60 protein-coding genes are annotated in these 83,158 nt (G+C 40.3%); 35 read left to right on the plus strand and 25 right to left on the minus strand.

Going from position 1 to position 83,158, the window contains the following annotated elements:
• The 6 genes from WSC_RS22885 to WSC_RS0113745 form a co-directional block, all read left to right on the plus strand.
• Nucleotides 1-709 (plus strand): hypothetical protein (locus tag WSC_RS22885; protein WP_016956512.1); only part of this gene is annotated, 709 nt, incomplete at its 5' end.
• A gap of 74 nt (nucleotides 710-783) precedes the next feature.
• On the plus strand, nucleotides 784-1,698 hold the full coding sequence (locus WSC_RS0113725; protein ID WP_016956513.1) for a DUF4861 family protein: 915 nt from the start codon (nucleotides 784-786) through the stop codon (nucleotides 1,696-1,698).
• Nucleotides 1,699-1,712: 14 nt separating this feature from the next.
• Nucleotides 1,713-2,633, plus strand: coding sequence for a sugar kinase (locus tag WSC_RS0113730; protein WP_016956514.1), 921 nt, complete (start codon nucleotides 1,713-1,715; stop codon nucleotides 2,631-2,633).
• A 330-nt stretch (nucleotides 2,634-2,963) separates the two neighbouring features.
• Nucleotides 2,964-4,052 (plus strand): class II fructose-bisphosphate aldolase, encoded by a 1,089-nt coding sequence (fbaA, locus tag WSC_RS0113735; protein ID WP_016956515.1) that lies wholly within the window; start codon nucleotides 2,964-2,966, stop codon nucleotides 4,050-4,052.
• A 10-nt stretch (nucleotides 4,053-4,062) separates the two neighbouring features.
• A complete protein-coding gene (locus WSC_RS0113740; protein WP_016956516.1) occupies nucleotides 4,063-5,025 on the plus strand; it encodes a class 1 fructose-bisphosphatase in 963 nt (320 codons plus the stop codon).
• A gap of 167 nt (nucleotides 5,026-5,192) precedes the next feature.
• Nucleotides 5,193-5,849 carry a hypothetical protein gene (locus WSC_RS0113745; RefSeq protein ID WP_157447292.1) on the plus strand — a complete coding sequence of 219 codons (657 nt, stop codon included), beginning with the start codon at nucleotides 5,193-5,195 and terminating at the stop codon, nucleotides 5,847-5,849.
• Here WSC_RS0113745 and WSC_RS0113750 read toward each other — a convergent pair.
• The 7 genes from WSC_RS0113750 to WSC_RS0113780 all read right to left on the minus strand — a co-directional run bounded on the left by WSC_RS0113750 (nucleotide 5,833) and on the right by WSC_RS0113780 (nucleotide 22,267).
• Nucleotides 5,833-7,509 (minus strand): sulfatase family protein, encoded by a 1,677-nt coding sequence (locus tag WSC_RS0113750; RefSeq protein WP_016956518.1) that lies wholly within the window; start codon nucleotides 7,507-7,509, stop codon nucleotides 5,833-5,835. The two genes, WSC_RS0113745 and WSC_RS0113750, sit on opposite strands and share 17 nt — an antisense overlap.
• Nucleotides 7,510-7,819: 310 nt before the next feature.
• The gene (locus WSC_RS0113755; RefSeq protein ID WP_016956519.1) at nucleotides 7,820-9,913 is read right to left on the minus strand and encodes a VCBS domain-containing protein; all 2,094 of its coding nucleotides are present in this window, start codon (nucleotides 9,911-9,913) and stop codon (nucleotides 7,820-7,822) included.
• 87 nt (nucleotides 9,914-10,000) lie between these two features.
• Complete coding sequence (locus WSC_RS0113760) at nucleotides 10,001-11,536, minus strand: VCBS domain-containing protein (RefSeq protein WP_016956520.1); 1,536 nt, start codon at nucleotides 11,534-11,536, stop codon at nucleotides 10,001-10,003.
• 23 nt (nucleotides 11,537-11,559) lie between these two features.
• Nucleotides 11,560-14,850, minus strand: a complete 3,291-nt coding sequence (locus WSC_RS0113765; protein ID WP_016956521.1) for a TonB-dependent receptor — start codon at nucleotides 14,848-14,850, stop codon at nucleotides 11,560-11,562.
• Nucleotides 14,851-15,487: 637 nt separating this feature from the next.
• Nucleotides 15,488-17,233, minus strand: a complete 1,746-nt coding sequence (locus WSC_RS0113770; protein ID WP_016956522.1) for a VCBS domain-containing protein — start codon at nucleotides 17,231-17,233, stop codon at nucleotides 15,488-15,490.
• Nucleotides 17,234-17,317: 84 nt separating this feature from the next.
• Nucleotides 17,318-18,856 (minus strand): VCBS domain-containing protein, encoded by a 1,539-nt coding sequence (locus WSC_RS0113775; protein WP_016956523.1) that lies wholly within the window; start codon nucleotides 18,854-18,856, stop codon nucleotides 17,318-17,320.
• Between the two features lie 18 nt (nucleotides 18,857-18,874).
• Nucleotides 18,875-22,267: a TonB-dependent receptor gene (locus WSC_RS0113780; protein WP_016956524.1), complete on the minus strand. Its 3,393-nt coding sequence runs from the start codon at nucleotides 22,265-22,267 to the stop codon at nucleotides 18,875-18,877.
• A gap of 470 nt (nucleotides 22,268-22,737) precedes the next feature.
• On the opposite strand from WSC_RS0113780, the gene WSC_RS24260 reads away from it, so the two are divergent.
• Together WSC_RS24260 and WSC_RS0113790 are read left to right on the plus strand one after the other, a co-directional pair.
• Nucleotides 22,738-23,790: a hypothetical protein gene (locus WSC_RS24260; protein WP_016956525.1), complete on the plus strand. Its 1,053-nt coding sequence runs from the start codon at nucleotides 22,738-22,740 to the stop codon at nucleotides 23,788-23,790.
• A gap of 26 nt (nucleotides 23,791-23,816) precedes the next feature.
• On the plus strand, nucleotides 23,817-25,292 hold the full coding sequence (locus WSC_RS0113790) for a sulfatase family protein (protein WP_237716315.1): 1,476 nt from the start codon (nucleotides 23,817-23,819) through the stop codon (nucleotides 25,290-25,292).
• 77 nt (nucleotides 25,293-25,369) lie between these two features.
• On the opposite strand, the gene WSC_RS0113795 is transcribed toward WSC_RS0113790, so the two are convergent.
• Together WSC_RS0113795 and WSC_RS0113800 are read right to left on the minus strand one after the other, a co-directional pair.
• Nucleotides 25,370-25,735, minus strand: coding sequence for a hypothetical protein (locus WSC_RS0113795; RefSeq protein ID WP_040394571.1), 366 nt, complete (start codon nucleotides 25,733-25,735; stop codon nucleotides 25,370-25,372).
• A gap of 42 nt (nucleotides 25,736-25,777) precedes the next feature.
• Nucleotides 25,778-26,554: an IclR family transcriptional regulator gene (locus tag WSC_RS0113800; protein WP_016956528.1), complete on the minus strand. Its 777-nt coding sequence runs from the start codon at nucleotides 26,552-26,554 to the stop codon at nucleotides 25,778-25,780.
• A 148-nt stretch (nucleotides 26,555-26,702) separates the two neighbouring features.
• Here WSC_RS0113800 and WSC_RS0113805 point away from each other — a divergent pair, with 148 nt between their 5' ends.
• The 8 genes from WSC_RS0113805 (at nucleotide 26,703) to WSC_RS0113840 (ending at nucleotide 36,348) form a co-directional block, all read left to right on the plus strand.
• Nucleotides 26,703-28,766 carry a methyl-accepting chemotaxis protein gene (locus WSC_RS0113805; RefSeq protein ID WP_016956529.1) on the plus strand — a complete coding sequence of 688 codons (2,064 nt, stop codon included), beginning with the start codon at nucleotides 26,703-26,705 and terminating at the stop codon, nucleotides 28,764-28,766.
• Between the two features lie 89 nt (nucleotides 28,767-28,855).
• Nucleotides 28,856-30,778 (plus strand): alpha/beta hydrolase family protein, encoded by a 1,923-nt coding sequence (locus WSC_RS0113810; protein ID WP_016956530.1) that lies wholly within the window; start codon nucleotides 28,856-28,858, stop codon nucleotides 30,776-30,778.
• Nucleotides 30,779-30,856: 78 nt separating this feature from the next.
• Complete coding sequence (locus WSC_RS0113815) at nucleotides 30,857-31,540, plus strand: response regulator transcription factor (protein WP_016956531.1); 684 nt, start codon at nucleotides 30,857-30,859, stop codon at nucleotides 31,538-31,540.
• On the plus strand, nucleotides 31,533-32,918 hold the full coding sequence (locus WSC_RS0113820; RefSeq protein WP_016956532.1) for a sensor histidine kinase: 1,386 nt from the start codon (nucleotides 31,533-31,535) through the stop codon (nucleotides 32,916-32,918). Before WSC_RS0113815 ends, WSC_RS0113820 begins: the two co-directional genes overlap by 8 nt.
• A gap of 88 nt (nucleotides 32,919-33,006) precedes the next feature.
• On the plus strand, nucleotides 33,007-33,495 hold the full coding sequence (locus WSC_RS24265) for an EF-hand domain-containing protein (protein ID WP_016956533.1): 489 nt from the start codon (nucleotides 33,007-33,009) through the stop codon (nucleotides 33,493-33,495).
• 197 nt (nucleotides 33,496-33,692) lie between these two features.
• A complete protein-coding gene (locus WSC_RS0113830; RefSeq protein WP_157447293.1) occupies nucleotides 33,693-34,514 on the plus strand; it encodes a substrate-binding periplasmic protein in 822 nt (273 codons plus the stop codon).
• A gap of 35 nt (nucleotides 34,515-34,549) precedes the next feature.
• Nucleotides 34,550-35,842, plus strand: coding sequence for a hypothetical protein (locus WSC_RS0113835; RefSeq protein WP_016956535.1), 1,293 nt, complete (start codon nucleotides 34,550-34,552; stop codon nucleotides 35,840-35,842).
• A gap of 47 nt (nucleotides 35,843-35,889) precedes the next feature.
• Nucleotides 35,890-36,348, plus strand: coding sequence for a DUF4265 domain-containing protein (locus tag WSC_RS0113840; RefSeq protein ID WP_016956536.1), 459 nt, complete (start codon nucleotides 35,890-35,892; stop codon nucleotides 36,346-36,348).
• 87 nt (nucleotides 36,349-36,435) lie between these two features.
• Here WSC_RS0113840 and WSC_RS0113845 read toward each other — a convergent pair whose 3' ends face one another.
• The 4 genes from WSC_RS0113845 to WSC_RS0113860 form a co-directional block, all read right to left on the minus strand.
• Nucleotides 36,436-38,187: a M56 family metallopeptidase gene (locus tag WSC_RS0113845; RefSeq protein ID WP_016956537.1), complete on the minus strand. Its 1,752-nt coding sequence runs from the start codon at nucleotides 38,185-38,187 to the stop codon at nucleotides 36,436-36,438.
• Nucleotides 38,188-38,191: 4 nt separating this feature from the next.
• Nucleotides 38,192-38,566: a BlaI/MecI/CopY family transcriptional regulator gene (locus WSC_RS0113850; RefSeq protein ID WP_016956538.1), complete on the minus strand. Its 375-nt coding sequence runs from the start codon at nucleotides 38,564-38,566 to the stop codon at nucleotides 38,192-38,194.
• Nucleotides 38,567-38,626: 60 nt separating this feature from the next.
• Entirely contained in the window at nucleotides 38,627-40,063 is a 1,437-nt protein-coding gene (locus WSC_RS0113855) for a tetratricopeptide repeat protein (protein ID WP_016956539.1), read from the minus strand.
• A 101-nt stretch (nucleotides 40,064-40,164) separates the two neighbouring features.
• On the minus strand, nucleotides 40,165-41,643 hold the full coding sequence (locus WSC_RS0113860) for a sulfatase family protein (protein ID WP_016956540.1): 1,479 nt from the start codon (nucleotides 41,641-41,643) through the stop codon (nucleotides 40,165-40,167).
• 143 nt (nucleotides 41,644-41,786) lie between these two features.
• Here WSC_RS0113860 and WSC_RS0113865 point away from each other — a divergent pair, with 143 nt between their 5' ends.
• The 3 genes from WSC_RS0113865 to WSC_RS0113875 are packed head-to-tail and all read left to right on the plus strand — an operon-like array spanning nucleotide 41,787 to nucleotide 45,295.
• Nucleotides 41,787-43,178, plus strand: coding sequence for a BNR repeat-containing protein (locus WSC_RS0113865; protein ID WP_016956541.1), 1,392 nt, complete (start codon nucleotides 41,787-41,789; stop codon nucleotides 43,176-43,178).
• A 52-nt stretch (nucleotides 43,179-43,230) separates the two neighbouring features.
• On the plus strand, nucleotides 43,231-44,586 hold the full coding sequence (locus WSC_RS0113870) for a tetratricopeptide repeat protein (protein WP_016956542.1): 1,356 nt from the start codon (nucleotides 43,231-43,233) through the stop codon (nucleotides 44,584-44,586).
• 10 nt (nucleotides 44,587-44,596) lie between these two features.
• Nucleotides 44,597-45,295 carry a hypothetical protein gene (locus WSC_RS0113875; RefSeq protein WP_237716316.1) on the plus strand — a complete coding sequence of 233 codons (699 nt, stop codon included), beginning with the start codon at nucleotides 44,597-44,599 and terminating at the stop codon, nucleotides 45,293-45,295.
• A gap of 197 nt (nucleotides 45,296-45,492) precedes the next feature.
• Here WSC_RS0113875 and tpiA read toward each other — a convergent pair whose 3' ends face one another.
• Nucleotides 45,493-46,287 (minus strand): triose-phosphate isomerase, encoded by a 795-nt coding sequence (tpiA, locus tag WSC_RS0113880; protein ID WP_016956544.1) that lies wholly within the window; start codon nucleotides 46,285-46,287, stop codon nucleotides 45,493-45,495.
• Nucleotides 46,288-46,501: 214 nt separating this feature from the next.
• On the opposite strand from tpiA, the gene WSC_RS0113885 reads away from it, so the two are divergent.
• Nucleotides 46,502-48,037 (plus strand): BNR-4 repeat-containing protein, encoded by a 1,536-nt coding sequence (locus WSC_RS0113885; protein ID WP_016956545.1) that lies wholly within the window; start codon nucleotides 46,502-46,504, stop codon nucleotides 48,035-48,037.
• Between the two features lie 91 nt (nucleotides 48,038-48,128).
• Here the strand turns inward: WSC_RS0113885 and WSC_RS0113890 are convergent, their stop codons facing one another.
• The 7 genes from WSC_RS0113890 to WSC_RS0113920 form a co-directional block, all read right to left on the minus strand.
• A complete protein-coding gene (locus tag WSC_RS0113890; protein ID WP_016956546.1) occupies nucleotides 48,129-49,097 on the minus strand; it encodes an SMP-30/gluconolactonase/LRE family protein in 969 nt (322 codons plus the stop codon).
• A 140-nt stretch (nucleotides 49,098-49,237) separates the two neighbouring features.
• Entirely contained in the window at nucleotides 49,238-50,269 is a 1,032-nt protein-coding gene (locus tag WSC_RS0113895; protein WP_016956547.1) for a Gfo/Idh/MocA family protein, read from the minus strand.
• 3 nt (nucleotides 50,270-50,272) lie between these two features.
• Entirely contained in the window at nucleotides 50,273-51,805 is a 1,533-nt protein-coding gene (locus WSC_RS0113900) for a tripartite tricarboxylate transporter permease (RefSeq protein WP_016956548.1), read from the minus strand.
• Nucleotide 51,806: 1 nt separating this feature from the next.
• Nucleotides 51,807-52,571: a hypothetical protein gene (locus WSC_RS0113905; protein WP_016956549.1), complete on the minus strand. Its 765-nt coding sequence runs from the start codon at nucleotides 52,569-52,571 to the stop codon at nucleotides 51,807-51,809.
• Between the two features lie 3 nt (nucleotides 52,572-52,574).
• Nucleotides 52,575-53,630, minus strand: a complete 1,056-nt coding sequence (locus WSC_RS0113910; RefSeq protein WP_016956550.1) for a tripartite tricarboxylate transporter substrate binding protein — start codon at nucleotides 53,628-53,630, stop codon at nucleotides 52,575-52,577.
• Between the two features lie 90 nt (nucleotides 53,631-53,720).
• Nucleotides 53,721-54,833 carry an isocitrate/isopropylmalate dehydrogenase family protein gene (locus WSC_RS0113915; protein WP_016956551.1) on the minus strand — a complete coding sequence of 371 codons (1,113 nt, stop codon included), beginning with the start codon at nucleotides 54,831-54,833 and terminating at the stop codon, nucleotides 53,721-53,723.
• Nucleotides 54,834-54,851: 18 nt separating this feature from the next.
• Complete coding sequence (locus WSC_RS0113920; protein ID WP_016956552.1) at nucleotides 54,852-55,532, minus strand: GntR family transcriptional regulator; 681 nt, start codon at nucleotides 55,530-55,532, stop codon at nucleotides 54,852-54,854.
• Between the two features lie 91 nt (nucleotides 55,533-55,623).
• On the opposite strand from WSC_RS0113920, the gene otnK reads away from it, so the two are divergent.
• The 6 genes from otnK to WSC_RS0113950 are packed head-to-tail and all read left to right on the plus strand — an operon-like array spanning nucleotide 55,624 to nucleotide 59,423.
• Complete coding sequence (otnK, locus tag WSC_RS0113925) at nucleotides 55,624-56,907, plus strand: 3-oxo-tetronate kinase (RefSeq protein ID WP_016956553.1); 1,284 nt, start codon at nucleotides 55,624-55,626, stop codon at nucleotides 56,905-56,907.
• Nucleotides 56,904-57,536 carry a 3-oxo-tetronate 4-phosphate decarboxylase gene (gene otnC / locus WSC_RS0113930; RefSeq protein ID WP_016956554.1) on the plus strand — a complete coding sequence of 211 codons (633 nt, stop codon included), beginning with the start codon at nucleotides 56,904-56,906 and terminating at the stop codon, nucleotides 57,534-57,536. The genes otnK and otnC overlap by 4 nt, the downstream gene beginning before the upstream one ends.
• Before the next feature lie 15 nt (nucleotides 57,537-57,551).
• Nucleotides 57,552-57,836 carry a putative quinol monooxygenase gene (locus WSC_RS0113935; protein WP_016956555.1) on the plus strand — a complete coding sequence of 95 codons (285 nt, stop codon included), beginning with the start codon at nucleotides 57,552-57,554 and terminating at the stop codon, nucleotides 57,834-57,836.
• Nucleotides 57,837-57,896: 60 nt separating this feature from the next.
• On the plus strand, nucleotides 57,897-58,565 hold the full coding sequence (locus WSC_RS0113940; RefSeq protein WP_016956556.1) for a hypothetical protein: 669 nt from the start codon (nucleotides 57,897-57,899) through the stop codon (nucleotides 58,563-58,565).
• A gap of 55 nt (nucleotides 58,566-58,620) precedes the next feature.
• On the plus strand, nucleotides 58,621-58,950 hold the full coding sequence (locus WSC_RS0113945; RefSeq protein ID WP_016956557.1) for a type II toxin-antitoxin system PrlF family antitoxin: 330 nt from the start codon (nucleotides 58,621-58,623) through the stop codon (nucleotides 58,948-58,950).
• A gap of 14 nt (nucleotides 58,951-58,964) precedes the next feature.
• Nucleotides 58,965-59,423: a type II toxin-antitoxin system YhaV family toxin gene (locus WSC_RS0113950; protein WP_026016849.1), complete on the plus strand. Its 459-nt coding sequence runs from the start codon at nucleotides 58,965-58,967 to the stop codon at nucleotides 59,421-59,423.
• 44 nt (nucleotides 59,424-59,467) lie between these two features.
• Here the strand turns inward: WSC_RS0113950 and WSC_RS0113955 are convergent, their stop codons facing one another.
• Both WSC_RS0113955 and WSC_RS0113960 read right to left on the minus strand, forming a co-directional pair.
• Entirely contained in the window at nucleotides 59,468-62,395 is a 2,928-nt protein-coding gene (locus WSC_RS0113955) for a TonB-dependent receptor (protein WP_026016850.1), read from the minus strand.
• Between the two features lie 317 nt (nucleotides 62,396-62,712).
• Nucleotides 62,713-63,324: a hypothetical protein gene (locus WSC_RS0113960; protein WP_016956560.1), complete on the minus strand. Its 612-nt coding sequence runs from the start codon at nucleotides 63,322-63,324 to the stop codon at nucleotides 62,713-62,715.
• A gap of 86 nt (nucleotides 63,325-63,410) precedes the next feature.
• Between WSC_RS0113960 and WSC_RS22900 the strand changes: the two genes are divergently transcribed.
• From WSC_RS22900 to WSC_RS0114005, 9 genes are all read left to right on the plus strand, one after another.
• Nucleotides 63,411-64,259, plus strand: coding sequence for a substrate-binding periplasmic protein (locus tag WSC_RS22900; protein ID WP_157447295.1), 849 nt, complete (start codon nucleotides 63,411-63,413; stop codon nucleotides 64,257-64,259).
• 197 nt (nucleotides 64,260-64,456) lie between these two features.
• Nucleotides 64,457-65,662 carry a glycoside hydrolase family 88/105 protein gene (locus tag WSC_RS0113970; protein ID WP_016956562.1) on the plus strand — a complete coding sequence of 402 codons (1,206 nt, stop codon included), beginning with the start codon at nucleotides 64,457-64,459 and terminating at the stop codon, nucleotides 65,660-65,662.
• A 155-nt stretch (nucleotides 65,663-65,817) separates the two neighbouring features.
• Nucleotides 65,818-67,926 carry a BNR-4 repeat-containing protein gene (locus WSC_RS0113975; protein ID WP_040394574.1) on the plus strand — a complete coding sequence of 703 codons (2,109 nt, stop codon included), beginning with the start codon at nucleotides 65,818-65,820 and terminating at the stop codon, nucleotides 67,924-67,926.
• A gap of 292 nt (nucleotides 67,927-68,218) precedes the next feature.
• Nucleotides 68,219-71,242, plus strand: a complete 3,024-nt coding sequence (locus WSC_RS0113980) for an Ig-like domain-containing protein (RefSeq protein WP_016956564.1) — start codon at nucleotides 68,219-68,221, stop codon at nucleotides 71,240-71,242.
• 71 nt (nucleotides 71,243-71,313) lie between these two features.
• Nucleotides 71,314-71,826 carry a PEP-CTERM sorting domain-containing protein gene (locus tag WSC_RS0113985; protein WP_016956565.1) on the plus strand — a complete coding sequence of 171 codons (513 nt, stop codon included), beginning with the start codon at nucleotides 71,314-71,316 and terminating at the stop codon, nucleotides 71,824-71,826.
• Between the two features lie 453 nt (nucleotides 71,827-72,279).
• On the plus strand, nucleotides 72,280-75,054 hold the full coding sequence (locus WSC_RS0113990) for a BNR-4 repeat-containing protein (protein WP_016956566.1): 2,775 nt from the start codon (nucleotides 72,280-72,282) through the stop codon (nucleotides 75,052-75,054).
• Nucleotides 75,055-75,334: 280 nt separating this feature from the next.
• The gene (locus WSC_RS0113995; RefSeq protein ID WP_016956567.1) at nucleotides 75,335-78,394 is read left to right on the plus strand and encodes a BNR-4 repeat-containing protein; all 3,060 of its coding nucleotides are present in this window, start codon (nucleotides 75,335-75,337) and stop codon (nucleotides 78,392-78,394) included.
• Between the two features lie 63 nt (nucleotides 78,395-78,457).
• Nucleotides 78,458-78,991: a PEP-CTERM sorting domain-containing protein gene (locus tag WSC_RS0114000; protein WP_016956568.1), complete on the plus strand. Its 534-nt coding sequence runs from the start codon at nucleotides 78,458-78,460 to the stop codon at nucleotides 78,989-78,991.
• Nucleotides 78,992-79,153: 162 nt separating this feature from the next.
• A complete protein-coding gene (locus WSC_RS0114005) occupies nucleotides 79,154-81,370 on the plus strand; it encodes a BNR-4 repeat-containing protein (RefSeq protein WP_016956569.1) in 2,217 nt (738 codons plus the stop codon).
• Nucleotides 81,371-81,450: 80 nt separating this feature from the next.
• Here the strand turns inward: WSC_RS0114005 and WSC_RS0114010 are convergent, their stop codons facing one another.
• Both WSC_RS0114010 and WSC_RS25165 read right to left on the minus strand, forming a co-directional pair.
• The gene (locus WSC_RS0114010; RefSeq protein ID WP_016956570.1) at nucleotides 81,451-82,917 is read right to left on the minus strand and encodes a sulfatase; all 1,467 of its coding nucleotides are present in this window, start codon (nucleotides 82,915-82,917) and stop codon (nucleotides 81,451-81,453) included.
• 38 nt (nucleotides 82,918-82,955) lie between these two features.
• Nucleotides 82,956-83,158: 2-keto-3-deoxygluconate permease (locus WSC_RS25165; RefSeq protein WP_040394576.1), on the minus strand; the 203-nt coding region annotated here is incomplete at its 5' end.

Consider the following 83,158-nt stretch of genomic DNA (forward strand, 5'->3'; position numbering starts at 1 on the left):
GCCATTAGTTGAGAAAATTTTAGATACAGCAGGGCAAAAAGGTACAGGTAAATGGACAGGTGTAACTGCACTTGATCTAGGTGTACCACTAACTTTGATTGCTGAATCAGTATTTGCACGTTGTATTTCTGCGCAAAAAGCAACACGTGTAGAAGCTGCGAAGAAAATAAACGGTCCACAAATTAATTTTTCTGGCGACAAAGCTGCATTTATTGAAGATTTACGCCAAGCATTGTTAGCTTCTAAAATTGTTTCATACGCTCAAGGTTACGAGTTAATGAAAGAAGCAGCTAAAGAATTTGATTGGAAATTAAACTACGGTGGCATTGCATTAATGTGGCGTGGTGGCTGTATTATTCGTTCAGCATTCTTAGGTAACATCAAAACTGCGTTTGACACTAATCCAGATTTGAACAACCTTTTATTAGATGATTATTTCTGCCAAACAGTCACAGATGCACAATCTGGCTGGAGAAACGTAGTGGGTCAAGCCATTGCAAATGGTTTAGCGGTGCCATGTTTAAGTGCGGCATTAACCTATTTTGACGGCTTCAGAAGTGAACGTTTACCGGCTAATTTATTGCAAGCACAACGTGACTTCTTCGGTGCACATACATATGAGCGCATCGACACACCACGTGGCCAGTTCTTCCATACTAACTGGACTGGTCGTGGTGGTGACACTGCATCAACAACATACGACGTATAAGTAACCTTTTAGCACCGCCTTGGCGGTGCTAACTTTTTATAACTAGCTAAAAACAGAAAAATTGAGAGGCTAATATGTTTCGAACGGGTGTATTAAGTGCATTAGTCGCATCTTTAATAATTGGTTGTACATCAACAAGCGATTCAGATAACACAGGTGCAACAGCAGCAAACCAAGCAGATAACAGATCAACTTTCGCACGTTATGTGCCAGAGCGTAAAGACGATTTTGCATGGGAAAATGATTTAGTCGCCTTCAGAGCATATGGTCCTGCAGCGCGCAGCGGTGCAGAAAACTCAGGTGTTGATTGTTGGTTAAAACGAGTTAATTATCCAATCGTTAACAAGTGGTACAAAGCACATTTTGAAAAAGGGCAAAGTTATCACGAAGATCATGGTGAAGGTTTAGACAACTATCACGTTGGCCCAACTGCAGGTTGTGGTGGTACATCATTATGGTTAAATGGCAAGAGAGAGCCATTAGAAACTTGGGTTAAGTGGGAAATACTTGAGCAGACCACAGCTAAAACCAGTTTCAAATTATATTACGAACACGATATTCAAGGTAAAACTTACCAAGAAGAGAAGCTTATCAGCATTGAACTTGGTCAGCGATTATTTAATGTAACATCAACTTTTTATGTTGATGGCAAAGTTGCAGCTAGTTTGCCTGTTACTGTGGGTATAACCACACATGATGAAAAAGCAACTACAGCTTCAAATCAAGCAAAAGGTTGGTTTGCCGCCTGGGAAGTGATGGATGGTTACGGTTTAGGCACAGCAGTTGCCGTGGAACCGTCAAGAATATTGAGTTTTAAGACTGTTTTAAGCAACGGTGTTTATGACCAAGGCCATGCTCTTATTTTGTTGGAAACCGACAGCAAAGGCCAAATCGAATACAAAGCTGGTTATGGTTGGGAAAAAGCCAAAGACATAGTGACTTTTGCTCAATGGCAAAATTACTTAAATAATAACGGTTTCGCTAAATAAATTCAGGAGCAAAAATGAGTACATTAGTTGTAATTGGCGAAGCTATGTTAGAGCTGCGAGAAAAAGATGCCTGCTCACTGCATAAATCTTTTGCTGGGGATGTGCTCAACACTGCTGTGTATGCAAAACGATTTGACCAAGATTTGTCGGTTGAATTTATGACAGGGGTTGGCCAAGACAATTATAGCCAACAACTGGTTGCGCAGTGCCAACAATATGGTGTTGGCACTCAATATATGTGGCAGCACCCGCAAGCTAATATCGGTATTTATAGCATTAATACTGACAGCACAGGTGAACGTTTCTTTACCTACTGGCGTAAAGGCTCAGCCGCAAGCAAAATAATAGAGTTGTTAGACGGTCAAAATTCGCTTGAATTTTCCTCTGATACTGTCATTTATTTTAGTGGTATTTCACTGGCTATTTTATCTGATGAAGATAAAGACAAATTGTTGGCTTATTTAAATACTTATCAGCAACAAGGCTTAAAAATAGCTTTTGATCCAAACTATCGTGAAAGACTGTGGCGTGATAAACAGCATGCACAAAGTTATTTCGATAAGTGTTATGCATTAGCGGATATTTTATTGCCAGGCTTAGATGACCATCAAACCCTATATGGTCATACTAGCCCGGAAGCAATTGAAGCTTATATCAAGCCTTTTGGTTATCAAGAGTTGATCATTAAAGCGGGTAAAGCTGGGGTATTTGGTTTTTCAACAAATGAACAATGCCATATTCCGTTTAAAGCAGCCCCTAAACAAGTGGATGCAACAGCCGCTGGTGACTCTTTTGCAGGCACTTATATGGCAGCGCGTTTGCAAGGTTTAGCTGTAGAACAAGCAATCAGTCATGCATGTGATGTTGCCCGGGTTGTTGTGCAATTTCCTGGCGCGATTTTAGATCCTCAATTAGACATAGCTCAATATATGTAGATACATTTCCTGTTTTAACGTGAGGCACACCAAGTGCTTGCTCCCTGTTTGCCTGTAAGCGAGTGCCTCACGTTATCTTCACCGTTGTTCTGTTAACTACCCTTGTAATCCCTACCTATAAAAAACTAAATATTATACGAATGATTAAAAATGCACTAATATGTTTCATAGTGACTGTTTAGTGGTGCAAATGTTCATATCTGAAACATGTTGAAGTCATTAGCTATATATAATGTTCGTCAGCTTGATGCAGTAGCTGTTTAGCAAGGTCACACTCGACAGTTAAACGCAGACAGGTCAGTCAGTTAACAATATTCAATGGTAAATATTATGTCAGACACAATCAAAATGGTTAAACCAGGCGTCGCCACAGGTAGCGACGTACAAGCATTATTGAGTTATGCAAAAGCCAACAACTTTGCGTACCCGGCGGTTAATGTTGTAGGGAGTCATTCAGCGAATGCTGCTTTAGAAGCTGCTCGCAAGGTTAACTCCCCAATTATTATTCAACTTTCGAACGGTGGAGCAAGCTTTTTCCTTGGTAAGGGCCTTAAACTTGATACACATCAAGGATTGGGATCTGCGGTTGAAGGCGCGGTAGCTGCTGCAAAATACATCCACGCAGTTGCTGAACTGTATGGCGTACCTGTTATTTTGCATACAGACCACGCAGCTAAAAAACTATTACCTTGGATTGATGGTTTAATTGAAGCCAGCGAAAAACATGTAGAGCAAACAGGTAAACCTTTATTCAGCTCACATATGATTGATTTGTCGGAAGAGCCTCTGCAAGAAAATATCGAGATTTGTGCAGAATATCTAACGAGATTGGCTAAATTGGGCATGTCGCTTGAAATTGAACTGGGTTGTACTGGCGGTGAAGAAGATGGCGTTGACAACACGGGTATAGATAGCTCTGCACTATATACTCAACCAGAAGATGTAGCATATGCATATGAAGAACTGAGCAAAATTAGTCCAAACTTCACCATAGCAGCATCATTCGGTAACGTGCATGGCGTTTATAAGCCAGGCAATGTAAAGCTTACCCCTGTTATTTTGAAAAACTCTCAAGAGTATGTGTCTGAGAAGTTTTCTTTGCCGCATAACAGCTTAGATTTCGTATTCCATGGCGGCTCAGGTTCATCTGCGGCTGAAATTCACGAAGCGATTGAATACGGCGTGATCAAGATGAATATTGACACAGATACACAATGGGCCACTTGGAATGGTATTAAAGAGTATTACCAAGGTAATGAAGGTTACTTGCAAACTCAAATTGGTAACCCTGATGGCGAAGACAAACCAAACAAAAAATATTACGACCCACGTGTTTGGTTACGTTTAGCTGAAGAATCTATGGTAAAACGTTTAGAGCAATCTTTCGCTGAGCTGAATTGCGTAAATCGTTACGTATAAGGATCAAGCCATGAAAAGACTTATTCCAGCATTACGTGCGGATGGCGTACCATTAGAATTGATTATGGTTTTGCGAACCATACTTGCGGCTAGCAAAGAAATTTCATTTCGAGTTAGTCAAGGTGCTTTATCTGGCGTATTAGGTTCAACCTTAGATGAAAACATCCAAGGGGAAACACAAAAGAAACTCGATATTCTGTCTAACCAGCTATTAAAAGATATGTTGCTAAATTCGCCAGATGTACGGTCAATCGCATCGGAAGAAGAAGACAATGTGGTAGCTGGAAAAGAAGGTGCGGCTTATATTGTTGCGTTTGATCCATTAGATGGTTCGTCAAACATAGATATTAACGGTCAAATTGGCACCATATTTACCATTTACGCTGCGCGTGATGACGTACCAGCGGATTCACCGCTACAGTTTGCTCAGCCTGGAAATGCTCAGCTTGCTGCAGGTTATGTATTGTACGGCCCGTCAACCATGATGGCCTTAACGACAGGTGGTCCAACTCGTTTATATACCTTAGACCGCACAAATGGCAGTTATTTGCTAACGCAAGACGAGATGAAAATCGCGCCAGACACCTCAGAGTTTGCAATTAATATGGCGAATCAAAGGTTTTGGCATGAGAACACTCAAACCTATATTGGCAATTTAATCGCCGGTGAAACAGGTCCTCGAGAGAAACGTTATAACATGCGTTGGAACGGCGCTATGGTTGGTGACGTACATAGGGTATTGCAGCGTGGAGGTATTTTCTTATACCCAGAAGATACTAAAAACCCAGAACAACCAGCTAAGCTACGTTTGTTATACGAAGCAAACCCAATGGCTATGTTAGTTGAAAATGCTGGTGGTAAAGCGATTGCTAATAAACAACGTATTTTAGATATTCAGCCTACTTCATTACATCAGCGTGTTGCTGTGGTATGTGGTGCGGCCAACGAAGTCGACGCCTATTTAAACAGTTAGCCAGTGTTTAAATAAGCCAACACTAATGGCGGTAAGTGATAGTTTGCGTTCACTTACCGCTTTTTTGTTTTTACGTTATGATACACCCAAGTTTAACTGTTTCTGTTGTTATGGTGATTAGAATTATAATTTTGTTGGCGCTTTTTCCGTTGTCAACCTATGCGAATATGCAGCTGCAAACTAATCAAGACACTGTCATTACTTTTTCTTGTGGTGCCCCAGAGAATTCCATTTTTGCTCAACATCTAGAAAGTGCGTATAAGCAGGTTTTTCAAAACTTAGGTTATGACTTTGTTATGGCTTATTCAAGTTTGGCGAGAGCTATTGAACAAACAAAGCACGGACGTACAGACGGACATTGCGCAAGTATTGAAGGCTTTGAAGAAATAATACAAACAGACCAGCTAGTCAAATTAAATGTTGTGGTTAAACGTAGTCAATTTAGTGCTTGGTCGGCCGATGCCAATTTTAAGATAAATGATGCTAGTGAAATTCGCACACAGGGTTTAAAAGTCGCATTTCCACGTGGACCACTGATCAACTTAAAATTCAATGCGGAACATAACTTGACTGAAAATCTTTACCCTACTGTCCACTTAACTGCTGCATTAAAAATGTTACAGTCGAGACGGGTTGATCTTGTTTTAGCTGGAGCTGAGACAATTCAAGCAAGGGCCGAGACGGCTCATATTAACCAAATTTACCAAGCCGCCTTGTTTTTTGAATATGAATCTTACCCTTACTTAAATAAAAGGCTGATTGCTTTAAAACCTCAGATAGAACAAGAGCTTTCCAAATTATTTTTCGTTAAAAGTTTAAAGTAGTAATTTCGCTTGGCTGATAACCAATGCGATGGGCGAATATTTTCACTTGAGTATTTTTCGCAATTGAAATTGGCTGTGTATAAATAGACCAAGCGTTGGGTTCAAAACCGTTTTGGATTATTTTATAGCCAATTGAGGCACCCTTTGTTGCACTGCTCACCGATAACATTTGTCCAGAGATTTGTGACACTGTGGGTTTTGCTGTAACCGGCTGGTTGCCTTGATTATTCCATAGCTCAGCTATCAATGCGCTTTCAGACAGCTTAGGGTTGTCGCCAATTTTGTTTAACCAAAGATTCATTTCAACGCTCAGTTCGTCAATCACGTCTTTGTACTTAGGATCGCCTGCTAAGTTGTGTAATTCATGAGGGTCATTGATAGTATCAAACAATTCTTCAACGGGTTTAGTTGTTCGAAACCATTGTGCTTGATATAGATTGAGCTTATTTTGTTCTTTTAAGCGCAAGAGCTCTTGCATGGTTGGGATCTTTTCACGGTACGCGACTGGCAAATAATATCCTTGAGTTGGCCGATAATTACGGATGTATTTAAATTGTTTGTTTTTTACCGCTCTGATTACATCGGTAAATCCATCAAATCTATCTGCGGCTGCGTGAACATATTCACGTTTTTTATCATCTAAGAAATTTTGTCCATGCATATTTTCTGGGATCTTTGCGCCAGCTAAAGCCAGTGTGGTCGGTGCAAAATCAACAAAGCTGACTAACTGATCGTCAGTCGTTCTTGCCCATTTTCCATTTGGAAATCTCACCACTAGAGGTACTTTTAAACCGCTGTCATAAATTAAACGCTTTTGTCGAGGTAGCGGTCCCCCATGGTCAGAATAAAAAAAGATAATTGTGTTATCTAATAAACCATCGTCTTTGAGTAATTGCAAAACTGCACCTATTTGCCGATCAGTTTCTGCTAGGTTGTTGTACATTTTCCACATATCGCGACGTACAAGGGGCGTATCAGGTAAGTAAGGTGGAATATTGAACTTGGTATCTTTTGGTAGATGAATCGGGCTTTCGTTTTCTGTGGTTTTAACTGCATGATGTTTAGGTAGTTCTGCAATGCGCGCTACATCATTAGAAAAATAATGACGTGATTCGACTTTACGTATGCCATAGGGTTCAAATAAACCGGATTCGTGGGTGGTGGTAAAATTAAACACGGCAAAAAACGGTTGGCCTGCAGAGCGGTTTTGCCAATGTGCATACGGACCATTTTCATCCCACGCGGTCGCAGGCTCTTTAAATTGGTAGTCAGTTTTTAAATTATTTACGGTGTAATAACCTTCAAGGCGCATTAACTCACTGAGCATTTTGGCATTTTCAGGTGGAACAGCTTCATACTTAGGTAAACCCGTTTCGTCGGTATTTGAAGTAGTGCGCATGTGATTAGCACCAAAAGAACTAGGATACATGCCAGTTGCCAATGCGGCTCGGCTTGGCGCACAAACACCAGAGGTTGAATAAACATTGGTATATTTAACCCCTTGTTCTACAAGTTCACTAATAGTAGGCGTTTTAATTGTGTAGTCACCGTAGTCAGGTAAAGCAGGACTCATGTCTTCAATGACTAACCAAAGAATATTGGGTTTATTTGCGCTTGCAATTTCTGCTTGTAGGTTAGGTGCGTTGGTAAGCACAAGCATCGCGGAAATTAGGCTGAGGCTGAGTTTAAATCTTTTCGTAGAGGGCATGGTTTACTCTGCTATAACTTGAAATTATATTTATTTGAAACTACCTGACATTAACATAATAAGTCAAATTCAGTCTATATTTCTGCTATTTTGTATTTCTTGTGATTGAATGTGATTATTTAAGCTAGGTTAAATCTAGCTCTCATGACTTTGTGTGCTTTTAGCCTTCGATAACAGATGAGTGATTAGAGGATTAGAGGGTGGAGGAGGAAAAAAATAGCGCCTTGATTGGCGCTATTTGAAGGCATATAACTAAGTATATTTAAGGTTTGTCGATTTGACCAACTGTCGTTCCAGTTGTTCGAGAGTCATCAGAAATTGCGTTTGTACTTAAATCTGAACCCTCAGCTAAAGTATCAAAATCTTCCGAGATTACTGCAGTTGTACCAGCGACATCAGAGAACACTTTTAAGTCATCAACATAAAATGACGCGTTCGCATCTTTGTTTACTCGGAATTCAAAGAAATTGCTACCATCTCTTGTGACCAAACCTGAAGTGATCAAGCCGTGTGCATCAAACACATCTGTGGTGATTTCTGTACCGCGTACAGGTGCACCATCAATAGACAAAGTCATTTGATAAGGAACACCTTTAGCTGCGCTGCTGCCATCCCAAGTAAGTTCAACGTTAAACCATTTACCGCCAACATTAATGTTGCCATCAGTCGTAGATAATTGGAAATCATCGGTTGCTTTTTTCGGGCAGTTTACGTCTGAATCACTCGGGTCTTGGCATGTTGAACTACGCATATCAAAAGTACCATCGGCTTTAGCAGCCATCACTTGAACGCTTCGATAGATATCTGAAGAGTGATAATTGTTACCCCAAAGCACCATGTCGACATCTTTCAGCGTATTGGCATCTAAATATGCGTTAAAGCTGATTTTACCTGTAGCTTGTTGGCTTGGGAACTTAACTGAGAACGAAGCTAAATCCGCACCGCCACCAATTTGGGCTGCTAAATTGCCACCCGCTAAACCAGCGATGGTAATTGGAACGTCTGCTGCTGTACCGTCAATAGTGGTAACTTTAATTAATTCTGTTAATGGTGTGCTGGTGCCTGTTAATGCCAATACTTCGGCATTGGTTTTGTCTACTTGATACACCCAAGCACCATTTTCATCAATACTAAAAGTACCATAGGTTGTTACTGTAGCAGATTGAGTTTGGAATCTAGCTTGACCAAAGTTAGGGTCAGTGACTGTTAATGTGCCGGTTAACTCAGCAGAATTAACATTCGTAATTGCAGTTGAATCGCCATTGTCATCAACTGGTAAACCTGAAACCACAGCAGGAACAAACTGTGAACCTTCAATAGTAATAGCAATCGTTGCTTGAGTGCCATCTAGAGATTCAATTACAAAAGAATCTGCTAGGCTAGGTGGCTGGTCAGTTGCAGTTGTATAATTTAATGCAGCAACGTCAGCATTGCTTTGATCAATAGTGTATGTCCATTCACCTTTGTCAGAGTCAAAACTAACAGATCCGTAAGTAGCTGTCGGTGTTTGATTAGGTGCAAAAAAGGCGTCTGCAGGTCTGGTATCAGACACAGTAACGATTTTAGTTGCACTGCCATCATTAGTGGTAATGGTAGAGGTTAGTTCACCTGCAAACGTTGCTGGGATTAATTGTGAACCTTTAATCGTAATAGTGATAACTTGTTCAGTCCCGTCTAAAGAACTAATTGTAAAGGTATCGACTAATGTTGGTGGCTGTTGACCAGCTGGCAAGGCTTCTACATAGTCTAATGCTTGAACGTCCAAGTTAGTTTCGTCAATGTTAAACGTCCACTTACCCGTTGTTGTATCGAAAGTGACTGCCCCGTACATGGCCGTTGGTGTTTGCTCTGGTGCAAAAAATGCTTCTGCTGGGTTTGCATCTGCAACTTTTACCGTCGCGCTTGCACTATCGTCGTCATTAAAGATTGAAAAGGTTAAGCCATCTCTGAACGTAGCTGGCACATCGATACCATCAATAGTTATCGCAACCGACGAAGTTACACCATCAACGGTTCTAAACGAAAAAGGTGTTTCTGTTAACGAGGGCATGTCGGAGCTGACTAATGCTACAATGTCTGCATTTTTTTTGTCTAATGTGTATACCCATTCACCAGCAGCGTTAATTGAAAAACTACCGTAGGCACCAACATGAGCGACAGGGAAAATCATAGATTCACCTTTGTTGCTATCGTTTACAACCACTGTTCCTGTTGGATCTAGTGCTTTTGTAGCAGTAGCCGAGAAGTCACCAGATAACTCTGCAGGTACTTGTTCTTGATTAGTATTAGTGTCATCGTCACTGCTACAAGCAGTCAGTGCTGCAATTATGGATAATGTCAGGAATTGCTTTTTCATCATCTTTCCTTTATTTGTTCTTTTCTTAAAATCAGACTGTTGATAACAATCTGATTTTTTTAACTAAAAATTACCTAGACTCGTCAATTAACGATCGCTAACAACCGTAATATTGTCTGTGGTTATACTTTGGAAATGTTTTGCACCATTGCTACTGATGTCTTTAACTAAATCACCTACATTATTGTTAGAAAAAGTTTCTACAAAATCCGGCGTATCAAATTTGACGTCAGCATCTTTATTGGCAAAATATTTGATGTCATCAATCAATAAAGCACCAGTACCACCAAGATCTGCGTTCTTTCTCACGGTAAAACGCACTTCTTCCAAACATCTGTATAAACTGGTGCCTGCTACGGTTTGAGCGACGATTCTTTGTGTTGGATCCGCTGGGATAGCTCCGTGTGAAGAGCTAACTGGTGTATCATCAAGTGACAAAGTTAGGTAAGTTAATGCACTGCCTGCGTCGTGATCCCATGTCATGGTAAAAGTAGACCATTCACCAGGGGTGAACATTTGGTCGAAAACCACTTTTTCGGTGATAAATTGATTACTCTCGTTTTTAGCGTAATCAGCAGACCCTTTGTCATAAGAACCACCTGGCACAATTTCCGCCGACCACATTTCAAATTGACCATCTGCTTGTGCATAAAATTGTGCTAGTCGGCGGTTGTCACCACCACCATCGTTGTTGCTATTCCAATTACCACATGTCATGCCTATGCTGGCAAAGGTTGCTAAATCAAGCGTAAGTTGAGCGTTAAAAACAAGTTTACCGCTTGATTCTTTGAGGCCACTCTGTGCGAAATCAACTGCAAACACGTTAGTTTCATCTGTACTACTCGGAACTTGCGCTGCGAAATTGAGCGGAGCGCCGGTAATGTTTACGGTAAATTCAATTGGCGTACCATCGGTTGAATAAATGGTAAATGTTTCAGATGTTGAATCTTCAGGGGTGACTAAACTTTGTAGGTCTGGGTGTCGTTTATTCAGGTTATATTCCCAGCGCCCCTCAGGGCTGATAACAAAAGTGCCATACTTAGGCTGATTTGTCTCGCCAACTGCTTGGAAGGCAGATTCTGCAAAGTTAGCATCATAAACTTCGGCTTTGCCAAAAGCTTCTGTACCAGTTAAAGATACGTTTGCAACTAACGCACCTCTAAATTCGGCAGGGATGTCTGATGCAACACCTTTGATTAGGATATTTAAATCAGTTGTTGTACCGTCTAACGAGGTGAGTGTCAGAGTTTCAGTTAACGTAGCATTGACATTGCCTTGTAGAGTTAGAACCTCACTGAGGGTTTCGTCCAAATCATAGCTCCAACTGGCTTCGCCATCATTGTTTTCTGCAATAGCAAAAGTGCCGTATATCGCTTCGGGTGCTTTGCTGTAATCTAGTTTAGCTTCACCAAAATTCACGTCGGTAACAATAATCACACCAGCTGCTGAACCATGGCCAAAAGTTACTTCTACATCCAGCCCTTTACCTTCAGTGCCGTCAAAGCCCACTTGGGTTGAAAATTGATTGTTAAAATTTGCAGCTACTTTTTTGTCGTCTCTATTGTCTAATTGACATGCAGACAGGGCAGTCATCATTGACAATACAATAATTTGTTTTTTCATTAGGTTAATCTCGCAAAATTTGATTAAAAGCTATAGTTCAAGCCTACTGACACGGTTCTACCAGCAAAACGAATACGGCTGATGGCTTGTTCGTTGCCACCTATATATTCGTATTCTTGTTGGTTGTTTAGGTTGAAGGCTTTCAAGTTGACTTTTAGTTTTTTAGTGAGTTTATATGATGTGGTTAAATCTAAACGACCACCTGCGGTTTGTGTCCGCGCTTCACTTCCTAAGAAAGACTTGTTGCCGCCTGCGCTTAATAATTTTTCATCTTGCCAGTTGTAAGCTAAACGAATACTGAATCCATCATTTTCGTAATAACCAATTAAATTGTACGAATACGGGGCGATACGTGTCATAGGCTGACCACCACCTTCGTCCAAATCAATTTTGGTAAAGTTAAATACACCACCGAAGCCATTCCAAGGGTAAGATAAAAAGTCGAGATTTTGCTGAATGGCTATTTCGTAGCCAGTAACGGTGACAGGAATGTCACTGTTGTATGTTTCTTTAATGGTGACTCTGCGGTTTGTAACAATATCACCACCGTCATTTGGATCGTATTCACCTACTTCTTGGCAGCGGCCTAACTCACTACCGTCTGGAATTATTTCCAATTCGCCAACACCGTATGCCGCATGGTTGCCGATTGGGCAAATCGTATCGGTTTGGATTTTTCCTTCGATTTCTTTAACAAATACACCAGCAGAAATTGCTGAACCTTCACGATTATACCAAGCGAGTGATAAGTCGTAGTTGGTTGACGTGTAGGGTAAAACTTCTGCTTTGGAGTTTTCCAAGTTTACTCGGGTACGGCCATTTTCAAACACAGGGCTAGGTGTTTGTGCCAATAAGTTTGGTCGAACTAAAGCTTCAGAATAGGCAGTACGCAATATGATATCATCGGTCAATTCAACAGCCATGTTGAATGACGGTAGCACGTGTGAATAGTTAACTTCGGTTAATACTGCAATAGCGTTGCCGCGCTCGTCAAAACCTTGGCCAATAACGTCATTTGATGTGTCTACATAACGTACACCCAAATTACCTGTGTAACCTAGATCACCCATTTCACCTTCAAATTTACCCATAAGGTAAACTGCATTGATTGCTTGGTCTGCGGTAAAATTGTTGCGATAAAACTCGTTTAAACCAGCTTCTGGATCAATGTCAGGGTCACCAGATGCCAGTTTGACTGCAAAGCCTGTTGGATCAGCAATTGCCCAATCTTCAATTATTTTGCCATCTGAGTCGTAAGCAACCATGCCTTGCTGGACTATAGTTTTAAGGTTTTTCGAGTCTAGTACTCGCCAGCCGTTACTAGAGTTATAGTAGTTTGGGTATTCTCCGTTGAAATACTCGGTCTGGCCGTCTGACGACAGTTGCGCTTGGTATAAAACGCTTTCGTTTATGTTTGCTAAGTTCATAGCACCACCGCCAACGCGAACATCGTAAGTTTCTAACATTTCACGTGAATGGCGGCCACCAAACTTAACACTGGTGATTTTAAACGTGTCATTGCCTATATCGGTAAAGCGCTCAAAATTAATTTCACCAGATTCAAAATCACGTTCAGGGCGTTGCACACGGCCGTTTACGTAATAATCTAGTGATTTACCTCCAACTTTTTCCGCTGCGTATTTTTGTACGTTGTAGTTTTCGTGCTCAGGGTCGAAATAACCCTCAGGGTAGTCTGCAAAATTAACCGGGTTGATCCACGGATTTAGGGTACTACCGAAAGCATTTAACCTGACAGAGCTCCAACCACTATCGAAAGTGTTCCATTGTTGCTCCTCAGGAATATCGCCTAAAATGTTATTTACATCTGAATAGTTCCATGTATCGAACCCTTCAAGGCTTGCCGATGCATTTTTTAAGTTGCCATTGCCGGTATTTATTGTGGCATTCATGCCTGTTGGTGCGTAATAATATGTATCACCGCTGACGGTTTTAAATGTTTTATTGGTTTTATTAGTGTGACGTAGATCAAGCCCTGACATATGGAATTCGTTGTAAGAGGTTGATTTACTGATGGTCGAGTCAATTAACCAGTCATCCGCTGCGTAGTTGGCATACAAAAATATACCTTTTGCTTCTTCTTTTTGCGACGATAGACGGTTTGATGGTGTCCAGCTCACGTTAGTTAAATCTGCGTGGGTTACTGCGTATACAGGAATAGTTGCAAGATCAGCGTGATGGATATTTGGATCGTAATATGGGTTTGGATTGTCACTAAGACGAATCGGCGCGCCGTGCAAGGTAACTTTTTGCGTTGACAATCTGCCGCTATCATCCCCATCGGCAATACTAAATTGCACATCCTCCATATTGCTTTCGCCCAGATCTCGTTTGGTGTAAAGCAGGTTTGCACCAATTTTTAATGAATCTGTGACTTTATATTCGATGTTGCCGGTAAATGAAAAGCGGTCACCGCGTGAGTTCTCAGTGACTTGACCAGCCTTACCAATTACTTTAACAATTGACAAAGGTTCAGTTATACCATGTTGCGCTTTATAATTTTCTAAATCAGTTTTGCTGATAAATTGGGTGTAATGTGTTTCATGGTTTACAACTTCATTTAGCGCCGTGTATTGAGTAAAATTGGCGGTGTCACGACGGTAATTTTGTTCTGACGCTGCTACTTTAAACGCAACCGCTAATTTATTTTTGATTAGATGTTTACTGGCAGAAAAAGCAATTTGTTTGTCCCAGTTATCAGATAATTCTTCGTAACGACCTCCAAGGTTTAACGAATATTTACCATCTTTTTTACCTAATGCGCGTTGGAGTTTTTTGTCAACTATACCTGCAATACCACCTTCTTGCATATCAGCCGTCGGTGATTTGATGACGGTTACACCATCAAATACACCTGCTTCAAAAGAGCCAAATGGATTAGAATCACCCACGTCACCACCGCTTCTGCTTGGGGCTGCAAAAGACTGACCTTCGGCTGTGGTTTTAGCAAAACCGCCATGCAAACCACGTAAGTTAATTTCTGCATTACGTGAACCGTCATCGGTATTTAATTGAATGCCAGGAATTGCTTGTAAAGCCTCACCTAAGTTTAGGGCTGGCAATGCATCTATGTCGGTTGCTGAAATTGCATCTACAATTGAAAGTGCTTCGCGTTTTGTATTTAGTGCGTTTTCTAGTGAGCTACGCACACCAGATACCTCAATTGTTTCAATTTCACTGTCATCGGCTTCTGCCGCAAAAGCAGAGGTATTTACAGACAAAACTAAACCAGCGGTACTGAGTGCCAAAACCAACTTGTTGAGTCGGTGGATACCGTTATTTTTTGTGATCTTCATTCTGAGTTTCCCGTGTTCGATTGGGTGATTTTTAGTTATTCAAAATATCGTTAACTAGCTTTTAACAACAATAAAACATAGTCATTTTATTTAAAAACCACTCAATAACAATCATTTTTTAATTGAATTTCGTAAAAAAATTACACTGAGGTTGTTTTTGCCTGGTGGTTAAGTGTTAAGTTGATAATTTATTGTGTTTTTTGCTTTTTTTGTCACTGTTTTTAAATTTGTAGTGTCGGTTTTGGTTTGTATTTCGTAATCTAATTAAATATATGTAATTTTATTTCATTTTGTGGTGTTTTTTGGTTGGATTTTTAGTGGTTAAAAGTGCTTGCGTGAAATTTTTTATAATAAGGTTTTGAAATTTAAGTGATTTTATTTTATCTGTGGAAGGGTGATGATTGAACAATATATAGTGTTGAAAGTAACTTTTATCTTAGACTAGTTAGTGTGCTAATTATTGATGGGTGTCGCTTTATTGAATCCTAGCAACAAAATTGCAGAGCTCTCATGAAGCAAAGTGGATAAGTTGGAAAATTGCTACCCTTGGTTTAGATAAAAATTTAAAAAAATAGCGCTACCTGGGTAGCGCTATTTTCTGAACATTTTGCCAAATGGCAGTGGTATTTGGATGTATTTACGGTGCTATTGGGCCAATTACCACTTGTTTGGTTTTGCTGTCATTAGTGTAGTCAACTGAAATCTCAGCGCCTTCATTTAAGGTGTCGAAATTTTCGGTAAACACTTCAGTGGTACCTGACACATCAGAATAGATTTTTATATCGTCAACATACAGAGGACCACCAGAGCCATTCTTTGTTTCGAAGCCAATAAATTTTGATCCTTGGTTAAGAATAGATGAAGATATCGCGAATGCAGGAAAGGGCATGCCCGAAACTTCACCGCCGGCAGATGTAATTTGTTGTCCGTCAATTGACAAGGAAACCTCTGGGTATCCACCATTCGCATCTCTTACGGCTTGTGTTGCATCCCAGGTAAATGCCAGATCGAACCATTGGCCTTTTACATGTGTTTGCTCCAATTCGAAAGCGTTGCTATTAGAGCTTGCGCCTGTGCCATTAAACATACGTATAGTACCATTTGATTTAAGTATTATATTTGCCATGGTTCTTTGGGGCTCGCCAGCACCTTTATACGTTTTACCATGGAATATAATTCTTGCATCTTTAGATGCCGACTCTGGGTATTGAACCCTAAAGGTCGCTTTACCCGAGGTATGGGCGTCAACTGGGGTGTTTATGACAAAACTGCCGTCACTTGCATCTCCGTTTATTTGAGCTGCTAAGTTGCCTCCAACTAAACCGTTAATTGTAACGGGAATATCAACTGCGGTGCCATCTATTGCCATCACTTTAATTGATTCAGATAAAGGCGTTGGTGCAGTACCGTCACCTTTTAGCGCGACAACTTCTGCGTTGGTATTGTCTAGTTGATATGTCCATGCACCCATTTCATCAATATTGAAGGTACCATAAGCAGTTGCAACTTCTTCCTGTACTTGGAATTTAGCTTGACCAAAGTTAGGATCGACTATGGTTAAAGCGCCAGCAGCATCAATGCTATTTACGTTCACCGCCACTGCTGAGATGCCATTTTCATCAACTTCAGGTAGGCCTTCAATTACAGCTGGCACAAGTTGTGAGCCTTTAACTGTAATGGTAACAACTTGCTCAGTACCATCAAGCGACTTAATAGTGAAAGTATCTTCTAACGAAGGCACGTCAGCATCGTCTAATTCTCCTTGATAATTTAATGCAATTGCATCTGCTTGAGTTTGGTCAAGCGTATAAGTCCAAGTGCCAGTATCTGTATCAAAGGTGACATCACCATACATAGCTTCAAGTGTTTGAGTTGGTGAGAAAAGCGCTTCTGCTGGGTTAGCATCTTGCACTTTTACTGTACCAGATGCACTGCCGTCATCATAAATTACATTAAATTTTAGTGCACCGCTAAATGTTGCTGGGACGTCTATGCCATCTACACTAATGGCCACGCTAGACGTTGTACCATCGGCCGTCTTAAAGCTAAAAGCACTTTCTTGCAACGACGGCATATCCGAGCTCACTAAAGCGATGACCATTTCGTTGGTTTTATCAAGCTTATATTCCCAATCGCCTGCAGCATTTATTGAAAAAGTACCATAGCTACCTTCAAGGGTATTTGGGTAAATTAATGCTTCACCGTCATTTGCGTCAGATATTAATACACGGCCACTTGCACTGTAATCAGCTTTTGTCGCTACACCTGCAAAATCGCCTGATAGCTGCGCTGGGGTTGCTTCGGTTGTGGCATTTTTGTCATCATCACTACTACATGCAGTTAAAGCAGCAATAATGGATAATGTTAGGAATTGTTTTTTCATCATTCTTCCTTATTACGTATTCTTTTCTTTGAACCAGATTGCTAGCAGCAATCTGGTTTTGTTCGTAATGGGTTAATTGCTAGCTTATAAATCACGCACAACTGTAATGTTGTCTGTGGTGATATTTTTGTAGTAGGTTGTTCCGTTGTTGCTAATGTCTTTAACAAGATCGCCAGCGTTATTGGTTGAGAAACTTTCTTCAAAATCAGCTGTGTCAAACAGCACATCGGCATTGATGTTTTTGTAGAACTTGATGTCATCAATCAATAGTGCACCCAAACCGCCTTTTTCAGCGTTTTTCTGCACGAAAAAGCGCATTTCATTTAAACACTTGTATAAGCTAGAGCCCGCAACGCTTTGTGCGACAATTTTTTGTGTCGGGTCCGCAGGAATAGCACCATGTTCAGACGAAGCTGGTGTGTCATCAAATGACAAAGTTAGGTAGTTAAGTGCCTTACCAGCGTCGTACTGCCAAGTCATTTCTATGTCAGTCCATTCACCTGGGGTGAACATATGGTCAAATATGACTTTGTCGGTAATGAACTTATTATCATCGTCTTTGGCATAGTCTGCGCTACCGTTTTCATATGAACCGCCAGCAACAATTTCAGCTGACCACATTGAAAACTCACCGCCTTTGTCGCCATCAACATAGAATTGAGCAAGTCTACGGTTGTCACCACCACCGTCGTTATTACCATTCCAGCGGCTACATGTCATACCCAATTTGGCTGTTGTTAATAAGTCCTCAGTGATTTTAGCTCTGAATAACAATTTACCTTCTTGAGGTTCGCTGCTACCTATTTCACTGCTTTGACGCAGGTCGATTGCAAAAACACTGGTTAAGTCAGTTTCACTTGGGATTTGTGCAGCAAAGTTAAGTGGCGCACCTGTGATATTTACCGTGAATTCAACTTCAGTACCGTCTGTTGACTTCAACATAAAGGTTTCGCTAGTTGAGTCTTCAGGAGTGATTAACGATTGCAAATCTGGGTGGCGTTTATCCAGTTGATAAGTCCAGCGGCCACTTGGTTCAATGGTAAATTCACCATATTGTGCCGCTATATCCGTTTGAAAATATGACTCTTCAAAGTTAGCGTCATAAACTTCAGCCGTACCCGCAGCAAAGGTGCCGGTTAACGAAACATTAGCAACTAAAGCACCTCTAAACTCTGCTTCACTGGTTGAATCTGTACCTTTAATTACAAATTCCAATTCATCTTGGGTGCCATCAACTGAGGTTAAGGTTAAGGTATCTGTTAGCGTTGCATTAGGGTTACCACGTAGGGCGGCAACTTCTGAGTGAGTTTCATCCAAATCATAGGCCCATTCACCGTCGCCAGCTTCTGTCATTGTGAAAGTGCCATACATAGCTTCTGGAACTAGAGTGTAGTCAGGATCTGCTTCACCATAATTGACATCAGTTACACCGATAACCCCTGTGGCATTGCCATGGCCAAAGGTGATTTCTACTTGCATAGTTTCACCTTTGGTACCATCAAAACCGATTTGTGTTTCAAATTCATTATTAAAGTTTGCTGGTACTTTTTTCGCATCACTATTGTCTAATTGACAAGCTGACAAGGCTGTAATCATAGACATTGCAAGAATCTGTTTTTTCATTTGATTATTCCTGTAAAATTAAAAGTTGTAACTTAAGCTCACAGAGTAGATGCGGCCCGCGTAACGAATGCGGCTAATGGCTTGATCGTTACCACCAATATACTCATACTCTTGACGGTTATTTAAATTGAAGGCTTTTAAGTTCACTTTTAAGTTTCTATTGAATTTGTAAGAGGTCGCTAAATCTAAACGGCCACCAGCTGTTTGCGTGCGCGCATCACTACCTAAAAACGATGTGTTACCACCAGCACTTAATAACTTTTCATCCTGCCAGTTGTAGGCTAAACGAATGCTGAAGCCGTCATTTTCGTAGTAACCAATTAGGTTACCTGAGTAGGGAGCTATGCGGGTCATTGGCTGGCCACCACCTTCGTCTAGGTCAATTTTGGTAAAGTTAAATACACCACCAAAACCGTTCCACGGGTAAGATAAAAAGTCTAATTTTTGCTGAATGGCAATTTCGTAACCTGTTACTCTAATTGGAATATCACTGTTGTAGGTTTCTTTGATGGTTACTTTACGGTTTGAAACAATGTCACCACCATCACCCGGATCGTATTCACCAACTTCTTGACAAAGACCCGTGGCGCTACCATCGGCAACAAGTTCAAGTTCACCCACTTCATATGCTTCATGATTGCCGACTGGGCAGATGGTATCAGTTTGGATTTTCCCTTCGATATCTTTAACAAAAATACCGGCTGAGATAGCAGAACCGTCGCGGTTATACCAAGCTAGTGATAGGTCGTAGTTGTTTGAAGTGTAGGGCAATACTTCTGCTTTTGAGTTTTCTAAACGCACACGCGTGCGACCATTTTCAAACACTGGGCTTGGCGTTTGAGACATTAGGTTAGGACGAACTAAACCTTCAGAATAAGCAGTACGCAACACGATATCGTCGGTAAGTTCGAGCGCCATATTAAAAGATGGCAATGTGTGTTCATAATCTGTTTCTGTCAGTACAGCAATAGCTTTACCTTCGTCGTCAAAACCTTGACCAATAACATCGTTAGTGGTTTCAACATGACGTACACCCATATTACCTGTGTAGGCAATATCTCCAAACTCGCCTTCAAATTTACCCATTAGGTAAACCGCATTAATTGCTTGGTCAGCGTTAAAATTAAATCGGTAAAATTCGTTCAGTTGGTTTTCGGCGTTATCTGCTGGATCACCACTCTTTAGTTTTAACGCAAAACCTGTGGGGTCGGCTTTTTCCCATTCTTCGACTAAATTACCGTCTTTGTCATAGGCTACCATGTCTTGTTGAACTAACTCTTTAAGGTTTTCCGAATCCAACACTCGCCAGCCGTTACTTGAGTTGTAGTGGCCTGGGTAATCACCATTAAAGTAGACTGTTTGGTTGTCAGATGACAACCTGTCTTTGTACAATACGTCTTCGTTGATTTGTGATAAATTCATGGCGCCACCACCAACACGTAAATCGAAAGTTTTTAAGATTTCACGAGAGTGGCGACCACCAAATTTAACGCTTGTGAGTCTAAAGGTATCATTGCCAATATCGGTATAACGTTCAAAATTGATTTCACCCGACTCAAATTCTCTTTCTGGACGCTGCACACGACCATTTACATAATAATCAAGAGACTTGCCGCCAAATTTCTCACGCGCCGCTACTGCGTCATCATGTAATTTCTGCTGTTCTGCTCTAGCATCTTTTTCTTCTTGAGATAAAGCTGCTATCTCCTCAGGTGTCATTGCTGCTGGAGCATCCACCATTGCAGGAAAGTAATTTTCAGGAAAGTCGTCGTAATTTTTTGGGTTGATTGCAGGGTTCAATGTGCTGCCAAATGAATCTACCGGTACTCTACTCCAACCGTTGGCGAATCTAAGACCCTCATTTTCTTCGGTTATTGGGCCTAAAACGCCGTTAACATCCGAATAATTCCAAGTGTCAAAGCCTTCAATTGTCGCTGAGGCATTTTTTAAATTACCTTTGCCTGTATTGATGGTTGCATTGATTCCTGTTGGTGCGTAATAAAATTCTTCACCACTAACTAGTTTATACTTTTTGTTGGTTTTATTGGTATGGCGTAAATCTAAACCTTGAATTTGGAACTCGTTAAATGAACTAGATTTGCTCACCGTGGCATCAATTAACCAATCATCATTTGCGTAATTTGCATATAAAAATATGCCTTTAGCTTCCTCTTTTTGTGAGGTTAATCGATTAGATGGTGTCCAAGATACATTGGTCAACTTAACGTCGGTAACTGCATAAACCGGGATTGTTGCTAACGCGGGATCATGAATTTCTGGATCATATTGACTATTTGCATTGTCACTTAAACGAATCGGAGCATCAAGTAACTCAACTTTTTGTGTGTCTAAGCGGCCTTTATCGTCACCGTTCGCGATAGAAAACTGCACATCTTCCATATTACTCTCACCCAAGTCGCGCTTGGTGTATAGAAAGTTTGCACCTAATTTTAGAGAATCTGTTACTTTGTATTCGATATTACCAGTAAAAGAAACACGGTCACCGCGTGAATTTTCAGTTACTTGGCCTGCTTTACCAATTACTTTGATAATTGATAACGGGTCGGTAATACCGTACTGTTGTTTGTACGCTTCTAAATCTTCTTTGCTGATGAATTTAAAGTATTCTGTTGAATGATCTTTAATTTCATTTAACGCAGTGTATTGAGTGAAGTTAGCTGTGTCACGGCGGAAGTTTTGCTCTGAAGCGGCAATTTTAAAAGCGACAGCAAGTTTGTCTTTGATCAAGTGTTTTGAAGCAGATAGCTTAATTTGTTTATCCCAATTCTCTGCCAACTCTTCGTATCGACCACCAATATTCAGTGAATATTTGCCATCCTTTTTACCTAAAGCGCGCTGTAATTTTTTATCAACAACACCTGCAATACCACCTTCTTGCATATCTGCAGTTGGTGATTTAACGACAGTTACGCCATCAAATACACCTGCTTCAAATGAACCAAATGGGTTTGAAGAACCAACTGTGCCCATGCTGCGGCTTGGTGTTGCAAATGATTGCCCTTCAGCCGTTGTTTTAACAAATCCGCCTGACAAACCGCGTAAATTAATTTCCGAGTTACGTGAGCCGTCATCCGTATTTAACTGAATGCCCGGAATGGCTTGTAGTGCTTCACCTAAATCTAGTGCGGGTAGTGCGTCAATGTCGGTCGCTGATATTGCATCTACAATCGAAAGCGCTTCTCGTTTTGTATTTAATGCGTTTTCTAATGAGCTACGAACGCCAGAAACCTCAATGGTTTCCATTTCTTCGTCTGCGTCAGTTAATGCTGCGTTAACCTCTGCCGCAACGGCTGATTGAGAGAACAACGTCATCAGTATGCTTGCTGATCCGCTAATTAGTAGCGACCTGTGTAAGTTTTTGTGTTGTTTGTTTACTTTGGTATTTCCCATGAGCATCTCGCCTATATTTGGAATTGTTTTATTTCACCGCGTTAACCTGTCGATAACATTACGGACATATATAGGGAAACAAAATAATCACAGTCAGTCAACGGTGGTCACTTATGAACCAGGGTGTTGAAGTGGATATTTACTGATATTTTGCACTGTTCGGTATGCTTGTTTGTGAGCCTGAAACTCAGATGTATTTCAGGTTTTTAACTGTGGGTTGTTTTTATAAGTTTTTGTATTGTAATGTTTTTATTTTATTTTTGTTGAGGCTTTTTATAAATTGTAGAGCAACGGAACTAATGTAGTTATACCCCCTATCAAAAAAAATTAAATTTTTTTTGATAGGGGGTATCAATTTCTTTATTTGTTAGCTTTCAGTTGGAACTGCAATGATATAATTGAAAATGATTTTGTATGATGTTTTAATTGGTTGTTATGATTTTTATGTTTCAATGTAGGAAGAAGCAATTTTGTTAAAAAAGACCTTTATATTAAGCGTTGTTATTGGCAGTGCTGTGGCTCAAGCATTTGCTAACGGAGTTACTGCTCATGTTGAACAAGATGGATTCGTCGCAATTGAAGCTGAAAATTTTGCAACCCAGCATTTAGACCAAAAACGAAGCTGGCATACATTTTCGCAATACAATTTTCATCACGACATGCAAGACAGTGACTTACCACACTATGATGATGCCAGTGGGGGAGCCTATATTGAGTTATTGCCCGACACCCGTGCAAACCACCATGAAACCCTAGTGCGTGGTGAAAACTTTGCCGAATTTGGCGGGGAAGTTGCGGTGCTTTCATACCCTGTGTTGTTTGAAACACCTGGTACTTATTATATTTGGGCACGAGCTTTTAGTACGGGCAGCGAAGACAATGGCGTACATTTTGGGTTAAATAATCAATGGCCTGAATCAAGTGCGCGTTTGCAGTTATGTGACGGTAAAGATCTGTGGACTTGGTCATCTGCTCGTAGGGTGCCAGATAATCATTGTGGTACACCTAATACAGTCAGCATAGAAGTGCCATCTGCAGGCGTACACAACTTGATGTTATCTATGCGTGAAGATGGGTTTGAGTTAGATAAAATTATTTTAACGCAAGACAAGTCTTTTGTACCTCAAGGGACTGCCATTCAGCCAACAGTATCAACCCCAAGCGAGTTCCCAAAAAAGCAGCAACTAAAAGGCATACTGCAATATAAGCGGATATTGGATGCACAAGAAAACTTCAAATATGTAGTGGATAAAAGAGAGGTTGGTACGCATCAACTTACCTTGGTGACCTTATCAGAAAAAATAGGTCAATCTAGTTTTCAAATTATGCTGAACGGCAAAGAAGTTGCCAAATTTGTTAACCCACCTATGCAAGTGGATAACAAAGAAATCTATTTATCAGTAGATGGTATTCAACTGAACAAAAACGACATAGTCGAAGTAAAAGTAATGCCTAGTGCTCATTCTACTAACAAACCGACACAAAGCTTATGGCGAGCTCTAGTGGTAGGTACACTTAGGTAAGTTGAAATAGATAAAAATTGCGAGATATGATGAATTTACTCAAACCCTATTTAAAACACTGTGCGGCACTAGCTGGCTTATTTACCCTAGTTGCTTGCACTCAAGAGCCAGTTGTTACTCAGCCTATAGTTGACGAGAAAACACAGCAGCAACCACTTGAAAGGCCAAATATTCTGTTTATTTTAGCTGATGATCATAGGTGGGATTTAATTGGCAAATATCACGATATTATTAAAACCCCTAATTTAGACCAGTTAGCAGATAAAGGTACAGTGTTTAAAAATGCCTTTGTCACAACACCTATTTGTGCCTCTAGCCGTGTGAGTATTTTAACTGGGTTAACTGAGCGAACGCATGATTTTACCTTTCAACAGCCAGCCACAGGTGTTGAAGAATCAGCACTTGTTTATCCACGCATTTTAAAAGAAAACGGCTACCAGTCTGCGTTTATCGGCAAATATGAAATTAAACTGTCGGGCGAAGACAGTGACAGGTTTGATTATTTTAAACCTTTATTGCAAGCAAAAACTGAAACTTATAAAGGCCAAGCGTTACCACAAACTTATTATATTGCAGAGCTAGCTAAAGACTTTATTAGTCAGTCGAAGTCATCTGATAAACCTTGGGTAATGGCAGTTAACTTTTGGAACCCACACGCGCACGACAGAGATGAAGAATTACAATTCCATTACCCTGAAGAGTTTGAGTCTTGGTATCAGGATGTAGAAATTCCTGCTGCTAAATTATCAACTGATGCAGACTTTGCAGCACTACCTGAGCCGTTGCAACAATCGGCAGCAAGAGTGCGTTGGCAGTTTAGATTTGGCAGCCCTGAGTTATACCAACAAATGACTAAACGCCATTATCGTGCAATTAGTAGTGTTGACAAAGCTGTTGGCATGATTTACCAGGCATTAGAAGCACAAGGCATGGCCGACAATACCATTATTATTTATACCGGTGACAATGGTTACGCAATGAATGAACGCCAGCTCGCCGGAAAATGGTTTGGTTGGGAAGAAGACTTGCGTGTGCCACTCATTATATACGACCCGCGTAACAAAAAAGCCGATACGCAAGAAATTGAAAAATTGGCGCTGAATATAGATATCACGCCAACTATTTTGGATTTTGCAGGTGTTGCTGCTCCAGCGTCTTATCAAGGTCAAAGCTTATTGCCATTGATAACACAAACAGAGAAAGTAGAGTGGCGTGACGAGTTCTTTTTTGAGCATATGTATCAACCGAAACGCTTTTTAATTCCACCTATGGCTGGTGTACGTAGTGAACAATGGAAATATGTTGATTTTTATAAACATGATCACGTGCAATTGTACAATTTAGCAGACGATCCAGACGAACAATATAACTTAGCTGACAAAGCCGAATATACGCAAGTTAAACAACAAATGGCGCAAAAACTCGCGGGTTATATCAATCAATATGAAGATGCTCGAAGTGCAGAAGTGAAAGCGAGAGGGACTTATCCGAATAGCCATTAACAATGGTACTTGTTAATTAGTCAGGTGTAACTTCAAGTTGCACCTGACTATATGTAGTACTTATAAATCAAAGGTTTTTAACCATTTTTCACGCTGGTTTTCCAATAAAATTTGTTAGGATTTTCGGTGTAACATTCATTTTGTAAAAATGATTTAGCTACTTTTTCGAGCGCTGGTCTTTCAGTCAAATATTGGTAAGAAGCTTTGCAGCGTCTATCGAACGAATTATTGATTTTTCCTTTGACCCAACCTTGCACAACAATGTTGTTACACTCTTTGTCTACTAGTGTTTTAACTTCGATAAACGAATCATTCTCTACTAAAGTTTGTAAATTACTTTGGCAAATGGGTGCTTTTGATATTTTTTCGTCTGCGAATGGATTGTAGTTCATAGACGAGCAGCCACAAAGCACTACACATAACGACAATTGGTAAAACTTCATAAAAAATTCCTTGTTTGAATAACTAACTAATAAAAATATAGATTAAGCGTGAGCTGGTTTAGATGCATTAAGCTCTGCTTTGTAATAAAGTTTAGTGCCTGCTTCTTTTACGATTTTTGAGATACTTGGAATTAAATCTGGGGTAAAATCGGTTACGTGTGCGGTAATGCCGATTGCAGCGACCGCATTGCCTCTATAGTCAATAATTGGTGCTGCTAAACACCGTACTTCGTTGGTATATTCACGCTCATCCATTGCATAACCTTTAGCGACTACTTTTTTCAATTCTTCTTTAATTTGAGCAACCGTTGTTATGGTTTTATCAGTACGCTTGGCAAAGCCAATTTCGTTAAAAATATCCTCAATTTTATTGTGGTAAAGGTGCGCCATAAATATTTTGCCTGTGCTTGAACAATGTAAAGGTGCCAGTGTTCCTTGACGCGAAGCGATTTTGGTTGGCCGAGGGCTGTCACATACTTCAATAATTAGTGAGTTGTAGCCACTGGGTACTGCTAGGTGTGATGAGAAGCCTGTTAGTACAGATAGCTGATGTAATACCGGCACAGCTTTCTCACGTAATTTGTTAGTAGATACCATTTGCAAGCCGATATTCAATAAACTATTACCTGCAAAATAATATCTGCCTTGTTTTGATGCCATTTGTTCATGGATCAGTGTTTTTAAAATGCGAAATACTGTGGTGTGTGGCATATCCAGCTTATTTTCAATTTCTGATGCAGATAAACCCCTATCGCTTTCTGCCAACATAACCAGAATTTTACAAGCATTTTTAAGGTTGGGGATAAGGTAGTCGTTCATTCATATGCCTCAATAGTTGAAAATTTCTCACTGGTTTATGTTTAACAAAAGTGACAATTTCAAATTCAGTTGTTAAGATTACGTTATTGCTCATGAATCGTCAAATTATTTCAATAATGGTCAGTTGATTGTTGTTAGGTTTATTCATATGAAGTTTATTAACCGGATTAAAATTAAAACACGCATTGTTGCCTTGGTTATGGTCCCACTGGTCGTAACCGTTTTACTAGCCTCTGAAAAGTTGAATGATGCTCAACTAAAGCTAAAACAAGCAGAAGATCTAGAGGTGTTGCAACAGTACGTTTATACCGCAGCGCCATTGCTTTCGGCAATTCAGCAAGAGTTGCTCTATACCAAAATGTATTTAGGGCCAGGTAGTCCAGAAGAGCCTATCGGTCTTGAATTTAAACAAGATATGTTAGATGCCAGAATACCTGTCGATCGTGCTTTAAAAAGTTACCGTATGTTCATTGACGATAAACAAAGGTTTGCCCGATTTGAGCAACTTGTTGCTGATATTGAAGTCGTAAAACAAGCATTAACCCGCCTAGAGTATGTGCGTGCATTGGCTTCTCAAAGATTAAAGAAAAAGTTAAATACCCCAGAGATGCAAGTGGAAGGTAAGTACACTTGGACAGGACTGGGTTTTCAAAAAATAGTTGATAGTTTGGTATTTAGCACCAACCAAGTGGTCTTGTTAGCGTCAAAAAATGACAAATTGTCATTGCTTGCAAACGCGTTTAAAAATTTGGTTTACGCACAAGACAGCGGCCTTGTTTTAGTTGGCACTGTTTATCGAGGTATAACCGGCACTTTGACCGTGAATTTCTATGGCGATTTAATGAAACGAGCCGCGTTAGAAGCGTCTTACTTAGATAACTTTGTACGTTTCTCTAACCCAGAAACGGTAGACTACTTTAACACTCAGCTTGGTCAACAAAATTTTTACCAACAAGCTATCAACAAATATGAACACATTCGCCGAAAAACTGCAGATTACATAGATAAACCAATCGATTTAAACGAAAAAGAATGGTTAGAAGTGGGTAGGCAAATTAGTACAGGTTACGAGCGAGTCATTGATAAGAGTTTACAGGATATAGAGCTAGCGAAAAATCGTGTAATCGAAGAAGCGCAAACACAAGTTTATAACTTGATTGGTTTAATCACATTCTTGGTGATTACGTTGGTTTTGTTGTCGGTTAAAATAATCATGAGTATAAATTCGCCACTTAAAGCGCTCATGGCTGATTTACAGAAATTAGCATCAACCAAAGATATGACTTTGCGCAGCCATATAGATGGCACCAATGAGTTGAGTTTGGTTGGTCATGCGTTTAATTCGTTAATCACTACTTTTGAAAGTACCTTATCGAATGTACGTGAGAAAATTGTTTCGCTCGACGGTATCTCAAAGCGAGTATCGAGTTCAATGAACGAATCTATGCAGTTGATTGACAATCAAAAGCAAGCAACTGAGAGCATTTCGGTTGCGGTCAATCAAATGACATCTACTATTTACGAAGTTGCTAATATGGCATCTTCTACCTCAGAAACTGTTAAACGTGTTTATGATGTATCTGTGACTAGCCAACAAGATGCAAATAAAACCAAAGCGACTATAGATGAGTTAATTGTTGAGTTGGGTGATACCAGCAAATTAGTCGTTAACTTAAATGATGAAGCAGAACAAATTAGCAACGTGTTGCAAGTGATTCAAGGTATTTCAGAGCAAACTAACTTACTTGCATTAAACGCAGCCATTGAAGCCGCTCGTGCCGGTGAAATGGGGCGTGGATTTGCAGTAGTTGCAGACGAAGTACGCAGTTTATCTAAACGCACGCAGGAGTCGACTGGCCAAATACAACAGCAAATTGAGGCTCTTATTAATGGTGCTTCGCAAGCAGCTAGTAAAATGGCGTCTTTACAAAAAAATGGACAAGCTGCAGTCACTATAGTTGAGAAAAGTACTTCGGCTTTTTCAGTGATTAAGTCGGAATTAGACCAAATAACCGATATGTCGAGCCAGATAGCGGTAGCAGCAGAAGAACAAACCAATGTTGCGGATGAAATAAATCAGCGCATTCATGCCATTAAAGACGACTCAGATGCAATGCATCAAAAAAGTCGTGAAACCTTATCATCGATTCAATCTTTATCACGTAACGGCGAAAGCCTATTGGAGAATATTTCAGTATTTCATTTCAAATAAAATAACAATGTTGTGAATGCAAGGGTATGGACTAACAACCGCAAATTGTAGTCCGAGGAAATAAAAATAACATTTAATCAGGAAATTATATGAGAAGACTAATCATTGTTTGTTTGACGCTTTTTTGCCAATTCGCAACTGCTAAAACAAGCTTATCCGATCCAGAAATATATGGCGCACTTGAAAGTGTAAGCTTGGTGCGGATTTCACCAAGTGGCGAGCGCATTGCTTATCGAACAACAGATGGCGATCGCGACATAATTGTGGTGATGGATCTTAAAAGTAATAAGGTAGTAGGTGCGATTAATGCAGAAGAGGTTAACCCAAAATATTTATACTTTGTCAGTGAAGACAAATTAATTCTGGTTGCTTCCAGTTATAAGGTTTTGCCTGGTTTTATCGGTAAACATCATGTTAGCACTGCATTTGTATTTGATGTTGCTGAAAAAGAGTTGGGGCAGTTACTCACACCGGGAGACAGGATCTATATGGGGCAATCGGGTTTAGGTCGAATTGTTGGTATTTCACCTGATCTGCAATATGTCTATATGCCAGCTTATGTTGGCGAAAGTTCTAATGAGTTACCGCCATTTAACTTAATGAAAGTAAAGTTAGAAAGACGACCAAAACCTAGAACACATGCTTTGGGCAATCATGCTGTAATTGATTATTTTGTTGACGCAAAAGGTGAACCGTATGTACGTGAAAAATATGACAACCGCAGCAATAAACATTCAGTTGAAGTTAGTCGAGACGATGAATGGGTTGAAATATTCGCTGAAACTGTACCATACCGTTACAAAAGTTTTGTTGGTTTAACGCCAGACAGACAAGAACTTGTAATGTTAACGTCGGGCAAAAATGGCCGGGATAGTTATTACACGATGTCGCTGAACGATGGCAAAATATCCGCGCCAATCTTCTCGCGCGATGATGCTGATGTTGAGTCTGTTATATCAGATGTAAACCGGATTGTTGCTGGCGTTAGATACTCCGGATTTAAACCTAGTTATAGCTTTTTCGATAAAAAACTGGATGCTAAAGTAAAGTCTATTCTAGGTAGCATGCCGCAGTACAGTTTCACTATCAGTGACTATGATGAGAACTGGAACAATATTGTTTTTTATATACAAGGTGAAGGTTTAGCTGGCGAATTTTTGCTTAATACTGGCAGCCAGTTTACGCGTATTGAAAGCGCACGTAAAAATATACCAGCAGAGCAGGTGGCTAAAGTAATTGAATATGAATACATAGCTCGCGACGGTTTAAAAATCCCAGCGTTATTAACCTATCCAGTAGCCGCCAAAACTAAAAAACATCCTGCGATTATGCTGCCACATGGTGGACCTGAGTCTTACGACAGATTTGGCTTTTATTGGTTGGCGCAATATTTTGCGAAAAAAGGTTATATGGTTATTCAACCACAATTTAGAGGCTCTGAAGGTTTTGGTGCAAAACATGTGTTGGCTGGCCGTGGTGAATGGGGCAAAAAAATGCAGGATGATTTGACTGATGCGATAAATCATTTAGCCGAAAAAGGCCAAATCGACCCAGACAGAGTATGTATTGTTGGTGCGAGTTATGGAGGTTATGCAGCTATGGCTGGAGCGGCATTTACCCCAGATTTATATAAATGCGCAATTTCAATAAACGGCGTAAGTGACGTTGAATCTATGTTAGACGAAGATGAAGATAAATACGGCAAAGATCATTGGGTGCTCAGGTACTGGGGGGATGTTATTGGCTCGGTTGACCAAGGTAGAAAATTGCTGCAGGAAATTTCTCCGATTAACTATGTTAAAAATATTAAAGCACCAATTTTATTAATTCATGGTGCTGCAGATACTGTGGTGCCGTACACACAGTCTTATCATTTAAACGACGAATTAGAAGATGAAGACAAAGACGTCACATTTGTGCGTTTAAGCAAAGAAGATCACTATTTAAGCTCAGCACATACTCGCATCCAAGCGTTACAGGCGATCGAAGCGTTTTTACAAAAACATATGTAGGTATATACTGAAGGCAAGATAGCCAAAACGCCTGCTTCATTGCGGGCGTTTTAATATGTGATTTAAAAGTAGAATAAAATGAAAGTATTGATAGTTGAAGATAATGATCAAATTAGAAAATCAATTGTGCGTGCTTTTAAAGCCAATAAATATGCGGTCGACCAAACTGGGGATGGCGAAGATGGTTTGTGGCATGCGCTTGAATACGACTACGACGTCATTGTACTCGATATTATGTTACCCAAACTGGATGGCAAACAAATACTTCAGCAAATTCGCCAAGCAGGAAAAGATGTACCAATTCTGTTTTTAACCGCGCTTGATCAACTAGACGACAAAATTGAAGGGTTCAAAATTGGCGCTGACGATTATTTGGTTAAATCGTTCGCCATAGAAGAGTTACTTGCACGCGTAGAGGCATTAACCCGCAGGCGGTACCAAGCCACATCTTCAAACTTGACGGTTGCCGATTTACAACTTGACCGCAGCGCTCGCACCGTTACTAGAGCGGGCAAAGCTTTAACCATGTCCCCGCAGTCATTTGCCTTGTTAGAGCTGTTTATGCTGCGAAAAGGACAAGTGATCTCACGCACAGAAATAGAGCAATGTATTTACGATGAGCACGTTAATCCCATGAGTAACGTAGTAGAGTCGGCCATATATGCATTGCGTAAAGCCATTCAAACTGATAAGTCCCAACCTCAATTGATCCAAACTAAACGTGGCATGGGTTATGCTTTACAGGAACCTGAAATTGAATAGTTTGCGAAATCAACTGCTTGCTTGGTTACTGCCAAGCTTTATTGCCTTGTATGCACTTGCCGCAACCAGTTTATATCAGGTTGAAAAAACACGCCTTTACGAAAAGCTAGATGATCAGCTAGGTTTGATCACCAACCAAGTTAGGTCAGCATTAACTCGGCCCTCACTTGAAAGCCGTGAAAAGCGATTCTCTAGTGAAAATTTAGCGGCTATATTAGAGGAAATCGCACAAGAGCAAACCACTGATGTGCTGTACTATCAGGTCACTAGCCAAAGTTCAGCCGTTTTGCTGAAATCTGATTCTATGGGTGAGGTGAACTTTGCTTTGCAGCCTGGCCCAAATATATACAGTCAGTTGCTCAAAGCGGACACCAAGCTTTATATTCGTAATGTGCCTATTCCAGAGCGGCGAATGCGTCACAGAATGATTATAACGGTCGCATTAGATGACGCATTATTAACGGCTAAATTGCAGTCTTACAAGCAATGGTTGGTTTTAGGTGGTGTTGGGTTAAGTGGATTATTTGCGCTTATTCTTGTCCTAGTTATACGCAAAACACTCAATCCTGTTGCTTCGTTAGCTATTCACGCAACTAATATTAACGCTGACAATTTAGCGCTTAGGTTTGAAAGTGAACAAATACCTACTGAAATTCAACCGTTTATTAATAAACTAAATGATTTGATGCAACGGCTTGATGATAGTTTTGTGCGTGAAAGGCAATTCAGTAATGACCTAGCTCACGAAATGCGTACACCATTAGCTGCCATTCGTGCAACAGCTGACGTCGCGCAAAAATGGCCAAGCGACAATGTTAATGATGATTTTGCCGATATTGAAAAACTAAGCATTCAAATGCAGAACATGGTTGATACCTTACTCACGTTAGCAAGGTTAGACTCGGATGCTCGCCAATTACAAATTGACTCGGTTGTGTTCAGCTCTATGCTGGCACAAATCATCAAGCTGCATCAGCAAAAAATAGGTGAAAAACAGTTGTTGATACAGCAAAACTTTGAAGATGAAGACTTAACCTTAAGTTGCGACCAAAACTTATTACATATTTTATGGGCAAACTTAATTAGTAATGCCATTGCCTATGCACCGGCACAATCGGAAATTGAGATCACCGCAACTACTAAAATCATGAGTATCAGTAACAATTGTAATGGCTTAACCCAAGATGATTTAAACAAAATGTTTGAACGATTTTGGCGACATGAACAGGCGCGCAGCCAGCAACAGCATGTTGGCTTGGGTTTATCAATTGCAAAACGCAGTGCTGAATTATTGGGTTATAAGCTGACTGTTGAACTGAGTGAACAACAAAGTGGCCAACAAAAAATTATTTTTAAAGTTTTTTGTAAAGAATTGTAAAGACTAAAAAACATTATAATTTCCTCATCTTCTGCTCATATTGCTTTTTATAAACTGACCTCGTCAACTAAACAAAGAGGTATTCCTTATGAAAATATTAAGCACTGCAATTTTAGCATCATTATTAACTGTAGCAGTTTCAGCTCATGCGGAAACAAATCAAGGCACTGAAGGTAAAGAGAAAAAGCGCGTTAGCCCAATTCACAAATTATTTGATACAAACAAAGACGGTGTAATTGACGCTGGCGAAATTAGCAATGCAACTACTGTTTTAAATGGTTTGGACAGCAACCAAGACGGTCAATTAGACAAGGTTGATTTTGCTGAATTACGTGAGCAGCACAAAGGTAAAAAAGGTCCTAAACATTGTCCAAAAAAAGGTAAAAAACCTTTTGGCCATCACCCACGTGAAATGTTCAAGAAAAAAGATGTAAACAAAGACGGTGTATTAGACAGTACTGAAGTGAAAGCTGAATTTATCGCTAAATTTGACGCTGACCAAGATGGTGTTGTCAGCAAACAAGAAATTAAAGAGCATTTTCAAGCAAAGCGCGCTGAGAACAAAGCCGCTGAATAAGCTGAAACAAATAGACGTATTCCCAATAAAGCGTTACAGCCTTGAGCAGTAACGCTTTTTTTGTATTTGCATTTCACTTGTTATAAAAATGTTTATTTTTGATGTTGTTTTTGGATTTTTTATGACTTAATATGACTGAAAATTATTGTTGGTGGTTTAGAGAGCTTTTTTTGATAAAGCCAATTGAGGGTCTACAAATGAAATACGCAAATATCATGGTTAAATTGATTAAAGTTGCCGGTTTGCTTGCTGCGACTGTTTTGGCAACCAAAAGCTATGCTTTAGAAATTACTATTCCAAAAGCCTCAGACCCTGCACATTTTTATAAAGTGGATCTATTAAAAGTATTGGTTAAACATGCGCCGGAACACAATATTAAGTTGGTTGAAGTCGAGGTAGGGAATCGTCGTCAGCAAATTAGTATGATAGATGTTGGCAATTTAGACCTGATGTGGGCACCAAAAAATGATGAGCTTGAACAAGAAATGAGGGCAGTAACCATACCGCTTGATCAAGATGTACTAGGGGTAACAGGTTTAATTGTGCGCAAGTCAGACGTACATCGTTTCAATTCACTCACCGACATTAATCAATTAAAAGCATACAAAGCAGGTGTACAAAAAGCATCGGTCACGCGAAGAATTCTTGAAGCTAATTCGTTTAACGCGGTATCAACGTTACGTGGTAGTTTTGCTCACATGCTAGACGGTGGTCGTTTCGACTACTATTTAACGCCTATTTTTAAAGCGCAAAAAGTGGTCGACAAATGGGCTGCGCAAGACAATATTACCGATGTAGTTGTACACCCAAATGTATTAATTAAATTACCACTCACCAGCTATTTTTACGTTAAAAAAGATAATGTGAAACTGGCTAATATAGTCGAAACTGCTTTATTGAGAGCAATTGAATCAGGCGATTTTGATGCCCTGTTAAAACAGAGCAGCGAATACAAAGCAGCTGAAGTTTATATGAACAATCAAAATCAAAGAATATTTGATGTAACAGGCAGTATATAACCTGAACCACCCCCAGTAATATTCATGGAGAGATAATGAAATTATTCCAACTAGCATCTGTGCTCACATTGGGCACAGTGCTTATGGCCTGCCAAACAACACAATCAAATTCCACTGCTAGCAAAATTGAATCTTTTAAAGCTAGATATACAAAAGCACAAAACGAACCTTTTGCTGAGCTTGTGATACCCAATAAAATTAAAACTGACTTAACCTTAACTGAATATCATCACAAAGTAATTCGCGAAAAATTTCCTCTGCAAAGATACCAGCATGTTGAGCAATTGAATGTTGCTGATTACGATGAAGCGACACAAAACACCATAGGTTTAATTAGCAAATTGAGGAATCATCAATTTGGCGAACTCAATGCTGAACTAGCTCAATTGCAACAGCAGTATGAGGCCAATCAAACGCTAGAAAATGAAGACGCACTTTTTGCCGCGTATGCCAGTTTTAACTTAGCGTACGAGCAAGACCTTGAACATTTAAACAAATGGGTGGCGCATTCTAAGCCTTATTCGCTTATGGCCAGAGCTACTTATTTGCACAGCTTTGCATGGTTAATTCGTGGACATAGTTATGTTTATAAAACAAAAGTGGGCAATATAAATACCACTAGGCATTTAGCCACTATGGCCAGAAATGATGCTTTTAGTGTATTAGCTGACAACAAACAAAACTTAGTTATGCTGCAAATAATCAACCTGACCTCAAAACTTAACAGTTGGTATTTGAGCCATAACTGGTTTTATGGTGCGGCTGAAAAATACCCTAACAGCCGGCGTTTAATTAATACTTATGCATCTTCCTTATATACCAGGTGGGGTGGTAAACAGGTGCAACGTGATCTGTTTTTAAATTATCTGAGCAAAAATGCTGCATGGGCTTTGCCGGAAGTAATTGAGAATTTCAATAAATATGAGGTCAATACTGATACAAAAGAACCTTTATTTGCTCCGGGTTACTACGATGCCTTTTTGCCTAGTGAAGACACAGTAAATACAGCGCAAAACGCAGCAGACTTCCAGCCTAGATACAGCAAAATATTGAAAGACGCCGAATATTATAAAAATATAAGAGCGTCGCACAAACAAAAGCAATTTGAGCAGTGTTTGTCGCAATCACAACTGAGCATATTTTTGGGTAGAGCATCTGCGCTTGTATTATATGGTAAAGCCACTTGTTATTCCGGCTTAAAGCAATACCAGAAAGCATTAAATATGCTGGATGTTCAACAGCAAATATATCCCAATGCTCTTAAGCGTTATCAGCAAAGATACCGAAAATTTATAAACAAACGACTAAACGCGAGCAAGGTTATTTAGTTGAATAGTGTTATTTTGATTTTGCTGGTTTTAGAGGCGTATTCTTTATGAGACATATTCATTTGTTTGTAGAAGGTAGCGAAGACCAAACTCAACCAGTTGAAGTTGAACAAATTGGAAGCAATGAATATATGATTCTATATTCTCCAGGTTTAGTTGAAGGAATCGCAGCTGGTGATAGCATTAAAATAACAAATGAATCATCAGGTGAATTTGAAGTTGTTCATCGAGGTGGCAGTGTTTCGATAAAACTGTACAGTAAGCATGAACTGGCAAATTATATGGAATGCATTATGTCGGAGTTCGAAGCGCTGCCTTCCAGATTTGACGGTGGTGTAAAGCATGCATGCGTTTGGACGGTTGATTTATCACAAACAAATTTTGGCAATATTGAAAGATCAATGAAAAACATAATGCGCAAAGTACCAGATTCTAAATGGTGGTATGGCAACGTTTATGACGCAAATAATAAGCCGCTCAATTGGTGGAAAAAGAATACTTCATAGCATACACTGCCACATACCAGAATTTATCCACGATAAATCAATCAGATAACACTACCTATCTAACTCCCAATTTGCTTCAAACAACTGCTAAATATGATCCAACACTGGTGCCCAATGCAGACGCACTGGGTGATTAGCAAAATCTCGGGTTTTTACCCGGTTCACATTATATTGATTTTCCAGTGTTTGTTTTATCTCATCAGCCTGGGCTTGGTCACCGATAAAATTGAGTACTTGATACTTAACTGTAAGTAGACGAACTAAGTCTTGATTGTTTGGCTGTAGGGCTAAGCGTTTATCCAACAAATTCAGAGCATTTTCATACTCACCCTGCAGCATATAAGCATCTACCGTTAGGATAACATTACCAATGGCAACCTTAGCGTCGTCAAAGTTAAATTGAGCTAATATGTTTAAAGCTTGCTCGTTTTGCTGTTGATGCATTAGCGCGCTTGCTGTTCTGTGTCTATAAGCTTGTGGCAATGCCTCAAGCGAGCCAAATAAAGTGTTGGTTAAGGTTACTATTTCAGCATTTTTTCGCTGCTTTTGTAGTAAAAAGTGTTGAATCGAAAAAGTATGTAATTTAATTCGCTGTTCTTGCCAAGGACTCAGTTGCTGCCTGTTGGCATACCAAGATTCAATGTTATGAACTATTTCATTCAGCTCGTTAGTATTTGGTGTCAAAGCGTTTTCACTCAATTCAACAAGCTGTTTCATTTGTGTGTTGTATGCGGAATTGTTTTCCGTTTCAGGTAGGTAAATCTTAAGTTTTTGCACATTTTCACGTCGTGCTTTAGTGTCTAATGCAAACTGGTGTAAATCTATTGATTCTGGGAAAGATCTAAACTTGGCTGTGGTTGCACTATTTATGTGTGCCCCAGCAATCGAGCTAAATAAGATACTGCAGGTCGCTATCGCAATAAATTTCATTTTCATCGGCTTTTCCTTAGATAACGACTCTAGGCGAGTTATATTTGCGTTTGCTTGATTGTTAATGGAGGTAAATCCACTTACGTTTACATCTAATTTTTTTAGCTGTTGTTGGCTATTGAGAATTATTTGTGCAAGGTCGATACAGTATTGCTCGCGCTTAATCTCAAAGCAATTTTGGTCGCAGCGCATCTCAATCAGTAGATCAATTTTTTTCAATAAAACAATCACCAGCGGGTTCCAGAAAAATATTCGTTTGGCTAGTTGTGTGAGCCATTTCAACAGTGGATCAAATTTTTCCAAGTGGGTTATTTCGTGCAATAAAATTGAGTTGAGCTCAGCAGAGTTAACCGCCTCTTTATTTAACCAGATAACCGGTTTTAATGTACCAGTTGCCATTGCCGTTGGTACAAGCGGCGAAATTTGTAGTTGTATCTGGCGGTTAAATAGCAGCTTCTGACTATAGTTTTGATTAACTAAAATTTGGTTAGCGTTTTGTGCGGTTTTATTGAGTTTAGCTAAATAAGCACGGTAACGAACAATATCGAGCAAAAACCAAGTTAAACCAAACCCAATAGCAAGCAGAAAGAAGTCGCTAAAGTTAATGTTATAAACTGTTTGCAGTGTTTGTTGATAAAAACTGGCTGATGTTTGCGAACTTTCAAACTGCGCCGCCGCTTTATTTGCTTCAAGTAAAGCATCAAAATTTGGCAGTATATAATCTATATTGCTTGGTATAAGTTGAATGTTATTTACCAGTGTTATTTCAACCGCATGCCAAGGAATAAACCAACCAAATAGCGCAACCAGCAGCAGTGAAAGCTGTATTCTTGCCGGTGCATCTGCCATGCTTTTTACCGCTGCTAACATTACAAGCGTAATTGCAAGATTGGTGATTATATAGTCCATTGTTTTAACCTTTGTTTTGTTTTTTCTCTTTAAGATATTTTTCAAGGTAGGCAATATCATCGTCCGACAGTTTGTCGTCATCAATTAAATGGGCGATTAACCCACTGGCTTTGCCACCAAAAAATCGTTTAATAAAGCTAGGCACTGCACTTGGCGTTAGTTCATCTTGGCTAATGGCTGCTTGAAATATAATAGCTCGGCCGTCTTTGCCAATGCGCTCAATTGCGCCTTTTTCTTCTAACCTATCTACTATGGTTTTTACTGTGTTGTAGGCCACAGGTTTGCTGTCACTAATCCATTGATGAATTTGTTTCGCAGAGCATTGTGGCTGTTGCCAAAAATACTGGATTACGTCTAATTCAAAATCGCTTAATTTCATGTTGTTCCTAAATTTACTGAGTTTGCGGCAGTATACCGACAAACTCAGTTAAATATGTGTTTAAGATGCACTAATAGTAACATTACCTGTTGTAAACTCGGCTAATAGTGCTTGCCATTCAGATACATCCCAATTAGCTCGACTACCCATAAAAATGGCACGCTCCAAATTCTCCACTACTAATTTAAAGTCGCGTGCTGGTCTGTCTTTGTAAGAAATCGCTAATAGGTGGAAAAACTCAGGGTTTAAGGTTTGTGACTGCTGTGCCATAGCTAAATATTCAATTGCACCTTCAACATCTCGCAGGGTTTCATCGTCAGCAGTTAGTTTTATTTTAGCTGCATGCAAAGTTGCTGCTGCATGGCCTTTTTCCATGGCTGACTCAAACCAAAATAGTGCTTTTTTCTCATCTTTTTTAACCCAAGGGCTAGAAGTTAACAATTTAGCTAATCGATACTCTGCTCGAGCTAAACCGTATTTACTCGCTTCAGTTATCCACTTAACTGCTTCAGGAATATCCTTTTGTTCTGTGTACAACTTAAAACCATACTCATACATAGAAGCTGGGTGGCCTTGCTGGGCGAGCGATTTTAATAATGTTTTTGCTTGATTTGGTTGCTCTTCTAACCAAGGAAAATTAACCATAGCCATGGCATATTGGTGTTGGTCATGCAGGCTGTTACTGTTTTCTGCTTTACGGACAATTGCTCTAATACTGCCATATAACCGAGGTAATTGGTCTGCTAATTCAAAATTATCAGTTGCCGCAGCGCCCATAAATACGCGTGTTGGAAATTCAACCGCTTGGCCTTTAAATTGAGGTTGGGCTAGCGGGAATAGCTTGTAGTCGTTCATATAGCGGCTGGTTAAACCAGCCTTTTGTATTTTGCTGATATTTCTGACTGAACCATCGGTTGCAACGTCATGTTCTACTATTAAAAAAGAAGGTTTACTAATAATTACGCCGCCTGACGAGCCCCATTCGGAATAACTGTAGCCATATCCTATGCCTGTATCCATTTCTGGAACATCAACAAAAAATTTCTTTTCAAGCGCAGGTTGCCCGCCAAAAGTAACTTTATACGCTAAATTTTCTTCAATTATTTCAGGTAGGTATTTAGACGTATAAGCCTTTTGCTCTTGTTTAAACTGTTCTAGCGAGGTTTGTATTATGTTGAGTTGTTGTTGCTCAAGGCCCACCAACATCGAGTCTAAAATGTCTTGTGCTTGAGCATAATTTTGTTCGGCCGCTAAAGCAAAGTATAAAAATGAATTGGTGAGGTCTTTTTCAACGCTCAGTCCTTTTAGGTGCATCATACCAAGTTGGTAATATGCATGAGCACTGCCTACCTTAGCACCCTGTTGGTAAAGCGTAAGGGCCTGTTGGTATTCTTTGTCTTTGAAAAAATCGTTGGCCTTTAATAAATCGACAGCTGATGCTTGAAAAGGCAAGGTTAGTGTTAAAACTGCAACTAGGTTTTTAGTAAAGTTATTCATGTTGTTTTCCTCATCCATATGACACAACTACATTTGTAGTTTTAATTAACTACAAATGTAGTGTTTAGGTGAAGAAGCGTCAACAAATTTTTAAATAATTTTTAATTTCCAGTTTGCGCCAATACAGGATCACCCGTTTCACGCATTTTGTTTAATAACTTTGTTTCTAACTCCGCCACTATATTTGCATATGCTGGCAGGTGTTTTTTAGCTATCAAATTAGTGGTTTCATCTGGGTCGTTTATTAAATCGTAAAACTCGTCTCTACCTTGGTTTTTAAAGTCTTTAACTAACTTATATTTGCCATCGCTATACATACGCATTTGCGTAACGCTTTGGTGGAGTGTTGAGTATGCAGCGTAATAGTCGGTTGATAATATTAAGTTTTCATCTAGCAATGCAGGGGTAAAATCTTTGCCTCGAATAATATTATCGTCACTTATTTTTCCCTTAGCAATGCTAACTAGGGTCGGGAACCAATCAAGGTTAGGCATGGTCGAGCTGTTTACTGAACCCGCTTTAATTTTGTTTGGCCAACGCACAATGGTTGGTACTTTTAAGCTTGGATCGTACATATTCGGTCTTTGTCCTGCTGGTATGTTGTCTGTTCCAGCAGGCTTTTTGTTTAATAACCAAAAACCATTACCTTTATGCCAGGTGCCGTTAAAGCCTATGCTATAGCCATGATCAGAGGTAAAAACAACCAGCGTATTGTCGGTTAAGCCCAACTTGTCTAATGCGTCCATTAATCTACCTATATTGCGGTCTATCCCTTTTACGCTTGAAAGGTATTCGCGCATTAATTTAGTGCCGCGTTCGGTATTTAAGTTTGGGTAGTCTGGATGCGGCAGTTTAATATCCATATCCTTAAATGGCGCTTCGTCTTCTGGTGCGACAGGTAAAAACTTGTAGTGTGGTGCACGATAGTGCAGTGACAAAGCAAATTTGCCTGCTTTATTACTTTTAATAAAATCAATTGCATAGTCAGTCAGTATGTCTGTGGTTAAACCTTCAAGCTGAGTTTCCACACCCTTAACTTCAAGTTTTGGATTAACTGGTGATGCACCACCTTCGCGAAAGCCGATAAATTCGTTATAGCCATGTTTAGTCGGGTGAAAAGGCTCTTTTTCCCCAATATGCCATTTGCCAATTAAACCAGTGTAGTAACCAGCTTGCTGCAGTACTTCAGTCCAAGTTTCGTATTTGGTATCTAAACCTAAATCAAATTGATGACCGGTTAAGGTTTTGGCTTTTGGGTTGTTATTTATCCAATCATCAATACCCAGCTCATAACCATATTGCGAGGTTAATAAACTGGCGCGTGATGGGCTACAAACCGGTGTCGTCGCATAGGCATTAGGCAAGTACATACCTTGCTCTGTGAGTTTATCTAAATTTGGCGTGATAGCTTGGGTATTACCTGCACGGCCGAGCGCCCATGGGGCTTGATCGTCTGTATAAATAAATAAAATATTGGGTGTGTCGTTGGTTGCTGCATTATTGGCTGTGTCGGTGTCTGAGTCGGTGAAAGTTGAACTGCAGCCGCTTAATAATACTAGTGCGAAAGCTAATTGCTTCATGTGTTTGAGCCCTTCAAAGAAATTATAATCGAATATTACTATTTCTAGACGTTTTTGTATATTTTATTGATTAAATGTGATTGTTTGTGGTTTTATTTGGGTGTTATGATTAGTGGATTGTCGTCCAAACAGAGTATGTAACAATGTTTATTGAGTTGTCGAATAACATCAGAAAACAAATAAAAACCTTAACTAAAGCCTGTTTATTAGTTGGCCTAACTATGCAAAGCCCTATCGCCAACGCACAGAAAGCTGAGGTGTTAGACACACAAGCAATCGATTTTGCTTGGTCTGGGCATAGAATTAAACCTTATTTGTTAACGCGCGGCGAACATCAATACGTTGCTTATTTTGATGCCAATAGACAAATGACAGTTGCTTACCGCGAGCTAAAAGGTAAATGGCGGTATTACAAAGTAGATAGTTGGTTGGGGTGGGATAGCCACAACTATGTGACTATGGAATTAGACTCTGCTGGCAACTTGCACCTAATGGGTAATATGCATGCTGATCCGCTTGAGTATTTCCGCACTTCTGAGCCTTACAACATTCGTTCACTTAAACGTGTTGAAACTCTGGTTAACCCTAAAGTTGAACAGCGAATGACCTACCCAATTTTTATGTTGAATAAAAATGGTGAGTTGCTGGTTAAATATAGAAGTGGCAGCAGTGGTAATGGTGACGAAATTTATAATATTTACGACACTAAAACTGAAACTTGGAAAAAATTACACAGTAACCAATTTTTAGACGGCCAAGGTTTAATGAGCGGTTATTTCGAAGGCCCCACATTAGGCCCAGATGGATATTTTCATTTAATTTGGGTTTGGCGTAATTCACCAAATGCCGCGACCAATCATTCATTGTCGTATGCCAAAAGTGCTGATTTAGTAAATTGGCAAGACTCAAACGGTAAAAGCATTAGCTTGCCAGTTACATTAAATAAAGCCGAAGTAGTTGACCCAGTTAAACCATTTGGCGGCATGATCAACGGTAACGTTAAATTAGGTTTTGATAGTCAAAAACGCCCTGTGATTTCTTACCATAAATACGATGCCAAAGGTAATACACAAATGTTTGTTGCGCGTAAACAAGGTAAAAAATGGCAACATGTACAAATCAGTGACTGGACAGACTTTCGTTGGGACTTTGGTGGTCATGGTTCGCTAGGGCGTTTTCCTATTCGTCCACAAGCGCCAGTGGTACTAAATGATAACGAACTCGGTGTAACTGTTAGAAAAAATGAACAAATTTTACAGTTTGTCTTGGCACAAGATACGCTTAAAACCAAGCAGGTTGTTCCGTCAAATCTGTATCCACCTATTATCAAAAAGGCTTCAGAGCATGCTAATCAGTCGCTGTTGACTGATCCGCGTTTTAACTTTGAACTACAAGTATTTGAAGGCAAGGGCGATTTAAGCCCTGCGGGTGGTCAGTACTATCTGTCTTGGTATAACCAACCAGGTAACAGAGACAATGCACATTCAGTTATTAGCCCTGCAAGCGTGCTGTTATTGCATGAAATTAAAGACTAATTAATCACGCCTTTAAATTAAAGGATTAATCAAAAACTAAAAAGGACTTTAAATGCCTAAACTTAAATCACTAGTATTCATTGCTGGCTTGTGCACCGCTGTTGGTGCACAAGCTAGTATGTTAGATGCTCATTTAGCCGTTGCCGACAAAGACTATACAACCGCAGCAAAACACTTTCAGATTTCAGCTGATTTAGGTTTGTCTGAGGCGCAATCTTCTATTAGCCAGCTATATTTGCATGGCGCGGGCATTAATAAAGACCCGATTAAAAGTTTTGTCTATATGGCGCTGGCCTACGACCAAACCAAGTCTGATGATTTACAAGGGAAAATGGCTGCTATTTATCAGTCGTTAACTGAGTATGATCAAGTTGTCGCGCTGGATACCTACGAACAACATCACGCCTTATATGGCCGCAAAGCATTAGAGAAACGCATTTATCCGCAGCTAAAAAATAGACCTATAGTGTGGACGCCGGGTATGCGAGTTAAACGGCCTGACAGCACAGGCGTAGTTATATCTAATATGTCGGTTAACCGCATGCCGCTGATGACGACAATGTATCAATACGATATCGCCATCGATGGCTCGGTAAGAGATATATCAGTAGTGCATGACTTTTTTGCCAATACCAGCATGAAAAAAGATGCAACCCGGGCAATGTACTTTGCAAAATTTCAGGCTCGAAAGCGTAAAGATGGTCAGCCTGTTCAAGTTGAAAACTATCGTTCTAGATGGGTACAAAAAGAATTAACCCGCGAATACGTTAAAAGCGAATTGCCTGATTTTGAGAGACTAATTTATCAACTCGAACAGTTAGTTAAAGACGGCAATTCTAACGCTATGTATCAGTTAGCAATGTACTACAAAGCCTACCCAGCATTAGAAGCTAATAAAGATGACGCCGTTAATTATTTACAGCAAGCGGCTAAGTTACACCACCCTGAAGCCGCTGCTGAATATGCCTTTCATTTATTTAGAGGTTATGGTCGCTCGAAAAATCCACGCATTGGATTGGAATATTTAATGCAAGCCGCTATTGCAGGTAGTGCCAATGCCCAATATCAACTCGGCCGAGAGTTACTGAGCGGCAATATTGTTGAGCAAGATATTGAAAAAGCCATTTTCTGGTTAGAACAAGCAGTAAATGCAGAGCATTACGCCGCCAAATATTGGTTAGCACGCACCTTAATAGATCATAAAACATTAGATCAACAATCAAACCAATTGGTCAGCAAGCTACTAGACGAGGTGGCGGATACAGAAAATGTTAATCCAAACTGGTATTACTATCGTGCTAAATACCAAAGTTTAATTGGCGAAAAAGCACAAGCTCAATCTTTGTTTAATGAGGCGAAAGATTTAGCAAAAGAATATGGCTGGAATGTGGATGATTGGCTGCTATAGGGTTACGGCTTTGAAAAACTTACTATTGTGTTTTTTGCTACTACTCACAGCTTGCAGCAGTACAGAAAATCAGCCAACCAATTTAAGTGCTAATTCGGCTGATTTTCAGTCTGTAATTACTCTGCCAATAAGATTACATTTGTTGCGAACACAAGCTGAGCCTCAACTGAACGCCGAGATGTCTGAGCAAGAATTAACTGAGCTATTTGAACAAGTTAATCTAATTTGGCGCTCTGCCAATATTAAGTTTTACCTCGAATCTGTACATGCTAGGCCCGTAATATTCGAGCAAGATTATCTACATGCCATTAACCATCCTGAGTTTTATCAAACATCTGAATTGGCTAAACAAATGCGCCAAGCTTGCGAAATACCTAAACAAAATAACCAAGTAATAAACGTATGCGTGGTTAAGCGCATGACAGTTAATATGGGCGGGGTGTACTTTTCAGGCAGAGATCCCAAAGTTGTTTGGCCATTAGCTATGCATAGCGGCTCAAAACCATTAAACCCTGCAACCCTAGCGCATGAAATTGGTCATTTTTTGGGTTTAAGACACAACCAAGAAGACGACATTTACTTGATGAAAGGTCGTGGCAACAATATTAGGCGTGACGGCCAATATGACAAAATTAAACTACTGCCTTCAGAAATATATGTAGCAAGAAAGATGGCAGAAAGGTTTTTTGTTATTCTAAATCAAACATAACAAATAGATTGTCAATTTACTATGGAACGTGTGTATGGATACGAGATGGCCACAACGACATTTGAGTAAACCTAGTGGTGTTGAGATTAGCGAATTGAAGAAGGCGTTTAACCTGTCTGACTAGTATTAATTTTTTGTGGGAAGTTGAGAGATAAGAGGCCTTGCGGCCTCTATCTAGTGCGTCTACACAACAAGCGTTACAAACAAACGCCTTTTGCGGTTTCTTCTGCGCTACGGCAAATTTCTGAAAAATGCTCTGGGTCTAAGCTTGCGCCACCAACCAATAAACCATCTACGTCAGCTTGTTCAAGCATGAGGTGAGCATTAGTTTTATTCACACTGCCGCCGTACATAATTCGAATGGTATCAGCAACTTCAGCACCATACATTTCGCATAATTCCTTGCGTATATAAGCATGTGTTGTTTGAGCAATTTCAGGTGTTGCTGCCTTACCTGTGCCTATCGCCCACACTGGCTCGTATGCTATACACAAGTTTTTGTTGGTTAAATCTATACCTTCAAGTGCTTCGCGTAGTTGGTGTGATAATACTTGTTCGGTTAAACCTTGTTCATACTCATTTTGGCTTTCACCAATGCAATATACTGGGGTTAAATTGGCTTCTAGCGCGCGTGTGATCTTGATTTGGCAACTGATGTTGTTTTCTCCAAAAATTTCACGACGCTCAGAATGACCAACTATGCAGTACCTACAGCCAGCTTCTTTCAACATGCGTGCAGATGTTTCACCAGTAAAAGCGCCTGAGTCATGTTTACTGATATTTTGTCCACCCACTTTAATTGGCGAGTTGCGTAAAAAGTTAAGCATATCTCGGATGTATAGGTAAGGAGGACACACCACAACTTCTGCCAAATAGGCATGTTTTACAAAAGATGACACTGATTTACATAATAAATCGATATCACCATTTAGTTTCCAGTTAGCCATGATAATTGGTCGGCGTTGATCAATTATATTTTTTTGTGTTTTCATATGTTTGGTCTTATGTGTCAATTTATAAAATTTATTGTTGTTTTATTGTACATGCAAATGACACTTTTTGATTGTTATTGTGTGAATGTGAGGTATTTTGTATTCTTATGGGTTTTTCCCTTTATTTGCCAATTTAGAGGGTATCAATTTTGCCTTTCTGCTGCTTTGGTACAAATAATATATTGTTGGATATTGCGTCAAAGGTTATTTAAATATGCAAAAACTAAAACAGGTTTTAGCCTCAACTTTAATTGGGTTGTTAGTCGTGAGTTGTGCTACAACAACAGAGTCCGAAAAACAGCCCTCAGCAAAAGCCGCTATTGAGCTAAAACAAGAAATAAAAATTACTGACAGCGCTTTGTTTTTTGACGGCAAAAAAATGGGTAATGTGCACAAATCACTCGACACAGTGAATGATCCCAATGGCAAATACAATTACCAATATGGGCCGGCGATTGCCCCGCACGGTGATGCAATAAAAACCTATAAACATTATGTGTTTATGACTTGGTATCGTGGTGGCAAATACGACCGTCACATGATGTTGTCTCGCCTTAATTTAAAAACTGGCCAGTTAAAACATATTGAATTTCCGCATCAGCACTCGGGTTTAGTCGGCCGTTGGTGGATAGGTGAAACTCACAATACAATTGCGGTGGGTATCAGCCCTAAAGATGAGAGTATTCACTTAGTGTTTGATTTACATGCGTATAATCGCCATTCCGATGCGGGTGGGTATGACGATTTTTCCAAAGACTATTTTCGCTATGCCTATAGCTTAGATGGCGCGGCTGCAGTTGCAGACCATGAGTTTACTCTAGACTTGTTTGTAAAAGATATCAGTGCCCATAGTGAGGGGACAAATGATTATAACCACTTGTCTATGACGGGTGATGAAGACCATGACGCCCATGCAAAACTTACTTATCCTAAATTTTTCTTAAATGGCCAAGGCGATTTGTTTTTCTATATTCGCCAAGGCACTTCGCATGACGGAAAAGGTATTTTTACCAGTTACAAAGGCAATGGCCTGTGGCGCGATTTTCAGAGTATTAACAAACTGAACGTTAAGGAAAACGGCCAACAATATAACTGGAGCAACTACGGTAATATGAAGTTTGCCAATGGTAAACTCGGGTTTGCTTTTCAGCGCCGTTTAAACAATAAAGAAGACAGATACCGTTATCAAAACGGCGTTTATTTTATGTACTCAGATGACCCATTAGGGCAAACAGCATGGAAAAGCCATAAAGGTCAGCCGATTCAGTTACCGCTAATTGACGCGGCGCCTGCTTTTGTTTTTGAACCAGGTGATTTGGTGAAAACTCAAGCTAAAAACCAGGTGGTGATCACAGGTAGTTTTGATTGGACCATTACCGACCGTGGCGATACACACATTATTAGTCGAGTGCGCGATAAAGAAAACAACGCAGATTTATACTTGCACCATTATAAACCTGCTGACCATGCCGAATTTATTACCAGCAGTGACTTTGTGGGTGCTGAAAATATTTATACTTCTGGCGACAGCATCTACATAATCGGTTTGGAAAACGGCCAACCCTATATTGAACAAGCGACTGGTGGCACCAATAATTTTATACGTGTATACCAAGGTAAAAAGCAGGCCACTGATTTTACCAAAGGTGTTGTTTATATTGCCGACGGTAAACTCTATTATTACCTGCTTGCTGAAGGTGAGGGTGACAAACGCACCACCTATTTGCAAGTAATTAATTTAGCTGATTGAAGTTTAAGCAAACTCTTCCAAAGTTTGCTGAGTTGTCCGCTTTCAACCAGGTTAGCTAGATAATTATTTAATTTAAAATTTGAGATCACATTTAAAAATTCCAATGGGCTGGTTTAACCCCTTCGAATTTGCTGTCTAGTTGGTAAATTTGTTTATCGAGCAAACAGCCCAATACAATTTTATTTAAATCAGTGCCTGCAAAAGCAAGCGAGGAGATGTTTTTTAGCTCAGCTGGGTTGTTGTCTAAATGTGGCCGACCCATAGTTAAATTTTGAAAAGCACCTTCAGCTTTTTTGACGTGTTGATCATCGCTTATTTCTAACATTAACTCTTGTTCACCGTTTTCTGATACTTTTATAACGCGGTTGCTAACTATACTGGTCACCCAAAAATTACCTTGGGTGTCGCGCGTTAAACCATCTGGAAATGTGCCTTCAGCAAATTTGCACACTACAGTCTGGTTACATAAGTCGCCATTTGGCGAGATATCAAATTTAAGCAGTTCGCGGCTAAAAGTTGCATTGGCGTATAATTCTGTTCCTTGTGGGTTAACCCAACACTCGTTGGTGTACCCTAAACCATCTGCGACAATTCGTGCGCCCGTTTGGTCAATTAAAATAATAAATCCATCGTCGCAGGTTGGTTTATAGGCTGCTGCGCGCGGTTGAGTGCGAGTACTTATAGTGATCCAAATACGATTTTGCTGGTCTAAATAAACAAAGTTACTCGGTGGCAGTGCTTCGCCTTCTATCTCTAATAAAAATGCCTCTATGCAGTTGTCGCGTTTTAAACGAAAAATGCCACCTTTGTCCGCACCTAAATGGGCTATTAAAAAACTGCCATCTTTTAACATGGCAAAACCATTGGTTTGTAATGGGCCAAAACCTGGGTATTCCCCACCATAAAAAACTTGGCTGCCATCTGGGTTTATTTGCGTGATGCCGCCTCTAAAATCAGACACATATATTTCGCCTTTTGCATTGGTTAACACACATTCAGGGCGGGTGAGTTGTTGGCCAATTTTTGTAATCGGGCTATTAAATTTGTTTATTTTGCTCATTTTGGAATTCTTTTTATGTTCAGAAAAACAGCACAGATAGGGGACTATTTTCGCAAATAACAATCCCTAACTGGACTATGATTCTTTATTATAATTTTTGCAGTCAACTAATATGCATAACAGGATTGTGGACTTAGCACTTAGAGCAAAACTACGCGCTTTTGCTCGTTCGAGTGATAAACCGCATCCACTATTTTAATATTGGTTAAATACTCGGCCGCGGTATTTTCAAGCGGAGTCTGCAGAAAATAATGTTTCACTATGTGCTCTATTGTTAAAAATACACAGTCACCACCAAATGCTTGGTCTTGCCATGGGTAAACTATTTGCTGCTCATCAATGTGGTTAAATGCTCTGTGCCAAATGCGTGCTTCGCCATCTAAACGTAAACAACCTTGAGTGCCTTCGATCCACATTTCACCCATAGTGCGTCTGTGGTTGCTCGCAGCGTGGTCTAAGCAGCGATTGCCGTCAAATAATGCGCTGATGTTATTTGCCATATCAAAATGAATAACCCCGCTGTCTTCGCCTTGTATAACCGGGTTACATTTACGTAAACGCGCACTTACTTGAGTAATTTCACCAAACAAAAATCTAAATACATCAATGATATGTATAGCGGTTTCGTGCACCAAAAACTTCGGCATTTGTTGAAAATAGGGTTGGCGCGCAAGGTAGGCATCGTTACCTTGACCATCTCCTGGGCGCAGCTTAAAACTGACATTTAACACGTCACCGACAAGGTTTTGTGACAATAATTCAGCCAATTTTCGATACCAAGGCATAAACCTAAAGTTTTCGTGAATAATAATGCTTTTATCTTTTTGTTTGGCATATTCAACTAAACTTTCAGCTTGAGATAGCGATTCACAAAATGGCTTTTGACAAATTACATTTGCCCCTAAATCAATTGCTTGGCGCACATTTGTATCATGCGTGACAGGAGGGGTGATCACATCAATTAAATCTGGTCGTAAATGCGCGATATCCGCTATGCTTGATGCAACATTTGGGATGCCATATTCATCTGCAACGCGTTTTGCGTTGTCGATATTGCGGTTAACCACGGCAATTACTTCAATTGGAAAAACATTGCTTAAACGCTGCCATGCTTGGTAGTGAAATTGGGCAAAATAGCCAGTGCCAACACAAGCAACTTTTAGTTTATTCATAAATTAAGCTTCCTCTTTATTTGGTTGGCTTTTAAAAGCGCTACAGCATTTGCGCAGCAAAGATTTAAACCAAGGCATTTGCTGAAAAATAACCACTAACATAATTAAAATTAAGATGAGTGAAACAGGGCGCGACAACATAGGCAATAAATCACCTTCGGTTGTTAATAACGCGCGGCGCAGGTTTTCATCGGCCATTGGCCCCAAAATTAAGCCAATTATCATAGGGGAGATTGGATATTTCAGTTCAATCATCCAGTAGGCGATAATGCCGATGGGCACCATTAAAAATAAATTAAATACATTTAAACCCAGTGCATAACTGCCAAGTACACACAAAATAGCGACAAATGGCATAAACAATGGCGCTGGTACCTTTAATAGTTTGACCACTTGTTTAGCTAGCAACATGCCATTGCAGAACATAGCAACCGATGCTAGTACCAAAATAGCGGTTATTTCTAATAAAAAGTCGGGTTTTTCTACTGGTAAAGTAGGGCCAGGATTAATGCCATGTAGCATTAACGCACCTAATAACATAGCTGCTGGTGCACTACCTGGAATGCCTAAAGTTAGTAGTGGAATAAGCGCACCACCTATACAAGCGTTGTTGGCAGTTTCAGAGGCGATTAAACCAGATTTATCACCCTGCCCAAATTTGGATTTGTCTTTAGCTGCGCCTTTAGCTGCGCCATAAGAAACCCAGCCAGCGATATCTTCACCTATACCTGGCACAGCACCGATACCAACACCAATACTGGCAGAGCGAGCGATATTTTTGCTGTTTTTGCGAATTTCAGAAAATTCAGGCACAACCGAATCAAATTCTTTTGCTTGGGCGAGCTTTTTACGTTCTGCTAAAACTTTGATTATTTGTGGAATACCAAAGGCGCCAATTAATACTGGCACTATATCTAAACCACTATCAAGCTGCGGCATATCAAAAGTAAAGCGTGGGAAAAACTGCAAAGTATCGCGGCCTATACAGGCTAAAAACAAACCAAAAAAGCCAGCAATCCAACCTTTAAGTGCATCCCCTTCGCTGGTGAGTGTGCCACTAATTAAAATGCCAAACAGCGCCAATAAAAAGAACTCAAAAGAAGTAAATTGCAACGCGACACTGGCAATTAGCGGCGCCATTAATACTAAAATTAGTAAACCAAATAAAGTGCCTATGGTTGAAGCTGTTGTTGTTAAGCCTAAAGCTTTGCCACCTTCACCTTTGCTGGCAAGTGGATAACCTTCCATTGCGGTTGCTGCCGCCGCTGCAGTGCCAGGAATATTAATTAAAATACTTGGGTACGAGCCACCATAGATAGCGCCCACGTATAATCCCAATAAAGCCAGTAAAGCTGAGTTAACATCTAACCCATACGTTAACGTGGTTAATAAGGCGACACCTAAAGTTGCGGTTAACCCCGGCAAAGCGCCAAAGATAATGCCTAAAAAGCTCGCAGCAAAAACGATTAATAAATTAACTGGATCGGTCGCTAAACCCCATAACACAGTAAAAAAGTGCTGAAATTGTTCAATCATCTTATAACCCCAACACTTGATAATAAAAATAGTCGGTTAACAGTAAAACACTGCTTTCGCTGGGCATAGGCACTAACAATAAATACTTAAAAATAAGCACAACTATTATTGGCAACAGTACGCTGGCAAATAACAAGATGCGTATTTGTTTATGCTGTTGATTGGCTGTTAGATAACAATGGGTTTTATATAAAACAAAACCGAGCGCGGGAAAGCTAATTAAGTCGCCTATATATAAACGGCTGCTGTCTGACTCAAACGAAACTAATAAATTAGTTAGAAAGAGTAGCGCGGCAACAAAACAAAATGTGATTAATAACAGCTCATTAAGCTTTTTTGCATCGGCTAAATAAAAGCGACAAGTCAGTGTGAGTTGAAACAAAATAGTTGCGATCACAAAATCGCTATTGGGTATTAGCCCATACACATAACCCACTAACATTAATACCAATAAAAACTTATCGATAGACGGTTGCGAGAGTTTGTAGCTGCTCTCAGCTGAAAACCTAAACACATTTTGCTGTTGGCTTTTTGCGGTTTTAAATAGCTTGAGCAACTGAATACTTGCCAATAACAAAATGCAGCTGCCGACCACCAAAGGAAATAACGCAGGCGATACGTACCAAACGTTTTCTAAACCACCTTGGCTAGCCGTCAGTGGGTAAGTTAAGCTTTCTGCCAAAATCGCCAAAGCAAAAATCATTAAAGCAAGGCTAGTAAAAGCTTCGCGTCGATAATTAGTCGAATCTGTAGTTGAAGTTTGCATATATCATCCTTGAGCATCTATTTTGTTAATGCCAAATTTAGCAGGTGAGTGTTTAGCTGCGCCTAACTCTTCAAGTGTCCAACCAAATAACGATTCTAACTTGCTAAATACATCTGAGGCTTGTGCACCTGACTTGCCAGACAATACAAAATAATTATCATCCGCCCACTGTTTAACCTTGTCACTTTGCATCGCTTGGTCAAATGCTTGGGTGAGTTTGACTTTTATGTTATCGGGTGTGTCTGCATTCACGGCAAAACCAATTACTTGGGTAATAGGCAAATGTTGTTTTAATGCAGGATAAACATCTAGAGCAGTTGGAATATCTCCAATGTCATCGTCACTGAAAGCTTTATTGGTTAACATGGCTAGCGGTCTGAGTTGACCACTTTTAATCAACTGTTGTTGCTCAGCCATTGAGGTGATAACAATATCCACCTCTTCAGTTACCACAGCTGTTTGTGACGGCGCAGAGCCTGGATAGGGCACAAACTTAAACTCAGCTTGGGTGCCTTTAGCAAATGCCAATAAATTTAAATGATGCAGCGAACCCGACCCCGCAGCCGCCGCTTTAACTTTATTTGGATTGGCAAGCGCGTATGCAACTAATTGTTCAACGCTGGTAAAAGGTGAATTTGCGCTAACAGAAATGAGATCTGGCGAGCCACCAATAATAAATGGATACCAAGTGTCCATACGCTCGGCCCAACCGCCCATTACGGCAGCCGTTACACAGGATTCACTTAAACCGACTAGTGTATAACCATCACTACGTCTTTGATTAACATAACTTAAACCTAAAGAGCCTGCGACACCGCCAGGTTTATTGGTTACGTTAATGTCTGTGCCTAACGCTTTGGCGAGCTCTGCCGAAATTACTCGGTTGGCAACATCTGTACCACCGCCAGCAGACCAAACAACCACGTTGGTTAATGGCCGACGCGGATAACTATCGGCATCGGTCGAAATTGTTTTTACGCCGACTAAAATGCTGATGATTACCCCACATATCAGCACTAAAGTTGTCGCGTTTGTATATTTTTTGCTTGAGTTGTTCACTTTGCTACTTCCCTTTTGTTTATTTTTAAGTTGGGACTTTTAACCCGAAGTTCAGGTTATTTTTTGGCGGGGGTTAACCCGCCAAATTTGTTAGCAAGTAATACTGTTATTTTGTAATTGTTTTAATTTGGCAAACACAGCGTCATAAATTGCTTGTGTGCCCGATGTGCCACCAAACTCAAATGGTAAAATTTCACCACTTTCGTAAGCCGCTTCTACTGCTTTGGTAATGTCTTGTGCGGCTTTCACTGCACCTTGGTTGTCAAACTTGTCGCCTAACCAATCAAGCATCATAGCTGCGGATAAAAACATAGCGGAAGGATTCGCTTTGCCTTGACCCATAATATCTGGTGCACTGCCGTGGCAAGGTTGGAATACCGCATGGTCATCACCAATATCTGCCGAAGGTGCCATACCCATACCACCCATTAAACCTGCGCCTAAGTCAGATAAAATGTCACCAAACATATTCTCAGTTACCATTACATCAAACATCCAAGGTTGGCGAACCAATTGTAATGCGGCTGCATCTACATAAATGTGGTTGGCTTCAACGTCTGTGTAGTTTTGAGCTACTTGATCAAATATTTGGCGGAAGAAAAAGAACGAACCTAAAACGTTGGCTTTATCGACACAAGTCACAGCGCCAGAATAACCCAATTGTTTACGGCGTTGACCCATTTTAAACGCGAAGTTAAACAAACGTTCGCTGCCTTTACGTGTGATAACTTGGGTATCTTTTGCAACTTCATCACCTTCTTTTTCAAAGCGATTACGTGACGCAAATAAACCTTCGGTAGACTCGCGAATTAAAACAAAATCTAACTCATGTCCACGTTTATCCGCCAGTGGTAAAGGTAAACCTTTTAGTGTTTTTACTGGGCGAACACCTGCGTATAAATCTAAGGTTTCGCGCAGCTCTAACTGTGGGGCAATTTCACGACCATCAGGATAACGAATAGACGGCATACCCATACAAGCTAATAATATGGCGTCTGACGCTTTGGCTGTTGCCATAGAATCTTCAGGCAGCGCTACACCGTGCTCTTTGTAGTAGGCTGCGCCAGCTTCTAAATTAGTAAAATTACATTCTACGCCATATTTTTCGCACGCCGCTTTCACTAATTCTAGGGTGATTGGCGTTACTTCAACACCAATTCCGTCACCCGGAAATACCGCAATATCGAAAGTCGATTTAGTCATAATGAGCCTCAAAAATAGTTATAGCTGCACAAACCTATAGGTCTCCAGCAGGTTTAATAAGGTGTGTTTACCTTTAATTCGGTGGTTTCTATGTATTTCAGCGGCAAGGTTGGCATTGCCTGCTTTTATTGCGTTGACTAGGTCGATGTGATCTTGGGTCGACCCAGTTGGTTTAGGCCGTAAGTGCAAAGTGAAGTAACGCACTCTGTGCGCTTGACCCCAAAATTGCAGTACAACCTGTTTTAATCTTTGATTGCCAGTTAAATTAACTAAAGCTAAATGAAATGCCTCGTCGGCTTCTGCCCATGCTTCTAACTGATCATTTGCTAACGCTTGCTCCATTGCTGCGGTAGGTGCTACAAGGGTTTGGTAATCATCTTCGGTAAGCTGTTTTTCCGCGAGTATTCGTGCGGCTTCTGATTCTAACGCAGTTAAAATGTCATAAATTTCGGCCATATCTTCTACCGAAATAGGTTTAACTCTAATGCCATGCCTAGGTTTAATTTCAATCAAACCTTCTTTTTCTAACCGAACGCAAGCTTCGCGCACTGGGGTGCGGCTGATGCCAAAACGCTCAACGAGTGCTTTTTCTAAAACCTGTTCACCTGCTTTGAACTGGTTATTTAAAATTTCTTCGCGAATAGCTCGGTAAGCAATTTCAGCTAAAGGTAAATTTTCTGATGTCGTGTCTTTTAGCATTTTTTATATTATCGTGTACGTTAATGTATACATTAATTTTTGGCCAGTTTATACTGACTTTTATCAAGGTTTCAACTGAAATTGTTTTAATATGACAGTAAAAGAAAAGAAAAAACCAATACTCGGTGCAATAGCCGATGACTTTACTGGCGCGTCAGACCTTGCGAGTTTTTTGCTCAAAGGTGGCTTAAAAGTTGTGCAAGTAAATGGGGTGCCAACTCAAGATATTGAATTAGCTGATGATGTTGATGCAATTGTAGTTGCGCTTAAATCACGTACCTGCGCAATCAAGCAAGCGATTAGCGACTCAACTGCCAGCCTTGCTTGGTTACAGCAACAAGGTTGCCATAAGTTTTATTTTAAATATTGCTCAACATTTGATTCAACCAGCGAGGGCAATATTGGTCCTGTCACCCAAGCTTTATTAGCCAAACTTGAAAGTGAACAAACACTATTTTGTCCTGCACTGCCAGTAAACGGCCGCACAGTTTACCAAGGGCATTTATTTGTGTTTGACCAGTTGTTGTCAGACAGCCCGTTGCGCAATCACCCATTAACGCCCATGTTAGACAGTAATTTAATTCGGCTATTACAACCGCAATTGACTGAGCAAAATGCTGAGCGTTTACAACTAATAAACCTAGCCAGTTTGCACAAATTACCTGCTTACCAAAAGGTCGAGTCAGCCTATTGGGTGGTTGATTGTGTAAATGAAAGCGACTTAGAAAAAATTGCCCAATTGTTTGCAACCAACCCTGACTATCCATTATTAACTGGTGGCTCTGGTTTAGGCGAATATATGGCGCGCGAATATGTAAAAGCTGGCTGGCTACAACAAAACAACACTAGCCATAAAATAACTAAAAACGATGGCAAAACCCTAATTTTAGCGGGTAGTTGTTCGCAAGCCACGCGCAAGCAAATTGACGTTGCACGTACACAAGTGCCAACACTTGCACTAGATGTTGAAGCCATAGCGACAGGCCAGCTAGACCCTGCAACTGTGCTAGGTTGGATAAACATGCAACACAGTGATGCTGTACTGTTATATACCTCTGCTGAGCCAGAAAAAGTATTGGCCGCCCAAGCTCAATTTGGCAAAGAGCAAGTTAGTGAAAAAATAGAAGCTTGTTTAACCCAAATTGCCAAGCTGGCACGCGAAAACAATATTTTAAATATAGTGGTTGCGGGTGGAGAGACCTCTGGCGCAATTGTTAGCGGGCTTAACTTAACAGCGTTTACTGTTGGCCAAAGCATTTGCCCAGGTGTGCCTGTAATGCAAAGCCATCATGCAGACGGTTTAATAGTTGCGCTTAAATCGGGCAACTTTGGTGATGAGAATTTCTTTTTAACTGCGTTGGAGACAATACAATGACCCCATTAGCGCTAGCACGTGAACAAATGGTTACACTGGGAAAATCTATGTTTGATAGAGGTTTAACCCCAGGTGCCTCAGCAAACATAAGTATAAAAGTGGAAGAAGGTTTTTTAATGACCCCAACAGGCTCATGCATTGGTTTTTTAAATGCTGAGACTTTAAGTTTGTTGGATGAAAACGGCAACTTAATTAGCGGTGACAAACCTTCCAAAGAATTTATTTTACATAAAGCTATCTACGACCAACGCCCTGATGCTGGTGCAGTTATTCACCTTCATAGTACTTGGTCAACTGCGCTTTCATGCAAAGCTGATTTAAACCCGGACGACGTTATTCCGCCACTAACCCCATATTTAATTATGCGTTTAGGCCGTATTGGTTTAGTGCCTTATTTTCCACCAGGGGCGGCTGAATTAGGTGCGGCGGTACGTGAAAAAGCAGCCGATCACGCTGGTATTTTAATGGCCAACCATGGGCCAATTGTTGCGGGTAAAGATTTAATTACTGCCATGTTTAATATGGAAGAATTAGAAGAAAGTGCCAAATTAATGCTGTTGTTAGAAGGCAAAAATGTAAACCCGTTGGCCGAGTCTGATCGCCAAGAATTATTAGCCAGATTCGGCTAAACAAAGGAAATAATAATGTACGTAGTCACAGTCGATTTTGTAATTAAGCCAACACACTTAGCCGATTTTTTACCAGCCATGATGGAAAACGCGAAAACTTCATTAGAAGTAGAACCTGAGTGCACTTACTTTGACGTATGCCAAAGTGAAAACAAAAGTAACCATATATTTTTGTACGAAATTTACAACTCAGAAAAAGCCTTTCAAGACCACCTGGCCAGCGATCACTTTAAGCAGTTTAGTAAAACCGTGGAAAACTGGGTTGAGTCAAAAGCTGTGAATATATTCAACCGCTGTTAAGTTGTATACGTTTGATGAATAGCCCCGAAATGGGGCTAAAGGGATTTTAATAAACAACTTATGAATGGCAAAAAACAGCATATAACCAGGGTTGTTGTTTACTTTATAGTAGCTGTGCTTTGTTCTGCATTTATTTGTATGATGCAAGAACACGGGAGTACATCTATAAGAGAAATCGTAACAAGTGTATTCGAACAGCCCTTTAGTTTTGTCGTCGGAATTCTGCTTCTAGGGGTAGGATCGCTTACAATGTTTGTATTTGGGAGCCTCGAATTAATTTTTAAGAAAAGAGCCTTAAAAGACTCATTTTCCGGATTAGTAGACGAAAAATTAATTGAAGAACTTCTGGAAAATTCAAGCCGTGGTTTAACGCAAGATTCTTATACTGAGTTAAACGAACTTTTTGTAATTGCCGTTATCCTAACCGAAAACAACAAAGACGCTACGTGCAAATCAATTGAAAGTATATGTGTTTCGGAGAAAGTTCATCGAGATTATCTAGGTGATACTTTTTGTATTATTTACTCTGAAAAGGAAAGAACCCACCAAAGCCTATCCAGTCAAATTAAACCCATTCTTGCAAATGGAATAGGGTATTTTAACGAAAAGAAATACGCCCAGAGTGGGCTTGGCAGAGTGATTTTAAGAACGCACAACTCAGCAAGATTTTATTATCAAGGGATAGATTATTTGGAACTCGTTCGAGAAATAGTAGTGGGTGCAAGTTGACGTGGTAATGCAATTGCATTACCATTTGTTCATAAAGTAAAGCGAGGTGGTTGTTATGTTACAAGCTGCTGTAGAAACAGAATCAACATTAACTGACAGATTTCAAACAACGGTTCCTAGTGTGGTGCGCCAGGCATTACACTTAGAAAAAAAAGACAAAATTAAATTCACTATTCAACCCGATGGCAGTGTTTTATTGTCGCGTTCGGTTGAAACTCAGGAAGATCCTGTTGTTGAATCATTTTTAGCTTTCGTCGCGAGCGATATGCAAAAACATCCTGAAAAAATTCAGCCTCTGAGCGCAAGCATGCGAGATCGCATTGAAACATTAACCGCTGGTACTGAGCTAGATTTAGATGCGCCATTGGCAGATGAGGACGAATAAGCTTGTCTGATGGAATGATTGTAAATGGGTGGACTTTGTACGCTCATCCATTGTTTATTGAGCAAGTTGAAACACTTGAGCAAAAAGTCAAAGTGCTCAAGGCAAAAGACCCGAGTGGTTACCTTAAAAAAAATAGCACTAAAAGACTCGCCGCAATTAAAAAGCTAGCTTACGAGATTATTCCTCAAGACCCAACCCTGCCTGAATATCGACAAGGAAAAACGCTGGGAGAGGATAATAAACACTGGTTTAGAGCTAAGTTTTTTCAGCAATACCGGCTATTTTTTCGTTTCCATGTAGAGTCTAAAGTTATCATTTATGCTTGGGTGAATGATGAAAATAATAAGCGAGCCTACGACAGCAAAAGTGACGCGTACAAAGTGTTTTCTAAAATGTTAAAGTCCGGTAACCCACCAGATGATTGGGACGCTCTTTTAAAAGCCGTCCGTACAGCCAAACATAGCAGATTGTAACCATATAATAGAGGCTACTTGTGTAGCCTCAGCTGCTGGTACATTTAGTACGTTGCTCTTATACCTAATAATGCACGTCTTCCGGTATATTCATTGTGAATAACTCTCTCACGTACATCTGCGTATCTAATGGTATTTTCATCTAGCAAGTTGCTAACATCAAAGGTTACTTTGAGGTTTTCAGACAAGCTGTAGGCTAGGCCTAAATCTAACTGGCCATACTCATCAAAGTGTTCAGGTAGGCCGGCTAAACCTGAGCGTTTAGATAAAAATTTATCTCGCCAATTCCACGACACCCGCGCAGAAAAGCTGTCATCTTCATAGAAGGCAATTAAGTTATACGAGTGTGGGGTAAAGCCCTCTAAGCCATTACCAGGCGCGGTTGTCAGTGGCAAGTCGGCAGAAGTGGCATTGTCATCATTACCTGATACAAACGTATAGTTGGCTTGCAGACCCATATTACTTAAAAAGCCAGGTAAGAAATCTAAATATACTAAACTAGCAATTTCGTAACCTTGAATTGAGCCACCATCACGGTTTCTAGCTGCAGTGTCTTGCAATATTATTTCACCAAAAGCTGGATGCGAATATCCAGATGGCACCAATTCAGTTGATTCAGCAATAAAAGTGCTTATGTCTTTGTAAAAAAGTGAAATAGAAAATGCGTTACCATTGTCTGCGTAATATTCGACAGATGCATCATATTGCCATGCTTCAAATGGTTTTAAATAAGGATTATTGGCCGTGCGGCTAGACAACCCAAACAAACCACTAAAACTTTGACTTGGCGTAATTGCGCCCATATTCGGACGGGTTATCACTTTTGAAACAGCCGCTCTAAAATCAACGTCATAGCCAACTTCTAACTTAAAGTTTGCGCTTGGCAAAACATTAGAATAGCTGTTGTTGGCGCTAATTTGTTGTCTGTCGGTGGTAACATAAGTTAAGCCCGAAGTTGCACCATCTGGATCTTCAGCTTCAATTCTAATTAACTCAACCGAAGGGCCAGACGCTGTGGTTTCAGTTTCAACAAATCTTAAACCAACATTGGCCGACCAAGGCATATCAGAAAATTCGCCACTTAAGTTGGCTTTAATGTATGCACCATAATTTGTTTCTTCAACAGCGCGAGCAAGGTCTGGTCTTGCTTGTGTACTACACACATCTTGATTACCCGAATTAAGGCGAATTGCGGCGCAATATCCTTGCATATCTGTTAACAGGTACTCTCGGGGGAAACTTGCACCTGAATCAGCCAATAAACCGTCTAAAGAAACAGGCGTAAAAATTTCTTCAGGTAATGAAAAGAAGCGACCGCCCATATGTGGGCGCGGACCATTGTCTACATTGATCGCTTCCCACGGAGACTGTACGCCGTCTGTTGGGTCAAAAAACGCGATTAAATTACTGTCGGCAAATAGTGTACCTGCTGATGTGTAGCCTGGGTCAAATGGACCATCTGGGTTTTCTGGTCGATAAATGCCTGAGTTATACGGAAGGGCCGTTTTTTTACGATCACTATAAAATACACCAGCCTCAATGCTAACAAGCGCACCGCTGTCAATATTGTAGAGTCCGTCAAATCTCGCTTCTACTACTTCATCTTCACGCGCTATTGCTGGGGTTAATGCTACATGTGCTCGAGCATTTTTTGGGTCGGCCAAATCGAATGAGGTCGACCAAGAGGGCACATCTCCGTTTTGCCAAGTAATAACATTATTCGCAAAGTCTGGGCTACTTTCGCCTGCTTTTGGATTATCTGTTGTACCAGGGGCGAGTGGTTTATCCCACGGGTTGTTGTCTTTTACTGCAGGTTGTAAACGTGTGCCTTGATTCCAGGCTTCTGCTTTTGACCAAGATATGTCACCGGTTAAAATTACACCGTTATCTAGCCTATATTGGCCATTCCAACCAAGTGCAGTTGTTTTAGTGTCACCACCACCTTCTTCGTATCTATAGTCAACTGGTCCAAAGGTTTTCACAAAGGATGTTGCAGTTCCATTTTCGTCAACTTCTACGTTGGAGAAATTTGGAAACTGCAGTGGTGCGTTAATCCCTTGTGTAACGGTTTTGCGGGTAAAATCTACATAGAGCGCATCAATTGTCATGCTGAGTTGGTTATTGGGTTTGTATTGTAATGTACTGCTGGCACTGAGCCGCTGACGCTCATCAATAGTAAAGCTTTGCCCCATTTCTTGTGGAAACCTAAACTCTATTGTTTCGTCTGAGTCTTCAGTTTTTCCATTATAGTAAGCCCATTTACCACCACGGGATTCTTCAAGCTGAGTATTTCTGTCTTCATATGAAACGGCCAACAAAACGCCTAAAGTATCATCTGCAAATGTGTTACTGATTAACCCTGATACTCTGGGCCCCCAATTTTCACCCATGTCTTGATATCTTGCTTGTACAGAGCCTGACATGTGCAAACCTGGTTTGTCTAAAGGTTTAGCGGTGCGCATGTTAATGCTTGCACCAATACTGCCATCCCACAAATCGGCTGTTGGCGTTTTTACCACATCCGCCCCAGTTAACACTTCTGCCGCTAATGCTTGAAAGTCAAAAGCGCGTGCTATACCAACGTTTGAAAAGGTATAATCTACCGTGTCGTCTCCACTGATTGTTGCTATGGTTCTGTTGTTTAAACGTACTGAGTTAAACTCTGGGCCAAAACCACGAACGGTAATTTTTGAGCCTTCCCCTGATTGCCTATCTATAAATACGCCTGTAACTCGCTGTAACGATTCTGCGATATTCTGATCGGGAAATTTCCCCATATCTTCAGCTGTTATAGAATCTACTGCATTGGCTGCAACCCGTTTACGGTCAAGCGCTTTTTCAATAGAGCCTCGTATGCCTTTAACTTGAATGACCTCTGATTTTGATTTGTCCTGTGCAAATGCATGACTTGAATGACCTAGCGCAGCGCAGCACGCCATATACACCAATCGATACTTCCAATTACTCTTCATTTTATTCTCACTATCAATGTTGTTTTTGATTAAATCGGATGTTGTGTGTGAGCGATTTTGGTATATTTGATCATTATGTGATTGAGTGTCAACGTAATTGCTCTTTTTTGTTTTTTAAATGTTAATTTGTGGTTGGCGGGATAGCTTCATCCACGTGCATCAAAAATTCCAAACTGGGGTAAACAGTTAAATATACTTTCAGTCATGTGGCTGGACTGTCAAATTAGGTGTTTGTTCTGTAATTTGCAAACTTCTAACCAGCTCGGGAATTAACTGCTGATGCTTTTTATGGATGAAAGAGTAGATGGGAATTTCTTCTATTTTTTTACTTCTTTAATGTGGTTAAAGTCAGCATAAAGTTTGATTAATTCATGTCCTTCGTCGTATGAAGTCATCATTAAATCAATTCTATTGAGGGCGAGCATTTTAAAACCCTGTAGGTCGTTTTCTACTCTATGAATATTGCGTTCTGGTACGTAGGACTGCAGCATTTTCTGAAACAATTTTCGGCCTCTAAAATAGCTAACTTTGTATATAGCTAGGTCTTGAAGGTTTTCTATGTTTACATATTCACGCCCAGAAAATAAAGATAGCCAAGTAACTGCCATCTGATGCTCAATTCTAATTAGGTTGTTGTATTTATTGTTTGTTACTTGATGAAAGTTGTGTGCCCTGGTTATTTCTCCATCAACGGCACCTGAATTAGATAATACAAGTGAACGTTCACCAGGTGCATTTATCGCTTGAAATTGGATATTTAGCTGTGCAAATGCTTTTTCCAACTTTGGTACAATCGCCTTAACTAATGGGCTTTCCAGTGGCAAGTCTGATGAAAAAACTACTTGCTTTCGGTTTTCTATTGGACTGTTTATTTCAGCAGCATTTAATTGGCATACTATACTAAGGGCAATTAATAAAAGTTTTTTCATGTAGCGCACAGAATGGGTTATCAGACACAGTTGACTGGCAATCTAATGAGTGTAGCGTAATTTCTTCGACTTGGGAGTATTAAGTTGTGCGAAATACTATTTTGTCTATGACACTTTTTTTCTGTTGTTGTGCTCAGTTATTTGCAAAAAATGTGGTTTATGCCGCAGCCGAGCAAGATAGCTATTATACTGACTTAGTCAACTTAGCTTTATCTTATTCGCCCGATAAAAATTACACAGTATCACGTTACAATAGAGATATTCCTAAGCCAAGGTTGTTTGACTTAATGGCACAAGGGCGAGGCATTGATGTTGTAAATGGCTCGGTTACAGAAGCTAGGCTTAATAAATATCAAGCCGTTCACTTTCCTATATTGCGCGGCTTAAAAGGCTGGCGTATTGCGCTCATTCATAAAGGCAAGCCAGAGCTATTTGCTAACGTGCACACATTTGAGCAGTTTAAAGCACTGAACCCTGTGCAATTTAACACCTGGATTTCAACCGGAATTTTTAAAGAAAATGGTATTAAAGTTGCCACTACAGCAAGTTTTAATGGTTTATTTCAGATGTTGAATAGTCAAAGAGCGGATTACTTTCCACGGTCTATATTAGACATTCGGCGAGAATATAATCAGTTTGCTGAATTAGACATAATGATTGATCCATATTTATTAATTCAATATCCTTCTGCGTTTTATTTTTTTGTAAAAAAAGACAATCACGAGTTGGCGGCGGATATTAAACAAGGGCTTGAACAAGCTTTAGTCGACGGCCGTTTTGATAAACTATTTTATCAAGCTTACGGTCAAGAGCTACGAGCTCTCAATATTAAGGAACGACGTATTATCCGACTTCATAACCACTCTTTACCTTCATCCGTGCCGCTAAATCGTACAGAGTTATGGGCTGAGCACAGATTCATTTTTTCTCAATAATCAAGTTAAACTTTCTAGGCTAATTGAACAGAGCTAAAGCAACTCAGCAACCTTGAAATTCTGCATTCAGATTAACCAGTGCAGAAGTATAATATATTTTGATTTTAAATGATTTAATATGATTTAAAATGGTTTTGTTGTATAAAGGTAGTATTAGTTAACGATTGTTGTTAAAGATTTTTATAATGGAATAAGCTATGAACTTGAAAATAAATAAAAATAGGTTGGCTGGTTGTTTAATGAGTATTCTTGTGCTTGGCACTGTGGCATGTTCTTATCAGCAGGGCACTACCCCAACTCTAGCTAAATCTACCTCTAACATTAGGCTTTCGGCCAAGGACTTAGGTGCACGCGCTGCCAGTTGGCAAATCAATAATTTGGATAATTTACATTACATCCCAGAACGATATCATAATGCAACCAGTGATCCGAAAAACTGGATACAAGCTGCATTTTATATTGGTTTAACTGAATGGACACAAACGTTAAACGATAAAGCGTTACTCAAGCATATTCAGCAGGTGGCTGAATCTGAAGGTTATGGATTGCGCATGCACCGCAAAACACATGCGGATGATCATGCCATTGGTCAAACTTATTTGTGGTTAACTGAAAACACCGGCAATCATCAAACCTACAAAACGGTTCAGACTGTGTTTGACGATATTCTGGCCAACCCACCACAAGTTGGTTTGAAAATGGAAGAAGAAAAGAAACAACGTTTTGCTTTTGAAGGCCCATGTCAAGACAGATGGTGCTGGTCAGATGCCTTGTTTATGGCGCCGCGTACTTGGTTGAAATTGTCTAACGCAACGGGCGATCCAAAGTATTTTGAATATGCAGATAAAGAGTTTTGGGAAACGGTCGACTACTTATTTTCTGAGGAATATGGCCTGTTTTACCGCGACAGCCGTTACTTTGAGATGAAAAGTGATAATGGTAAACCTGTATTCTGGAGCCGAGGAAATGGCTGGGTTTTTGCATCTTTACCATTAATTATTAATGATTTACCTAAAGAACACCCATCTCGCCAACGCTATATTGAATTGTATAAAAAGAATGCTGCGGGTTTAGCCCGCATTCAAAATGACAATGGTTATTGGCCTGCTTCTTTATTAGATCCCAACAAAGTTAAAACCCCTGAAGTAAGTGGCACTGGCTTTATTACTTACGGCTTAGCTTGGGGTGTTAACAACGGAATTTTAACCGAGCAAAAATATAAAGATGCTGTTTTAAAAGGTTGGACGGCTATTGAAAAAGCTGTTGAGCCAAGTGGTCGAGTTAATTGGGTACAGCATGTTGGTAAATCACCCGATCCGGTCAAAAAATCAGACACACAATTATATGGCGTAGGCGCAGTGTTACTGGCTGCAGCTGAAATGACCAAATGGTCGACGAAGTAGCATTTTATACCAGATGTGAAATAAAATGTATTATTGTGACTTTATGTGATTATTATGTGTTGATCTTTTGTGTTTTGTTGCTAATTTAGTGCTGCTGCGAATTGCTCGCAGTACACATAAGCACTTACATCACATTACACAAAGAGTAAATACATATGAAATTTTCTCGTATAAAGAGTCTAGCATTGTACGCTGCAATGTTAGGCTTATCAGCCACTCAAGCTAGCGCTCAAGTAACACTCGAAACCCAAGTTAAAATTAGCGACTACGGTTTACATTTTGACGGCGATGACCTTGACTATGGTAACGTAGGCAACCCAGATACTGGTTCAAAATACGACTACTTTTTTGGTCGCAGTATTTCTGCCCACGGCGATGCTGTTAAAGTTTATAAACACTATGTGTTTATGACGTGGTACCGTGGCGGCAAGTATGACCGACACGTTATGTTGTCGCGCTACAATACCCAAACCGGTAGCATTGCAACCATTGAATTTCCGCATCAGCACACAGGCTTCAGAGGTGACCCACTAGTTGGTGAATCACACAATACTATTGGTATAGCCATTAGCCCGATTAACGGTACTATCCATATGGTTTACGATATGCATGCGTATGACGACAATAACCATGGAGGTAAATTTAAAGACGACTATTTTCGATATTCTTATTCAGTGCCAGGTGCCGCTGACGTAAGCGATGCAAACTTTACTTTAAACAAATTTGTAAAAGACACCAGTTCGGTTAGTCAAGGTAGTAACGACTACAAACATTTAACCATGACTGGCAATTTAGCTGATAAAGGCAATTTTGCGCGTTTAACATATCCAAAATTCTTCAAAACAACCGATGGCACTTTGTTGTTGTACATGCGTTTAGGTGGCAACAATAACGGTGGTTATGTTTTTAACCGTTACGATGCAACAACTCAAACATGGTCTAAATTTACCGAGTTTAACGTAGTAACAGCGAAAAATTTTGGTAATGACTACAACTGGGGTTTGTATGGCAACATGAAGTATGTCAATGGCAAACTTAGAGTTGGTTTTCAACAACGTAGCAGCATCAACACAGATAGATACAAGTACCAAAACGGTGTGTATTATGCTTATTCTGATCACCCTGAAGGCTTTGGTCAATGGAAAAACCATCAAGGTCAACCAATGACATGGCCGCTAGTTAACTCTGATGAAATCAAGGTATTTGAACCTGGTAACTATATTACGGGTCACACTGATGCTAATTCTGTTTATATCGTAGGGGGCTTCGACTGGACTGTGACGGCCAAAGGCGATATTCATATGATTAGCCAAGTCCGCTCAAGCGATAAAAACCGTTCAGATTATCAAGAAGTTATGTTGCATTCATACAAACCTGCAGGTGCTAGCAACTTCTCTATTTCAACGGATTTTTCTGGTGCGGAAGAAATTTATACAGCTGGTGACAATGTTTACGTTATAGGGCTAAACAACGGTCGACCGTTTGTAGAAAAAGCACAAGGTGGCACCAATAATTTTGTACGTATATATGAAGACACAGACGGAATGCAGTTTGATCATGGTGTAGTTGAAATTGAAAATGGTAAAATTTATTACTACTTGATGGCAAAAGGCTCTGGTAATGCACTTCCACTGCACCTCCAAATCATAGATTTAGGTTTAGAAGATGAAAATGTTCCAGAGGTTGCATTTCCACAATCTTCAATGCAAGTTGAAGAAGGTTACGATCAGCTTTCGTTTAAAGTAACAGCACAAAGCCCCGTAGCAGGCCGCACAATTGACAAAGTCGACTTATATGTTGACGGTAACTTCATCCGCACCGATTCTGCCGACCCATTTGTTTGGGGTCACCAGAACAAGCCGAATGAATTATTAGGTCTATCAGCAGGCACTCACACCTTTACTGCAATTGCGACAGACTCTGCAGGAATTGAAGGCCAAGCAACAATGGATTTGACGGTTACAGTACCAGCTAATGGATGTACTTCAACCACTGTCCTAACTTGGGATACGCATACTGAAGTTACTTTGTCTGGTGCGAATCCATGTATTGAGTTTGACCGTAGTTTAGCCGGTTCAACCGTTCAGTTCTGGGACAGTGACGACAACAATAGTTGTGACTTTAGAGGCACTGTGACCTCAGTGGATGGCGCTGGTACTTTGACCATCGATGCCAATTATAAACAACAATCGGATTTCACAGGCACAATTCTTAAGTTATCAGCAAACAACGCTTGTCAATTTATTAAAGTCAGAGCTTATTAAGGTCATCTGACTGTTTAATTCAGCGGTTCAATTATCTTTTGAGCCGCAACTTTTACCATTAATACCTGCCCGTGCCACCTTTAAAAATCATACATTTACCAATGTTAACTTTTTTGTGTGAAAATGTTTAAGGATGTATAAATATTTTAATTGATGTTAACTAAATATTAAATATAATTGCGATTAAATGACCAACGGTGATCATTTTTGATTTGTTTTTGTTGCTTGCTATTAGCATTGGTTGAATAGGGGTAATCAAAACTTTATGTCGTTTAACTCTAGGAATAATAGAATGGCACATCGCACTATATTCAAAAGCTTAATGAGCAAAGGGATGCTTGCTCTAACTTCTATAGCTGGATTTTACGTTAATTCAGCTCAAGCTGAAGTGACGTTAGTTAGTCAAACTTTGATTGCAGATAACGCACTACATTTTGATGGTCAAAAGACTGCGGGTTCAGGCTTAACCACCTCACAGCTGCAAAACGATGAAAAATATCACTACTACTTCGGTGGCAGTATTTCAGCCCATGGCGACTCAGTAAAAGTTTATAAAAACTATGTTTTTATGACTTGGTATCGCGGTGGTAAGCACGATCGTCACATGATGTTGTCGCGTTTAAATACTGAAACTGGTGTAGTGAAAACCATTGAATTCCCACATCGTCACACGGGTTACCAAGGTAACTGGTGGGTAGGTGAGTCACACAATACTATTGGTATTGCGGTTAGCCCGAAAAATGGCACCATCCATATGGTATTCGATATGCACGCATATTCACAAACAAGCGATGGTGGCAAGTTCGCTGACGATTATTTCCGCTATAGCTACAGTGTTGTTGGTGCCGCTGAGGTACCAGATGATCAGTTTACCTTAGATCTATTTGTTAAAGATACTAGCGCGATTAGCCAAGGTGCAGATGACTATAAACATTTAGTGATGACGAGAAATCTTGCTGATAAAGACGATTTTTCGGCGTTAACCTACCCTAAATTCTACGAAACCAAGGAAGGCGACTTATTACACTACATGCGTTGGGGCGGCAATAATAACGGAGCATATTATTACAACCGTTATGACGCTGATGCAGATAAGTGGAGTTCGTTTGTACCATTTAACCACAAAGACCAAAAAAGTAAGGGCGACTCTTACAACTGGGGTTTATATGGTGAAATGAAATATGTAAATGGCAAACTTCGTGTTGGTTTCCAAAAACGTAGCAGCAATAACTCTGATAAATTCCAATATCAAAATGGTATCTTTTACGCTTACTTAGAAGATGCTGATACCAATGATTGGCGCGACCACACAGGCAAAAAAATCACATGGCCATTGGTTAATGCCGATGAAATTAAAATTTTTGAGCCGGGTGATTTAGTTGAAACCACATCAAATGCGGCAAATGGCCCAGGTACCCCTCCAGGCAAAGTGCACATTGTAGGTAATTTTGACTGGACGGTAACTGAAAAAGGCGACATTCACTTTATTCATTTAGTTAAAGATAATGAATTTAAAAAATCTGTGTATAGCCACCTGTATAAACCAGCTGGCGCTAACGATTTTATTAATGCGCCAGGTATTCCAGGTGCCTCTGAAATTAATGCTATCGGCGACGATGTTTACATCATAGGTTTAGAAAATAAAAAGCCGTATGTGGAAGTTGCTAAAGGTGGTACCACTGAATTTACCCGAATTTATACAGACACCACTACAGCTACTAATTTCCAACACGGTGTGCCGTATGTAAAAGACGGCAAAGTTTATTATTACTTAATGGAAGAAGCGTTAGGTAATGCACGCCCACTTCATTTACAAGTAATTGATTTAGGTGTTGCTGTTGACCCCAACGCACCAATCGTTTCTTTTAATAAAACTTTAGAACCACAGCTTGAAGGTTATGGCCAAATTTCTTTAGGCGTAAATGCAGCAAGCCCAGAAGGTAGTGGCCGTACAATTACTAAAGTTGATTTATATATCAATGATACTTTGATTCGCTCTGATAACAGCCTTCCATACCTTTGGGGTCATAACAGTAAACCTGACGAATTAACAGGTTTGCTAGCAGGTATGCATACAATTAAAGCGATTGCGACTGATAGTGAAGGTGCGACCAGTGCAGTGATTATGCCGTTTGAAGTGTTATCAACAAAACCAACAGCTAGCTTCCCGTCAGACACGAAAACATTATTAGAAGGTTTTGCCCAACTTACTTTTGAAGTAAAAGCAGAAGCTTACACAGGTCGTACTATCGAATCAGTAACTTTGTACTTGAACGACCAGTTAGTTCGAGTAGATGATTCTTATCAATATTTATTTGGTCACTCTTCTAAGCCACACGAAACAGGTGCAATGGGCTGGTTAGCAACTCATCAACCTAACCCAAATCCTTTAACTGCAGGTATTCACACTTTTAAAGCTGTTGTGTTAGATAGCGCAGGTGAAACAGGTGAGGCAACTATGACTGTAGTTGTTGAATCACCAGCTCAGCCACCTGTTGTAACCTGGCCAAATGAGACCGTTGAAGTGTTTGAAGGCTATCAAAAATTATCTATTACCGTTCAAGCTGAATCGCCAGAAGAAGGCCGCACTGTTCAAACAGTCACCTTATACCGAAATGGTGAGCTTGTTCGCACAGATACAGCAGCGCCATGGAACTGGGGACACTCAGGAAAGCCTTATGAATTTGGCGCTATGGGTTGGTTAGAAACACACGCTCCAAATCCAGAACCATTAGGCGTAGGTGAGCATACTTTTACTGTTGTTGCAGTTGATAGTGAAGGCTTAGAAAGCTCAGCTGATATGACCTTAATTGTTAAATCACTACCAGCACCAACTATCAGCACAGTTGAACCGGTTCTTGAATTAACTGAAGGTTATGAAGAGTTGTACTTAACCTTTGAAGTTTCAACGGCTAATGAATCAGTGACAGTTGCAAGTGTTGACTTATATTTAGATGGTTCAGCAATCAGCACGTTATACGAAGCACCTTTCACTTTTGCAGGCGCAGAGGCTGAGTTATTAGGTTTAACAGCAGGCACTTATGAGTTTACTGCGGTTGCAACCGACAGCAATAACCGTATGGGTGAAACTACAGTGACAGTTAACGTTACAGCTGCTGCAGCACCTGCATTATTAGGCGACTTGGATAGTGATGGTGATGTAGATAGAAACGACGTTCGCGCATTTAGCATGGCGGTTAGAACTAACTCAATTACCGATCTTGCTTACGACTTTAACAAAGATGGTTTAATTAATAGCTATGACGTACGTGGTGTCGCTTTATTGTGTACCCGCAGCGGCTGTGCAACTGAATAATCGAATATTTAAACGTATCAATGATGTGCGTTGTTAATAACAACGCACTTAAAGAATTAGGAATATAAATTATGAAATTTTTAGCAATGCTGTTCTCTTTTGCATTTGTGTTTAATGTGAATGCGGGTCTGATTACTAATGTATCGAAAGAATCTGATCAACTCATAGTAGATTTTTCTTTAACAGATTTTGACCCAAGTATCGGGCAAATAACCGCAGAATATTCTTTTGATGCAAGCGAATTAGTATTCGCTAGCTATTCAGACTCTGACTATTTGGTTAATGAATTAACGTCTTTGGCTTGGGGTAGTGCAGGTGTTCCGTTAAGCGGGTTATTCACAGTCGACTTTTTATTCTTTATTGAGCCATTTGATACAACATTTGATCTTGGTCGTGCGGTATTTGATATTGTTAGCAATGTATCAGTACCAACATTTGAACAAAGTTTTGTTGAGGCTCTTGATATTGCATATGCCCCTGTCGTAATCGACAGCACTGTTGTTAACAAGGTATCAGAGCCAGCAACGTACGCTTTACTACCTCTAATTGCCGGTTTGTTATTTATACGTCGACGCCAAATTTAATAAGCCATTAATCTTTAGAATTTATTGATAGGAAAGCCAAGTGAGTCATAGACTTACGTGGAATTTTTATTTTTAAACAACCAAAAAACGCGTTATTAGGGGTGTTAATTTTCATGGTCAGGCAACTTGGCAGCGTAGTTAATGTGTTCCCACAATGCTGTTCAGGAATAAATAAAAACCTAGATAAATATCGCTATTCAGCATGTCCACTTATTGAACGTTAAGCAAATTTCTTAGCCTGGGTAGTAATTTAATACCTGAGAAGCTTTTCTTTAGTGACAGCTGACAATTGACTTGAGTGCTACGTCTTACATTTCAATTGTTACTGTTGCCCAGCAGTTTCGTCGAGAGTCGAAGGGAAATTTATAAAACTCATAGCTGTTCATGAATAGGTGGCTTTAGCAGGCATATTCAGCAGCACAATTCACATAACAATAAAATGGAACACTAACAATGAAAAATTGGCAATCTGTGGTTCAACACTCATTTGCACAAAAAGCATTATGTTTATCGATGTTTTCAACTCTAGGCGCTTTTAGTTTTTCAGCTGAAGCCGCACCTTCGTTGGAAAAAGAGGTGCATATTACTGATAGCGCGCTTTATTTTAATGGCGTGAAAAAAGCTTCTACGTCGAAAGCAGAAAACGAGCCAGATGTTGGTCCACATCAATACGATTATATGTATGGTCGCTCAATCACCCCACATGGTGATTGCATTAAAACCTACAAAAACTTTGTGTTTGTGACTTGGTATCGAGGGGGTAAACAAGATCGTAAACTCATGCTCACCCGCTACAATACTGACACGGGTACTAGCGCCACAATAGAATTCCCTCACCGTCATGGTGGCTATTCTAACCGCTGGTGGGTGGGGGAAACTCACAACACCATAGGCTTAGGCTTAAGCCCTAAAGATGAATCAATCCACATGATATTTGACCAACATTCCTTGTCGGCAACTAACCCATCAGATGGATCGTCAAAAAACGACTATTTTAAATATTATTATTCAAAACCTAATTCACTGACTGTACCTGACGAGCAGTTTACTTTAGAGCTGTTTGTTAAAGACAATTATTACGCAGGTAATGACCCTATCAATCCTTATGACAACCCGCATAATGAGATGGATGAGTATAAACACATCACCTTAACCGGTGAAGTTAATACCAGTAAGTATCAGAGTTTAAGTTACCCTAAGTTCTCATTGACAGATGAGGGCGACCTTTATTTATTGATGCGTGCAGGCCGCTCTAAAAACGGCGCATTTAAATATAATAAATACGATGGCAGTGGATGGCTGAGCAGTTTTAAATGGTTTAACTACAACCAAGCGCAAAGTCGCGGCAACGAATACAACTATGGCGTATATGGTCAAATGAAGTTCGCTGGTGGTAACTTAGCTGTTGGCTTCCAGCAGCGAGCCAATATAAGTAACGATAGATATATATACCAAAACGGGTTTTTTGGCGCGTATTTCGACAGTACCAGCAACAGTTGGAAAAACTATCAACATGAAACTGTGCAATCGCCCATCATTAATACAGATCCAATTAAAATTGCTGAGCCAGGCGATCTCGTAACTGGTGACGAGAAGGATCGTTTTTCTATGGTCGGCGGTTTTGACTGGAATGTCACAGACCGTGGTGATGTTCACTTTATTGGTAAAGTTGTTGATACCCAGCTCAAAAAAATTACCTATGTACACTCGTATAGAAAAGCAGGTGACAGTGAATTTACCAGCTCTAAGGAATTTTCTGGCGGTGAAGCACTATACACAGCTGGCAAAAATATATACTTAGTTGGCTTGAAAGACGGTCGTCCATTTGTTGATAGAACCGAAGGGGGAACTAACAACTTTCAGCGCATCTATCATCAGTCAGGGGGACGTTCTTTTGAAAAAGGCGTCGCTTATATTAATAACGGTAAGTTGTATTATTACCTGTTAGAAAACCACGATGGTAGCAACCCAGATGCGCGCAGTACTTATGTGCAAGTGATTGATTTAGACTTAGATGACGATACTGTATCAACCAAACCAGAAGTGAGTTTCCCGTGGTCTTCAAGAAGCTTAAACCAAGGTTATGAGCAGTTACAATTTAAAGTAAATGCTCAAAGCCCAGTTGAGGGCCGTACGGTAGAATCAGTAACCTTGTATATTAATGGCGAGAAAGTTCGTAGCGATAATGCTGATCCTTTTATTTTTGGTCATCAAGGTAAGCCGTATGAAACGGGTGCTATGGGTTGGTTAGATACCCATCAGCCAAATCCAAGTCCACTCCCTACTGGGAAGCATGAGTTTAAAGCTGTTGCTATTGATAGTGCGGGCGAGCAGTCAGAATCAATCATGATGGTAACGGTCAACGGCATTCCTAAACCGCCGACAATTTCCTTTCCTGATCCTGAATTAACAGTTTATGAGGGTTATGAAAAACTGGCGATAACTTTAAACGTTGCTACCCCAGAAGCGGACCGTGACATAGTGTCAGTAACCTTGAAGAAAGACGGTCAAGTGATCAGAAAAGATACCCGACCAGTGTGGAATTTTGGTCACTCTTATGCGCCACATGAATTTGGCGCTATGGGTTGGATTAGCTGTGAGCAAGACCCTGTGCCAACACCTTGTCATCAGCAAAACCCTAATCCTTTGGGTGTTGGTACCCACATATTTGAAGCGGTTGCTGAAGACAGTGAAGGCTTGACTAGCAGTGCATACTTAACACTCAATGTGGTTGAGTTACCAGCGCCTGTTGTCAGCTTCAATGATCCTGATATTAAAATCGAGCAGGGTTATAGTGACTTGGCAATATCAGCAAATGTGGAAACGGCTAGTGACACAGTCAGTATTGTGAGTGTTGGCCTATATATAGACGATGTATTGTTACGTGAAGTTTATGAAGCACCATTTTCTTGGGGTATAGCTGATTACTCCGAAGAGCTATTAGGGTTAACGGCTGGGCAATATGTTTTGAAAGCGGTAGCAACTGATAGTAATAACAAAATGGGTGAATCTACTATCTTAGTTGAGATTACCGCACCTGCATTATTAGGTGATTTAGACAGCGACGGTGACGTTGATAGAGATGACGTTCGCGCATTTAGTATAGCTGTGCGTACTAACTCGATAACCGACATGGTATACGACTACAACAAAGACGGTTTGGTGAATAGTCGTGATGTTAGAGGCGTTGCATTATTGTGCACACGCGCTCGTTGTGCAACCGAATAAAATAAGACCTTAACTATCCAAAGTTTTGAGTTGCCTATAAATACCTTTCTACTAAGCGGTTTGATTTCAATCAGGCCGCTTCATTCGGATAAAACAGTCAATATGTTCAAATGTTAACTTTTTGTTCTTTTGTTGTGTTTTTTGTTTGTTTTTATGTGTTGTTGTCTTGATGTTTAAATATCTTTAAGTATTCTTGATTGTTATTGGTGTTTTTTGTTTGATTAAGATTAATGAAATATAGATTCAATTTAAACCTTACGATACTTAAGGAACTTTAAATATGAAAAAGCGCTACAGAAATAAAGGCTTTGGACGTAAGTGTTTGATTACGCTTGCTTCTATTGCTGGTTTATACCTAGCCCCTGCGTCGGCAGAGGTCACGCTAGTCGATCAAGTTAAAATTTCTGATATCGGCTTGCACTTTGACGGTAAAAAATTAACGTATGGCACACTCGGTAGTGCTGACACAGGCGATAAGTTTGACTACTTTTTTGGTCGCAACATTTCAGCACATGGTGATGCGGTAAAAGTATATAAGCACTATGTATTTATGACTTGGTATCGTGGCGGTAAAGATGATCGCCACGTAATGTTGTCTCGTTACAACACCCAAACAGGTCAAGTTGCTACAATAGAATTCCCGCATCGTCACACTGGTTTTAGAGGCGATCCAAATGTTGGTGAGTCGCACAATACAATTGGCTTAGCCATTAGCCCTGTTAATGGCACTATCCATATGGTTTACGACATGCACGCGTATGACAACAACAACCATGATGGCAAATTCAAAGACGATTATTTCCGCTATTCATACTCGCTTGCGGGCGCTGCAGAAGTAGCAGATAGTGACTTTACCCTAGAGCAATTTGTAAAAGACACTAGCTCTATCAGCCAAGGGCCTGATGACTACAAACATTTAACCATGACAGGCGATTTGGCTGATAAAGGCAATTTTGCGCGGTTAACCTATCCAAAATTCTTTACCACTACAGACGGTACATTATTGTTATACATGCGTTTAGGCGGTAATAACAATGGTGGTTATGTATTTAACCGTTACGATGCAGCAACACAAAAGTGGTCTAAGTTCACCGCCTTTAATGTTGTAACTGCAAAAAATTATGGCAATGCGTATAACTGGGGCCTTTACGGCAACATGAAGTACGTAAATGGCAAATTGCGTGTTGCATTCCAACAACGCTCGAGTGACAACAACGATAGATATAAATACCAAAACGGTGTTTATTACGCCTATTCAGATCATCCAGAAGGATTCGGTTTGTGGAAAAACCACCAAGGCACAGACATGACTTGGCCACTGGTTAACTCTGATGAAATTAAAGTATTTGAGCCTGGTGATTATATTACTGGCCATCAAGACGCAAACTCAGTTTATATCGTCGGTGGTTTTGATTGGACAGTAACGGCTAAAGGTGACATTCACATCATCAGCCAAGTGAAATCTACAGACAGCAAGCGTGCTGACTATCAAAATGTGAAATTACATTCATACAAGCCAGCTGGCGCAGACGATTTTATCATCTCAACTGAATTTTCTGGTGCTTCTGAAATTTATACCGCTGGTGACAATGTATATATTATCGGCTTAAGCAATGGTCGACCTTTTGTTGAACGTGCTCAAGGTGGTACTAACGATTTTGTTAGAATTTATCAAGACACTGACGGCATGCAATTTGACCATGGTGTATTAGAAGTTCACGACGGCAAAGTTTATTACTACCTAATGGAAAAAGGCACAGGGACTGCCATGCCACTGCATTTGCAAATTATCGACTTAGATTTAGCCAGCGAAGCAAATGCACCTCAAGTATCCTTCCCATCATCATATATGACAGTAGAGCAAGGTTACGAAAAGCTTTCGTTAACTGTTAATGCATCTAGTCCTGTTGAAGGCCGCACTATCGAGTCGGTTACTTTATATATCAATAATGAATTGGTTCGTACAGACGATTCTGTTCCTTACTTGTTCGGCCATGGCTCAAAACCACACGAAACTGGCGCTATGGGTTGGTTAGAAACACATTCGCCTAATCCTAATCCGTTACCTGCAGGTCAGCATACATTTAGAGCTGTCGCTGTGGATAGTGAAGGTGATACATCAACTGCAACTATGCTATTAATAGTGCAATCAACTGGGCCAGAAGTTTCGTTTCCAAATGCTGAATTAACGGTTGAAGAAGGCTACGAGCAACTTGGTTTTACCATTAATGCATCTAGCCCGGTGGCTGACAGAACAATTGACTCAGTTACTCTATATATCAATGGTGAATTAGTCCGTCAGGATACTTCTGTACCATTTAATTTCGGCCACAAATTTAAACCACACGAAACGGGTGCTATGGGGTGGATCAGTTGTGAGCAAGATCCTGTTCCTAATCCTTGTCATCAGCCAAACCCATCACCATTAACCGAAGGTGTTCATACCTTTACTGCTGTTGCTGTTGATAGTGAAGGCGAGATGAGCGAAGCCACTATGACCTTAACAGTCGAAGGCCCACCAAAACCACCTGTAGTCACTTGGCCAAATGAAGTGGTTACTGTGTTCGAAGGATATGAAAAACTCGGTATCACAGTACAAGCAGAATCACCAGTTGAAGGTCGTACCATTCAGTCAGTTACCTTATATCGAAATGGTGAGTTAGTCCGTGTAGATACCAGATCTCCGTGGAATTGGGGTCACTCGTTTGCACCTTATGAATTTGGCGCCATGGGCTGGCTAGACACACATGAACCAAATCCAAATCCATTGGGTGTTGGTGAGCATACATTTACCGTTGTTGCTAGAGATAGTGAAGGTTTAGAAAGCTCAGCAGACATGACTTTAGTTGTTCTAGAGTTGCCTGCACCAACAGTTAATTTTGTTGAGTCAGATATTGAACTATTAACAGGCTACCCAGAACTATCTGTGTCTGCACAAGTAGAGACTGCGAACCAAGATATTGATGTTGTGAGTGTCATCTTGTACATCAACGACGAATTAATACGTGAAGTGTTTGAAGCACCATTCGTTTGGGGTGGTCAAAGTTATGAAGATGAATTGTTAGGTCTAGCTGCTGGCACGCATGAATTTAAAGCGGTCGCGACCGACAGTAACAACAAAATGAGCGAAGCAAGCATGATAGTTGAAATTGCACTGTTTGGTGATTTAGACCAAGACGGTGATGTTGACAGACTCGATATGCGCCAATTTAACGCAGCGTTACGTGCTGGTGAAATTACTGATTTACGTTACGACTTTAACAATGACGGTCAGTTAAACATGCGTGATATGAATGGTATGGCGCGTTTATGTTCACGAGCGCGCTGTGCCGCAGAATAAATATTTGAATTAATAGTGTGCGTTGTTAGGCGCTGCGCACATAACCATTTAGGAATTTAAATTATGAAATTTTTAGCAATGATATTTTCGCTGGCATTAGCGTTTAACGCGTCAGCTGGTTTAATTACCACCCAAGCAGACCAGACAAATTACAATGCAGGCGACTTTATTACCCTGGAATTTTTTGTTGAAGATGCCAACCCAACCATTGATTGGTTGCAATTCGAGTTCGCTTTTGACGATAGCCAATTCGCATTTGTTGACTTTAGTTGGATCGATTCATTTGAAGTAGCTAGCTATGGCGCGTTCGGCGATGCGTATTTAGTAGATACAGATATATTGTTTATGAATGTTGGCTTTCTTGACGGATTTGCCGATGTGTTAGGTACATCTTTTAAATTAGGTGAAGTTCAGTTTGAAGCGCTTGCTAATGCACCTAGCCCAACTTTGTCTGTGGTTGACTCTTATGTCACTGACTTTGACTTTACCGAGATAGAACCGGCTCAGCATCAAGTATCAGTGCCTGAACCAGCAACCTATGCTTTGTTGCCACTAATTGCTGGCTTGTTGTTTATGCGTAAACGCAAACAAGCTTAATTGGTGTTAGTTAATAACTGAACTCAAGGCCGTGAAACTTAGGTTTCACGGCCTTTATTTTTATTAATTTATTTGGAATTCAGGTCAATTTAAATCAATCTATTAAAAGAATAGGGCTGTATCGTTTTAATAGGAGTCTCAACAAACAAGGAAATTAAGGATATGAATCGTTATCTCAAATGCTCCGCTTTAACTCTTTCTGCAGCACTTGCTGCTTTAGCTTCCTCAAATCAGTCACTTGCAGCAGTTAGTTTGATAGAAGAAGCGCAAATTACCGACCAAGGCTTATATTTTTGGTATCCAAATGACGCAAAGGCATATCACTACGCGGCCAATATCAGCCCACGAGGTGACTGTTTAACCGTTGTTAATGGTTTTGCATATTTTGGCTGGTTTAAAGGTGGTATGAACAACCGAAAACTCATGTTGTCACGTAAACGCATTGGCAGTGGCGAATGGGTCAGCGTTGAGTTTCCACACAAAAACACATTTATTGAAAATACCAACTGGGGTGATTCACACAGAACAATAGCGCTGAGCGTCAGTGAAAAAGATGGCACAATTCATATACTATTCGATCACCACAACGACCCACTCAACTATATAGTTTCGAAAAAGAACCTGGCTTTTGCTTCCGATGAACTATTTTCGAAGCTGACAAATTTTCACAATAAAAGAGAATATTTAGCTGAAGGACAAAACGTACGCATAACTTACCCAACTTTAGTTGAAAACGCAGACGGTGACATAGTTGTACATTATCGTAAAGGCTCAGCTGTTGGTGGCAACGAGATGGTTCATGTGTATAACGGCGAAAGCTGGACGCGTGCAAAACAAGTTACCCGAGGTTCGGGTTTACCATATGTGGCAGTAGAAGATAGAAATTACGCCTATGGCAAAGCTGCTTTTGGTAACGGCGATGTTTATTACACTTGGTCTGTTCGCTGGGCTGCTAAAAAAGCAGATGGTATCTTAAACGAAGGTGTCTATCTGGCTAAAACGGGTCCAACTATGACAGACGAATGGGAAGATTTAAATGGGGTAAAACATCCTTTGCCCATTCAAGATTATTCGCCTTTTTTAATTGATGTCCCCGCCACACCCGGTGGTACAGGTTCTTCTTCAGGACCTGGTATTTCCGTTAGTGACGACGGCGGTATTCATTTAACTTACAGAGGTCGAACCTCTAATACCGATTATCATTACACTTATTCACGTAAAGCAGGTGAACAAAGTTTTACCAAACATGTGGGTAAAACACTGGAAGGTTTGCCATACGAGGATAAGCTATATAGAGCGATAGCTTCTTCATCTGGATTGATCACTATCAGCAGCACGGTTGTCGGTTCTATTGACGATAAACCCGAATTTACTCTGCAAACCCCTTATAAATTTGGCAACTCTATTGCCCGAATAGATAACGGTAGGCTGGTGCTAATTGCCGAAGATCGTACTGTTCAAACCGATTCACAAAATTTATTCAGCTATATTTTTGATTTAACCGATGGTGAGCCCTTACCGCCTATTGGTCCTATAGGGCCAGTTGACCCAACTCCAATTGAGCCACCAGAGCAGTCAAATCAAGCCCCTGTTGTGACCTTTCCACAAGAGCATATGGATTTAGTTGTTGGATATCAGAACTTGTATTTAGATATTGCTGCCAGTGCTTCGGTATCCGGCGCGACAATTACCCAAGTCGAACTGTATATAAATGACAACTTTATTCGCAAGGAAGGTGTAGCGCCTTACGAGTGGGGACATGGAGGGCGCACCGAGTTATTAGGCTTAGCAAAAGGCAGCCATATATTTAAGGCGGTAACCACAGATTCGGATGGTCGTATAGGTGAAGCAATCATGACAGTGAATGTACATGACGAAGCGGATTTAAAACCGCTTGTTAGCTTTCCATCATCAGCTATGACTGTCACTGAAGGTTATTCTGAGCTGGTGCTTGATATAAACGCATCCAGCCCATTTAATTATTCGGCAATTGCCAATGTGAAACTGTTCATCAATGGTACTTTGGTTCGTCAAGAGTCTGTTGCACCGTATGAGTGGGGACATGCAAAATCGCCAAACCCACAAGAAACGACAGGTTTACCGGTTGGTCAACACACCTTTAGTGCTGTTGCGACCGACCAAGCAGGCGAGCAGACAACTGCCAGCATGTTATTAACAGTAACAGCAAAACCTTTATTGGGTGATTTGGATAATGATGGTGACGTAGACAGAAATGACGTTCGAGCTTTTAGTTTGGCTGTTAGGACGGATAGTATCACGGATTTAGCCTATGACTTTAACAACGACGGTGTTGTAAATAGCTATGATGTGCGTGGTGTGGCTTTATTGTGCACACGCTCGGCTTGTGCTGTGGAATAAGGGTCTATAGAGAAAGGCTTAGAGAAAAGTTAAAAAGGATGAGGAATTAGCCTCATCCTTTAACTAATCTAAATACCAATTTACAAAGTTTTACCAACGGCTTTATCTGTTATTTCTCTAAAGTAATCATTACTTCTAAACTGAGAAACAGGTGACCAAGGTGCATTTTCTTTGGGTAAATGTTTACGTAAATCTTGTTTAATATCTTGATACTGTGAAAGATTGGCGAGGTTTTTCCACTCGTTTGGATCAGTTTTATGATCGTACAATTCTTCGCTGCCATCTTCATATCGAATGTAACGGTATCTGTCGGTTTTAACCGCATGATTATTTGGACCAAAAGTGGTTACCGCTGCATGCTGCCATTGTGTATCCGCTTTGGCTATCAATGGTGTTATGTCTCTACCTTCAAGTTGCGGATTTGCCGGCAAACCACACATGCTAATTAAGGTAGGGTACAAATCTAACAAGCTGACAGGTTGTGCACTTACTTGTTTACCTTGCGATTTTGGCGGCTTGATTATTAGTGGTGTGCGGGTAGAGGTTTCCCATAACGCCATTTTAGCAAAACGGTTTTTCTCACCTATGTCGTAACCATGATCGCCCCACAATACCACTGCAGTATTGTTGGCATATTCACTATTTTCTAATGCATCTAGCACCATACCAACGCATGAATCAACAAAAGATACGCTGGCTAGATAAGCTTGCACAATGTTCTTCCACTCGTTGTTTTCAATAGCCCATTCAGTGGTAGGCATCATTTTAAATTCAGTGATGCGTTTAGCGATTTCTGGCACATCATCCAAATCATTTTTTAGATAAGGCGGTAATTGAATATCTTCAATTGGATGCATATCAAACCATTTTTGTGGCACGGTCCAAGGTACGTGTGGGCGCAAAAAGCCGCCAGCCATAAAAAATGGTTTATCGTGTTTCATTTTTAACTGTTCAACCAGCCACTTAGCTGAGTCGAAATCAGGCATTTGTTCATCTTTTTCTGGATATGCGCCCCAGTCTGTACTTGTACCTTTTTTGTCCCACTTTAATGGGGTCGGTGAATATGGGCCAAATAAATGCACACGGCCGCCAAAGGCGTCAAAACTCCCATCCGCAACTGCTTGGTGAAATACTTTACCGACAGCCGCTGTGTAGTAACCATGTTGTTTAAAATATTCACTCAAAAAGATAGATTGTGCTGCTTTGTCGTTGGCCGATTTAATGTCGTTGTCATGCACATGGCCGTATATACCTGTAGTTGATGGCGCAAGCCCTGTCATAATGCTCGCGCGTGATGGGCCGCATAACGGTGCAGGCGCGTGAGCATTGGTAAAGGTAGTACCTTGGGCGGCTAGCCTATCTATATTGGGGGTTTTTGCATTTGGGTGACCACCTAAAGCGCCCACCCAGTTGTTTAGGTCATCCAGAACCAGCATTAATACATTAGGGTATTCTTTTTTAAGCTCAGTTAACCAATCCAATTTGGTTGCACAAGCTGCAGTCATTAAACCTGCACCGCCGATAATGAAATTGCGTCTATTTATCATGATGTTTTATCTCAAATTTTCGCTAACCTAAACATGGATTAACTTGCTGCAGATTGCTCTAAATTAATATCGTTTGTTTGAGTATTATTAGCCGTTTTTGCATAGCGCTTATGGTACATAGCGGTGATAATTGGTACTAAAATAGAAGTCACAATTACACTGGTTGCTATTAATGCGGTTGCACTTTGTGCTGCTACGGCAAATTTAGGCTCGATAGCCGCTATGGCTGCTGGGTTAGCAA

It is taken from the genome of Catenovulum agarivorans YM01 (assembly GCF_000281085.1).
Classification (GTDB): domain Bacteria; phylum Pseudomonadota; class Gammaproteobacteria; order Enterobacterales; family Alteromonadaceae; genus Catenovulum; species Catenovulum agarivorans.

Bases quoted from the DNA above. Each gene is read 5' to 3' on its own strand.
- WSC_RS0113920 (WP_016956552.1), bottom strand. From the start codon at position 55,532: ATGCTAAAAGACACGACATCAGAAAATTTACCTTTAGCTGAAATTGCT.
- WSC_RS0114005 (WP_016956569.1), top strand. From the start codon at position 79,154: ATGAATCGTTATCTCAAATGCTCCGCTTTAACTCTTTCTGCAGCACTT.
- WSC_RS0113810 (WP_016956530.1), top strand. From the start codon at position 28,856: ATGAGAAGACTAATCATTGTTTGTTTGACGCTTTTTTGCCAATTCGCA.
- WSC_RS24265 (WP_016956533.1), top strand. From the start codon at position 33,007: ATGAAAATATTAAGCACTGCAATTTTAGCATCATTATTAACTGTAGCA.
- WSC_RS0113730 (WP_016956514.1), top strand. From the start codon at position 1,713: ATGAGTACATTAGTTGTAATTGGCGAAGCTATGTTAGAGCTGCGAGAA.
- WSC_RS0113740 (WP_016956516.1), top strand. From the start codon at position 4,063: ATGAAAAGACTTATTCCAGCATTACGTGCGGATGGCGTACCATTAGAA.
- WSC_RS0113775 (WP_016956523.1), bottom strand. From the start codon at position 18,856: ATGAAAAAACAGATTCTTGCAATGTCTATGATTACAGCCTTGTCAGCT.
- WSC_RS0113835 (WP_016956535.1), top strand. From the start codon at position 34,550: ATGAAATTATTCCAACTAGCATCTGTGCTCACATTGGGCACAGTGCTT.
- WSC_RS0113795 (WP_040394571.1), bottom strand. From the start codon at position 25,735: ATGAAGTTTTACCAATTGTCGTTATGTGTAGTGCTTTGTGGCTGCTCG.
- WSC_RS0114000 (WP_016956568.1), top strand. From the start codon at position 78,458: ATGAAATTTTTAGCAATGATATTTTCGCTGGCATTAGCGTTTAACGCG.
- WSC_RS0113725 (WP_016956513.1), top strand. From the start codon at position 784: ATGTTTCGAACGGGTGTATTAAGTGCATTAGTCGCATCTTTAATAATT.
- WSC_RS0113905 (WP_016956549.1), bottom strand. From the start codon at position 52,571: ATGCAAACTTCAACTACAGATTCGACTAATTATCGACGCGAAGCTTTT.
- WSC_RS0113830 (WP_157447293.1), top strand. From the start codon at position 33,693: ATGAAATACGCAAATATCATGGTTAAATTGATTAAAGTTGCCGGTTTG.
- WSC_RS0113940 (WP_016956556.1), top strand. From the start codon at position 57,897: ATGAATGGCAAAAAACAGCATATAACCAGGGTTGTTGTTTACTTTATA.
- WSC_RS0113845 (WP_016956537.1), bottom strand. From the start codon at position 38,187: ATGGACTATATAATCACCAATCTTGCAATTACGCTTGTAATGTTAGCA.
- WSC_RS0113865 (WP_016956541.1), top strand. From the start codon at position 41,787: ATGTTTATTGAGTTGTCGAATAACATCAGAAAACAAATAAAAACCTTA.
- WSC_RS0113985 (WP_016956565.1), top strand. From the start codon at position 71,314: ATGAAATTTTTAGCAATGCTGTTCTCTTTTGCATTTGTGTTTAATGTG.
- WSC_RS0113770 (WP_016956522.1), bottom strand. From the start codon at position 17,233: ATGAAAAAACAATTCCTAACATTATCCATTATTGCTGCTTTAACTGCA.
- WSC_RS0113815 (WP_016956531.1), top strand. From the start codon at position 30,857: ATGAAAGTATTGATAGTTGAAGATAATGATCAAATTAGAAAATCAATT.
- WSC_RS0113780 (WP_016956524.1), bottom strand. From the start codon at position 22,267: ATGGGAAATACCAAAGTAAACAAACAACACAAAAACTTACACAGGTCG.
- WSC_RS0113790 (WP_237716315.1), top strand. From the start codon at position 23,817: ATGATGAATTTACTCAAACCCTATTTAAAACACTGTGCGGCACTAGCT.
- fbaA (WP_016956515.1), top strand. From the start codon at position 2,964: ATGTCAGACACAATCAAAATGGTTAAACCAGGCGTCGCCACAGGTAGC.
- WSC_RS0113745 (WP_157447292.1), top strand. From the start codon at position 5,193: ATGCAGCTGCAAACTAATCAAGACACTGTCATTACTTTTTCTTGTGGT.
- WSC_RS0113950 (WP_026016849.1), top strand. From the start codon at position 58,965: ATGATTGTAAATGGGTGGACTTTGTACGCTCATCCATTGTTTATTGAG.
- WSC_RS0113960 (WP_016956560.1), bottom strand. From the start codon at position 63,324: ATGAAAAAACTTTTATTAATTGCCCTTAGTATAGTATGCCAATTAAAT.
- tpiA (WP_016956544.1), bottom strand. From the start codon at position 46,287: ATGAAAACACAAAAAAATATAATTGATCAACGCCGACCAATTATCATG.
- WSC_RS0113765 (WP_016956521.1), bottom strand. From the start codon at position 14,850: ATGAAGATCACAAAAAATAACGGTATCCACCGACTCAACAAGTTGGTT.
- WSC_RS0113970 (WP_016956562.1), top strand. From the start codon at position 64,457: ATGAACTTGAAAATAAATAAAAATAGGTTGGCTGGTTGTTTAATGAGT.
- WSC_RS0113855 (WP_016956539.1), bottom strand. From the start codon at position 40,063: ATGAATAACTTTACTAAAAACCTAGTTGCAGTTTTAACACTAACCTTG.
- WSC_RS0113755 (WP_016956519.1), bottom strand. From the start codon at position 9,913: ATGAAAAAGCAATTCCTGACATTATCCATAATTGCAGCACTGACTGCT.
- WSC_RS0113975 (WP_040394574.1), top strand. From the start codon at position 65,818: ATGAAATTTTCTCGTATAAAGAGTCTAGCATTGTACGCTGCAATGTTA.
- WSC_RS0113990 (WP_016956566.1), top strand. From the start codon at position 72,280: ATGAAAAATTGGCAATCTGTGGTTCAACACTCATTTGCACAAAAAGCA.
- WSC_RS0113915 (WP_016956551.1), bottom strand. From the start codon at position 54,833: ATGACTAAATCGACTTTCGATATTGCGGTATTTCCGGGTGACGGAATT.
- WSC_RS0114010 (WP_016956570.1), bottom strand. From the start codon at position 82,917: ATGATAAATAGACGCAATTTCATTATCGGCGGTGCAGGTTTAATGACT.
- WSC_RS0113805 (WP_016956529.1), top strand. From the start codon at position 26,703: ATGAAGTTTATTAACCGGATTAAAATTAAAACACGCATTGTTGCCTTG.
- WSC_RS0113935 (WP_016956555.1), top strand. From the start codon at position 57,552: ATGTACGTAGTCACAGTCGATTTTGTAATTAAGCCAACACACTTAGCC.
- WSC_RS0113760 (WP_016956520.1), bottom strand. From the start codon at position 11,536: ATGAAAAAACAAATTATTGTATTGTCAATGATGACTGCCCTGTCTGCA.
- WSC_RS0113800 (WP_016956528.1), bottom strand. From the start codon at position 26,554: ATGAACGACTACCTTATCCCCAACCTTAAAAATGCTTGTAAAATTCTG.
- WSC_RS0113890 (WP_016956546.1), bottom strand. From the start codon at position 49,097: ATGAGCAAAATAAACAAATTTAATAGCCCGATTACAAAAATTGGCCAA.
- WSC_RS0113900 (WP_016956548.1), bottom strand. From the start codon at position 51,805: ATGATTGAACAATTTCAGCACTTTTTTACTGTGTTATGGGGTTTAGCG.
- WSC_RS0113870 (WP_016956542.1), top strand. From the start codon at position 43,231: ATGCCTAAACTTAAATCACTAGTATTCATTGCTGGCTTGTGCACCGCT.
- otnK (WP_016956553.1), top strand. From the start codon at position 55,624: ATGACAGTAAAAGAAAAGAAAAAACCAATACTCGGTGCAATAGCCGAT.
- WSC_RS0113955 (WP_026016850.1), bottom strand. From the start codon at position 62,395: ATGAAGAGTAATTGGAAGTATCGATTGGTGTATATGGCGTGCTGCGCT.
- WSC_RS0113885 (WP_016956545.1), top strand. From the start codon at position 46,502: ATGCAAAAACTAAAACAGGTTTTAGCCTCAACTTTAATTGGGTTGTTA.
- otnC (WP_016956554.1), top strand. From the start codon at position 56,904: ATGACCCCATTAGCGCTAGCACGTGAACAAATGGTTACACTGGGAAAA.
- WSC_RS0113860 (WP_016956540.1), bottom strand. From the start codon at position 41,643: ATGAAGCAATTAGCTTTCGCACTAGTATTATTAAGCGGCTGCAGTTCA.
- WSC_RS0113750 (WP_016956518.1), bottom strand. From the start codon at position 7,509: ATGCTTGTGCTTACCAACGCACCTAACCTACAAGCAGAAATTGCAAGC.
- WSC_RS0113850 (WP_016956538.1), bottom strand. From the start codon at position 38,566: ATGAAATTAAGCGATTTTGAATTAGACGTAATCCAGTATTTTTGGCAA.
- WSC_RS0113840 (WP_016956536.1), top strand. From the start codon at position 35,890: ATGAGACATATTCATTTGTTTGTAGAAGGTAGCGAAGACCAAACTCAA.
- WSC_RS0113980 (WP_016956564.1), top strand. From the start codon at position 68,219: ATGGCACATCGCACTATATTCAAAAGCTTAATGAGCAAAGGGATGCTT.
- WSC_RS0113945 (WP_016956557.1), top strand. From the start codon at position 58,621: ATGTTACAAGCTGCTGTAGAAACAGAATCAACATTAACTGACAGATTT.
- WSC_RS0113895 (WP_016956547.1), bottom strand. From the start codon at position 50,269: ATGAATAAACTAAAAGTTGCTTGTGTTGGCACTGGCTATTTTGCCCAA.
- WSC_RS0113995 (WP_016956567.1), top strand. From the start codon at position 75,335: ATGAAAAAGCGCTACAGAAATAAAGGCTTTGGACGTAAGTGTTTGATT.